The sequence below is a fragment of the Phenylobacterium sp. genome, assembly GCF_016124325.1.
In the GTDB taxonomy this organism is placed as follows: Bacteria; Pseudomonadota; Alphaproteobacteria; order Caulobacterales; family Caulobacteraceae; genus Phenylobacterium.
Window position 1 is genome coordinate 1 of the sequence record NZ_WGNY01000033.1, and the last position, 110,801, is coordinate 110,801.

At 70.0% G+C, this 110,801-nt stretch carries 113 protein-coding genes and 1 pseudogene (1 of these 114 running past the window's edge); 46 read left to right on the forward strand and 68 right to left on the reverse strand.

What is annotated here, in order from left to right:
* The 19 genes from GC203_RS18190 to GC203_RS18280 all read right to left on the reverse strand — a co-directional run.
* Positions 1–2,336: Ig-like domain-containing protein (locus GC203_RS18190; RefSeq protein WP_293457609.1), on the reverse strand; the 2,336-nt coding region annotated here is incomplete at its 3' end.
* A gap of 79 nt (positions 2,337–2,415) precedes the next feature.
* Positions 2,416–4,224 (reverse strand): alkaline phosphatase family protein, encoded by a 1,809-nt coding sequence (locus GC203_RS18195; RefSeq protein WP_293457611.1) that lies wholly within the window; start codon positions 4,222–4,224, stop codon positions 2,416–2,418.
* A 64-nt stretch (positions 4,225–4,288) separates the two neighbouring features.
* Positions 4,289–5,446: an MFS transporter gene (locus GC203_RS18200; RefSeq protein WP_293457614.1), complete on the reverse strand. Its 1,158-nt coding sequence runs from the start codon at positions 5,444–5,446 to the stop codon at positions 4,289–4,291.
* Between the two features lie 146 nt (positions 5,447–5,592).
* On the reverse strand, positions 5,593–6,204 hold the full coding sequence (locus GC203_RS18205; protein ID WP_293457617.1) for a DUF6134 family protein: 612 nt from the start codon (positions 6,202–6,204) through the stop codon (positions 5,593–5,595).
* 119 nt (positions 6,205–6,323) lie between these two features.
* Positions 6,324–6,470, reverse strand: a complete 147-nt coding sequence (locus tag GC203_RS18210) for a hypothetical protein (RefSeq protein WP_293457618.1) — start codon at positions 6,468–6,470, stop codon at positions 6,324–6,326.
* A gap of 154 nt (positions 6,471–6,624) precedes the next feature.
* Positions 6,625–7,521: a dienelactone hydrolase family protein gene (locus GC203_RS18215; RefSeq protein ID WP_293457620.1), complete on the reverse strand. Its 897-nt coding sequence runs from the start codon at positions 7,519–7,521 to the stop codon at positions 6,625–6,627.
* Between the two features lie 9 nt (positions 7,522–7,530).
* Complete coding sequence (locus GC203_RS18220) at positions 7,531–8,844, reverse strand: hypothetical protein (RefSeq protein ID WP_293457623.1); 1,314 nt, start codon at positions 8,842–8,844, stop codon at positions 7,531–7,533.
* 11 nt (positions 8,845–8,855) lie between these two features.
* Positions 8,856–10,478, reverse strand: a complete 1,623-nt coding sequence (locus tag GC203_RS18225; protein WP_293457626.1) for a S8 family peptidase — start codon at positions 10,476–10,478, stop codon at positions 8,856–8,858.
* A 128-nt stretch (positions 10,479–10,606) separates the two neighbouring features.
* Complete coding sequence (locus GC203_RS18230) at positions 10,607–11,734, reverse strand: hypothetical protein (RefSeq protein ID WP_293457628.1); 1,128 nt, start codon at positions 11,732–11,734, stop codon at positions 10,607–10,609.
* Positions 11,735–11,802: 68 nt separating this feature from the next.
* Entirely contained in the window at positions 11,803–12,735 is a 933-nt protein-coding gene (locus GC203_RS18235; protein ID WP_293457631.1) for a mechanosensitive ion channel domain-containing protein, read from the reverse strand.
* A 75-nt stretch (positions 12,736–12,810) separates the two neighbouring features.
* The gene (locus tag GC203_RS18240; protein ID WP_293457634.1) at positions 12,811–13,986 is read right to left on the reverse strand and encodes an MFS transporter; all 1,176 of its coding nucleotides are present in this window, start codon (positions 13,984–13,986) and stop codon (positions 12,811–12,813) included.
* Between the two features lie 217 nt (positions 13,987–14,203).
* Positions 14,204–14,863: a TetR/AcrR family transcriptional regulator gene (locus GC203_RS18245; RefSeq protein ID WP_293457636.1), complete on the reverse strand. Its 660-nt coding sequence runs from the start codon at positions 14,861–14,863 to the stop codon at positions 14,204–14,206.
* A gap of 77 nt (positions 14,864–14,940) precedes the next feature.
* Entirely contained in the window at positions 14,941–15,570 is a 630-nt protein-coding gene (locus GC203_RS18250; RefSeq protein ID WP_293457638.1) for a TetR/AcrR family transcriptional regulator, read from the reverse strand.
* A gap of 33 nt (positions 15,571–15,603) precedes the next feature.
* A complete protein-coding gene (locus GC203_RS18255; protein WP_293457641.1) occupies positions 15,604–16,773 on the reverse strand; it encodes an MFS transporter in 1,170 nt (389 codons plus the stop codon).
* A 9-nt stretch (positions 16,774–16,782) separates the two neighbouring features.
* Positions 16,783–19,020: a TonB-dependent receptor gene (locus GC203_RS18260; RefSeq protein ID WP_293457644.1), complete on the reverse strand. Its 2,238-nt coding sequence runs from the start codon at positions 19,018–19,020 to the stop codon at positions 16,783–16,785.
* 146 nt (positions 19,021–19,166) lie between these two features.
* A complete protein-coding gene (locus GC203_RS18265) occupies positions 19,167–20,339 on the reverse strand; it encodes a DSD1 family PLP-dependent enzyme (protein ID WP_293457646.1) in 1,173 nt (390 codons plus the stop codon).
* Between the two features lie 7 nt (positions 20,340–20,346).
* Positions 20,347–21,606: a D-arabinono-1,4-lactone oxidase gene (locus tag GC203_RS18270; RefSeq protein ID WP_293457647.1), complete on the reverse strand. Its 1,260-nt coding sequence runs from the start codon at positions 21,604–21,606 to the stop codon at positions 20,347–20,349.
* Between the two features lie 265 nt (positions 21,607–21,871).
* Entirely contained in the window at positions 21,872–23,047 is a 1,176-nt protein-coding gene (locus GC203_RS18275; RefSeq protein WP_293457650.1) for a VWA domain-containing protein, read from the reverse strand.
* Positions 23,048–23,131: 84 nt separating this feature from the next.
* Positions 23,132–24,124 (reverse strand): aldo/keto reductase, encoded by a 993-nt coding sequence (locus tag GC203_RS18280; protein ID WP_293457652.1) that lies wholly within the window; start codon positions 24,122–24,124, stop codon positions 23,132–23,134.
* Between the two features lie 130 nt (positions 24,125–24,254).
* On the opposite strand from GC203_RS18280, the gene GC203_RS18285 reads away from it, so the two are divergent.
* Positions 24,255–25,151 carry a LysR family transcriptional regulator gene (locus GC203_RS18285; RefSeq protein WP_293457654.1) on the forward strand — a complete coding sequence of 299 codons (897 nt, stop codon included), beginning with the start codon at positions 24,255–24,257 and terminating at the stop codon, positions 25,149–25,151.
* A gap of 130 nt (positions 25,152–25,281) precedes the next feature.
* Positions 25,282–26,004 carry a PEPxxWA-CTERM sorting domain-containing protein gene (locus tag GC203_RS18290; protein ID WP_293457657.1) on the forward strand — a complete coding sequence of 241 codons (723 nt, stop codon included), beginning with the start codon at positions 25,282–25,284 and terminating at the stop codon, positions 26,002–26,004.
* Here GC203_RS18290 and GC203_RS18295 read toward each other — a convergent pair.
* Positions 26,001–26,516, reverse strand: coding sequence for a recombinase family protein (locus tag GC203_RS18295; protein ID WP_293457659.1), 516 nt, complete (start codon positions 26,514–26,516; stop codon positions 26,001–26,003). The genes GC203_RS18290 and GC203_RS18295 overlap by 4 nt on opposite strands.
* A gap of 95 nt (positions 26,517–26,611) precedes the next feature.
* Positions 26,612–27,184: a GNAT family N-acetyltransferase gene (locus tag GC203_RS18300; RefSeq protein WP_293457662.1), complete on the reverse strand. Its 573-nt coding sequence runs from the start codon at positions 27,182–27,184 to the stop codon at positions 26,612–26,614.
* Positions 27,185–27,216: 32 nt separating this feature from the next.
* Between GC203_RS18300 and GC203_RS18305 the strand changes: the two genes are divergently transcribed.
* From GC203_RS18305 to dxs, 5 genes are all read left to right on the forward strand, one after another.
* The gene (locus GC203_RS18305; RefSeq protein ID WP_293457665.1) at positions 27,217–28,140 is read left to right on the forward strand and encodes a histone deacetylase family protein; all 924 of its coding nucleotides are present in this window, start codon (positions 27,217–27,219) and stop codon (positions 28,138–28,140) included.
* Positions 28,141–28,171: 31 nt separating this feature from the next.
* A complete protein-coding gene (locus GC203_RS18310; protein ID WP_293457667.1) occupies positions 28,172–28,789 on the forward strand; it encodes a histidine phosphatase family protein in 618 nt (205 codons plus the stop codon).
* Between the two features lie 65 nt (positions 28,790–28,854).
* Complete coding sequence (locus tag GC203_RS18315; RefSeq protein ID WP_293457890.1) at positions 28,855–29,097, forward strand: exodeoxyribonuclease VII small subunit; 243 nt, start codon at positions 28,855–28,857, stop codon at positions 29,095–29,097.
* Complete coding sequence (locus GC203_RS18320; protein ID WP_293457893.1) at positions 29,094–29,975, forward strand: polyprenyl synthetase family protein; 882 nt, start codon at positions 29,094–29,096, stop codon at positions 29,973–29,975. Before GC203_RS18315 ends, GC203_RS18320 begins: the two co-directional genes overlap by 4 nt.
* Positions 29,976–29,998: 23 nt before the next feature.
* The gene (gene dxs, locus GC203_RS18325; protein ID WP_293457669.1) at positions 29,999–31,915 is read left to right on the forward strand and encodes a 1-deoxy-D-xylulose-5-phosphate synthase; all 1,917 of its coding nucleotides are present in this window, start codon (positions 29,999–30,001) and stop codon (positions 31,913–31,915) included.
* On the opposite strand, the gene GC203_RS18330 is transcribed toward dxs, so the two are convergent.
* Positions 31,912–32,328, reverse strand: a complete 417-nt coding sequence (locus GC203_RS18330) for a nuclear transport factor 2 family protein (protein ID WP_293457672.1) — start codon at positions 32,326–32,328, stop codon at positions 31,912–31,914. The genes dxs and GC203_RS18330 overlap by 4 nt on opposite strands.
* Before the next feature lie 19 nt (positions 32,329–32,347).
* Positions 32,348–32,743 carry a hypothetical protein gene (locus tag GC203_RS18335; RefSeq protein WP_293457674.1) on the reverse strand — a complete coding sequence of 132 codons (396 nt, stop codon included), beginning with the start codon at positions 32,741–32,743 and terminating at the stop codon, positions 32,348–32,350.
* 66 nt (positions 32,744–32,809) lie between these two features.
* Here GC203_RS18335 and GC203_RS18340 point away from each other — a divergent pair, with 66 nt between their 5' ends.
* Positions 32,810–33,346, forward strand: coding sequence for a TetR family transcriptional regulator (locus GC203_RS18340; protein WP_293457677.1), 537 nt, complete (start codon positions 32,810–32,812; stop codon positions 33,344–33,346).
* A gap of 22 nt (positions 33,347–33,368) precedes the next feature.
* Here GC203_RS18340 and GC203_RS18345 read toward each other — a convergent pair whose 3' ends face one another.
* From GC203_RS18345 to flgF, 7 genes are all read right to left on the reverse strand, one after another.
* The gene (locus tag GC203_RS18345) at positions 33,369–34,184 is read right to left on the reverse strand and encodes an alpha/beta hydrolase-fold protein (protein WP_293457680.1); all 816 of its coding nucleotides are present in this window, start codon (positions 34,182–34,184) and stop codon (positions 33,369–33,371) included.
* Positions 34,185–34,264: 80 nt separating this feature from the next.
* The gene (locus GC203_RS18350; RefSeq protein ID WP_293457683.1) at positions 34,265–35,197 is read right to left on the reverse strand and encodes a choice-of-anchor A family protein; all 933 of its coding nucleotides are present in this window, start codon (positions 35,195–35,197) and stop codon (positions 34,265–34,267) included.
* A 269-nt stretch (positions 35,198–35,466) separates the two neighbouring features.
* On the reverse strand, positions 35,467–35,931 hold the full coding sequence (locus tag GC203_RS18355; protein ID WP_293457686.1) for a hypothetical protein: 465 nt from the start codon (positions 35,929–35,931) through the stop codon (positions 35,467–35,469).
* A 5-nt stretch (positions 35,932–35,936) separates the two neighbouring features.
* The gene (gene flgH / locus GC203_RS18360) at positions 35,937–36,665 is read right to left on the reverse strand and encodes a flagellar basal body L-ring protein FlgH (protein ID WP_293457689.1); all 729 of its coding nucleotides are present in this window, start codon (positions 36,663–36,665) and stop codon (positions 35,937–35,939) included.
* Between the two features lie 11 nt (positions 36,666–36,676).
* The gene (gene flgA / locus GC203_RS18365) at positions 36,677–37,432 is read right to left on the reverse strand and encodes a flagellar basal body P-ring formation chaperone FlgA (RefSeq protein WP_293457692.1); all 756 of its coding nucleotides are present in this window, start codon (positions 37,430–37,432) and stop codon (positions 36,677–36,679) included.
* Positions 37,433–37,436: 4 nt separating this feature from the next.
* Positions 37,437–38,225: a flagellar basal-body rod protein FlgG gene (gene flgG, locus GC203_RS18370; RefSeq protein ID WP_293457695.1), complete on the reverse strand. Its 789-nt coding sequence runs from the start codon at positions 38,223–38,225 to the stop codon at positions 37,437–37,439.
* A 14-nt stretch (positions 38,226–38,239) separates the two neighbouring features.
* The gene (gene flgF / locus GC203_RS18375; protein WP_293457697.1) at positions 38,240–38,977 is read right to left on the reverse strand and encodes a flagellar basal-body rod protein FlgF; all 738 of its coding nucleotides are present in this window, start codon (positions 38,975–38,977) and stop codon (positions 38,240–38,242) included.
* A 239-nt stretch (positions 38,978–39,216) separates the two neighbouring features.
* Here flgF and GC203_RS18380 point away from each other — a divergent pair, with 239 nt between their 5' ends.
* Genes GC203_RS18380 through GC203_RS18400 form a run of 5 tightly spaced genes read left to right on the forward strand, consistent with a single transcriptional unit; the run spans position 39,217 to position 45,256 of the window.
* Positions 39,217–39,828 carry a flagellar basal body-associated FliL family protein gene (locus GC203_RS18380; RefSeq protein ID WP_293457700.1) on the forward strand — a complete coding sequence of 204 codons (612 nt, stop codon included), beginning with the start codon at positions 39,217–39,219 and terminating at the stop codon, positions 39,826–39,828.
* Positions 39,829–39,858: 30 nt separating this feature from the next.
* On the forward strand, positions 39,859–40,953 hold the full coding sequence (gene fliM, locus GC203_RS18385; RefSeq protein WP_293457702.1) for a flagellar motor switch protein FliM: 1,095 nt from the start codon (positions 39,859–39,861) through the stop codon (positions 40,951–40,953).
* Positions 40,950–41,477 carry a DUF6468 domain-containing protein gene (locus GC203_RS18390; RefSeq protein WP_293457705.1) on the forward strand — a complete coding sequence of 176 codons (528 nt, stop codon included), beginning with the start codon at positions 40,950–40,952 and terminating at the stop codon, positions 41,475–41,477. Before fliM ends, GC203_RS18390 begins: the two co-directional genes overlap by 4 nt.
* Positions 41,474–42,337, forward strand: coding sequence for a hypothetical protein (locus tag GC203_RS18395; protein WP_293457707.1), 864 nt, complete (start codon positions 41,474–41,476; stop codon positions 42,335–42,337). Before GC203_RS18390 ends, GC203_RS18395 begins: the two co-directional genes overlap by 4 nt.
* A gap of 3 nt (positions 42,338–42,340) precedes the next feature.
* Positions 42,341–45,256: an endoglucanase gene (locus tag GC203_RS18400; protein WP_293457709.1), complete on the forward strand. Its 2,916-nt coding sequence runs from the start codon at positions 42,341–42,343 to the stop codon at positions 45,254–45,256.
* Between the two features lie 3 nt (positions 45,257–45,259).
* Here the strand turns inward: GC203_RS18400 and fliP are convergent, their stop codons facing one another.
* Together fliP and GC203_RS18410 are read right to left on the reverse strand one after the other, a co-directional pair.
* Positions 45,260–46,060, reverse strand: a complete 801-nt coding sequence (fliP, locus tag GC203_RS18405; RefSeq protein ID WP_293457896.1) for a flagellar type III secretion system pore protein FliP — start codon at positions 46,058–46,060, stop codon at positions 45,260–45,262.
* Complete coding sequence (locus GC203_RS18410; RefSeq protein WP_293457711.1) at positions 46,057–46,332, reverse strand: flagellar biosynthetic protein FliO; 276 nt, start codon at positions 46,330–46,332, stop codon at positions 46,057–46,059. Before GC203_RS18410 ends, fliP begins: the two co-directional genes overlap by 4 nt.
* A 91-nt stretch (positions 46,333–46,423) precedes the next feature.
* Between GC203_RS18410 and GC203_RS18415 the strand changes: the two genes are divergently transcribed.
* From GC203_RS18415 to fliE, 3 genes are read left to right on the forward strand one after another with little or no spacing between them, the layout of a single operon-like run.
* Positions 46,424–46,840, forward strand: coding sequence for a flagellar biosynthesis protein FlgB (locus tag GC203_RS18415; protein ID WP_293457713.1), 417 nt, complete (start codon positions 46,424–46,426; stop codon positions 46,838–46,840).
* A 16-nt stretch (positions 46,841–46,856) separates the two neighbouring features.
* Positions 46,857–47,276 (forward strand): flagellar basal body rod protein FlgC, encoded by a 420-nt coding sequence (flgC, locus tag GC203_RS18420; RefSeq protein ID WP_293457716.1) that lies wholly within the window; start codon positions 46,857–46,859, stop codon positions 47,274–47,276.
* A gap of 10 nt (positions 47,277–47,286) precedes the next feature.
* A complete protein-coding gene (gene fliE, locus GC203_RS18425; RefSeq protein WP_293457718.1) occupies positions 47,287–47,610 on the forward strand; it encodes a flagellar hook-basal body complex protein FliE in 324 nt (107 codons plus the stop codon).
* Positions 47,611–47,628: 18 nt separating this feature from the next.
* Here fliE and GC203_RS18430 read toward each other — a convergent pair whose 3' ends face one another.
* Complete coding sequence (locus GC203_RS18430; RefSeq protein ID WP_293457720.1) at positions 47,629–48,129, reverse strand: superoxide dismutase family protein; 501 nt, start codon at positions 48,127–48,129, stop codon at positions 47,629–47,631.
* Positions 48,130–48,237: 108 nt separating this feature from the next.
* On the opposite strand from GC203_RS18430, the gene GC203_RS18435 reads away from it, so the two are divergent.
* The 12 genes from GC203_RS18435 to GC203_RS18490 all read left to right on the forward strand — a co-directional run bounded on the left by GC203_RS18435 (position 48,238) and on the right by GC203_RS18490 (position 58,830).
* Positions 48,238–49,023, forward strand: a complete 786-nt coding sequence (locus GC203_RS18435) for an ABC transporter ATP-binding protein (RefSeq protein WP_366502052.1) — start codon at positions 48,238–48,240, stop codon at positions 49,021–49,023.
* Positions 49,020–50,570, forward strand: a complete 1,551-nt coding sequence (locus GC203_RS18440) for an ABC transporter permease/substrate-binding protein (RefSeq protein WP_293457722.1) — start codon at positions 49,020–49,022, stop codon at positions 50,568–50,570. The genes GC203_RS18435 and GC203_RS18440 overlap by 4 nt, the downstream gene beginning before the upstream one ends.
* Before the next feature lie 94 nt (positions 50,571–50,664).
* A complete protein-coding gene (gene fliQ / locus GC203_RS18445; RefSeq protein WP_293457725.1) occupies positions 50,665–50,928 on the forward strand; it encodes a flagellar biosynthesis protein FliQ in 264 nt (87 codons plus the stop codon).
* 18 nt (positions 50,929–50,946) lie between these two features.
* On the forward strand, positions 50,947–51,708 hold the full coding sequence (fliR, locus tag GC203_RS18450; protein WP_293457728.1) for a flagellar biosynthetic protein FliR: 762 nt from the start codon (positions 50,947–50,949) through the stop codon (positions 51,706–51,708).
* Positions 51,705–52,790: a flagellar biosynthesis protein FlhB gene (gene flhB / locus GC203_RS18455; protein WP_293457731.1), complete on the forward strand. Its 1,086-nt coding sequence runs from the start codon at positions 51,705–51,707 to the stop codon at positions 52,788–52,790. Before fliR ends, flhB begins: the two co-directional genes overlap by 4 nt.
* Before the next feature lie 83 nt (positions 52,791–52,873).
* The gene (gene cckA / locus GC203_RS18460; protein WP_293457901.1) at positions 52,874–54,946 is read left to right on the forward strand and encodes a cell cycle histidine kinase CckA; all 2,073 of its coding nucleotides are present in this window, start codon (positions 52,874–52,876) and stop codon (positions 54,944–54,946) included.
* A gap of 59 nt (positions 54,947–55,005) precedes the next feature.
* Positions 55,006–55,635 carry an SRPBCC family protein gene (locus GC203_RS18465; RefSeq protein WP_293457734.1) on the forward strand — a complete coding sequence of 210 codons (630 nt, stop codon included), beginning with the start codon at positions 55,006–55,008 and terminating at the stop codon, positions 55,633–55,635.
* Positions 55,635–55,967 (forward strand): metalloregulator ArsR/SmtB family transcription factor, encoded by a 333-nt coding sequence (locus GC203_RS18470; protein WP_293457737.1) that lies wholly within the window; start codon positions 55,635–55,637, stop codon positions 55,965–55,967. The genes GC203_RS18465 and GC203_RS18470 overlap by 1 nt, the downstream gene beginning before the upstream one ends.
* 87 nt (positions 55,968–56,054) lie before the next feature.
* Positions 56,055–56,273, forward strand: coding sequence for a hypothetical protein (locus GC203_RS18475; protein WP_293457740.1), 219 nt, complete (start codon positions 56,055–56,057; stop codon positions 56,271–56,273).
* Between the two features lie 76 nt (positions 56,274–56,349).
* Positions 56,350–57,162, forward strand: a complete 813-nt coding sequence (locus tag GC203_RS18480) for an SDR family NAD(P)-dependent oxidoreductase (RefSeq protein WP_293457743.1) — start codon at positions 56,350–56,352, stop codon at positions 57,160–57,162.
* Between the two features lie 4 nt (positions 57,163–57,166).
* Entirely contained in the window at positions 57,167–57,904 is a 738-nt protein-coding gene (locus tag GC203_RS18485) for a dienelactone hydrolase family protein (RefSeq protein WP_293457746.1), read from the forward strand.
* A gap of 59 nt (positions 57,905–57,963) precedes the next feature.
* Positions 57,964–58,830 (forward strand): TauD/TfdA family dioxygenase, encoded by an 867-nt coding sequence (locus tag GC203_RS18490; RefSeq protein ID WP_293457749.1) that lies wholly within the window; start codon positions 57,964–57,966, stop codon positions 58,828–58,830.
* A gap of 3 nt (positions 58,831–58,833) precedes the next feature.
* Here the strand turns inward: GC203_RS18490 and GC203_RS18495 are convergent, their stop codons facing one another.
* The 4 genes from GC203_RS18495 to GC203_RS18510 all read right to left on the reverse strand — a co-directional run bounded on the left by GC203_RS18495 (position 58,834) and on the right by GC203_RS18510 (position 63,012).
* A complete protein-coding gene (locus tag GC203_RS18495; RefSeq protein ID WP_293457751.1) occupies positions 58,834–59,271 on the reverse strand; it encodes a DUF2147 domain-containing protein in 438 nt (145 codons plus the stop codon).
* A complete protein-coding gene (locus GC203_RS18500) occupies positions 59,268–60,275 on the reverse strand; it encodes a flippase-like domain-containing protein (protein WP_293457753.1) in 1,008 nt (335 codons plus the stop codon). The genes GC203_RS18495 and GC203_RS18500 overlap by 4 nt, the downstream gene beginning before the upstream one ends.
* Positions 60,272–61,489, reverse strand: a complete 1,218-nt coding sequence (locus tag GC203_RS18505; RefSeq protein WP_293457755.1) for a glycosyltransferase family 1 protein — start codon at positions 61,487–61,489, stop codon at positions 60,272–60,274. The genes GC203_RS18500 and GC203_RS18505 overlap by 4 nt, the downstream gene beginning before the upstream one ends.
* Before the next feature lie 218 nt (positions 61,490–61,707).
* Positions 61,708–63,012, reverse strand: coding sequence for a M20/M25/M40 family metallo-hydrolase (locus tag GC203_RS18510; RefSeq protein ID WP_293457757.1), 1,305 nt, complete (start codon positions 63,010–63,012; stop codon positions 61,708–61,710).
* Positions 63,013–63,194: 182 nt separating this feature from the next.
* On the opposite strand from GC203_RS18510, the gene GC203_RS18515 reads away from it, so the two are divergent.
* The 4 genes from GC203_RS18515 to GC203_RS18530 are packed head-to-tail and all read left to right on the forward strand — an operon-like array spanning position 63,195 to position 68,022.
* On the forward strand, positions 63,195–65,012 hold the full coding sequence (locus tag GC203_RS18515; protein WP_293457760.1) for a DUF885 family protein: 1,818 nt from the start codon (positions 63,195–63,197) through the stop codon (positions 65,010–65,012).
* A 24-nt stretch (positions 65,013–65,036) separates the two neighbouring features.
* Entirely contained in the window at positions 65,037–66,863 is a 1,827-nt protein-coding gene (locus GC203_RS18520) for a DUF885 family protein (protein ID WP_293457763.1), read from the forward strand.
* Between the two features lie 52 nt (positions 66,864–66,915).
* Positions 66,916–67,698, forward strand: a complete 783-nt coding sequence (locus tag GC203_RS18525) for an alpha/beta fold hydrolase (RefSeq protein ID WP_293457766.1) — start codon at positions 66,916–66,918, stop codon at positions 67,696–67,698.
* A 24-nt stretch (positions 67,699–67,722) separates the two neighbouring features.
* Positions 67,723–68,022 (forward strand): hypothetical protein, encoded by a 300-nt coding sequence (locus GC203_RS18530; RefSeq protein WP_293457768.1) that lies wholly within the window; start codon positions 67,723–67,725, stop codon positions 68,020–68,022.
* Positions 68,023–68,026: 4 nt separating this feature from the next.
* Here the strand turns inward: GC203_RS18530 and GC203_RS18535 are convergent, their stop codons facing one another.
* A complete protein-coding gene (locus tag GC203_RS18535) occupies positions 68,027–68,791 on the reverse strand; it encodes a LytTR family DNA-binding domain-containing protein (protein WP_293457770.1) in 765 nt (254 codons plus the stop codon).
* Between the two features lie 158 nt (positions 68,792–68,949).
* Here GC203_RS18535 and GC203_RS18540 point away from each other — a divergent pair, with 158 nt between their 5' ends.
* Complete coding sequence (locus tag GC203_RS18540; RefSeq protein ID WP_293457773.1) at positions 68,950–69,570, forward strand: DUF2306 domain-containing protein; 621 nt, start codon at positions 68,950–68,952, stop codon at positions 69,568–69,570.
* Between the two features lie 195 nt (positions 69,571–69,765).
* The gene (locus tag GC203_RS18545; RefSeq protein WP_293457776.1) at positions 69,766–70,416 is read left to right on the forward strand and encodes a glutathione S-transferase family protein; all 651 of its coding nucleotides are present in this window, start codon (positions 69,766–69,768) and stop codon (positions 70,414–70,416) included.
* On the opposite strand, the gene GC203_RS18550 is transcribed toward GC203_RS18545, so the two are convergent.
* The 3 genes from GC203_RS18550 to GC203_RS18560 all read right to left on the reverse strand — a co-directional run bounded on the left by GC203_RS18550 (position 70,373) and on the right by GC203_RS18560 (position 74,914).
* Positions 70,373–70,783 (reverse strand): VOC family protein, encoded by a 411-nt coding sequence (locus GC203_RS18550; protein ID WP_293457904.1) that lies wholly within the window; start codon positions 70,781–70,783, stop codon positions 70,373–70,375. The genes GC203_RS18545 and GC203_RS18550 overlap by 44 nt on opposite strands.
* 206 nt (positions 70,784–70,989) lie before the next feature.
* Complete coding sequence (locus GC203_RS18555) at positions 70,990–73,005, reverse strand: elongation factor G (protein ID WP_293457778.1); 2,016 nt, start codon at positions 73,003–73,005, stop codon at positions 70,990–70,992.
* A 286-nt stretch (positions 73,006–73,291) separates the two neighbouring features.
* Positions 73,292–74,914, reverse strand: a complete 1,623-nt coding sequence (locus tag GC203_RS18560) for an EAL domain-containing protein (protein WP_293457780.1) — start codon at positions 74,912–74,914, stop codon at positions 73,292–73,294.
* A gap of 88 nt (positions 74,915–75,002) precedes the next feature.
* On the opposite strand from GC203_RS18560, the gene GC203_RS18565 reads away from it, so the two are divergent.
* Both GC203_RS18565 and GC203_RS18570 read left to right on the forward strand, forming a co-directional pair.
* Positions 75,003–75,521, forward strand: coding sequence for an NUDIX domain-containing protein (locus GC203_RS18565; protein WP_293457782.1), 519 nt, complete (start codon positions 75,003–75,005; stop codon positions 75,519–75,521).
* Between the two features lie 57 nt (positions 75,522–75,578).
* Complete coding sequence (locus GC203_RS18570) at positions 75,579–76,670, forward strand: phosphatidylinositol-specific phospholipase C1-like protein (protein ID WP_293457783.1); 1,092 nt, start codon at positions 75,579–75,581, stop codon at positions 76,668–76,670.
* A gap of 34 nt (positions 76,671–76,704) precedes the next feature.
* On the opposite strand, the gene GC203_RS18575 is transcribed toward GC203_RS18570, so the two are convergent.
* The gene (locus GC203_RS18575) at positions 76,705–76,923 is read right to left on the reverse strand and encodes a cold-shock protein (protein ID WP_293457907.1); all 219 of its coding nucleotides are present in this window, start codon (positions 76,921–76,923) and stop codon (positions 76,705–76,707) included.
* Between the two features lie 186 nt (positions 76,924–77,109).
* A pseudogene (locus tag GC203_RS18580) lies at positions 77,110–77,298 on the reverse strand (cold-shock protein); the annotation flags it as partial.
* Positions 77,299–77,480: 182 nt separating this feature from the next.
* Between GC203_RS18580 and GC203_RS18585 the strand changes: the two are divergent.
* Positions 77,481–78,068: a TIGR00730 family Rossman fold protein gene (locus tag GC203_RS18585; protein ID WP_293457784.1), complete on the forward strand. Its 588-nt coding sequence runs from the start codon at positions 77,481–77,483 to the stop codon at positions 78,066–78,068.
* A gap of 122 nt (positions 78,069–78,190) precedes the next feature.
* Here the strand turns inward: GC203_RS18585 and GC203_RS18590 are convergent, their stop codons facing one another.
* The 6 genes from GC203_RS18590 to GC203_RS18615 all read right to left on the reverse strand — a co-directional run bounded on the left by GC203_RS18590 (position 78,191) and on the right by GC203_RS18615 (position 84,077).
* Positions 78,191–79,222 carry an amidohydrolase family protein gene (locus GC203_RS18590; RefSeq protein WP_293457785.1) on the reverse strand — a complete coding sequence of 344 codons (1,032 nt, stop codon included), beginning with the start codon at positions 79,220–79,222 and terminating at the stop codon, positions 78,191–78,193.
* Positions 79,223–79,308: 86 nt separating this feature from the next.
* The gene (locus GC203_RS18595; protein WP_293457786.1) at positions 79,309–81,303 is read right to left on the reverse strand and encodes a TonB-dependent receptor; all 1,995 of its coding nucleotides are present in this window, start codon (positions 81,301–81,303) and stop codon (positions 79,309–79,311) included.
* Positions 81,300–81,833, reverse strand: coding sequence for a hypothetical protein (locus GC203_RS18600; protein WP_293457787.1), 534 nt, complete (start codon positions 81,831–81,833; stop codon positions 81,300–81,302). The genes GC203_RS18595 and GC203_RS18600 overlap by 4 nt, the downstream gene beginning before the upstream one ends.
* A 35-nt stretch (positions 81,834–81,868) precedes the next feature.
* The gene (locus GC203_RS18605) at positions 81,869–82,708 is read right to left on the reverse strand and encodes a M56 family metallopeptidase (RefSeq protein WP_293457789.1); all 840 of its coding nucleotides are present in this window, start codon (positions 82,706–82,708) and stop codon (positions 81,869–81,871) included.
* Positions 82,709–82,810: 102 nt separating this feature from the next.
* Entirely contained in the window at positions 82,811–83,713 is a 903-nt protein-coding gene (locus GC203_RS18610) for a M56 family metallopeptidase (protein ID WP_293457791.1), read from the reverse strand.
* Complete coding sequence (locus GC203_RS18615) at positions 83,703–84,077, reverse strand: BlaI/MecI/CopY family transcriptional regulator (protein ID WP_293457793.1); 375 nt, start codon at positions 84,075–84,077, stop codon at positions 83,703–83,705. Before GC203_RS18615 ends, GC203_RS18610 begins: the two co-directional genes overlap by 11 nt.
* 89 nt (positions 84,078–84,166) lie before the next feature.
* Here GC203_RS18615 and GC203_RS18620 point away from each other — a divergent pair, with 89 nt between their 5' ends.
* Both GC203_RS18620 and GC203_RS18625 read left to right on the forward strand, forming a co-directional pair.
* Positions 84,167–85,480, forward strand: coding sequence for an amino acid permease (locus tag GC203_RS18620; RefSeq protein WP_293457794.1), 1,314 nt, complete (start codon positions 84,167–84,169; stop codon positions 85,478–85,480).
* 28 nt (positions 85,481–85,508) lie between these two features.
* Positions 85,509–86,531, forward strand: a complete 1,023-nt coding sequence (locus tag GC203_RS18625; RefSeq protein ID WP_293457795.1) for an SRPBCC family protein — start codon at positions 85,509–85,511, stop codon at positions 86,529–86,531.
* Here the strand turns inward: GC203_RS18625 and GC203_RS18630 are convergent.
* On the reverse strand, positions 86,528–88,621 hold the full coding sequence (locus GC203_RS18630) for a glycoside hydrolase family 3 C-terminal domain-containing protein (protein ID WP_293457796.1): 2,094 nt from the start codon (positions 88,619–88,621) through the stop codon (positions 86,528–86,530). The genes GC203_RS18625 and GC203_RS18630 overlap by 4 nt on opposite strands.
* A gap of 108 nt (positions 88,622–88,729) precedes the next feature.
* Here GC203_RS18630 and GC203_RS18635 point away from each other — a divergent pair, with 108 nt between their 5' ends.
* Complete coding sequence (locus GC203_RS18635; RefSeq protein WP_293457797.1) at positions 88,730–88,954, forward strand: hypothetical protein; 225 nt, start codon at positions 88,730–88,732, stop codon at positions 88,952–88,954.
* A gap of 125 nt (positions 88,955–89,079) precedes the next feature.
* Here GC203_RS18635 and GC203_RS18640 read toward each other — a convergent pair whose 3' ends face one another.
* Positions 89,080–90,951 carry an alkyl sulfatase dimerization domain-containing protein gene (locus GC203_RS18640; protein WP_293457798.1) on the reverse strand — a complete coding sequence of 624 codons (1,872 nt, stop codon included), beginning with the start codon at positions 90,949–90,951 and terminating at the stop codon, positions 89,080–89,082.
* A 111-nt stretch (positions 90,952–91,062) separates the two neighbouring features.
* Here GC203_RS18640 and GC203_RS18645 point away from each other — a divergent pair, with 111 nt between their 5' ends.
* Positions 91,063–91,980, forward strand: a complete 918-nt coding sequence (locus GC203_RS18645; protein ID WP_293457800.1) for a hypothetical protein — start codon at positions 91,063–91,065, stop codon at positions 91,978–91,980.
* Between the two features lie 13 nt (positions 91,981–91,993).
* Here GC203_RS18645 and GC203_RS18650 read toward each other — a convergent pair whose 3' ends face one another.
* The gene (locus GC203_RS18650; protein WP_293457802.1) at positions 91,994–92,707 is read right to left on the reverse strand and encodes a glutathione S-transferase N-terminal domain-containing protein; all 714 of its coding nucleotides are present in this window, start codon (positions 92,705–92,707) and stop codon (positions 91,994–91,996) included.
* Positions 92,708–92,846: 139 nt separating this feature from the next.
* Here GC203_RS18650 and GC203_RS18655 point away from each other — a divergent pair, with 139 nt between their 5' ends.
* Positions 92,847–94,082: an acyl-CoA dehydrogenase family protein gene (locus GC203_RS18655; RefSeq protein WP_293457803.1), complete on the forward strand. Its 1,236-nt coding sequence runs from the start codon at positions 92,847–92,849 to the stop codon at positions 94,080–94,082.
* Positions 94,083–94,269: 187 nt separating this feature from the next.
* Here GC203_RS18655 and GC203_RS18660 read toward each other — a convergent pair whose 3' ends face one another.
* Complete coding sequence (locus tag GC203_RS18660) at positions 94,270–95,466, reverse strand: carbohydrate porin (protein WP_293457804.1); 1,197 nt, start codon at positions 95,464–95,466, stop codon at positions 94,270–94,272.
* 299 nt (positions 95,467–95,765) lie between these two features.
* Between GC203_RS18660 and GC203_RS18665 the strand changes: the two genes are divergently transcribed.
* Positions 95,766–97,574: a HAMP domain-containing methyl-accepting chemotaxis protein gene (locus GC203_RS18665; protein WP_293457806.1), complete on the forward strand. Its 1,809-nt coding sequence runs from the start codon at positions 95,766–95,768 to the stop codon at positions 97,572–97,574.
* Here GC203_RS18665 and GC203_RS18670 read toward each other — a convergent pair.
* Positions 97,571–98,176, reverse strand: a complete 606-nt coding sequence (locus GC203_RS18670; protein WP_293457808.1) for a uracil-DNA glycosylase family protein — start codon at positions 98,174–98,176, stop codon at positions 97,571–97,573. The genes GC203_RS18665 and GC203_RS18670 overlap by 4 nt on opposite strands.
* A 351-nt stretch (positions 98,177–98,527) precedes the next feature.
* On the opposite strand from GC203_RS18670, the gene GC203_RS18675 reads away from it, so the two are divergent.
* Positions 98,528–99,190 carry a response regulator gene (locus GC203_RS18675; protein ID WP_293457810.1) on the forward strand — a complete coding sequence of 221 codons (663 nt, stop codon included), beginning with the start codon at positions 98,528–98,530 and terminating at the stop codon, positions 99,188–99,190.
* Between the two features lie 84 nt (positions 99,191–99,274).
* Positions 99,275–99,976 carry a response regulator transcription factor gene (locus GC203_RS18680; protein ID WP_293457812.1) on the forward strand — a complete coding sequence of 234 codons (702 nt, stop codon included), beginning with the start codon at positions 99,275–99,277 and terminating at the stop codon, positions 99,974–99,976.
* A 2-nt stretch (positions 99,977–99,978) separates the two neighbouring features.
* Here the strand turns inward: GC203_RS18680 and GC203_RS18685 are convergent, their stop codons facing one another.
* Both GC203_RS18685 and GC203_RS18690 read right to left on the reverse strand, forming a co-directional pair.
* Complete coding sequence (locus GC203_RS18685; RefSeq protein ID WP_293457814.1) at positions 99,979–101,001, reverse strand: AraC family transcriptional regulator; 1,023 nt, start codon at positions 100,999–101,001, stop codon at positions 99,979–99,981.
* Positions 101,002–101,058: 57 nt separating this feature from the next.
* A complete protein-coding gene (locus tag GC203_RS18690) occupies positions 101,059–101,634 on the reverse strand; it encodes a MarR family transcriptional regulator (protein ID WP_293457815.1) in 576 nt (191 codons plus the stop codon).
* Between the two features lie 122 nt (positions 101,635–101,756).
* Here GC203_RS18690 and GC203_RS18695 point away from each other — a divergent pair, with 122 nt between their 5' ends.
* Positions 101,757–102,110 carry a hypothetical protein gene (locus tag GC203_RS18695; protein ID WP_293457817.1) on the forward strand — a complete coding sequence of 118 codons (354 nt, stop codon included), beginning with the start codon at positions 101,757–101,759 and terminating at the stop codon, positions 102,108–102,110.
* Positions 102,111–102,167: 57 nt separating this feature from the next.
* Here the strand turns inward: GC203_RS18695 and GC203_RS18700 are convergent, their stop codons facing one another.
* The 12 genes in view from GC203_RS18700 to GC203_RS18755 are tightly spaced (at most 44 nt apart) and all read right to left on the reverse strand, a layout consistent with a single transcriptional unit that may run on beyond the window.
* Positions 102,168–102,644 carry a hypothetical protein gene (locus GC203_RS18700; RefSeq protein ID WP_293457818.1) on the reverse strand — a complete coding sequence of 159 codons (477 nt, stop codon included), beginning with the start codon at positions 102,642–102,644 and terminating at the stop codon, positions 102,168–102,170.
* Entirely contained in the window at positions 102,641–103,246 is a 606-nt protein-coding gene (locus GC203_RS18705) for a response regulator (RefSeq protein ID WP_293457819.1), read from the reverse strand. Before GC203_RS18705 ends, GC203_RS18700 begins: the two co-directional genes overlap by 4 nt.
* 1 nt (position 103,247) lies before the next feature.
* Positions 103,248–103,607 (reverse strand): hypothetical protein, encoded by a 360-nt coding sequence (locus GC203_RS18710; RefSeq protein ID WP_293457821.1) that lies wholly within the window; start codon positions 103,605–103,607, stop codon positions 103,248–103,250.
* Complete coding sequence (locus tag GC203_RS18715; protein ID WP_293457910.1) at positions 103,607–104,158, reverse strand: chemotaxis protein CheD; 552 nt, start codon at positions 104,156–104,158, stop codon at positions 103,607–103,609. Before GC203_RS18715 ends, GC203_RS18710 begins: the two co-directional genes overlap by 1 nt.
* 8 nt (positions 104,159–104,166) lie before the next feature.
* Positions 104,167–104,556 carry a response regulator gene (locus tag GC203_RS18720; RefSeq protein ID WP_293457822.1) on the reverse strand — a complete coding sequence of 130 codons (390 nt, stop codon included), beginning with the start codon at positions 104,554–104,556 and terminating at the stop codon, positions 104,167–104,169.
* The gene (locus GC203_RS18725; RefSeq protein ID WP_293457824.1) at positions 104,556–105,575 is read right to left on the reverse strand and encodes a chemotaxis response regulator protein-glutamate methylesterase; all 1,020 of its coding nucleotides are present in this window, start codon (positions 105,573–105,575) and stop codon (positions 104,556–104,558) included. The genes GC203_RS18720 and GC203_RS18725 overlap by 1 nt, the downstream gene beginning before the upstream one ends.
* On the reverse strand, positions 105,572–106,456 hold the full coding sequence (locus GC203_RS18730) for a protein-glutamate O-methyltransferase (protein WP_293457826.1): 885 nt from the start codon (positions 106,454–106,456) through the stop codon (positions 105,572–105,574). The genes GC203_RS18725 and GC203_RS18730 overlap by 4 nt, the downstream gene beginning before the upstream one ends.
* Entirely contained in the window at positions 106,456–106,944 is a 489-nt protein-coding gene (locus GC203_RS18735; protein WP_293457829.1) for a chemotaxis protein CheW, read from the reverse strand. The genes GC203_RS18730 and GC203_RS18735 overlap by 1 nt, the downstream gene beginning before the upstream one ends.
* A gap of 2 nt (positions 106,945–106,946) precedes the next feature.
* A complete protein-coding gene (locus GC203_RS18740; RefSeq protein WP_293457832.1) occupies positions 106,947–109,118 on the reverse strand; it encodes a chemotaxis protein CheA in 2,172 nt (723 codons plus the stop codon).
* Between the two features lie 44 nt (positions 109,119–109,162).
* Positions 109,163–109,528: a response regulator gene (locus GC203_RS18745; protein ID WP_293457835.1), complete on the reverse strand. Its 366-nt coding sequence runs from the start codon at positions 109,526–109,528 to the stop codon at positions 109,163–109,165.
* A gap of 4 nt (positions 109,529–109,532) precedes the next feature.
* The gene (locus tag GC203_RS18750) at positions 109,533–109,817 is read right to left on the reverse strand and encodes an STAS domain-containing protein (RefSeq protein ID WP_293457838.1); all 285 of its coding nucleotides are present in this window, start codon (positions 109,815–109,817) and stop codon (positions 109,533–109,535) included.
* 2 nt (positions 109,818–109,819) lie between these two features.
* Positions 109,820–110,801 carry the 3' portion of a methyl-accepting chemotaxis protein gene (locus GC203_RS18755; RefSeq protein ID WP_293457839.1) on the reverse strand. Its footprint extends 914 nt past the window's final position, so only the last 982 of its 1,896 coding nucleotides appear in the window; its start codon lies beyond the right edge, outside the window; it ends in the stop codon at positions 109,820–109,822.

A 110,801-nucleotide genomic window follows, 5' to 3' on the forward strand; every position in this document is an offset into this window, starting at 1 on the left:
CCGCCGGCCAGGATGTCGTGGCCCGCGCCGCCTTCCAGGGTGTCGGCGCCGTTGCCGCCCGTGAGGCTGTCGATGCCGTCGCCGCCCGAGAGGGCGTCGTCGCCGTTGCCGCCCACCAGGGTGTCGGCCCCGGCCCCGCCGGAAAGGCTGTCGTTCCCGTTGCCGCCGTCGAGCTTCTCGTCCGCCGACGTGCCCGTCAGCGTGTCGACCCCGTTTCCGCCGGTCTGGGTGGGGCCGTCGGCCACGCCCGAGATGGTCACCGAGACGCTCGCGCTGCTGGTCTCCCCGCCGGCGTCGCGCATCACGTAGGTGAAGCTGTCCTGCGCCGTCTGGCCCAGCCCCAGCAGGTCGAAGACGTCGGCGTCGGCCGTGTAGACCAGATGGCCGTCCACCACCGCCACGCTCGCCCCCTGCGCCGTCGCAGACACCGACACGATCTCAAGCGCGTCGAACGGGTCGGCGTCCACGTCGTTGCCGAGAACGTCGATGATCACCGCGGCGTCTTCGTTCACCCCCGCGGCGTCGTCGTAGGCGAGCGGCGCATGGTCGTCGCCATAGGTCAGGTAGAGTCCGCCCGCACCGTCGTCGACGGCGGCGAAGACCTTGCCGGCGAAGGACTGCGCGGGATCGAGCTGGATCGCGAAGGCGCCGCCGCCCGTCGTCACGGTTAGCAGGTTGCCGCCGTCCAGCGAAAGCGCGCTCGCCGCGCCCACGCCGACCAGGCGGATGGCGTCGTCCTGGCCCAGCCCGTCCACCTCGTTGGCGAACGCGCCGCCTCCGAACGCCGCCGTGGTCAGCGCCAGCACCTGCGCGCCGGCCTGGAAGGCGATGGCGCCCGAGCCCGCCGCCCCGATCGCGGTCAGCGTCAGGTCGCCGGCCAGCAGTGTCGTGGCCGTGAAGCCGTTCGCGCCGTCCAGGGTCCAGTCGCCGCCTTCCACCTCGAGGGTCTCGACGCCCACGACGCCCGTCAGAACCCCGCCGCCCGACCCCAGCAGGGTCAGGGTGTCGACGCCGTCGCCGCCGTCGATCCCGCCGGTCGTCGCGCCGCCGTAGATATTGATGTGGTCGTCGCCGCCGCCGGTGGCGATCGAGCCAATGATGGTTCCGGCGTTAGTGATCGTATCGGCGAAGCCGCCGACGATCACGATGGCCTCGCCCTCGCCGCCCTGGATCAGGCCCGAGTTGGTCAGGTTCAGCGCGCCGAAGGCCGCGCCGCCGTCGCTGTCGTCGACCGTGATCGCCCGCTGGCTGGAGACGATCTCCCCGCCGGCCAGGTTGGTCACCACGCCGCCGCCCAGGGCCAGGCCCTCGGTCGTCCCGCCGGTCGAGGTCCCGAACGCCTGGATCAGGCCGGCGTTCTGCAGATCGACGAGGCCGTCGACGTCCACGGCGTCGCCATCGGTCGAGCCGGCCGCGTGGCCCAGGATCTGGCCGCCCGCGAAGTTCTTGATCGTGCTGGTCGTGGCGGACGCGGTGTCGAGATTGATCCCGCCGCCCGTCACGCCCGTGATGGTCCCGGCGTTCTCGACCGTGAGCGGCTCGTCGCCGGTGATCCCATGGCGCGCGCCGCTGATCAGACCGCCCGCGTGGTTCTTCACCAGCCCGCCGGCGTTGCCTTGGAAGTCGAGGCCGTCGCTGCTGCCTGAGCCGACGGCCTGGATCGTCCCGTAGTTCTCGATCGTGGCGTAGGCGCCGCCGCGCACGGCGTCGGCGTCGGTCGCCTGGATGAGCCCGCCCGATTCGTTGAGGATCGACGTATGGCCGAGCGCCGTCGGGTTGAGGTCGTTGAGGTCGAGCGCCTGGCCGCCCCCGGTCGCTTTGATCGTCCCGGCGTTGTCGACCATCACCGTGCCGGTGAATGGGCCAGAGCCGCCCGTGGTCACCCGCAGGAAGTCGTCGGACGACTGCATGGTCGCCCCGGCGCGGTTGGTGAAGGTCAGGTGCGCGAGTCCGGAGAATTCCTGGATGTTGAATCCGCGGCCCGAGCCGGCGGTGATCGAGCCTGCGTTGTCGATGCTGATCGAGCCGCCGGCGACCGAGCTCTGCATCCGCATCACGTCGGAGACGCCGGCGATCGTCGCGTCCGCCTTGTTCACCAGGGTGAAGCTGACCGCCGCGCCGGCCGAGCCGGAGGTGTCGAACGCCCGGCCGCTGGTGGGGGCGATGGAGCCGAAGTTGGTCACCACCACGCCCGCTCCGGCCTGGGCCGTGGAGAGGTTCCAGGTGACGGCGGGGCTCGACGGCTTCAGGAGCCCCGAGGCGGTGACGTCGAGGGTGTCGTCGCCCTTGAGCGTGACCTTGCTCGTCGACGTCGTGGAAATGATGAAGCCGGTCATTTGCGCCCCCCGTGCCGCTGAGGCGTCTTGTGGCGCGCCAGTGCGACAGGGCCGTGACGGCGGGGGGCGGGAGGGCCTCCTAGGGCTTGAGACCCACCGTCCGTCCCGGCGCGCCGGCGGCGTCGAAGTAGCGCGCGCCATCGGCCGTCTGGCCGTTCAAGATCGTGACGAAGCCGTTGGCCGCCGGCGCCGAGCGCAGCGTGAAGACGCCGCTGCCGACGGGAGCTCCGGACGCCAGGGCCTCGCGCATCACCCGGCCCTTCAGGGCGCCTCGTCCGCCCAGGTCCAGGCCCAGGATGTGCGCCAGCGTCGGCGCCCAGTCGGCGTTGCTGACGGGCGTGGGATCGGCGAAGCCCTTGCGGAAGTCGGGGCCGACCGCGGCCATGAAGTTGTGGGTGTCCTGGCGGCCCAGCGAGCCGTGGATGCCCTGGCCCTGCTGCTGGCCGGAGTCAGCGATCTCGATGGCGCACATCTCGGGCTCGTCGCAGCCTAGGCTCGAGGTCCTGAAGCTGACGGCGATCGAGGGCGCGGGCGTGCGCGACGAGCCCAGCAGGTTGACCGCGCTGGTCGGCAGGGCGCCGGGGATCGGGCCCAGCCCGTCGTTCACGAAGATCGCGGCGGTGTAGTCTTGCCCCGTCAGGAACTCGACCACCCGGGCCGCCAGCGCCTTGGCGTCCGGTCCGGGCAGCCAGATCAACTCGGTCCCGCCGTTGGGGGCCAGCACGATTTCGGGATGGGCCGGGTCGGCGCCCAGGAGCGCGCCGTGCTTCGGATAGCCTCCTGCGGCCGGATTGATCGCCTTGCCCTCGGGATCGTGCAGCGGCAGGCCCAGCGCCTGGGCCATGTCGATCGCCAGGAAGCCCGGCGGGATGAAGCCGGGGACGACGCCGGGATAGCGATATCGGGCCGAGGCGCTGTTCGGCGCCTCACGGGTCATGGTGGAGAAGCCGTGATCGGCAGTGGTGATCACGTCGGTGGTGTCGGCGAGGCCCAGGTCGGCCAACGCCTTGCGCAGGGCGCCCAGATCCTTCGAGGCGTTGGCGATCGCGGCCTTCGAGGTCGGTCCGTTGATGCCCGGCTCCAGCGCGTTGAGGCTGTCGCCGTGATTGTGCTGTGATCCGTCCGGGTCGCGCGACCAGAAGACCATGACGAACGGCTTGCCCTGCGTCTTGAAGCGGGGGAGCAGCACCTTGGTGGCCACGGCCAGGTACCAGTCCTGCTGCGATACGTTGGCGACCTTGGTCCCGGGTGTCTTGTCGTCGCCGTCGAAGGCGTTCGCGCCCCGGTCGGGCGTGCGTAGCTCCAGGCCCGCCGCCGCGATCGCCGCGGCGATCTCGGGCGACAGGGGCAGGCCGTCCTGCGGTCGGCGGCCGGTTTCGTCATCGATGATGATCGTGCCCCGGCCATCGTGGGCGAGGACGTCCTGCACGCCGACGGGCCCCAGCTTGCCGACGCTCACCGTGGCGAAGCCCTTGGCCCGCGCCGCCTGCAGAAGGCTGGTCTCGCCCAGGTAGTTGCCCTCGAAGCGGTCGTTGAGCAGGGCGAAGGTCGGATCCTCCTCGATGGCGGCCAGCGAGGTTCCGTCGGGCGGCGGCAGCGGCGCGCCCACGTAGATCGTGTTGCCGAAATTCCCAGTGTCGCCGAGGTAGTGGCCGGTGGCGATGGCCGAGGCGTTGGCGGTGGTCACCGTGGGATAGATCGAGTGGCTGTTGGTGAAGTCCACGCCCTCGGACCGCACGGCCGCCAGCTCGGGGGCGACCTCGGCCGTCACGCTCTTGGCCCGCAAGCCGTCGGCGACGAAGATGATCACATTGTGCGGCTGGGCGGCCGCCGAACCGGCAAGCGCCGCCGCGGCGACAACGCCGGACCAAACCGTCTTCCAGCCCATGACAACTCCTCGACTCCGCCGCCCCGGCCACAGGCCTTGTGGCCCTGGTTTGTGACAGTTTGCATCAAGGGGAAGCCAAAGCGCGCGACTGCGACCCGTATCGACGCCAGAGCAGTGCGAAAGCGGTCAAAGCGCCGGCAAGGCTGAGCAACACCGGCGCAGCCAGGGTGTAGCCCGCCCAGATCATTCCCGCGCCGACGAGACAGGCCCCGCCACAGCCCAGGTCCCACCCGCCTTCCGTCGCCACGCTGAAGCGGAGCGGGCAGGGCGATTCCTTGGCCAGGTTGTAGACCGGCGTCATCAGGGCAGGGATCCAGACCGCCACCACCAGGGCGCCCATCGCGTTCGCGGCCACGGCCAGCCAGGGCGAGCCGATGCTGAAGGCGCGCAGCACCAGCACGCCCACCGCAACCACCAGGGCGATGACCACCGCCGAGCGGCCCCGCCCGGCGTCGATGTGCCGGCCGATCCAGAGACTGGTGGCTGCGCCCACAAGCGCGGCGAGCGCCACCGCCCCACCATAGGCGGCGTAGCTTTCGCCGAGGGTGATGAAGAGCGCGATCTGCCAGACGTAGTAGTAGCCGCCGGCGAACAGGCCGTCGCAGGCCATCAGCGCGGCGCCGCGCATCGCCGAACGGACTCCGCCGGGCGCGTCGTGCGGCACCGCGACCTCGGGCGCGCCCAGCAGCGGGAAGGCCGCGAGAATCTGAATGACGCCCGCGCCCAGGAAGGTGAGCCAGGGGCCGCCGGCCGCGAGCCCCCAGGCGCCGAGCAGGGGGGCGACGATGCCGACGATGGCGTTGATCGCCTCACGCGCGCCGATCTGGCCGCCGCGCTGTTCGGCGTCGCCCACGCTGGCGAAGTAGGCATGGTAGCAGGTCCAATAGAGGACGCTGCCGATCGGGCTGATCAGGACGACCGCGAGGAACATCGCGTCGACGCCCTTCACCAGCGGGAGTAGCGGGAAGACCGCCGCCTCCAGCACCGTGCCGAGCACCAGCGTCTGTCGCAGGCCGATCCGGCGCGCCAGCCGGGGCACGAACGGCCGCAACAGGAACCGGCCGCCGGTCATCGCGGTCATCGAACAGAGCACCAGCGGGGCGGGCACGCCGGCCCGCAGCATGAAGACCAGGATGAAGACGCCGCCGGCGCCCGCGGCCAGCGCCTGGATGGCGGAATGGAGATTGACGCGGTTGATCGCGTCGTTGCGGAAGAAGCTCATGGAAGGCCCCGGGACAGGGGGTGTGCAGACGGGCTCACGCTCGCGCGCGGCGGCGGCCCTTGGGCGAAACGGGGGAGGTCAGTCCCGGAGGCGCTCTGTGCACATGCGGCGGAGCTTAGGCGCCGCGTCGCGATCGGCGCAAGCGCTCAGACGCGCCGATATTCCATGGTCGAGCCGTCGTCGAGCTTGCCCTTCAGCGCCATCCAGTCGCCCTTGGCGTCATAGAAGTCGTCGATCTCGGTCTCGCCGCGGATGGCCCAGTGGCCGGCCGCCACCTGACTGCACCGCACCTTCAGCATCTTGCCTTCCTGCTGGTTGAACAGCGGGTGGCCGAAGCTGGCCTGGTTCCAGTGGCTGAGCGGCACGGCGTCGGCGGGGCCGCGGATGGAGCCGGCCGGCCCGTCGATCTGAACGTAGCCGCCCATCGCCTGCGCCGACACCGTCTGCATCTTGCCGTTGGAGTTCGTGGAGGTCTCCACGCTGGCCCACTTGCCGCCAGCCCAGCGCTCGACCGCCTTGTGCCGGTACTTGAACACTGGCACCGGTCCCAGCTTGACCACCATGGTGACGTCCGTGGTCACGGTCCGCGCGGCGTCGTCGCCGGTGAAGGTGATCTGATGATCGCCCACCCGCGTCCCGTTGCGGAAGACCTGGAAGGCCAGGCGGTTCGGCGCGGCCAGCGCCGCCCCCGGCGCCATGACCAGACCCGCCGCGCCCGCGATCAGCTCACGGCGCGCCATCCACAGGCGTTCAGTCATCTCCAACCTCGTTCTCGCGCCCCCACGCGTTGACCCAGTCTACAGCGTCCGCCGCTCCGGCGCAGCGTCGCCTTTGCTCAATCTACGGTCCCGAGGGCGGATGGATGCCGAGCGCGCCGCTAGTGGCCCGGTCGGGGCTTGTAGGTGCGCGGCTCCGGGATGGGCAGCGGCTTCTCCGAGGCCTTCTGCCCGTGCTGGGGAGAGGCGGCGGACTTCGGCATGGGAAAGCCGAAGCCGGGGCCCTGGTGCTGGAAGCCATGCGTCATGACACGGGTCCTCCGATGGGCGCTGGAAACAACTATCCATGGATCCGTCACGCGCCGGAAGCGAATCACCTGTTCGACATCGGCGAGAAGCGTCGACGCCGCGCCGTCTCTTCAGGCTCGCGGCCGATCGACGCCGCGACGGTTGCGCCATCCGTCACGTGGTCGGTCTGGCCTTTGGCCCGCCTGGCAGGCGCCGCACGCACCCGTGGAGCAGGCAGTCCGGCAGGTCATGCGTGGGCGCGGGGGCCGGGCCGCCGCGCAGGCGCCAATCGAAGAACGAGATCACCTCGTTGCGGACGGCGACCGTGTCCGAGCCGGCTTCCTCGATCAGTTCGTTGGTCAGGACGCAGTGATAGCGAACGCGGCCCCGGTAAGCCGGGTTCGCCGCCGACTTGGGGAGGCATCTTGAGGCGACGCCGCCTTCCAGAACGTCGCCATAGCGGCGCAGGCGTTCGCACGGCGATATCGCGTCATCCTGAAACCGCAACAGGATGGCCCGCAGGTCGCCCTCTCGGATGCGGGCCTTCAGCGTCGCCTGGTCCGCCGGCGACAGGTCGATGTCCGCTGGCGACTTCAACGGCAGGGAAGGCTCGCTGGCGACCGCTGCGGCGACGGTCGGCTCCAGTGCGGTCGCAAGCGCGAAGCCCCCGGTCAGGCACAGTCCAAGAACGCCGACCTTGGCGCCGCCGGCCTCCGCCGACGCCTGCGCGGCCATGACGCGCAGCCCCGCGACGGCGCGGCGGGTGTGGTCGCCCTTCTTCAGCGCCAGGATCTCGCTGCGGACGCAGGCCTGGGCCAGGCTGGCCGCCTGATCGAGCAGGTTGGGAACGGCGCCTGGCCGACCGAGAAACGACGGCATGTAGATGCGGAACCCGGCGCGACCCAGAACCTCGGCCAGGTGGGCGACCTGTGGCGTTATCGAGGGCAGCTCATGCAGCACGATCACCGGTTCGCGCCCCGCGCGGGAGACGAACAGCGGGCACGAGAGCCCGGCGGCCTTGAAGGCGCGCCGCTCGTAGCCGCTGAGGTTCGCGGGTCCTTCCGCGTCCACCGCCGGAGCTCAAGCCATCGCCGCCAGCAGCACCCGCGCCACCTGGGGCGTCCGGATGTCGCTGTGGCTCTTGATGAAATCGCACTTGAGGTTCGAGACGCCCGCGCCGAGCGCTGGAACGGTTTGGCCGTCCAGGACCTGGCGCACGCTTTCGCCGTCCTTCAACCGCAGGGCGCCGTTCGCGCCCATGCCGCCGAAAATATCCTTGGCGCCCCCAAAGTGATCGGTCACGCCGATGAAACCCGACGCCACCTCGTTGGACGCCCGCGAGGCGATTGCGTAGGCCACGCCGACGGCATGGTCGTTCCAGGTGTGGGTGATCGCGATCCGGCCCGCCACCTTGGCGTCGGCGACCACGTTGCGGAACGCGCCGTTCAGCCCCGGCTTGATATCCACGCCGAGACCATTGTGGGAGAAGGCGCCCTGCAGCATCGTCAGGCTGTAGGGCTTCACCCTGGTCATGGTCGACGTCGCCGCCGTGACCAGGCGCGCGCCGAAGCTGTGGCCCACCAGATGCAGGCGCTGGCCGTCCGCCAAGCCTGCCGCGTCAACCAGCTTGCCGAGCGCAACCCCGACGATCCCGGCCCGCTTCTTCAGATTGAAGTAGGCGGCCTGGTTCAACAGCGTCGCGACAGCAGCGACCGGGCCGCTGAGGAAGCCGAGCGAAGACGCCGCCGCGCCCCCAAAGCCAAGGGCCGCCGCGGCTTGGCCGCCGCTCGCCGCCGCAGCCGCACCCCTGGCGCCGGCGCTCTTGAGGCCCTGGACGATCTCGCGTCCCGCCACCGCGGGATCGAGCAATTCGGCGTGCTCGGCCTGCATCTCGGCGTCCACCTCGCCGGGCGGACCCATGGCCGCGCGGAGCGCCTCCACCAGCGCGTCGGCGTCACCCGCTCCGCCCGTGGCGGCATAGGTGACCAGGCCCTCCAGCCTGTCCGGCGCCATGTCGAAGAGGTGCGCCAGATCGCGGGCGCGCGTCTTGAGCTTCTCGAGATCGGCGTCGTCGCCGCCAGCCACCGCCGCCGCCGCGGCGGAGCCGAGGACCGCCACGGATTCCTGCGAGAGGTCGTCGCGGAACTGGTCCGACGGCCAGTAGACGCCCGTGACGCCGAGCGTGCGACCCGCGAGGCGGCTTCCGGCCTGGGCCTGAAGATGCGCCAGCATCTGCGTGTACATCTGCTCGGCGTCGTCCGGATCCTGATGCCAGCCGTGCGAGATGACGATCAGGTCGGTGACCCCGCTCGGCCAGATTGGCCCGCTCGTCGCGCGGGTCCCGTCCTTGTTGAAGCGAAGCGCGACGTAGGGAAGCCCGGCGAGCGTTGCCATGATGGTGTCCTTCACACGGATTGGATGGCGCGCATCAGGTCCAGCAGGCCCGCGCCCTGAAAGTCGCGCCGGCGCTTCAGGTCGGTCGCGCTGGTCATCAGGATCTCCTTGATCCGGTCGGGCTTGCCGATGAACTCGGAGCGAACGGACAGGAAGGCGGCGATAGCGCCCGACACATGAGGCGCCGCCATGCTGGTGCCGGTCTCCTCGCGATAGTAGGCGGCCTTCGTATCCGCCCCGCTGATGGCGTCCTTCAGCTCCGGGTCGCCGCCGATCAGCTTGCTGATCGCGCCGGGGGAGGCGGCCGAAATGATCCGCTCCCCGGGGGCCACGATGTCGGGCTTGGGCCGGCCGTCGGCCGTAGGCCCTCGCGAGGAGAAATAGGAGACGCCATAGGTGTGGGGCTGTTCGGCATGGGTGGAGCCGACCGTGATGGCCAATTCGGCGTTGCCCGGATCGGTGATCGTCTGGTCCAGCCCGACGCGCCGACCCCGTGGCGAATTCTCGGTCGCGATCATCGCCGACCCGTCGTTCCCCGCCGCGGCCACCACGACCACGCCCTGACGCACAAGGCGGTCGACGGCCACGCAGAGCGGGCTCTGACCGGCCGCAAACCACTCGGCGTCGAAGCCATAGCCGAGGCTGAGATTCAGCCCGTGAATCCGCGGCCAGCGACCGTCGTCATTGATCCGGGCGATGTAGTCGATGGCCGCGAGCAGGGAGCTCTCCTGGCCCCGGCCGTCGCTGTCCAGAACCTTGAGACTGACGAGCTTGGCCTTGGGCGCGACGCCCTGCATCGCCTTTTCGCAGCGTTCGAGCCGGTTGCGGATCCGGTCCTGATGGTCCTTTTCGCGACGCACCCGGTAGCTGGTCGGCTTGGCTTTTTTCCCAGCCGACCCCGCCACGTCCGGCCATCCGTTCGGACAGATGCCGGCGATGATGCCGGCCACGTGGGTGCCGTGTCCGAACCCGTCGACTCCCCAACCCGTCTGCTCGAGCGTGAAGTCCTTGTGCTCGAGTGGCGGCTGGTCGCCAGGACGCGGCGATTGCGCGGGTGGCCGGCCTACGGCCGGGAGAGTCAGATTCCCGTGCAACTCGAAATGGGCGTGCCCGGCCTCGATCCCGCTGTCGGCCACGGCCCAGACAATTCCGTCGCCGTCCGAGCCGAACGACCTCAGGCAGGCGTCGGCCTTGATGATCCGAACCGACCTGTCGAGATAGGCCTCGAGCGGCCGGTCGGGCCACACCTTGTAGATCGCCGGCGCCCGCTTGGCCTCCGCGGCCTCCCGACTGTCGGCGGCGACCAGGTCCTCGAGTTGCTTTCGGGTGAGCCGGGCGAAGACGTGATGCCGGCTCAGGTCCGGGGCCCGCATCTTGGAAGCCGGGTCGTCCGCGACGATCTTGCGCACGCGGTCGACCACCTCGCTCTGGCCTTGGGAGCGTCCGCCCCGATGCTCCAGGTTGATCTCAATGATCAGATCGACGCGGGCCGCGTCGCCGTCGTCCGAATCCTCATAGGCCTCGAAGACCTTTGGGGAGATGATGTATCGAACGGAGGTCTTGTTGATCTCGTCGCGATCGAGCCTCTGGAGACCGTTTCCGGGCTCCGTCGGGCCTTCCGGGCCCTCAGACATCGCATCCCCCCGACACCTGATCCGATTGGGCGAACAGTAGTCGACGAAACTGCCGGATCGTCAACCTAAAGTCGCATTGGATTCATGCTGCCGCGGTGGTGGCGGTGCGGTCGGGCTGTCTCCGCGCCCTACATCAGGTGGCGCGCCCGCCAATGGTCCGCCACGAACTCGCGGAGGTCGCGGTAGGCGATGACTTCCATCTCCCGCAGGGCGGCGACCTTCTCGGCGACGTCGCCCGCTTCGAAGCGGGCGCGGGCGCGCATGACGGCGGCGGCGTAGCGGGCGTAGCGGCCAGCGTCCTCCGAGACCCGCAGGCTATCGTTGATCAGGCGCAGCGCGAGCGCGCCCGCGCAGGCGCTGGCGGCCAAGGCCAGCGACACCGCGACGCCGAGGTCGGCTGGCGGCCGCCCCAGCGCCAGCAGCATCCCGCCGGCGGCCGCGGCGGCCACGGCGATGATCGGCAGGATCGTTCCGCCCAGCTTCAGCGCCTGCGATCGCCGGCGCGGCGTCCGCACGGAATCGCCCAGCTTGCGCTCGGCGTAGGCGATCTGGCTGTCGAACCGCTGGCGGCCGAGGATGTCGAAAAGCAGTTCCAGCGAGACCGAGGCCGGCGGTGGCGCGGGCGGCGCGGCCCACTCGGCGACGACCCAGGCCTCCGCCTCCGTGGCGACGCCGGCCAGACGCGGCACGTCGGCGGCCTGGTCGTCGAAGCGGGGCAAGGCGGTCAGCGCCTGGGCGCGAGCGGCTTTCCATTCGCCTAAGGCCGTATCGTTTTCGATCGCCGCGGCGGCCAGTCCGAGGTTGTTGATCAGAGTCTGGAAGTAGAGCGCCCGGGCCCGCTCGGTCCAATAGCGCGCGCCAAGCCAGCGGGCCCGGGGGCGCGCGTCCAGGGCGTGCAGCGCCGCAAGTCCCGCCCCGCCGATCGTCAGCACGGCCGCCGCCGCGCCCAGCCACGGCCCGGGGGCGAGGGGAGCGAAGGCCGCCGCGGCCAGTCCCGCCGCGGCGCTGCCCACGGCCAGAAGCGCCAGGCGTCGGTCTCGCCGGGCGTTCTGGTTGGCCGGCGTGTCGTAGCTGGCGAACAGCGCGCGCAGTTCGGGCCAGTCCAGCACCCGCAGGGCGGGCAGCCGGCGCGCGCCCAGCGCCATGCGCGCCGGCCTGGTGAACAGGATGTCGTCGTTGGCCCAGTCGGCGAAAGGGTCCTCGAAGAGGCCTGTGCGGGCCGCCGTCTGGCCTTCCTCCGGAGTGGCGGTGTTCATCTGAGGCTCGCGATCGAGGCGCCCGTGCCGGCGCCCGTCGGCGACTATAGCCCAGCCGCGCGCGGAGCCTAGTTGGCGGTCATCCGCTGCAGGCGCACTTTGGCGGTGACCTCGCGGGGCGCGCGGTCCACCTGCACCTGATGCGGATAGGGGAACCGCAGACCGGCGGCGTCGAAGGCCTCCTTGACGGCCTTTAAGAGGTCCCACTTGGTGTTGAACCAATCGGACGTACTGGCCCAGCACCGCATGGAGACGTTGACGCCGGAATCGGCTGTGGCCGTGACTTTGGCCCAGGGTTCGGGATCTCCGAGCACGCGCGGGTCGGCTCGGGCGACCTCCAGCATCTTCTCCAGGGCGAGGTCGAGATCGTCCTCGTAGTCGACGGTGAACGTCAGTTCGAAGCGCCGGCGACCCGACTTGCTGAAGTTCACGATCATGTCCCCGAAGACCTTGCCGTTGGGCACGTAGAGGGTCATGCCCTCGAACTCGGCGAGCCGGGTGTTGAAGAGGTCGATCGCCGCGACCGTGCCCTGGCGGCCGCTGAGTTCGACGTGGTCGCCGACGCGATAGGGCCGCAACAGCAGGATCATCACGCCTGCGGCGACATTGCCCAGGGTTCCCTGCAACGCCAGGCCGATCGCCAGCGAGGCCGCGCCCAGCACGGCGATCACCGAGGTCGCCTGCACTCCGAGTTGCTGAAGCACGACGACGAGGCCGATCGCGATGATCATATATCGCGCGAACCCCGCGACGAACTTTGTCAGCGTCGGGTCGGTGGAGCCGCTCTTGCTGAGCCGCGCCACGCTCCGCTCGACCAGGCGGGCGAGCCGTCCCGCCAACCAGAGCGTCACGCCGAGGATCAGGCCCGCGACGATCAGGCGAATGGAGAAGGCGCCGACGAGGCCGACCAGGTTGCGCAGGCTTTCCGGATCGCCGGTGAGGGCCTGGCCGATCATCGCGACAGACGCCGAGGTGGATGTATTCTGGTCTTGGATGGCCATGTCTCCAGCTGTTGCGGAACTGAACGCACGCATGCACGTGCGCCCGGCGACCGGTCACACCGGCGCCCCTCGGCCCTAACGGCCCCGCTCGCGGCGGGTTCCGGGCCGGCGCAGTGTGGAGACGGCGAAGCCTCCGCCGATGGCCATGGCGGTCAGGCCCGAAGCCAGGAAGGCCGCGCGGTAGGACGCCGCCTGGGCGATCAGGCCGAAGGCGAGCATCAACAGGCTGGTCCCACACTGCATGATGAAGCCCTTCAGCGAGGCGACGGTGGCGCGCGTCTCAGAGCGCAGCGCGTGCTGGAAACGGGCGTCGGCATTGATGTCGACGGTCCAGTAGAGCGCCACATAGGCCATGGGCAGGACGATCGACCACGTCCGCCACGTCGCCGCTCCGGCCACCACGCAGGCCCCGGCCAGGGCGTAGAGCATGCAGAACGTGACGGGCCGCAAGCCGCGCAGGCGGTGGGCCAGGGCCGCTGTGATCGCGCCCACCCCGGAAAGGGCGGCCATGAAGAGGGCGATGCCGGACTTGGGCAAACCCACCTGCTGGCCGAAGATCTGCCAGTAGTCCGCCACCGCCCACACCACCGCCTGCATGCTGGCGATGAAGGCGAGCAGGCCGGGCACCCCAGGCAGGCTGGCGGCCTCCATCACCCCGCGCCGCAGGTGGGTGACGTAGTCGAAGCGGCCGACCGTGACGGCGCGCGGGGCCTCAGGCAGCGCGAGCGCCGAGACCGCCGCGGCCAGGCCCGTGCCGATGCTGATCCAGATCAGCGTCGGATAGCCGAACGCCGCCAGCGGCGCCGCGCCCAGGGCGGCGGTCATCACCCCGGCGAAGCGGGCCGACTGGGTGCGGCCGATCACCCGGGCGTAGTCGGCCTCGCGGCCTAGCGCCTTGAGCTCGTCGTAGATCACCGCTTCGAAAGCGCCCGACAGCGTCGCGCTCTTCAGGCCCCACAGCATCAGCCCGACGAGGAAACCCCAGAAGCCCGGGAAGGCGAGCCAGACGCCGAAGCCAAGGCAGCGCACCGCCTGGGCCGTCGCCAGCAGCCAACGCCGCGACACCCGGTCGGCCAGCACGCCGCTGGGCGCCTCCAGCACCACGCCGGTGACCGACCAGGCCGCCAGGATCACCCCGATCTGGGCCGGCGACAGCCCGTGCTCGGCGAACATCACCGTGTAGAACGGCAGGATCAGCACCGCCGAGTCGAGGAAGCGCAACGCGCCGGCGCTCAGGATCAGCCGCCGCACACTCTGCCCCTCTCCGCTTGGATTTTCCGAGCTCGGCCCGAGTCCTAGGCCTGCTGCTTCAAGTTGTGATGCAAGATCCGCGAAGACTTCGCGGAGGCCGTGCTAGAGCCTTCCCGGATCAAGTGGAATCACTTGATCCGGACAAGAAGGCTCGATCTTCAAAAGTGTAGAGCCCGTCCGGGCGGGTGAACCGGCATCCACTTCACCCTGACGGGCTCTAGGCGAGGAAGCCGGCTTCGGCAAAGTCCAGCATCCGATGGAGCAGGGCGTCTACGTCGCCTTCCCGCGTCAGCCCCCCGGAGAGGTGGTGCAGGCGGTCGAACTCAGCGAAGCGGTTGTTGTGCACCATGCCCAGGCAGAAGTGCAGCCGCCAGTAGACGTCCTCCTTCGCCAGGTCCGGGCGCGCGGCCATCAGGGCGTCGGCGAAACGGGCCAGGTGGCTGACGTCGTTCTGCAGCACGTCGCGCATGTCGGCGGTGCCTTCGGACCGGGCGCGGATGATGAACTGCACCGAGATGCGCCGTTCGTTCTCGGGCGAGCCCCACCGCAGCGGCGGGGCGAAATAGGCCTCGAGGATCTCGCGCACCGGCGGCTTGCCGCCGTGGCGGCTGGTGGCCTCGTGGAGCATCCGCGCGCGCTCGCGGTTCAGCTCGCTGGTCCGCCGCCGGAAGATCTCGAACAGCAGCGCGTCCTTGGAGCCGAAGTGGTAGTTCACGCTCGCGAGGTTCACGCCCGCCTCGGCGGTGATGTCGCGCACCGACACGTTCTGGAAGCCGTGCAGCGCGAACAGCCGCTCGGCGGCGTTGAACACCGCGGCCTTGGTCGCGGCCTGGGCCTCTTCCGTTTCGGGAGGATCCTGGGTGAGGGGATCGTTCATGCGAATCCCTTAGGCGCTGGACGAGCTTAGGCGCAACGCCAATCGGCGACAAACCTATGACATCGGCCCGCGGCCGCTCAGAGCATCAGGGCGCGAGAGAGCAGCCGGGCGGAGTCGCCGATCACCTCGTCGTGGTCGAGCGCGGTCTCCTCGGACAGCATCTCGTCGATGGCGTACCCCAGCTCCACGTTGATCCGTAGCCGGCGCCACAGCACATCGCGCGGCATGTCGGGGACCAGCGGCGCATAGGCCTCGACGAGGCGGTCGGTGACCAGCCGGTGGGATTCGATGCGGACGTGGGCGAGCCGCGGCGTGGCGCGCAGCGCGCGGACCGTCCAGGTCGCGCCGGGCTCCGAGGCGGTCACGGCGGCCGTCTCGCGCATCAGTTCCCCGACGTTGGCGGCCAGCGCCTCCAGCCCCTGCGGCGCGTAGCGGTCGAGCCAGGCGAAGAGGGCGGCGTTCTGGCGGTCCATCAGCCGGCGGCCCAGCGCCTCCAGCACCGCATATTTGTCCTTGAAGTAGCGATAGAGCGCCGGCGGCGTCATCCCGGCCCGCGCGCAGATCATGTTGGTGGAGATGCGCTCGACGCCCACCTCGGCCAGCAGTTCGCCCGCCACGTCGAGCAGGCGTTCGTAGGTCTGCACGGCCCGGTCTTGCTGGGGCGGCGCGCGGCGCGCCGTCGCCGACTTGAGGGATTTCCGGGTCATCGCGGCCTGAAAGTCATGAAAAGGCGGCCGAGGTCAAACGGCGGCGACCGGCCTGCGGCGGGTGACGTGCAGGCCGATGGCCAGTCCCATGCCCCCCAGCAGGCACGCCGCCCCGAACGCCAGCGCCCCGCGGGCGTCGGCGTCGCTGACCACGGTGGACGCGAGCAGGGGCCCCAGACTGCCGCCGAGGAGCTGCGCGCCGCCCAGCAGCACGGCGGCGCGGCGGCTGGGGTCGGCCTCGATCGCCATCGGCACCAGGAAGGGCATCAGGAACAGCCACAGGAACCCGAACGCCGCCGAGGCGACCAGGAAGACGGGCGGCGACGGCAGGCTCGCGAAGGTGGCCAGAAGCACCACGTCCAGGGCCGCGCAGGCCATCATGGTCCAGAACCAGCGCAGGCGTCCGGCCAGCAGCGTGGCCGTCGCCCCGCCCGCCACCTGGAAGGCCAGCGAGAGCGAGACGGCCTGGTCCACCGTCTGCGGCGGATGGCCCGCCTGTCGCGAGAGCGGTTCAGCGTAGACCCAGACGCCCACGATGAAGGCCAGGATCAGGAAGCAGGCGGCCAGGGCCGCCAGCCCGCGCGGCGCGGGAAGTCCGCCCGGCCCGTGGGCCTCGTGAAGCTCGGCGTACCGATCGGGGCAGGCCAGGGCGACCAGTCCCGCCAGCGCGCTCATCCCCGCCAGCGCCACCCAGCCGCCGTTGGCGCCGGCGCCCGAGATCACGAAGGCGGTGAGGATCGTCGCGAGGACGAATTGCGCCGCCGTCTGCAAGGTCAGATAGACGCCCGACCAACGCTCGGGCCGGGGCGCGCGGGCGATCAGGGCCACCGTCATCCAGATCATCACCCCGCTGGGCACGCCCGCCGCCGCCCGCGCCAGGGTGATCGCCTCACCGGACAGTCGCGTGGTCGCAAGGTCGAGCAGCGCCAGGACCAGTCCGGCGGCCAGCCCGATGAGGCGCAGCCGGCGCGGCTTCAGCAGGGCGCCCGCCAGGCCGGCGGCCAGCCCCATCGCCAGCAGCTCGCCGGTGGCCGCGTGCCCCAGCTGGCTAGCGCTCAGCCGGCCCTCGCGGGCCAGCGCGCCCAGGAGCTGGGGCTGCAGGCCGGCGATCATCACGCCCGTGATCCCCACCGCGATCACCGCGGCGCTCTGGGCGAGGCTGGGCGCCGGGCCGATCCACGCGCCCGGGGTCTGGTGGCTCACCGGGCCGCCTCAGTAGTGGAAGCGCGCGTAGACGCCGTAGGTCCGCGGCCGGCCCATGCTGAACAGGTCGAAGCCCAGGCCCTCGATGGGGATGATGTCGCTGATGTTGGTTTCATCGAAGATGTTCCGCCCCCAGATCCCCAGTTCATAGCTCTCGTCCGGCGACGTCCAGCCGAGACGCGCGTTGACGAAGGCCCGGCCCTTGTCGGACAGGCGCTCGAGGTTGCGGGTGTCGAAGAAGACCTTGCTGCGGAAGGTGGCGTCGGCGGCGACGCGCATCGAGCCGCCGGCCACCGGCCACTCGTACTGCGCCAGCGCCGTGCCGCTGAACTTGGGCGCGTTGGGCAGGCGGTTGCCCGAATAGTCGCCCCCCGCCGTAACGTAGTCGCGGTAGGTGGCGTCCAGCAGCGAGATTCCGGTCTGCAGCGTCAGGCCATCGATGGGCCGCGCGGTCAGCTCGGCTTCGCCGCCATAGATCCGGGCGTTCGAGGCGTTGGTGAAGACCTGGACGGTGATGTTGCCCTGGAGGACCAGGTCGTACACCTGCAGGTCCTGGTAGTCGTAGTAGAAGGCCGAGATGCTGCCGGTCAGCCGTCGGTCGAAGGCCTGGAACTTCGCGCCGGCCTCGTAGGCGTCGACCTTCTCGTCCTTGTAGGGCCCGAGCGTCGAGGGATCGACCGTCTGGCCCCCGAAGAAGCCGCCGCTCTTATAGCCGCGGTTGTAGGTGGCGTAGATGTTGGCGTCTGGACTGAACCGGTACTGCACGCCCACCTTGCCGGACAGCGAGTCGAAGGTCTTGCGGTCGTCGACCGTGAAGAAGGTGATCGCGCCGAACTCGGCCGTCGAGGCGTAGTCGAAGCTCTTGCGATCGGCTGAATAGCGCAACCCGCCGGTCAGGATCAGGGCGTCGGTGACGCTGTAGTCCACCTGGCCGAAGACGGCATAGCTCTTGTTGGTCTGCTTATAGGGCCAGCCGAAGACGCCGACGCTGTTCTCCAGGTCGGCTCCCGTCGGGTTCGCCGGCGTCGGATCGCGGAGCAGCCGAAGGATGTCGTAGTACGAATCCGTCGTCAGGTGGTCGCGCGAGACATAGCCGCCCAGCACCCACTTGGCCGGGCCCGTCCCGGCCGACTGCAGGCGCAGTTCCTCGCTGATCGCCGACTGGCGCGCCCGGTAGTCGGCGGTGATCACGTCGTTCGGGCCGGCGTCGGTGTCCTCGAGGTCGTTTCGCTTGGCGTGCTCGTAGCCGGTCACCGAGACCAGATCGACGGCGCCCAGCTTCCAGGTGGCCGACACCGAGCCGCCGTAGGTGCGCACCCGGTCCTTGCCCTCCAGGTGGTAGTCGCCCTCGTAGAGGTCGCTGCTGGTATTGGCGTAGCCGATGGCGTCCGTGCATTGGCCCGAGGTGTAGAAGCCCGGAGCGCAGAAGCCGTCGGGGCCGGTCGCCGCCGCCGTCGCCGGGAACAGGGGGCGGTTGTAGGCCAGGATCGAGCTGCCCTGGCTCTTGGCGTAGTGCGCCTGGGCCAGCACCTCCAGGTCGGCGCTCGGCGTGTAGAGCAGCGAACCGCGCAGCGCCCAGCGGTTCTGGTCGTTGCCGTGATGGCCGGTGAGGCGGTTCAGGGTGTAGCCGTCGTCCCAGTTACCGGCGCCGGCGACGCGGAAGGCCAGCACATCCTTCACCAGCGGGCCGCCGACGCCGCCCTCCAGGGCGATGGCGTTGAAGCGTCCGTACTCGGCCGAGGCGTCGGCGGTGAACGCCTGGGTGGGCCGGCGGCTCACCACATTGACCGCGCCGCCGGTGGTGTTGCGCCCATAGAGCGTGCCCTGGGGCCCGCGCAGCACCTCGATCCGCTCCAGGTCGAAGAACTGGCCCATCTGGGCCAGGGGCGAGCCGATGTAGACCCCGTCCACATAGATCGCGACCGGCGCGGCGGTGTTGGGGTTGAAGTCGTTCAGCCCGACGCCGCGGATGAAGATCTTCGGGTTGGCCGCGTTGTCGTCGGTCTTGATCGAGAGCGACGGCGACAGGCCGTTCAGGTCCAGGATGTTGCTGACGTGCTGGTCCTTGAGCTGTTTGGCGCCCAGGGCTGTGATGGCGATCGGCACGTCCTGAAGGCGCTCCGACCGCTTCTGGGCGGTGACCACCAGTTCCTCGACGGTGGAGGGGGCTTCCGCCGCCTCGGCCGCGCCGAGACCGGCCACGCACAAACCACCGAGCGCCGCCGCGCCGAATAGCCACGCCTTCATCGATTTTTCCCCTGCCTAAGCGAAAACGCTAGCAGTCGCTATCTGATAGTCAACGCTACATTTTCTGCTGGCGCCGAAGCGGAAGGCCGTTGGCGGCTTTCGGTGCGCCGGCGCGCGGAACGGGCTCAAATCCGAGGCGCCGCAGCCTAGCGGGAGCGCCCTCTCGCCGAGACGGGCCAGATGTCGACCAGGGTGTCGCCGCGGACCACGTGGTAGCTGTCGTAAAGGTTCACGGTGGGGTCGCAGTGCGGTGTGTTGAGGGTGACGACGTCGCCGATCGACAGCGCTTCCTCGACCCCGGCGCCCACCAGGGCCCCATGCTCGTCGCCCATGAACAGGAACCGGCTCTCGGCGGGCGCGCCGGCCGCGGGTGTCGGCGGCTTGCCCTCGGTGGCGAAGGCCTTGAACCCGCCGTCCAGGGTCACGAGGCTTTTGGCGTTGGCGCTGACCACGCGGGTGTCCACGAACAGGCTGAACTCGTAGGCCGCCTCGCCGTCGCCGGTCAGGTCGCAGGCCGCGTACTGATCGTCCATGAAGACGTACGAGCCCACCTGCAGCTCGTTGAAGACGCCCAGTTCCAGGTCGATGCGGTGGGTGCCGGTGCCGCCGCCCGTCACCACCGGGGGCGCCGCGCCGGCCTCGGCCAGGGCCGCCAGCACGCCCTTCAGGTATTCGGTGCGCTCGGCGATCGCGGCGCGGCGCTCGGCGTAGTCCTCGATGTGCTGCTCGCGACCGCAGTACATCTGCAGGCCCTCGTAGCGTAGCGACGGATGGTCCTGGATCCGGCTCGCCAGTTCGACCGCCGCCTCGGGCGAAGCCACGCCGGTGCGGCGCAGTCCGGGGTCCAGATCGACGAACACGCCCAGCGGCCTGTCCGGCGAGGCCGCGCCGGCCAGGGCCTCGACGTTGTCGGGATGGTCGGCCACGACCGACAGCCGCTCGGCGATCCCGTTCAGCGCGATCAGCCGCTCGATCCCGAGGCGACCGACAACGGGCGAGGTGATGTGGACGCCCGGCACGCCCGCGCCCGCCAGGGCCTCCGCCTCGCCCAGCTTGGCGCAGCAGACGCCGACGGCGCCGGCCTCGATCTGGCGCCGCGCGATGTCGAGGCTCTTGTGGGTCTTGGCGTGGGGCCGCAGCCGCACGCCGGCCTTCGCGGCGAGCCCGGCCATGCTCGCGATGTTGCGGTCCAGTGCGTCCAGATCCAGCACCAGCACCGGGGTGTTCAGGTCACGGCGCCCGCCCTGGCGGCCGATCAGCTCGCCGTGAAGCCGCCAATCGTCGTTCCTGGGGGCATCGGTGTAGCGGACGTCGGTCATCGGAGCCTCAGCTGAACAGTTCGGCCAGGTGCGGGTTGAGGAACTTGCCGCCCGGGTCGGCGGTGCGGCGCACCCTGCGGAAGCGCTCGGCCATCGGATAGAGCGCATCGACGTCCGTGCGGGTCAGGGTGTGGCGCTTGGCCCAGTGCGGCCGTCCGCCGTGGCTGCGGAAGATCGCCTCGGCCTCGGCGAACAGCGCCCGCCACGCCATCGGGGCGTACTGGTGCATGGAGATCGAGGCGCCCGGGCCCAGGTTGAACGGGCTCATCCAGATGTCGTCGCCCGCCGCCCAGCGAAACTCGAACGGGAAGGCGACCGGCAGGCGCTTGCGGCGGATCCAGCCGATCACTTCGCTCAACGCCGGAAGGCCGGCCTCGCGCGGCAGCTCGTACTCCATCTCCTCGAATCGGATCGTCCGCTCGGACGGGAAGATCAGGTGCGCCGGGCCCACGCGGCCGCCGCCGGTGGAGAGTTGCATCATCAAACGTTGGAGCGGTCCGATCAGGGCCGGAAGCGCTTGTCCGATCTGGCAGGCCACCCGGAACGGCGCTTCGGAAATGTCGGTGCCCGAACCGGGATCGCCCGGCAGGTCGGTCGGTTCCAGGGTCTTGAGGATCACGGTGTCGGCGTAGGGGAAGACGAAGAATTCGGCGTGGCGGCGCTGGGCCGCGAACTCCGGAAACGCCTCCAGCGTCCAGGCCAGCGGCTTCTTCTCGATCCGCTCCTCCAGCCGGTAGGCGGGCAGCACGTCGACGGTGATCCGCGTCGCCACGCCGAACAGGCCCAGCGACAGCCTTTGGGCCTCGAAGAGTTCGGGGTTTTCCGTGCGGCTGCATTCTACCGCCGAGCCGTCGGCCTGAACCAGCCGGAAGCCGTGGGCGAAGGTGGCGAGGCTGCCCAGGTCCTTGCCCGTGCCGTGGGTGCCGGTGGCCAGCGCGCCGGCCAGCGACTGCGGGTTCACATCGCCCTGGTTCGGCAGCGAAAGGCCCAGGTCCCAGAGCGCGGCGGTCAGCTTCTTCAGGCTCCAGCCGGCCGGCGCGGTCACCGTCTTGCGGTCCGGAGCCACCTCGATCGGGCTGTCCAGGTCCTCGAGATTGAGCAGGAGCCCGTCGGTCTCGCACAGGGGCATGAACGAGTGGCCCGCGCCCACGACCCGGACCTTGGCGGCTTCGGCCACCAGGCGCGACAGCTCGGCCTCGGTCTGCGGCCGCGCCATCTGCGTCGGCGTCGACCTCACGCTGCCCGACCAGTTGCTCCAACCCGTCATCGCGCTTCCAACCCCGTTCAGCCTGACCGACAGATGGCCAACTTCAAAATAGTAGTCAACGCTATCTTTTCGGTGGGGCGCAAACTCTGGCCCCCCGGCTCCGTCTCGGAGCTGCGGGGCCGGGGACGTCGCAGGACCCGCGAACGGGTCCTAGAGCCTTCCCGGATCAGGTGGGATCACCTGATCCGGACGAGAAGGCTCTATTTTCAAGCATATGGAGCCCGTCCGGGCGGGTGAACCGGTATCCACTTCACCCTGACGGGCTCTAGCGCGCCAGTTCCTTCATGGCTTTCTCCAGCCCGTCGAGGGTGAGCGGGAACATCCGGTCGCCCACGAGCTGCTTCATCACCCCGATCGAGGGCGTGTAGTCCCAGTGCCGCTCGGCCGTGGGATTGAGCCACACCATGTGCTCGTAGATCTGGGCCACCCGGTCCATCCAGACCGCGCCGGCTTCCTCGTTCCAGTGCTCCACCGAGCCGCCGGGATAGGTGATCTCATAGGGGCTCATGGTGGCGTCGCCCACGAAGATCACCTTGTAATCATGCGGGAACTTGTGGAGCACGTCCCAGGTGTTGATCTTCTCGGCGTGCCGGCGCCGGTTGTCCTTCCACACGCTCTCGTAGAGACAGTTGTGGAAGTAGTAGAACTCCATGTTCTTGAACTCGGAGCGGGCCGCGCTGAACAGCTCCTCGCAGAGCTTGATGTGCGAATCCATCGAGCCGCCGATGTCGAGGAACAGGAGCACGCTGATCTTGTTGCGCCGCTCGGGCCGCAGGTGGATGTCGAGGTAGCCCTTCTCCGCCGTGCCCTTGATGGTGCCGCCCATGTCCAGCTCGTCCGGCGAGCCCTCGCGCACCCACTTGCGCAGCCGGCGCAGCGCCACCTTGATGTTGCGGGTGCCGAGTTCGACCTGATCGTCCAGGTTCTTGAACTCGCGCTTGTCCCACACCTTGATCGCGCGGCCGTGCCGGCCCTTGTCCTGGCCGACGCGGATGCCTTCGGGGTGGTAGCCGTTGGCGCCGAACGGCGAGGTGCCGCCGGTGCCGATCATCTTGTTGCCGCCCTCGTGGCGCTCCTTCTGCTCCTTCATGCGCTGGGCCAGCGCTTCCATGAGCTTGTCGAAGCCGCCCATGGCCTCGATCTGCGCCTTCTCCTCCTCGGTGAGGAACTTCTCGGACAGCTTTTTCAGCCATTCGGCCGGGATGTCGTGAGCGACCTCGTCGCCCATCTTCTCCAGGCCCTTGAAGACGTGGCCGAACACCCGGTCGAACTTGTCGAGGTTCTTCTCGTCCTTCACCAGGGCGGCGCGCGACAGGTAGTAGAAGTCCTCGACCGAGCGGTCGATGACCTGCTTGTCCATCGCCTCCATCAGGGCGAGGTATTCCTTCAGCGTCACCGGCACCTTGGCTTCGCGGAGCTCGGTGAAGAAGCGCATGAACATCGGGGGTTTCCCCTTGGCCTCGAACGTCCGTTTGAACCTTGGAGGATGGGGCCGCGAACCCCCGATGTCCAGTGCGGCGGCGCGTCAGCCCCGTTCGGAGTCCAGCATCGCCATCTGCACGGCCGGATAGCGCTCGCCCGCGGCGGCGTCCTTCGGCACGGCCGCCTCCAGCGACGCGAGGGTTTCGGGCGACAGCGCGGCGCCGAGCGCGCCCAGGGCCTCGGCGAGCCGGTCGCGGCGGCGCGCGCCCACCAGCGGGACGATGTCGTCGCCCTGGGCCGCCACCCAGGCGATGGCCGCCTGGGCCGGGGTGATCCCCGCGCCGGCCGCCGCGACCCGCAGGGCCTCGGTCAGCGCCAGGTTCCTCGCCAGGTTTTCACCCTGGAACCGCGGGGTATGGGCCCGGAAGTCGCCGGGCCGGCCGAAGTCGCCGCCGTGGCCGCCCATCAGGCCCCGGCCCAGCACGCCATAGGCGGTGATCCCGATCCCCAGCTCGCGGCAGGTGGGCAGGATCGCGCCCTCGATCCCGCGGGCGAGCAGGCTGTACTCGATCTGCAGGTCGACGATAGGGTGCACGGCCGCCGCGCGGCGGATCGTGTGGGGCCCCACCTCCGACAGGCCGATGTGGCGCACCCAGCCGGCCTGAACGAGTTCGGCGATGGCGCCAACCGTGTCCTCGATCGGCACGTTGGGATCGAGACGGGCCGGCCGGTAGACGTCGATGTGGTCCACACCCAGCCGTTGCAGGGTGTAGGCCAGCGCGGTCTTCACGGCCGCGGGCCGGCCGTCGAAGCCGAGGAAGCTGTTGTCGGGCGCGCGCTGAGCGCCGAACTTCACCGAAAGGATGAGCCTGTCGCGGGGCAGCGTCTTCAGCGCCTCGCCGATCAGCATCTCGTTGTGGCCCATGCCGTAAAAGTCGCCGGTGTCGATCAGGGTGATCCCGGCCTCGACCGCAGCGGCCAGGGTGGCCAGGCTCTCGCCGCGGTCGGCGGGTCCGTAGAAGTCGCTCATGCCCATGGCGCCCAGGCCGATCGTCGACACCTCGGGGCCGGTTTCGCCGAGCTTGCGGGTTTGCATCTGGAAGTCTCCGTCGTTCAGGTGACGGTGGGATAGCGCCGCGCCTGCGTGCTGATAATCCGTCTTATGCTGCATGGACTGTACGGAAAATCGTACAATCACGGCGCGCGCGAGGGTATATGCGCGGGTCATGGATCGCCTCGACCTGCAGGCCCTCGACAGTTTCGCCGCCGTCGCCCGTCACCTGAACTTCCGCCGCGCGGCGGTGGAGCGAGGCGTCTCGGCCTCGACGCTGAGCGCGGCCGTTCGCGAACTGGAGGCGCGGATGGGCGTGCGCCTCCTGCACCGGACCACCCGCTCGGTGGCGCTCACCGACGCCGGTGCGACGCTGCTCGCCCGCCTGGGCCCGGCGCTGACCGAAATCGGCGAGGCGGTGGACGAGGCGCGATCGGCGCAGACCGAGCCGTCGGGACCGCTGCGCATCAACGCGCCCGAGCCTGCGGTGGAGCTGGTGCTCGCGCCGCTCGTGACCGATTTCATGGCGCGCTACCCGGCCGTGCGGGTTGAGGTGCTGGCCGAGACCGCGTTCGTCGACATCGTGGCGGCCGGGTTCGACGCCGGGGTGCGCTGGGGCGAGAGCCTGGCGCAGGACATGGTGGCCATCTCGCTCGGCCCGCCGCAGCGCTATTGCCTGGTGGCCGCGCCCGATCTGGTCGAGCGGGTCGGCGCGCCGTTGCATCCTCGCGACCTGCTATCGCGGCCGTGCCTGCGCGTGCGCTACCCGTCGGGCGCGATCCCGCCACTGGAGTTCGAGAAGGCCGGCGAGGTCATCCGCATTTCGCCCGAAGGTCCGTTGGTGGCCAACTCCCTGACGCTGCTGCTGCGCGCGGCGCTGGCGGGGCACGGGTTCCTGCTGGCCTTCGAGGGCTACGTGGCGCCGCACCTGGCCAGCGGCGCCCTAGTCGAGGTCATGGCCGACTGGTGCGAACCGTTTCCCGGGCCGTATCTCTACTATCCCAGCCGCCGCACCTTGCCGTCGCCGCTGCGGGCGTTCGTCGATTTCGTCCAGGCCCAGCGCCGAGGCTAGGCCTGCCTTCCTGGGAGCAAGTTGACTGGCGTCAAGACGGCTCCCGGGAAGCACGTTGTAAGCAATAGCAAGGCGTGCTGGTCTGACTGGAACCGACCGATCCGGCGGCGCCTGAAGCGGGAGTTGATCGATGAAGCAAGCGTGCCTGATCGCCGCGGCCCTCGCCCTGATCCCGCTAAACGCCGGCGCGACGACCCTGGTGAACGGCGGGTTCGAGACCGGCGACTTCACCGGTTGGAGCATCTTGAATGACCCGACGCGCGACGTAACGCACCAAGACAACACCCCGACGTTTCCCTCCACGATCTTCAATCCGGTCGAAGGCGACTATTTCGCGACTGTGACCGCCAAGTACGGTCAGGTGGAGACACCGGAGGGCATATTCCAGGAGTTAGACTTCGACGGCGTGGCCACCCTTAGCGGAGCGGCCGCATTGTTCGCGAACTACCTGGACGGGTACCATGTCCAAGGCATCGTGCGATTGGTGGACGCGGCGGGTCAGGCCTTCGATCTGTTCAACCGGGACACGTTCGGCTTAGGCAACTACGGCGATACGGGCTGGATCACCTTCAGCTTTCAGCCAACCGCAGGACACTACCTGTTGGAGGCGTTCACGCTGGACCACACTGGGGACGCCCAGCAGAGCGCTACTTTGCTCCTCGATGCCTTCAGCATTGCGGGAGGGCTTGAGCCAGACCCTGACCCCAACCCGGATCCCGACCCCGGCCCTGGAACAGATCCCGGCCCGACGACGCCCGTTCCCGAACCGGGCGTCTGGGCGATCCTGATCACGGGTTTCGGGCTGTCCGGCCTGGCGCTCAGGCGCAAGCGGTCGGTGCGCGCCGCGACTTAGGCGCCGGCCTCGTCCAGCGCCTTCAGCTTGCGCCAGACGGTCATGCGCGAGACGCCGAGGCGCCGCGCGATCTCCACGGGCCCCACGCCCGCGCGTTGCAGGGCGACGATCTCCTGGGCCGGGGCGGCGGTCCGCCGCCGGCGGCCGGGATCGGGCTCCAGCTCGGCCACCGCCTCCAGGGCCGCGTGCAAAGCAGGGCCGCCGGCGCCGCGGCTGCTGATCGCGGGTTCGAGCACGACGAGCGAGGCGCCCCGAGCCTCGACCCGCCTCAGCGTGTCGAGCAACGCTCGAGCCGTGGGCGCCAGCCGCGCCAGCCGGGTCACCACCAGTTCGTCGCCGGCCCCGATGAAGTCGAGGATCGAGACCAGAGCGGGGCCGTCGGCGCCGGGCTCCTCGGCCCGCACCACCTGGCAGCCGGCCCCCTTGAGCTGGGCCGTCTCTTCCTGTGCGTCCGCATCTCTGAGCCGCACGTAGCCGATCCTCAGCATCCCCACCGCCGATTTCGTGACCACAGGCCGAATGACCCTCAGGGTCCCAAATGCGGCTACCCAGGCCAAGGCCGCGCTAGGTTAAATCTCTGCAATGAAAGCGCTCGAGCCGGGCCAAATCAGGCAAGATTGTGTCGACTTTGAGCGAAATGCGACGCGTCTTTAGAAAAACTCTCCGCAGAGCGCTTGAGGATGAACTCGCGGTCCACCGTCTCGCCGACACGGAAGCCGTATTCGCCGGCCTTCTCGAAGCCGTGCCGCGCGTAGAACCGTCGCGCGCCATGGTTCTCCGACCAGACGCCGATCCAGACGTCGCGGGGACCACCGGCCTGCAGCCAGTCCATCACCTCGGCGAACAGCCGTCGGCCGAGGCCGCCGCCCTGCCGGCCCCGCACGAAATAGATGCGCTTCAGCTCGCCGCATTGGGGCGTCACGTCGGGATGGGGCAGGGCGCAGGGGCCAGCGAGCGCGTAGCCGATCGGCTCGCCGCTGTCCTCGACCAGCCAGGCGGCCTGCCGAGGATCGGCCAGGTCGGCCGCCGTCCGCGCCTCGTCGTAGGCTTCGGCCAGGAACGCGGCCAGATCCTCGGGCGAATAGAGGTGGGCGAAGGTCTCCCGGAAGGTGCGGGCGCCAAGCTCCGAGAGGACGGCGGCGTCGCCAGGGCCGGCGCGCCGGATCACGGTTTCAGTCATGGGAGCGGCGGAAACTTGGGATACGATGCAGCATGACCCTCGCGCTCTACACCCATCGGGACATGTTCGACCACCGGCCGGGCTTCCGTCATCCGGAGAGGCCCGAGCGGCTTCAGGCGGTGATGGGCGCGTTGGAGGGCTCAGGCCTCGACCTCGAACCGCACGACGCTCCGCTGGTGGAGGCGGCCGACCTGCGTCGCGTCCACGACGCCGACTACGTGGCCCGGATCGAGGGGGTGACGCCGGCCGACGGCCGCGTGGAGCTCGATCCCGACACCTACATGTCGGCCGGCAGTCTCACGGCTTCGCGCCGGGCCGCGGGCGCGGTCGTCCAGGCCGTTCGCGACGTGGCCGCCGGACGCGCCGGCCGGGCCTTCTGCGCGGTGCGTCCGCCCGGGCACCACGCCGAGCCGGGACTGCCGATGGGCTTCTGCATCTTCTCCAACGTGGCGATCGCGGCTCACGCCGCCCAGGCGGCCGGCCTCGCCAAGGTGGCGGTGGTGGATTTCGACATCCACCACGGCAACGGCACGCAAGCCGCGCTCGGCGGACGGCCTGGCATGTTCTTCGCCTCGATCCAGTCGTGGCCCATGTGGCCGGGCACGGGCCATCCCTCCGAGCCGGTCCCGGCCAACATCGTCAACACCGTCTCGCCCGAAGGCGCGGAGCCTGCCGTCTGGCGGCGCGCCTTCGAGGGGATCATGGACAAGGTCGACGCCTTCGCGCCCGACCTCATCATCGTCTCAGCCGGTTTCGACGCCCACCGGCGAGACCCGGTCGGCGGCGGCGGCCAGAGCCTGGAGGAGGCCGACTTCGCCTGGGCCACCCGGGCCATCGCCGATGTCGCCAACCGCCACGCCAGAGGCCGGGTTGTGTCGTCCCTCGAGGGCGGCTACGACCTCGAGGCTCTCGGCCGCTCCGCGCTCGCGCATGTGCAGGCCCTGGGCGAAGGGTGAGGGGCGAAACGCCGGTGCGTTCCTGGGATCGATGGCCACGGTCTTGACCGCCGACTCCGCCAAGCCGGCGGCGCTTCGCCGCGGCGCGATAATCCTCGCTCGCCACGGGGAGCCCGCGCTCTCGCGCAAGGTCCGGCTGACCGCCCAGGGCTACCGCGAATTCTGGGCGAGGTACGAGGTCCTGGGCATCGTTCCCGGGCAGACGCCTCCCGATCGGCTCAGGCGGCTCGCGGCGGAATGCGGGACCATTGTCTCCTCGACCCGGCTGCGCGCGATCGAGAGCACCCAGGCGCTGGTCGGCGACCGGCCGTTCGCGCGGCACGAGGTGCTGATCGAGGCGCCGCTGCCGCCGCCGGATTTCCCGAGCTGGCTGCGCCTGTCGCCGCGGTTCTGGGGCTTCCTCTCGCGGGTCTGGTGGTGGTTCCTGAATCACCATGAGGGCCAGGAAACCCGCGCCCAGGCCGAAGCCCGCGCCGACCGGGCCGCGGACCTGTTGGTCGAGCTGGCGGCGGATGGCGGGGACGTGGTCGTGCTGGCCCACGGCTTCTTCAACCACCTCATCGGCCGCAGCCTGCGGCGGCGGGGATGGAAGCTCGCTGAGAGCGAGGGCTACAAGTACTGGTCCGTGCGCCGCTTCGAGCCGTCCTGAGGCCGGACCAGGGTGGGCGGAAAAGCGCGGTGGATTCCATCCGCCCCCGCCACTACAACCGCCGAATGTCCGAACCCGCCGACATCGCCGCCATGACCTTCGAGGCCGCTCTGTCCGAGCTGGAGCAGATCGTGGCGCGCCTGGAATCGGGCCAGGCCCCGCTGGAGGCGTCGATCGACATGTACAAGCGCGGCGCCGCGCTCAAGGCCCACTGCGAGGCCCGTCTGAACGCCGCGCGCCTGCAGGTCGAGCAGGTCAGCAAGGGGCTCGACGGCGCGCCGGCGGTCGAGCCGAAAGCGTTCGACTGATGGACCTGAGCCGGCGCGTGGCCGAGGCGGCGGACCTGGTCACCGTGGCCCTCGATGAACTCCTGCCTCGCGCCGACGGGCCCGAGAGTCGCCTGACCGAGGCCATGCGCTACGCGGCCCTGGGGCCCGGCAAGCGCCTGCGCACCTTCTTCGCGCTCGAGACGGGCCGCATGTTCGATCTCGACGAGCGCCACGTCCTGCGCGCGGCCTGCGCTCTGGAGTGCATCCACGCCTACAGCCTCGTGCATGACGACCTGCCGTGCATGGACGACGATGACGTCCGGCGTGGGAGGCCGACCGTCCACAAGGCCTATGACGAGATGACCGCCGTGCTGGCGGGCGACGCGCTCCAGACCTGCGCCTTCGAAATCCTGGCCCATCCCGACACCCACCCCGACGGCGGCGTCCGCGCCGAACTGGTGGTGCGCCTGGCTTCGGCCGCCGGCGCGCGCGGCATGGTGGGCGGTCAGATGATCGACATGCTGGGCGTCCGCGACGACCTGGGCGGCGTGGCGCGGATGCAGCGGCTGAAGACCGGCGCCCTGATCGCCTGCGCCTTCGAACTGCCCCTGGCCCTGGCGCACGCCCAGGACGGCGAACGCCACGCCCTGATGGCCTTCGCCCACGATCTGGGCCTCGGCTACCAGATCGTCGACGATCTCCTGGACGCCCAGGGCGATGCTGGCGAACTGGGCAAAGCGGTGGGCAAGGACGTCGCCCGCGGCAAGGCCAATTTCGTCACGCTGCTGGGCATCGACGCCGCTCGCGAGCGGCTGGAACTGCTTCGAACCCAGACGAAATCTCACCTGGATCCCTTCGGGCCGCGAGCTGAATTCCTGAGGGCCAGCGTCGATTTCGTGCTAGAGCGCCGTCAGTAGTCCGCGAGGCTTTCCGCGTTCCCATGCCCCCTGAAACTCCGCTCCTCGACACGGTCTCCTCGCCCGCCGACACGCGCAGCCTGACCATCCCGCAGCTGCGCCAGCTCGCCGACGAGCTGCGCGCCGAGACCATCGACGCGGTCTCCCAGACCGGCGGGCACCTCGGCGCGGGCCTGGGCGTGGTCGAACTGACGGTCGCCTTGCACCATGTCTACGAGACGCCGAAGGACATCCTGATCTGGGATGTCGGCCACCAGGCCTACCCGCACAAGATCCTCACCGGCCGGCGCGATCGTATCCGCACCCTTCGCCAGGGCGGGGGCCTGTCGGGTTTCACGAAGCGGTCGGAGAGCGAATACGACCCCTTCGGCGCCGCGCACGCCGCCACCTCGATCTCGGCGGCCCTCGGCTTCGCCGCCGCCCGCGACCAGGAAGGCCGCGACAACAAGGTGGTGGCCGTCATCGGCGACGGTTCGATGAGCGCCGGCATGGCCTACGAGGCCATGAACAACGCCTGCGAGACCACCAAGCAGCTCACCGTCATCCTCAACGACAACGACATGTCGATCGCTCCGCCGGTGGGCGGAATGAGCGCCTACATGGCCCGGCTCGTCTCGGGCGGCGGCTACCAGTCGCTCCGCAACCTGGGCAAGACGGTCACCAAGGTCTTCCCGCGCCCCATGCGCGAGGCCGCCCGCAAGGCCGAGGAATACGCCCGCGGCATGGTCACCGGCGGCACGCTGTTCGAGGAGCTGGGCTTCTACTACGTGGGCCCGATCGACGGCCACGACATGGATGCGCTGGTCCATGTGCTCCAGAACGCGCGTCGCATCGACGACAAGCCGGTGCTGGTCCACGTCGTCACCCAGAAGGGCAAGGGCTACGCCCCCGCCGAGAACGCCGCCGACAAGTACCATGGCGTGGTCAAGTTCGACGTCGTCACCGGCAAGCAGGCCAAAGGCCAGGCCGCCGCGCCCCAGTACACCAAGGTCTTCGCCCACGAACTGATCAAGCACGCCGAGCGCGACCCCAGGATCGTGGCCATCACCGCGGCCATGCCGTCGGGGACGGGCCTCGACCTGTTCGGCGAGAAATTCCCTGACCGCACCTTCGACGTGGGCATCGCCGAACAGCACGCGGTGACCTTCGCCGCCGGCCTGGCCGCCGACGGGATGAAGCCCTTCTGCGCGCTCTATTCCACCTTCCTGCAGCGCGGCTACGACCAGGTGGTCCACGACGTGGCGATCCAGGGCCTGCCGGTGCGCTTCGCCATCGACCGGGCCGGGCTCGTCGGCGCCGACGGGGCCACCCACGCCGGCTCGTTCGACGTCGGCTACCTGGGCCAGCTCCCGGGCATGGTGGTCATGGGGCCGGCCGACGAGGCCGAGCTGGCGGCCGCCATCTCCACCGCCGTCGCCATCGACGACCGGCCCTCGGCCTTCCGCTATCCGCGCGGCGAGGGCGTGGGCGTCGAGATCCCCGATCTCGCCAAGCCGTGGGAGATCGGCAAGGGACGCATCGTGCGCGAGGGAAGCGCGGTGGCCATCCTCTCGTTCGGAACGCGGCTGGGCGAGGCGCTAAAGGCCGCCGACCTCCTGGCCGCGCGCGGCCTGTCGGCGACGGTCGCCGACGCCCGGTTCGCCAAGCCGCTCGACCTCGACCTCGTCCTGCGGCTGGCCCGCGAGCACGAAGCCCTGATCACGGTGGAGGAGGGGGCGATGGGCGGCTTCGGCGCCTTCGTGCTCCATACCCTCGCCGAGCATGGCGCGCTGGATCGCGGCCTGAAGATCCGCACGCTGACCTTGCCCGACATCTTTCAGGACCACGACAAGCCCGAGGTCATGTACGCCCAGGCCGGCCTCGATGCCGAAGGCATCGTCCAGGGCGCGCTCTCGGCGCTGGGCGTCGATAACGCCGCGGCCAAGGGCCGGCGGGCCTAGGCGCCCGGCCGGGCTCCGGTCGCCGACGCGCGGGCCAACTCCTCCCCCATCAGCCTGTGCAGCAGGTTGATCGCCTTGAGCGGCCGCACCATCACCTTGAAGCCGATGATCTGGCTCCCGTCGTCGCTGACGGTGATTATGTCGACGCCGTTGATGCGGATCCCGTCGATCTCGGTCTCGAACTCCAGCACGCCGCCGGTCGCGTTGCGCCATTCGCCGACGTACCGAAACCCGGGGCCGCCCAGCACCTTGCCCGCGCTCGCCAGGTACTTGAGCGTGATTTCCCGGCCACGCTGCGGCGTGTGGACGATCGGGCTCTCGAACACCGCGTCGGGGTGAAGCAGCGCCTGCAGCGCCACCTCGTCGTGCGTCTTCAAATAGTCCCGCCAGCCGTCCATCGCGTTCGTCGCCATCGGCGCGTCTCCGTCCGCCTCATCCGCCCGGAGCCTGCGCGCCCGCGATCAGCAGCGCCAGGGCCAGGCTCATCATCATCCAGCCGGGGTGGCGTCCGCGGGTCGCCCAGAAGTTGCCGACCGCGCCGAACAAGTAGCCGGCGCCGACCAGCGCCGCGGTCACCAGGCGGGCCTGCGGGGCCATCCACCCCGCGGCCACCACCAACGCCACGCCGCTCAGGAACCAGGCGTAGGTGGAGAAGTGCATCAGCACAGGGACCAACCGCCGCACGCCCCGCAATCCGGGCTCCGCGCGGCACGCCGCCTCCAGGGGGCGCACGATGAAGCGCTGGGTGAGCGCCCCGTGGATCACCGCTACGCCGGCGCCCACAATCCCGGCGGCGCCCAGCGCCATGTCCTGCCACGTCATGACCATACACCTCTGTATGGAACCCTGGGCGCGGAATTGCAGCAGGTCAATACACTTGTGTATGGTTCTGGCGTGAACGACCGCCTCACCGCCTCCGACTGGATCGACCATGGCTTGCGGACCCTTGCCGCCCACGGCCCCGGGGCGCTCAGGGTTGGGCCGATGGCGACGGGCCTGAATGTCTCACGCGGCAGCTTCTATTGGCATTTCAGGGATATCGCCGATTTCCGCGCCAGGCTCCTGGAAGCCTGGGAGGCGCGTGCGACCGAGGCGGTGATCCGCGATGTCGAGGCCCGCGCCAGCGAACCCGACCGCCTGAGGGACCTCCTGGCCCGGGCTTTCACCGCGCGGCCGCGCCTCGACGCCGCCGTACGCGCCTGGGCCGCCGAGGACGCGGCGGTCGCCACCGCTGTGACTGCGGTCGACGCCCGGCGCATCGCCTACATCGCCCGGCTCCTTCGCGAGACGGGCGTCGAGGCGTGCCGGGCCCAGGCCCGCGCGACGTTTCTCTATTGGGCCTTTCTTGGCCAGGGCGCGGTGATCGACCCCGCCCACGGCGCCCTGCAAGGCGCGGCCATCGATGAGATCGGCGGGCTCTTCGAGCGTTGAGGCGGACCGCGCCGTCTCGCCGTCACCTTTCCGGCGGCAGCACGTACGGGAACGCCGTCGCCACGGCCATCGGATAGTAGGCCAGGTGGGCGGCGCCTGCGAAGGTCTCCGAACGCACCGAATAGTTCGCCGACAGTGCGGCGGCCACGATCCGTGCCGCTTCGGTCATCCGGGCATCCTCTTTTCCGCCGACGCCCACGAACACCCGGGGCGCCCCTGCCGAGGGGCGCGCCTGAGGCAGCCGATCGATGAGATCCGGCTCCATCCAGAGGGCCGGGCTGCAGATGATGTAGCTTGAGAACGCCGCGGGGCGGTCGAGCATGACATGGGCCGCGAAGAGCCCGCCCTCGGAGTGTCCGAACAGCACGCTGTTCGCGGGTTCGACGGCGTAGCGCGCCGCAATGAAGGGCATGAGTTCGTCCACGAGGAACCGCTCGAAGTCGGCGCCCCCGCCGCCGATGGTGCGGCCGTCGTGGTCCACGGGCTGGAACAGTAGGTCGCGGTCGCGCATGGCGTAGGCGTCGGGGCGATAGCCGACCGAAACGACGAACGCTCGCGCCATCGCGCCGCCACCGCCCATGACCCAGGCCATCGGGCCCGCGATGCTGTAGCCGCCGTCCAGGGCGTAGATGGCGGGATAGGATTTGCCGGGCTTCTCGGCGAAGGGATGGGTCACTTGGATCAGGAAATCCCGCCCCAGGCTCCCGGAATGCAGCAGCAGTTCGTCGGTCGCCATCTGCGGGGCCGGCGCCTTCGAGATCAGGGTCAGGGGCGCGGCCGAGACCGGTCCGGCCAGACAGGCGATCGCCGCCAGGATCGGGATGACGCGCCCACGCATGGTGTCCTCCGACGCTCGTGCGAGGGCCAGAAAACTACATGCGTAATCTTCAAGTCAAGTCTGTCGCTCCACGAGGCCTGTCAGGCCGCCAGCGCCGCTCGCCGGCGCCGCAGCACCATGCCCATGGCGCCGAAGCCCAGGATCATCAGCGCCCAGGCGGCGGGTTCGGGAACGACCGAGCCATTCAGGCCGCCGGGGGTGAAGGTGTCTTCCGGACGCGGCGCCGGGGGCGTCAGCAGGTTTCCGGCGTAGCCCGTGGAGCCGAAACTCATCGCCCCATTGAAGCTGCCGACGATCAGGTCGCCCGAGATCGTGCCGGAATTGCCCTGGAAGGCCGCGAACGGCGCCAGCACCGAACCGCTCAGCGAAACCCCGCCGGCCGTGATGCTGGTGGCTTCGGAGAAGTTCCACAGGATGTTTGGCGCGTCGTAGAAGTTCAGGCCGCCGGCCAGGTTCACGGTGTCGCCACTGACGTTGATCAGCACCTGCGACCCCGCCGCGATGTTCGTGCTGAACCACGTCACCTGCGACAGCATCGAGCTGGAGATGTTGAAGACGTTCAGCCCGGTGTCGAGCCCGGTGAGGTAGAGCCCGCCCCACTGCACCTGCGCCGCGCCGTTGGCCGCCTCGCCCGCCAGCGACGTGCTGAGGTCCTTCAGGCGGACCGCCTCCGCGGCGAAGTCGATGGGCAGCGCCGCGCCCGCGGTCACCGGCAGATACGCCGGCGAGTTGTTGGAGCCGCCCACCAGGGCGCCGCCGGCGATCGAGCCGCCCCAGTAGTAGTTGAGGTTCCCGCCGACCACGAGGCTGGCCGGGTCGTCGGCCGTCGAGCCGCTGATGCTGGTGCTGTAGAAGGTCGCATTGCCGCCGGCGGCCACGCGGTTGGCGATGTTGTTGCCCTGCAGCGTGAGGTCGCCCAGCGAATAGAGCTGGAAGTCGGCCGCCGATTCCGCCGCGAGAGCGGGCGCGGCGACAAGCGTCGTAGCCAGGAAAGCGGCGGCAAAGATACGCACGTGATTCACCATCACTCTGCTGCACATGCGTCGATCAGGTAGATCTTCGCATAGGCAGAATTGTTGCTTCGGCCCTGCGGCCGTTCACCCCGCATGTACGTACGCGAAAGCTGAAATGCTGCTTACCAGGGTGTCGCGGCGGCGCTTTTGGGCCGGTCCGGCTACTCAAAACGGGGGAGTGCTCGCCCATCGCGCGATAATTGGCGGCCAGGCCGGCATTGGCGCTCGTGTCGGTTGAGTCGATCGACGCCGGCCTGAGCCGAGGCGGCCTAGCTTCGGCAGGCGTTCAGGAAGTCGTGGCCGGGGGCGAAGCCGTTCGGCAGGGCGACGCGCCGCCGGCCGAGCGCCACGCCGAGCTCGCCGGTCTCGGCGAAGCGGGCCAGCGCCGGGTCGTCGGCGGGAACCTGGGCCTGGATGTCCAGCGCGCCGTCGGTGTCCGCGCCGACGACGCCCGCGCCGGGATGGCGGCTCTCGACCTTGCCCGAGCGGAGGATGACCAGGGCGGGGTCGCCGGGACGCCCGATCACGGTCAGGTCGACGACGCCGGAATGCGGCGTGCATTCCATCATCAGGCGCACGCCGCCGGGGCCGTCCGCCGCGGCGACCAGCCGGACGCTCTCGCCGGCGTCCTCGATGCGGGTCCACGTCACCCCGGGGTCGCGACGGTCCGGGCCGAAGGCGCAGCCGGCCAGCAGGCCGGCCGCGATCACGAAGAGGAAGCCTCGCGGACGCATCGGGCTCAGAACGGGCTGAACTTCTCCAGCAGCGACTGGCCGGCGGGCGTCTTCTGCACCCGGCTGATATCGCCACGGCCGCCGTAGCTGATGCGGGCTTCGGCGATCTGGGTGTGACGGACGGTGTTGGCCGCCGAAATGTCCTCCGGCCGCACGATGCCGGCCACGGTGAGCTGGCGCAGTTCGCCGTTCGTGCGGACCTCCTGGGTGCCCTGGATCACGAGGTTGCCGTTGGGCAGCACCGCCGAGACGATCGCGGCGATGGTCAGGGTGATCTTCTCGGAGCGGTTCACCTGGCCCGCGCCCGCGTTGGAGGTCGAGGAATTGGTTTCGACGGCGGTGGCCGGATCGAAGGCGCTCGGCAGAATCTTCCCGAGGGTCGATTCCAGGCCGAAGAAATGCGGCACGCCGGCGGTGAGGCCCGCGGTCCGCGAGCTGGACGTCGCGTTGGTGGTCTTGGCGCTGTCGTCGATGTCGATGTTGACGGTCAGGATATCGCCGACCCGGCTGGCGCGCTGGTCGTTGAAGAAGGCGCGAGCCCCGACGCGCCACAGCGAGTTGGCGCTGGCGGCCTGGGGCGGCGGTTCCCGGACCGACACGGTCGGCTGGGTCATGGGGGCGAGGGAGGCGGGATAACCCACGGGGGCCAGTTCGGGGCCCTTCACCGCCTCGGAGATGGTCGAGCAGGCGCCCAGCGGGGCCAGGGCGGCGAGAACGAGGATGCGCAGGCGCATGACGAGGTCCTTCAACGGAGCGCGTAACGGGAAGAGTGGGTCAGCTTCAGCTGGTCCGCCTCGGGGCCGACCGCGGCCTGGCCGGGTCCGGTGACCACGGCCTGGACGGTCTTCTTCGACGTGACGTTCTGCACGTTGATGGGCTCGCCCACGGCGCCGCCCGAGAGGGCCTTGGCCTGCAGGGCGAGCGAGATGCCCCCACTTTCGAAGGTGAGGGTTACGATGTCGTTTGGTTTCACCACCTGGACCGCGGCGACGTCGCGTCCGGAGACCGCGGCGCCGGCGCGCAGCGGACGGCGCGCTGCGAGGCCCACGACGACGTCGGCGTCGGAAGGCGCGTCGCTGGGGGCGAGCGCCGCCTTGGCCCAGATCAGATCCTGCGGCTGGACGATCTCGCCGGCCGAGATGTTGCGGGTCCAGGTCAGCACGTCGACGTTGCCGCGCGCGGCGACGGCCGAGGCGGGAGCGCCCGCGGCGCCGGCGTTGGACGATGCGCCCGTCACCACGATCTGGCGCAGGCCCTCGGCGTTGGCCCACTCCAGCCCGGCGCGATAGGCGGCGAGTTGCACGGCCCGCGCGTTCAGCATCACCGATGCGCCAGACCGCTTCGCCACCGGGACGGTCGCGGCCGCGCCGGCGCCTTCGAAGATCTCGCCCAGGGTGACGACCCCGTCGGCGTCGAAGACGTCCGACTTCAGTGTCACGGGCGTCCCGGCCAGGGCCGGAGAGGCGGCGGCCAGCGCCGCCAGGACGATGAGCGCCTTCATGAGCCTACGCCTTCACCTGGTTGGCTGTGGCCAGCATGTTGTCGGCGGTGGAGATCACCTTGGAGTTCATCTCGTAGGCCCGCTGGGCCACGATCAGGGCGGTGATCTCCGACACCGGGTCGACGTTGGAGGCTTCGGTGTAGCCCTGCACGAGCGTGCCGACGCCGACCGATCCCGGCGTGCCGGTCGTGGGCGCGCCGGACGCGACGGTCTCTTTGTAGAGGTTCGACCCCATGGCCGAGAGGCCGCCGTCGTTCACGAAGGTGGCCAGTTCCAGCACCCCCACCACGTTCGGCGTGGTCTGGCCGGCCTGGAGCACCTCGACCTGACCCGACTTGGAGATCGACACCGAAACCGCGTCGGACGGGATCGAGATGGCCGGCTGGATCTGATAGCCGTCCTGGGTGACCATCTGGCCCTGGTCGTTGACCGCCAGGTTGCCCGCGCGGGTGTAGGCCGTCTCGCCCGAGGGCAGCAGCACCTGGAAGTAGCCGCGCCCGTCGATCGCCAGGTCGTAGGGGTTGTCGGTGCGGGTCAGCGCGCCCTGGGTCTCGACGCGGTAGACCGCGCCGGCCTTGACGCCCGCGCCCACCTGGACCCCGGTCGGCACGATGGTGCCCTGGTCGGACGACTGCGAGCCGGCCGCCTCGTACGTCTGGTAGAGCAGATCCTGGAACTCGGCGCGCTGACGTTTGAACGCGATCGTGTTCATGTTGGCGATGTTGTTCGAGATGACCTCGACGTTCATCTGCTGGGCCGCCATACCGGTGGCGGCGGTGCGGAGCGCTTGCATCCTCGTCTACCCTCTTACTGAATCCGGCCCAGGCGCTCGACGGAGCGGCGCGAGAGGTCGGCTTCGGATTCCATCATCTTTGCGGTCTGTTCGTAGGCGCGGCTCACCTCGACCATGCGGGTGATCTCCAGCACCGGCTTGACGTTCGAGCCTTCCAGCATCCCCTGACGCAGGCGGGCGCTTTCGGCGGGCTGCGGCTGCAGGTTCGAAACGTTGCGGAAGAGGTTGTCGCCCGCCTTCGACAGCGCGCCGGCATTGGCGAAGTCGAACATGCCGACCTTGCCGACCTGCTCGGAGCCCTGGGTCATCGTGCCATCGGCGCCGATCGAGACCGTCCCCTTCTCGGGATCGATGGTGATCTCGCCGCCGCCCTCGTCGAGGACCGGCTGGCCCGCCTGGGTCACCAGGCGCCCGCTGGGATCGGTCGTGAAACGGCCGTCGCGGGTGAAGCGGGGGCCTTGCGGCGTCTGGATCTGGAAGAAGCCTTCGCCCTCGATGGCCATGTCCAGGGGCGCGCCGGTGGTCGTCAGCACGCCTTGGCGGAAATCGCGCGCCACGCCGTCGGCGAGCACGAACTTCACGGGCCGCGGACCGCCCTCGGTCACCGCCGGGGCGCGCGGGTTCTCCTTTTGCAGGATCGACTCGACCTTGAACCCCGTGGTGTCCAGGTTCGCGATGTTGTTCGCGATGATGTCCATCTCGCGACGGAGCACCACCTGGCGGGAGAGGCCGACGTAGAGAGCGTTGTCCATTAACAGGCGGACCTTGCGGCTGCGACGTTTCGCCAATCCGGCCTGCAAGCTTCGGGCCAGTCCAAAATATCAATAAAAACAACAAACAAGAAAGTTAACGGCCGCCCAGCGGCGGATTCTGCCGGGCAGGAATCGCGCCCGTTAAGAACCGTTAAAAACCGCTTCTTAACCAAAGAGCGGCATTCGTAACGACGCCGGTATTCCAAGGCCGTCTTCTCTTTTCTCTAGGAACTGGGCGCGTGGCGAAGAAGGACAAGAAGCCGAAGGAGGCCGAGGGCGAAGCGCCCGAAGGCGCCGAAGGCGCGGAGGGCGAGGCCCCCGCCAAGAAGAAGCTGCCGCTGAAGATGCTCATCATCGCCGGCGCCGCGGCGCTCGTGGTGCTGGGCGGCGGCGGTACGGCCGCGTTCCTCTTCCTCAAGCCGAAACCCGACGCGGCGGCCGCCGAGAAGGGCGACCACGGCAAGGAGAAGAAAAAGAAGAAGGAGGAGAAGAAGGAAGGCAAAGAGGGCGAAAAGACCGCCGGGATGATCCGCGAGGGACCCGACGGCGTGGTGTTCTACACGCTGCCCGACGTGGTCGTGAACATGCAGACCGCCGACGGCCGACCCACCTTCCTGAAGCTCAAGCTGACCCTCGAACTGCCCGACGAGGAGGTCGTCGACGAACTCGATCCCAACATGCCGAGGCTCCAGGACATGTTCCAGACGTTCCTGCGCGAGCTGCGGCCCGAGGATCTTTCGGGCAGCCAGGGGAGCTACCAGCTGCGCATGGAGATCCTGCGCCGGGTGAACCTCGTCATTTCGCCGGCCAAGGCGAACGCCGTCCTCATCGAGGAGATGCTGATCAACTAGCGCGCCAGCGCCCGTTGAGTCCGGAAGCCCATGGCAGAAGACACCGACATCTCGACCGAAGCCGAAACCGAAGTCGCCCCCGGGGGCGGCGGCGAGGATGGTGCGTCCTGGGCCGCCGCCGCGGCGGCCGAGGCCAACTCGTCCGAGCGCATCCTGAACCAGGACGAGATCGACAGCCTGCTGGGCTTCGACCTCTCCGACGACGAAATCTCCGAGCGCACGGGCATCCGGGCGATCATCAACTCGGCGCTGGTGTCGTACGAGCGCCTGCCGATGCTGGAGATCGTCTTCGACCGGCTGGTCCGGTTGATGACGACCTCGCTGCGCAACTTCACGTCCGACAACGTCGAGGTCAGCCTCGACAACATCTCCTCCATCCGCTTCGGCGACTACCTGAACTCGATCCCCCTGCCGGCGATCCTGTCGGTGTTCCGGGCCGAGGAGCTGAACAACTATGGCCTGCTGACCGTCGACTCGAACCTGATCTATTCGATCGTCGACGTGCTGCTCGGCGGCCGCCGCGGCACCGCGGCGATGCGGATCGAGGGCCGCCCCTACACGACGATCGAGCGCGTGCTGGTCCAGCGGATGGTCGAGGTGGTCCTGGCCGACGCCAAGGAGGCGTTCGAGCCGCTCACCCCCGTCCACTTCACCCTGGACCGGCTGGAGACCAACCCGCGGTTCGCCGCCATCGCCCGGCCAGCCAACGCCGCCATCCTGGTGAAGCTGCGGATCGACATGGAAGACCGCGGTGGCCGCATCGAGCTGCTGCTGCCGTACGCGACGCTCGAACCCATCCGCAAGATGCTGCTCCAGCAGTTCATGGGCGAGAAGTTCGGCCGCGACAACATCTGGGAAGGCCACCTCGCGACCGAGCTCTGGACCACGACCATGGAGGTCCGCGCCGTGCTCGACGAGCAGCAGGTCAGCCTCAAGAGCGTGCTGAACCTCAAGGTCGGCGACACCCTGATGCTCAACGCCACCCCGGACAGCCTGATCGAGCTTCGGGCCGGCGCCGTTCCACTCACCCGCGGCCGCATGGGCCGCCGCAACGCCCACATCGCCGTGCGGGTCGAGGCTCCGCTCTCGCCCATCGCCCGGCAAACCGTCCAGAGGATGACATGAGCCTCATCGCGATCGGGATGAATCTGCTGCTGGCCGGTCTGCTGGTCGCCGCCATGGCTGTGGGCCTGCGCCTCAACCGCCGCCTCAAGGCGCTGCGGGACAGTCACGAGGGCTTCGAGGCCGCGGTCCGGGAGCTCAACGTGGCCGCCGCCCGCGCCGAGCAGGGCCTTGCCGATCTGCGCGCCGCCACCGACGAGGCCACCGACATGCTGGCCGACCGGATCGAGAAGGGCCGCGCGCTGGCCGGCCGGCTGGAAAAGCTGGTCGCCGCTGCGCCGCCGCCCGCGCCGGCCGCCGAGCAGCCGATGGCCAACGAGTCGGCCGAGCGTCGCCTGGGCGCGCTGCTGGCCGCCGCCCGCGCCGTCCGCAACCGGACCGAGGAGCCTGTCGAACGGGCCGCGCCCGCCGCCGAGCCGCTCGTCGGCCGGCCGCCGCTGCCGGGCCGCCGCATCGCCTCGCCTGACGAAGATTTGTTCGAAGACGCGCCGGTCGCCCTCGAGCGCCGCGCCGGAGCCCGCTGGTGAAATCCGTCCCTCGCATCCTGCCGCTCGTGGGCGTCGCCATCGGCGGCGTTCTGGCCGTGAACGCGCTCAGCGGCGCCCAGACGCTGCCCGACCTGCTGTCGGGCGCCCAGGCCTTCGCGAAGGAGGCGGCCAAGCCCGCCGAGAAATCCGATCCGAAGGCCGCCAAGCCCGACGAGGCCAAGGCGTCGACCGGCGACGCCGCCGATGCGGCTGCGGCCTTGCCCCCGCCATCCATCGCGCCAAAGGCGGTCTGCGCGCCGACGGCCGCCGAGCTGGCCAAGCAGGCGGGCCTGTCGCCCGCCGAGCTGCAGGTCCTGCAGAGCCTGGGCCAACGCCGCGGCGAGCTGGACAAGCGCGAGAACGCCATGTCCACGGAGCTCGCGCTGATGGCGGCGGCCGAAGCCAAGCTCGACGCGAAGCTCAAGTCGCTCAATGACCTGAAGTCGCAGGTCCAGGGCCTGCTCAACGAGACCGACGCCAAGCAGGCCGCCGAGATCGATCGGCTGGTCAAGGTGTTCGAAGGCATGAAGGCCAAGGACGCAGCGCCGCGCATGGTGATGCTGGACGACAGCGTGCGTCTGCCGATCGCGGCGAAGATGAAGGAGCGCTCGCTCTCGGCCATCGTGGCGGCCATGCCGGCCGCGGAGGCCAAGAAGCTCACCGAGGCGCTGGCCCGCCGCTACTCGGGCATCGCGGAAGCCGCCAAGGCCGCGGCCAGCGACCAGCCCGCGGCTGCCGCCGCGGCCCCGGCCAAGACCGCGGCCGCGGCGCCGAACAAGCCCGCGCGCAAGAAGGCTCCGGCCGCCCAGCAGGCCGCCGATGCGCCGGCTGGCGCGGCTCCGCCCGCGAAGAGCGGCTAACCGATGGGATTGCGCCAGGCCCTCCGATCCGGGGTGGCCGCGGCCTGCATCGCGGGCGTCGCGGCGCCTGCCGGGATCGCCGCGCCAGCGGCCCAGGCCGTCGCCCGTCGCGACGGCCTGATCGTACGCGTGGCGACGGCGCAGACCTTCTCGCGTATCGAGATCCACGGCGTTGGCGTTTCCGCCCAGCGGAGCGGCCAGACCGTGACGCTGAGCTTCAGCCGCGACGGCGATCCGGACGTCGGCGCGCTGGTCACTTCGCCGCCGAAGTGGATCAAGGCGGTCGAGGCGCGCCACGTTGGCGGCCGCTACCAGCTGGTCATCACGCTCGCCGATGACGCCGACGCCAAGTTCGGCGTGGCCGACGGCGGCGCCTATCTCAACGCCTTCGAAAAGGCTGAACCCGACCCGGACGCGATGGCGGCCCAGGCCGTGGCTGTGGCCGAGCCCGAGCCGCCGCGGCCCGATCCGTTGCCGCCCGGCGGCGTGGTCCACATGGTCACCAAGCTGACCGGCGGCCAGACGCAGATCTCGTTCGCCTGGGCCAATCCGGCCGGCGCGGCTGTCTTCCGTCGCGGCGACGCGATCTGGATGGTGTTCGACGCCCCGGCCACACTCGACGTCGATTCCGCCCCGGGCGGCCTGCGTCCGCTGAGCAACATCCGCACGTTCAAGGGAGGCGACTACGCAGCCCTGCGTATCGACGCCAAGGCCGACCTGCCGGTCTTCGTTGGTTCGCTCGGCAGCACGTGGACCCTCTATCTCGGACCCGGGCCCCAGGCCCAGCCGGCGATCGTGCGCGTGGGCCGGGATCCCGCCGGCGGCCCGGCGGCGCTGAAGGCCCCGGTCGCCGGGGCCACGCGCGTGATCAACCTGCCCGATCCGGTCGTGGGCGACGTGCTGACCGTCGTTACCGCCCTTGGCCCGCCCAAGGGCGTGGCGAGCCGGCGCGACTTCGTCGACACGGTGCTGCTCCCGTCGATCCAGGGCCTCGCCATCCAGCCGCTCGTGGAAGATCTGTCGGTGCAGCGCGACGGCGAGATCGTCCGCGTCAGCCGCGCTCAGGGCCTGACCTTGTCGCCGGCCTGGGCCACGCGCGACCGCGAGGACGCCGCCCTTGGCGCGCCGCAGCCGGCCGTCATGCCGGCGCTGATCCCGGACGACTGGGCCAAGACCGGATCCGGCGGCTTCACGCGGCGCTACGACAGCCTCTTCTCGGCCGCCGCGATCGAAGGCGGCAACAAGGATCGCCAGGCGCCCGTGGCCGCGCGCATGGCCCTGGCCCGCTTCCTGGTGGGCTCCGAACTCTCGTTCGAGGCCATCGGTCTTCTCAACGACCTCGCCCACGAGCACCCGGAGATGCTGGACGACCCGGAATTCCGGGGCCTGCGGGGCGTGGCCCGGGTGCTCGCGCACCGCTACGCCGAGGCGGACGCCGACTTCTCCTCGCCCTCGCTCGCCGACGATCCGTCGACGTCGCTCTGGCGCGCCTATGTGGACAGCAAGCTGGGCCACAGCGCCGAGGCGCGCACGCAGTTCGCGAAGGGCGTCGAGGCCTACAACCTGTTCGCGCCGGTGTGGAAGGCGCGCTTCGCCCGCGCCGACGCCCAGTCCGCCCTGGCCCAGGGCGATCTCGTCGGCGCCGACACCCGTATCCGCATGGCGCTGCAGGCCGAACACCTGCCGCCCGAGGAGCGCCTGCAGAACCGCCTGGTCCAAGCTCGTCTGATCGAGCTCCAGGGGCACAAGGATCGCGCGCTCCGGATCTACAACGCCATCGCCGGCGCCCCGATCGACTCGATCGCCGCGCCGGCCGTGCTGCGGGCCACCCAGATCAAGCTGGAGGACGGCGCGATCACGCCGGTGCAGGCGGCCAATGTCTTCGACAACCTTCGCTACCGCTGGCGCGGCGACGCCACCGAGCTGGAGACCATTCGCGCGCTGGGTCAGCTCTATCTGAAACAGGGCCGCTATCGCGAAGCGCTGGAGGCCCTGCGGTCGGCCGGCGCGCGCCTGCCCGACCTGCCCGAAGCGACCCAGCTCCAGGCCGATCTCAGCGCCGCCTTCCGCGGCCTCTTCCTCGATGGGCTGGCCGACGGACTCGAGCCCGTCCAGGCGCTGGCCCTGTTCTACGACTTCAAGGAGCTGACGCCGATCGGCGCCGATGGCGACCTGATGGTCCGCAAGATGGTCAAACGCCTGATCGACGTCGATCTGCTGCCCCAGGCCGCGGACCTGCTGAAGTATCAGGTCGACAACCGCCTCGATGGGGTTCCGCGCGCCCAGGTGGCCACCGATCTGGCGGTGATCTACCTGATGGACCGCAAGCCCGAACAGGCGCTGGAGGCCATCAACTCGTCGCGTACGACGGTCCTGCCCAACGCGCTGAACGGCGAACGCCGCCTGATCGAGGCGCGCGCCTGGAGCGCGCTTGGCCGCTACGACAACGCCCTCGAGATCATCGGGCGTGACAAATCCCCCGACGCCGACGACCTGCGCGCCGAGATCATCTGGAAGCAGAAGGACTGGGCCAAGGCGGGGCCGCTCTTCGAGAAGGCCCTGGGCGATCGATGGAAAGCCTCGGCACCGCTCACCACCGAGGAGGAGGGCGAACTGATCCGCGCCGGCGTCGCCTTCACCCTGGCCGGCGACGAGGCCTCGCTCGAGCGGCTGAACCAGCGCTATCAGGGCTTCTACGAGAAGGCCAACAACCCCGAGGCGCTCAAGATCGCGCTGACCGGCATTCCCTCCGGCCGGCTGAGCGTCGCCGACTTCGGCCGCGTCTCCGCCGACAACCAGGTGTTCGCAGGCTGGGTCGAGAAGATGAAGGGCCGCTTCAAGACCCGGGCCGCGCCCGTCGGGACCGGGCCGACGCCGGCCAAGCAGGCCCAGGCCGCGCCCAAGAGCGCCAAGAGCTAGAGGCTAGCCGCCGCCCGCGCCGCGCTGGAAGCTCTCCACGAGGCTCCCGCAGACCAGCCGCCAGCCGTCCACCAGGACAAAGAAGATCAGCTTGAACGGCAGGCTCACCACCACCGGCGGCAGCATCATCATGCCCATGCTCATCAGCACGCTGGCGACTACCAGGTCGATCACCAGGAACGGGACGAACAGCAGGAAGCCGATCTCGAAAGCCCGCTTGAGCTCGCCGATCATAAATGCCGGCGTCACGACGCGCAGCGGCGTATCCATGGCCGTCGCGGGCTTCTCGATGCGCGAAAGGCGCACGAACAGGGCGAGATCGCCTTCCTCGACCTGGCTCAGCATGAACCGCTTCACCGGCGCGCCGGCGGCGTCGAACGCCTGCGGCAGCTCCATCTGCTGGTCCATCAGCGGTTTGACGCCCTCGTTGTACGACTGCTCGAAGGTGGGGCCCATCACGATGGCCGTGAGGAACAGGCTGAGCGAGACGAGCACCGCGTTCGGCGGGCTCTGCTGGGCCCCCAGCGCCGTGCGCAGCAGCGACAGCACCACCACGATCCGCACGAACGACGTGGTCATGATCACGATCGACGGCGCCAGGGTGAGCACCGTCAGCAGGCCCACGAGCTGGACGATCCGCTCGGTGAGCCCGGCGCCGGTGCCGAGGTTGACGGTCAGCGCCTGGGCCATGGCCGCGGCCGGGAACATCAGGCCGGCCAGGCTCGTGATCGCCGCCAGCAGGGCGGCGCGGCGCCATTCCTCGGCGGGCAGGTTCCGGATCGCCTTCCAGAGCTCGCGCATCAGGCCCGCCCCTTGTCGTCGAGGTCGGCCAGCACCTGACCTTCGCCCAGCAGCACCAGCCGCTCACGTCCGTCGCAGTCCACGATGACGAGGCGGCGTGTGGGATCCAGGATCAGGCTTTCGACGATTTTCATGCGACGCTCGGCCTTGCTCCTCACCGAGAGACGGGAGAGCGCATCGGGGCCGTAGCGGCGCAGGGCCACGGCGGCCAAGCCCACGAGGCCGAGGGTGAGGGCCAGCGCGAACGCGGCTCGGGCGAAATCGGCGAGGGTCATGAGGGGCGCATGGTGCGGAGCAATCCTGGCCCGCAATTCGCCGCTGAATCCCTTAAACGCGGATTAACCCTGTTTCTTCAGGATTGGCCTTATGAACCTGGCCGAAATCCCGCTGTTCGCGATGCTGCGCAATCGGCTCGGCTACCTGGGCGAGCGCCAGAAGGTGATCGCCGAGAACGTGGCCAACACCGATACGGCGCAGTACACCCCGGGCGACCTCAAGCCCTTCAGCTTCGACGCGCGCCTGGAGATGGCGAAATCGAGCGGTGTCTCGATCACCCAGCCGGGCCACCTGAAGCCGCCCAGCCAGAGGGGCGGCCTGGGCGCGCAGTTCAAGACGGTCAAGACCCCCGACTCCGAGACCACGCTCAACGGCAATTCCGTGGTGCTGGAGGAGGAGATGATCAAGATGAGCGAGGCGCGGATGAACTACGACGCCGCCATCAGCTTCTACCAGAAGTCCATGAACCTCCTGCGCATGGCGGCCCGTCCGCCGGGCCGCGGCTAGACCGGAGGAGGCCTAGGTGCCCAACATCAAGCCCGTCGGCGGCGTCACACAGGCCATCGCGGCCTCAGCGCTTCGCGCCCAGCAGGCGCGCATGCGGATCATCGCCGAGAACCTCGCCAACGCCGATTCCACGTCGAAGACACCCGGCGGCGACCCCTACCGTCGCCAGGCGCCGGTGTTCGAGCCGACGCGGGTCGACGGCGCCAAGGGCGTGCGGATGAGCAAGGTGGAACCCGATCAGTCCCAGTTCCGCGAGGAATACGATCCGGGCCACCCGTCGGCCAACACCGAGGGCTACGTGAAGCTTCCGAACGTCGACCCGTTGGTCGAGGCGCTCGACATGAAGGAGGCCCAACGGGCCTACGAAGCCAACCTCAATGTGATCGAGACCGCGCGCGCCATGGAGATGCGCACGCTCGATCTCCTGAAGAAGTAGGGACTAGGCGATGATCACCGCGCTTGCCGCCGCCAAGGCCTACGCCGCCACCCAGAAGGGCGCGGGCGTCGATCCCGGCCTGGGCTCGCCCACCGCCCTCGGCGGGCCCGCGCAGCAGGGCGGTTTCGGCGACCTGCTCAAGTCGGCGATCAGCGACGCCATGGCCACGTCCAAGGTCGCCGAGAAGCAGATGGCCAACCAGGTCGCCGGAAAGGCCGAACTGGTCGATGTCGTGACATCCATCACCGCCGCCGAGACCAGCCTGGAGACGATCATGGCGGTCCGCGACCAGGCGATCAGCGCCTATCAGGAAATCATGCGGATGCCGATCTGACGGCGGGGCCGCGCCCCGTCACCGGATCTCCGCGCACGCCACCCGCGCGCCTGCGCCGCCGATCGGCTGGGTCATGAAGTCGTCCGGGTTGGCGTGGATCACCACCGCCGAGCCGTCTGTGTCCTTCAGGTCCGACAGCTTCAGGAACGTCGAGAACACCTCGGTCGCCCCGGTTCCGTCCGCGCCGACATAGAGGTTGGGCAGGTCGCCGGTCTCGTTGGCGGCCGGGTTCAGCAGGCCGTGAATGCGGTCGCCGGCCCCATGGGTGTGGCCGCCGGCCGAGGTGAAGTCCGATTTCGAGCAGTCGGCCTTCTCGTGGAAATGCAGGCCGTGCCAGCCGGGCGCCAGTCCCTTGGTCTCCACGCGCATGATCACGCCCTTGGGCGCGTCGGTCAGGGTGATCTGGCCGATCGCCTGGCCCGCGTTGTTCTTCAGCTCCGCGACGGTCGAGGCGGCGAGGGCGGCCGGGCCGGCGGCGGAAGCGGCGAGGGCGGCGGCGGCGAGGACAAGGCGGCGCATGGCGGACTCCGACACGAAACAGGGGACGGCCGACCTTAGACCCGCAATCCGCGCTCGCCCAGGCGCTGAACGGCCTATCAGCAATCGTCGGTTCAAGCGGACGGCCGATTGCTCTACCCCTGGGCCATGGCCGATCCGGCGATCCAGCTTTCCGGCGTCTCCAAGCGCTATGGCGCGCACGCCGCCCTCGACGGGGTGGACCTCGCGGTTCCGCGCGGCGCCTTCGTGGCGCTCGTGGGCGGTTCGGGCTCGGGCAAGACCACATTGCTCAAGACTATCAACGGGCTGATCGCCCCCGACGCGGGCCGGGTGACGGTGGACGGCGAGGACGTCGCGGCCGTCCCTCCCCACCAGCTTCGCCGCCGGATCGGCTACGTCTTCCAGGAGGTGGGGCTTTTTCCGCATCTCAGCGTCGCGGAGAACATCGGCGTCACGCCCCGGCTGCTGGGCTGGGACCGCGCGCGAATCGCCGCCCGCGTGGCCGAACTGCTCGAGCTCGTCGCCCTGCCGTCCGAGATGGCGGCGCGGGCGCCGGCGGCGTTGTCCGGCGGCCAGCGCCAGCGGGTCGGCGTGGCCCGCGCGCTCGCCGCCGAGCCGCGGATCGTACTCATGGACGAGCCGTTCGGCGCCCTCGACCCGGTGATCCGCGACGCGCTGGGCGCCGACGTGCGCGCGCTGCACGAGCGCCTGGGCCTGACCACGGTGATGGTCACCCACGACATGGCCGAGGCGGTGCTCCTGGCCGACCGGATCGTGGTGCTGGATGGCGGCCGCATCCTCGCCGACGGCGCGCCGGCCGAGCTGATGGCGCATGCCGGGGATCCGCAGGTGCGCGCGTTGCTCGAGGCCCCGAAGCGACAGGCCGAGCGCCTGCGCGAACGGCTGGGCGCATGAGCCCGCGCCTCCAGGCCGCCTTCGATCGCCTGCCCGAGTACCTCGGCTGGCACGTGGCGCTCAGCCTCAGCGCGCTGGCGCTGGGCCTGGCCATCAGCCTGCCGCTGGCTGTGGCCGCCAGCCGCAGCCCGCGCCTGCGCTGGCCGGTCCTGGCGCTGGCCAGCCTGATCCAGACGATCCCCAGCCTGGCGCTGCTGGCGCTGTTCTATCCGCTGCTGCTGGCGCTCTCGGCGCTCAGCGAGGCGGTGCTGGGCCACGGCTTCTCGGCGCTGGGCTTCCTGCCGTCGCTGCTGGCCCTGACGCTCTATTCGATCCTGCCGATCCTCAGGAATGGCGTCGCCGGGATCACTGGCGTCGACCCGGCCGTCACCCAGGCCGCCGACGGCGTCGGCATGACCTCGCGCCAGAAGCTCTTCAAGGTCGAGCTGCCCCTGGCCGCGCCGGTGATCATGGCCGGCGTGCGCACTGCCGCGGTCTGGACGATCGGCGCGGCGACCCTCTCGACGCCCGTGGGCCAGACCAGTCTGGGCAACTACATCTTCGCGGGCCTCCAGACCGAGAACTGGGTCTTCGTCCTGTTCGGATGCGCGGCCTCGGCGGCCCTGGCGCTGTCGGCCGATCAGCTCCTCGGTCTCGTCGAGCTGGGCGCGCGCCGGCGCAGCCGGTTGCTGGCGGGCGGCGGCCTCGCGGGCCTCGTCGCGGGCGCGGCGCTGGCGCTGGCCCCGCTCGTGGGCTTCGGCGAGCCATCCGCCTATGTCGTCGGCGCCAAGAACTTCTCGGAGCAGTACATCCTGGCCGAGATGATGGCGGACCGGCTGGAGGCCACGGGCGCGCGCGTCTCGCGCAAGGAGGACCTGGGGTCGGCGGTGGCCTATCGCGCGCTCGCCGCCGGCGAGATCGACGTCTACGTCGACTATTCCGGCACGCTCTGGTCGAACGTGCTGCGTCGCACCGACAACCCGGGTCGCAAGGCGGTGCTGAAGGGGCTGACGGACGAGCTCGCCCGCCGCGATGGCGTCCTCGTGCTTGGGCCGCTGGGTTTCGAGAACGCCTACGCCTTCGCCATGCGGGCGGACCGGGCCGCGGCGCTGCACGTCCGCGACCTCGGCGACCTCGCGCGGGCCTCGCAGGGGCTGACCCTCGGCACGGACATCGAGTTCCTCTCGCGGCCGGAGTGGAAGGCCGTAGACGCCGCCTACGGCTTCCGCTTCCGCGACAAGCGTGTTTTCCAGCCCACCTTCATGTACCGCGCCCTGGCCTCGGGCGACGCCGACGTGATCAGCGCGTTCTCTTCCGACGGGCGCATCGCCGCCGACAATCTGGTGGTGCTCGCCGACCCCAAGGGCGCCCTGCCGCCCTACGACGCGGTGATCCTCGTCTCGCCCAAGCACGCTCACGACCGCCGCCTGCTGAGCGCCCTGGAGCCCCTGGTCGGCGCCATTTCCGTCGAAGCGATGCGGGACGCCAACCTCAGCGTCGACCGCGATGCGGGCAAGGTCACGCCGGCCGAGGCCGCCCGGGCGCTGGAGGCCCGGATTCGGCGCTGAATGGAGGCCGTCCTAGCCTTTCATTAACCATGCCGGGCGAGATTTGGGCGTCGGCCGGAACGCCGGCCAATCCCTTCCTTGCGAGGTCTTCTGCATGAGCGGCGCCGAGGTTCTGGACGTCGGGCGCGACGCCATCTGGCTTACCCTCCAGCTGTGCGGGCCGATCCTCATCGTGGGGCTCATCGTGGGCGTCGGCATCGGCCTGCTCCAGGCGCTGACCCAGATCCAGGAGCAGACCCTGATCTACGCGCCGAAGATCGTGGCGATCTTCATTTCCCTGCTGCTCTTCCTGCCGCTCATGGGCGGCCTGATGAGCGGCTTCATGCGCAACATCGCGGCCCGCATCGCGGCGATGTAGCGGGGCCCGGGCGACAAGATGGAGTCCTACGCCACCGCTCAGCAGGTGTTCGCCGCCGGCCTGATCTTCGCCAGGCTCGGGGCTATCGTCATGCTGATCCCGGGGCTCGGCGAGACCTTCATCCCGCCGCGCATCCGCCTGGCGTTCGCCCTGGCCCTGGCGCTCATGATGTGGACGCTGGTGGGCGGGCGCGTCCCCGCCGTGCCGGGCGACGTGGCGGGCCTGGCCTGGGCCGTCCTGCGCGAGGTCCTGATCGGCCTGATGATCGGCGGCGTCCTGAGGATCTTCATGTCGTCGCTGGCCAGCGCCGGCGAGTTCGTCTCGCTGCAGACGACGCTCTCGTTCGCCCAGACCGCCAACCCGCTCCAGGCGCAGCCGTCGGCGACGCTCGGCACCTTCCTGGGCCTGATCGGCATGGTGCTGATCTTCACGACCGACCTGCACCACCTGTTCATCGCCGCGATCGTGCGCTCCTACGATCTCTTTCCGTTCGGGCGGCCGGTGCCGGTGCAGGATGCGGGCGCGCTGGCGATGCAGACCATGAGCCGCTCGTTCGCCCTGGGCCTTCAGCTCGCCGCGCCGGTGGTGGTGTTCTCGCTGGTGTTCAATATCGCCACCGGCCTCGTCGGGCGCGTGATGCCGCAGTTCCAGATCTTCTTCGTCGCCGCGCCGCTCAGCATCCTGATGGGCCTTTCGATCTTCGCGCTCAGCCTGGGCGTGATCGGCATGGTCTGGGTGGATCGCTACCGTAGCCTGCTCGGGAGCTTCGTGCCGTCATGAGCGAGGCTCCGGATCGCGAGTCCAAGACAGAAGAAGCAACCCCGCGAAGGCTCGAGAAAGCTCGCGAGGAAGGCGATGGCGTCAAGACCATGGAGTTGGGGCAGTTCGCGACCCTGTCGGCCACGGCCGGGGTGCTGCTGCTTTCCGGCGGATGGCTCGCCCAGAACATGGTCGCCCGGCTGACGCCGTTCCTGTCGCGGCCCGAGTCGATGTCGCTGGAGGGCGGCGCGGGGGTCGCGGTCCTGCGCTACGCCGTGCTGGCGGGCGCGCCTGCGTTGCTGATGGTGATGCTCACGGCCGGGGTCTCGGGCGCCGCGGCGAGCCTGCTGCAAACCGGCCTGCGCCTGACGCCGAAGAAGCTCAAACCCGACGCCTCCAAGCTCGATCCGCGCAAGGGGTTCACCCGCATCTACGGCCCGGACGGCCTGGCCCAGTTCGTGAAGTCGGTGGTGAAGGTGGTGATCACCGGCCTGCTGGCCTGGTGGGTGCTCAGGCCCAACGTGAACCAGCTGTCGACGCTGTCGGCGTTGGAGCCGGGCGCGATCCTCCCGTTCGCGATCCAGATCATCAAGCGCCTGGTCTTCGCGGTCGCGGCGCTGACGCTCGTCCTGGCGGGCGCCGACTGGCTCTGGCAGCGCCAGCGCTTCCTCACCCGCATGAAGATGACCCGCGAAGAGGTGAAGGAAGACTACAAGCAGTCGGACGGCGACCCTCACATCAAGGCGCGCCAGCGCCAGCTGCGCCAGGAGCGCGCGCGGCGGCGCATGATGCAGGCCGTGCCGGAGGCCACCGTGGTGGTCATGAACCCGACCCACTACGCCGTGGCGCTGAAGTACGAGGCCGGCGAGACCGCCGCGCCGATGTGCGTCGCCAAGGGCATCGACAGCCTGGCCCTCAAGATCCGCGCCGTGGCCGAGGAGGCGGGCGTGCCGGTCGTGGAGGATCCGCCCCTGGCCCGCGCCCTCTACGCCGCCGTCGAGATCGACGACATGATCCCCGCGGCCCACTTCGAAGCCGTGGCCAAGATCATCGGCTTCATCATGAGCGCCGCCCAGCGCCGCCCGATCCCGGTCCGCCCATGAGGCCGTTTCCGCCCGACTCGGACGCTCCAACCCCTTGTGACAGAATGCAGTTCACCGAATCGCCGGAGCCCGCGACGCTCGCCATGGCCGAGCCGCCGTCCAAGACCCGCAAGGTCGACCCGTTCGTCGCACTTGCCGTGCTGTTCTTCGTGCTCGCCGTCGTCTTCGCCGGCGCGCCGCTGGCCAACGCCGGCCCGGAGACGCTCGCCGGCGCCCTGCTGCTGGTCGGCCTCGCCGGCGTCTGCTGCCTGGGGGTCTTCGTCCTGCGCGGCCCCAGCGAGGAGCCCGCCGAAACCGAGGCGGGGGCCGAGGCCTTCCTTTCCGCCCTGGACGAGCCGGCCGCGGTGGTCGCCCCCGACGGGCGCGTCCTCACGGGCAATCCGGCCTGGCGCGAGGCCATGGGGCCGGGACCGCGCCTGCCGAAGAGCGGGGCCGCGGCGTCCAGCCTGTTCGGAGCCCTCGCGGCCGCGCGCCGCGGCGAACTGGGCCGCGCCGCCCTCAGGATCGCCGGCCGGGAACGCGAGGCGCTGGTGTCGCCCATCGCGCCGCGCCGTTTCCTGGTCCGCCTGACCGGTCACGCCGGACCGCTGGCCCTGCCGTCGTCGGCGATGGAGGTGCTCAACGCTGTCGCCGGCGCCAAGGCGCCGCCGCCCAAGGTGCTCGACGCCTTCGCCGCGGCCTCTCCGTTCGGTGCGGCCCTGCTGGACGGCGAGGACCCCTTCGCCGCCCGCATCGTCGAGGCCAACCCCGCCCTGGCGGCGGTGGCCCATGGCGGCCAGCCCGGCCAGGTGTTCGGCGATCTCATCGAGCCCGCCAGCCGGCTGGACGCGGCCGCCCGTCTCGGCGAGGGCGGCGCCGCCCCGCTGGAGGTGCGCCTGGCGCACGACCCCAGCCGCATCGCCCACCTCTACCTCGCCCAGAGCGGAGAGCGCTGGGTGGCCTATCTCGTGGACGTCTCCGAGCAGAAGCAGATCGAGCTCCAGCTCTCCCAAAGCCAGAAGATGCAGGCCATCGGCCAGCTCGCCGGCGGCGTGGCGCACGACTTCAACAACCTGCTCACCGCCATCTTCATGCAGCTCGACGTGCTGGCCGCGCGCCACCCGGTGGGAGATCCCTCCTACGAGGGGCTGAACGAGATCAAGCAGACCTCGATGCGGGCCGCCGACCTCGTGCGCAAGCTGCTCGCCTTCTCCCGCAAGCAGACGGTCCAGCGCGAGATCCTCGACCTGGGCGAGATGATCAGCGAGTCGGAGGTGCTGCTGCGCCGCCTGCTCTATGAGGACGTGAAGCTGGAGACCGACTACGGCCGCAACCTGCCTCAGGTGCGCGCCGACCGCGGCCAGCTCGAGACCGCGGTGATGAATCTCGCGGTCAACGCGCGCGACGCCGTGCGGGCCCACGGCGGCGGGACCGTGCGGATCAAGACCGCCCGTGTCACCCAGGAGGAGGCGAAGGCCCTCGGCTATCCCAATCCGACGGGCGACCAGGCCCTGGTCGAGGTGTCGGACGACGGCCCCGGCATTCCCGCCGAGGTCATGGACAAGATCTTCGACCCCTTCTTCACCACCAAGCCGGTGGGCGAGGGGACGGGTCTGGGCCTCGCCACCGTCTACGGCATCGTCAAGCAATCGGACGGCTGGATCGCCGTGTCGTCCCGGCCCGGCGAGGGCGCCGCGTTCCGCATCTTCCTGCCGGTTCATGTGGCGCCCGTGAGCGAGGCGCCCGCGGCCGAACCCGTCGCCGCGGTCGTCCCGAAGCGCCCCGCCGCGCGCGATCTCTCCGGCGCAGGGCGCATCCTGTTCGTCGAGGACGAGGACGCCGTCCGTGGCGTCGCGGCCAAGCTGCTGCGTGCTCGCGGCTACGAGGTGATCGAGGCGGCCAGCGGCGAGGAGGCCCTGGAGATCGCCGAGACCCAGGCCGGCCAGATCGACCTGATGATCTCTGACGTCGTCATGCCCGGCATGCAGGGCCCCGACCTGCTCAAGCAGGCCCGGCCCTACCTGGGCGCGGTGCCGGTCATGTTCATCTCGGGCTATGCCGAAAGCGAGTTCTCCGATCTGCTCGAGGGCGAACGCAACGTCTCGTTCCTGCCCAAGCCGATCGACATCAAGACGCTGGCCGAGCGCGTGAAGCAGGAACTCCAGAAGGCGGCGTGATTTAGCCTAGACTTATATAAGTCCAGACTGCAGTATCGGCTCCGAACGGAGGAGCCTGCATGCTGTCGAACGTCATCGGAGCCGAATTCCGGCAAGTCGCCGACCGGGAATGGGAGGGCCGGCCCGCCAAGGCCGTGGTCGCCGCGCGCGTCTACCCCACCGACGCCGACGACCTCTGGGACGCCCTGACCAACCCGGAGCGCATCCCGCGCTGGTTCTCTCCGGTCAGCGGCGACCTGCGGCTGGGCGGCCGCTTTCAGATCCAGGGCAACGCGGGCGGGACCATCCTGCGCTGCGACCCCGCCGAGGCTCTGGACATCACCTGGGAGTTCGCGGGCGCGACCAGCTGGGTCACGCTGCGCCTGGCGCGCGAGGGCGACGGCGTTCGCCTGACCCTGGAACACATCTTTCCCACCGGCGACCTCGACGGCGAGCACTGGCAGAAGTACGGGCCCGGCGCGGTGGGCGTGGGCTGGGACCTGAGCTTCCTCGGCCTCGGCCTGCACCTCGCCGCCGGCGGCGCGCGGCCGCCGGAGGCCGACCCGGCTTGGATTGCCAGCGACGAGGCCAAGGCCTTCATGCGCGACTCGGCGCAGGCCTGGGCCGAGGCCCATATCGCGTCCGGCGAGGACGCCGCCACGGCGCAGGGTATGGCGCAGGCGACCGCGGCCTTCTACACCGGCGGCTGATGCACGCCTTCGACGTCCTCGGCGATCCTGTGCGCCGCCGCCTGCTGGAGCTGCTGGCCGAGGGCGAGCGCTCGTCGGGCGAGATGACCGATGTCGTGCGCGCCGAGTTCGGCATCACCCAGTCGGCGGTCTCCCAGCACCTGAAGGTGCTGCGGGAGTCGGGCTTCGCCTCGGTCCGCGCCGACGGCCAACGGCGCATCTACGCCGTGCGGTCCGAACCGATGGCCGAGGTGGACGCCTGGCTCGACCGCTTCCGCGCCTTCTGGACGCCGAAGCTGGAGGCCCTGGCCACCGAGGTGGCTAGGGGCAAGCGCGCGCGCCGCCGGGAGTGATGCGCGACCGCCGCGGCGGCCCGTGATATCGCTGGGGCGCCGGTTTCGCCGATCGAGGCAGGGCGCAGGCCGGCGAGGAGGCGTCCCATGAACGAGGTCATTCCGCGACCGGCCCGCAAACCGCCCGCCGCCGCCCTGGCGTTCGGCGCCCTGGGCCTGGCCGCGCTGGGCGCCGTGGCCTTCGGCGCGGTCTCGATCGGCGCCATGGCCATCGGCAGCCTGGCGCTGGGCCGGATCCGGGTGAAGAAGGTGATGATCGACGACCTCACCGTGCGCCGGCTGCACGTGCTGGAAGACGGCCCCTAGCAGTAACGCTTGCCACGTCGCGCCGGCTGCGCGAGCGTAGCTCCCAATCCAGAAAGAACGGTATGGGAGGCGAACGATGGCGGGCGTGAATCCGAACGGAGCCCTGAGGGGCAAGACGGCCCTGGTCACCGGCGCCAGCCGGGGCATCGGCGAGGCGATCGCGGTGCGGCTGGCGATGGAGGGGGCCAAGGTGGTGGTCTCGGCCCGCACGGCCGAGGAGGGCGAGAGCAAGTTGCCCGGCACCCTGCACCACACGGTCGACCGCATCCGCGCCGCCGGCGGCGAAGCCACCGCCATCAAGGCCGATCTTTCCAGCGAGGCCGACCGCGAGCGCCTGATCAACGAGGCCGTGGCCGCCTACGGCCCGCTCGACATCCTGGTCAACGACGCGGCCGTCACCTTCTTCATCCCGGTGGTGACCTTCCCCAAGAAGCGCTTCGACCTGATGTTCGAGGTGCAGGTCTGGGCGCCGATGCACCTGGCCCAGCTGGTCCTGCCGTCGATGCGCGAACGCAAGCAGGGCTGGATCGTCAACATCTCCTCGGGCGCCGGCATCCACCCCAAGCAGCCCTACAACCGGCGTGGCGGCGGCACGGTCTACGGCATGTGCAAGGCGGCGCTGGAGCGGCTCACCACCGGCCTGGCCTCGGAGGTCTACGACGACAACATCGCCGTCAACGTGGTCTCGCCGGGTCTGGTCGACACGCCCGGCGTGGCCGTCCACGGCCTGATCAACGAACAGACCAAGGATCGCGTGCAGCCGATCAAGTTCATCGCCGAGGCGGTCTACCAGCTCTCGAAGGGCGACCCGAAGACCATGACGGGGCGTATCGACTACGCCGAGCCTTTCCTGAAAGAATTGGGGATCGCGCCCACCGAACTGGTCTGAGCCCATGATCGAGCAGACGATCGACATCGCCACCAAGGACGGGGCGATGGCGACCTTCATCGCCCACCCCGAGCGCGACGGGCCGTTCCCCGTCGTGCTCTTCTACATGGACGCCCCGGCGATCCGCGAGGAGCTGCGCGACATGGCCCGTCGCATCGCCACGGTGGGCTACTATGTCATGCTGCCCAATCTCTACTACCGGCGCGGCGTGATGGAGCTGGCGGACCTCCCGGCGCTGCCGGAGGCCGAGACGCGGGCGCGGATGTTCGACCTCATGGGCTCGATCAACATCCCGCTGGTCATGGCCGACACCGATTGCCTGCTCGACTTCGCCGACCGCGATCCGGCGGCGAGCCCGGGGCCGGCGGGGGCCATCGGCTATTGCATGAGCGGCCAGTACGCGATCAACGCCGCCGCCCGCCATCCCGAGCGCATCGCCTGCGCGGCCTCGATCTACGGGGTCCAGCTCGTCACCGACCAGCCCGACAGCCCGCACCTGGCCGCCCAGAAGACGGACGCGGAGTTCTACTTTGCCTGCGCCGAGCACGACGCCTACGCCCCGCTGGAGATGGTCGAGGCCCTGAGCGACGCCCTGAAGGGCGCGGGCGCCAACGCCGAGGTCGAAATCTACATGGGCGCCCACCACGGCTTCGCCTTCCCCCAGCGCGCGGTCTACGACAAGACGGCCGCCGAACGGCACTGGGAGCGCCTGTTCGCGCTCTTCTCGCGGAATTTGAGCTAGGGCGCCATCTTCGCGCCTCCCTGCGAGCAAGTGTAGTATGGCCGCCGAGGAGACCGCCCATGACCAACCTGAACATCCGCCGCGTGGCCGGCGCGCTGGGCGCTGAGATCACCGGCGTCGACCTGTCGAAGGATCTGGCCGACGAGACCATCGCCGAGATCCGGCGCGCGCTGGTCGAACACCAGGTGATCTTCTTCCGCGACCAGGACCTGACGCCCGAGCGGCAGGCGGCGTTCGGCCGCCGCTTCGGGCCGCTGAACATCCACCCCTACGTCAGCGGCATGGCCGGCCAGCCCGAGGTGATGGAGATCATCAAGGAGCCGTCGGACCGCATCAACTTCGGCGGCGGCTGGCACTCCGACATGAGCTTCCTGCGCACGCCCTCGATCGGCTCGATCCTCTACGCCGTCGAACTCCCCGAATACGGCGGCGACACCCTGTTCGCCAGCCAGGCCGCGGCCTATGACGCGCTCTCGGATGGCCTCAAGGCGACGCTGGATGGGCTGAACGCCGTCCACTCCGCCAGCCGCGAATACGCCGCCACCGGCGCCTCGGCGCAGAAGCGCGGCTCGATGCAGGTGGCCGCCGAGGCCGACGGCTACGTGGGCGAATACGTCCACCCCATGGTGCTGACCCACCCCGAGACCGGCCGCAAGGCGCTGTACGTAAATCCCGCCTTCACGATGAAGATCGAGGGCTGGAAGACCAGCGAATCCAAGGCGCTGCTGGAATATCTTTTCCAGCATTCGCGCTACGAGGCGTTCACCTGCCGCTTCGCCTGGGCCAAGGGGTCGGTCGCCTTCTGGGACAACCGCTCGGTCTGGCACTTCGCGCTCAACGACTATCCCGGCCAGCGCCGGCATATGCGCCGCGTGACCGTGGACCCCTGGCCCCAGGCCGCGAGCGTTCCGGCGGCCGCGGAGTAGGGGCTACTGGCCCGCGGCGACGCGGGTCCAGGTCTGGCCCTTGCAGATCAGGCGGCCCAGCACGCAGCCCTTGGCTTCGAGCTGATTGGCGTCGATCGGCTTGGCGATGCCGGTGAGCGTGATGTTCAGGTCGGGCACGAACACCTTGCCCTTCCAGGAGCCGCTGTCGGTCTTGGAAAGGTCGTGGAGCAACTCCATGCCGACCAGTTCCTTGCCGCTGCCCTCCAGGGAGTCGGCCTTGGCCTTGGCGCTGGCCCAGACGACGTAGCCGCAGGCCGCCTCGCCGCAGCGCCGGATCTCGACGTGGACCGAGTTCTTGGGATTGCGCCAGACGCCGAAGATGGCGGGGGTGTCCGGGCCGGCCGTGGCGGCCTGGACGGGCGCGGCCGAGCCGAGCGCGGCGCTGAGGAGGAGGATGGTCGCCAGGATGCGGCCGGTCATTGTGGTTGGCCTTCTTTCGGAATAGGCGGCGCCTCGAAGCGCCAGAGCCCCAGCCCCAGTACGCCCAGTGTGAGTTCGCGGAGGCGCCGCAGGAGGGATAGCGCCAGCGCCTGGTTCGGCGGAATGCCGAGGGCCGAACAGATAAGTACGTAGCCGCCTTCCTGCACCCCCAACGCGCCGGGAATGGCGAATCCGAGCGCCCGCGCGCCCTGCGCCATGCTCTCGAGCACCAGCGCATGGGTCCATGAGGCTTCGAGGCCCACCGCCCAGAGTGCGGCCCAGGTCTCGACGACGCCCAGGGCCCACGACAGCAGGTGCCACAGCATCGAGTGCGCCAGGCGGGCCGTGCGGCTGCAGATGATCCGTACCTCCTCGCCCAGGCCCGCGAGCTGTCCGAGCGCGCCGCTGGTGCGCGCCGTGACGCGGTCGAGCAGGCGCAGGGAGCCCAGCCGCTCGGCGGCGACCAGCGCCAGCGTCGCCAGGACGCCGGCGATGGCGATCTGTCTGGCGAGTTGGTCGATGCGCGGATCGGCGATCACGGCCGAGGCGGCGCCCAGGCCGATCAGCACGAAGAGCACCAGGCAGACGACGCCAAGGGCCGCGTCGACGATACAGCTCGCCGCCGAGGTGCGGAGCGGCAGGGCGGGGCCCACCGCGAGCCGGGCGCGCACGACGTCGCCACCGACCTGCGCCACCGGCAGCAGCGCGTTCACCGCCTCCTTGATCAGGCGCATCCGGAACGTGGCCGCGACGGTGGGCTGCTGCGGCCGGGTCAGCAGCGCGCGCCATCCCAGCGCGGCCGTGAACGTCACGGGCAGGTGGGCGGCGATCACCACGAGAGCCGCGGCCCGTACGTCGAGCAGGGTCGCCAGCACGGCGCGGGCGTCGTTGGCGATGACGATGGCGGCGAACAGGCAGACGCCCAGGCCCAGGAGCCACGCGTGTCGCGCCTTCAGGCCGCCCGGCGCGCCGGCCGACCGGGTGAGGGCTCCACGCTCGGTCATCCGTAGGCCGCTCGCCGCTGGGCCTGTCCGTCGAACGGTCGCGCCGCGCGCGATGTGCCCCCCAGGGCTTCGTAGACGTCGAGCACGGTCGCGCAGCTCGCCGCCCAGTCATAGCGGCCGCTGGTCTTGCGTGCGGCGGCGCCCAGACGGGCCAGGACGGCCGGGTGATCGGCCAGGCGTCCGATCGCCTCGGCGAACCCCGCGGCGTCGCGCGAACCCGTCAGGACGCCGTCCACGTCGGGCGTCACCAGCTCGCGTGTGCTGGGAACGTCGGGGCAGACCACCGCGAGACCGGCGGCCATGGCTTCCAGCGTCGCGTTGCCGAAGGCCTCGGTCTGGCTGGGGTTGAACATGATGTCCGCGCTGGCCACGGCCCGCCCCAGGGCCGCATCGGTCAGGAAGCCCGTGAAGACGCCCTGCGGCAGGCGGCTGCGCAGCCAGGCGCCGGCCGGGCCGTCACCCACCACCATGGGCCGGATGTTGGGCCGAGCGGCGAGGCGCTCGAACGTGCGGACGAAGATGTCGAGGCCCTTCTCCTGCACCAGGCGGCCCAGGAACATCACCGCCACGTCCTTGTCGCCCAGGCCCATCTCGCGGCGCCAGGCCGGGTCGCGCCGGGCCGGGGAGAAGCGAGACCGATCCACCCCGCGGCTCCAGATGCTCACCTTCGTTTTCGGCGCCTGGGCCTTCACCAGCTCGGCGATCGGGTTGTTCGGGGCCAGCACGCAGTCGCAGCCGCCGTAGAAGCCCGCCAGGTAGCGCTCGGCCGCCGGCCGCAGCCATCCGAAGCCGTAGTAGGAGAGGTAGGTCTCGAAGCGGGTATGCAGGCTCGCGACGACCGGCGCGCCGAGCCGGGCGCCCATGCGCCGGGCCTGGACGCCCAGAAGGTCAGGCGCCGACAGGTGGATCGCGGTCGGCGCGAAGTCGAGAATGTCCTGGCGCAAGCGTCGGGGCAACGGCAGGGCCACCCGATACTCCCCCCGCCCGGGGATGGGCATGGAGGGCACGGAGACCAGGTCCCCCGCGGGCTCGAACGCGGGCGTGTCGGTGGTCGGCGAATAGACGCGTACGGCGGCGCCTTCGCTCACCAGATAGGCGACGAGGCGGTTCAGGGCCTGGTTCGCGCCATCCCGCGTGTAGTTGTAGTTGCCGGAGAACAGGGCGAGGCGCAGACCTGCCGCGCGGCCGTTCTCATTGAATGTGCAGGCGTTCACGCGGACTCCACGTGGTCGGCGGTCGTGAGGCTGGGCCGCTCGACCGCATCGGCTTCGGTGGCCAACTTTGTGACGACACGCAAGCTGTGATGCCTCCTTGGCGCGGGCGCGAGGTGCGAATTCGCGGCGCCTGTTGCAGCGGCGTCAGCGTGGCGCCGACGTCCGGGAATAGGCCACAAGCTCCAGCATTTCGGCTGAACTCGGGCTGAACGCCCGCCTCAGCCGTCGGCCATCGCCAGCAGGGCCGAGAGCCCCACGCCCATGCCCCTGAGATTCTCGGGCTTGGAGACGTCGATCCATTCGTCCAGCGAATGGGCCCGCCCGCCGGTTCCGCCGGAGCCGATGGTCACGGCCGGTATGCCCAAGCTGATCGGGATGTTGGAGTCCGTCGAACTGGCGCCCAACTCGGGCCGGTAGCCCGCGGCGCGCACGGCCGCGGCGGTCAACTGCACGATCGGGGCGTCCGGGCTGGTGGCGCCCGTGGGCCGGTCGCCGATCTGCTTGACGTCGGCGCTGATCCGGCCCGCGCGGGTAGAGCGCGCCGTGTTCTCGGCGTCGACCGCGTCCTTCACGATGGCCAGGAACTTCGCGTCCAGCTTAGCCAGTTCCGCGGCGCTTTCCGAACGCATGTCCACCTCCAGCCACACCGCGTTGGGGATCGAGTTCACGCTCGTCCCGCCGCCGACGACGCTGGTCATATAGGTGGTCTTGGGATCGGACGGAGTCTTGATCCGGTTCATCTCGACCACCGTCGTCCCCATGGCGGCCATGGGATTCACCAGGCCGAACGCGCCGTAGCTGTGGCCGCCGGGGCCCTTGAAGGTCACCCGGTAGCGGCGCGAGCCCACGGCTCCGTAGGTGATCCGGTCGGCGGCCGTCCCATCCATGGAGAAGAAGGCCGAGATGCGGTCCTTGTACTTGCCCTTGCCGAACAGGTAGCGCACGCCGCGCAGGTCGCCCGGGCCTTCCTCGCCCACGTTGCCGACGAAGAGGATGTCCTTCTTCGTCCTGATCTTCGCGGCGTCCAACGCGCGGATGTAGGCCAGCTCCACCGCCAGCGAGTGCGTGTCGTCGCCTACGCCGGGCGCCATCAGCTTTGTGCCCTCGCGCCGCACCTTCACGTCGGTGCCGGCGGGGAAGACGGTGTCGAGGTGGGCGGCGAACACCACCACCGGGCCGCCCGCCGGGCCGGTCCCGCGGCGCAGGCCCATGACGTTGCCCTCGGCGTCCATCTCCACGTCGGTCAGGCCCAGGGCCTTCAGTTTGGCCATGTAGGCCTCGCCCCGCGCCTTCTCCTTGAAGGGCGGAGCCGGAATCTCGGTGAGCTCGATGGTCTCGTCGACGACGCGGTCGTAGGTCTGGTCCAGATAGGCCATGGCGGCCTTGAAGCCGGCTCCGGCGCGGATCGACTGCAACGTCCGATCGGCCGCGGCCGGCCTTGCCGGCGCGTCGGCCGCCAGCACGCCCGCGGCGGGCGTAAGCGTCAGGACGGCGGCCAGCGCGTACCGCGATAGACGTAACATCGAAATGGAATCCTTGCGTCGAGCCCCCTGCATATCAGCCGATCCCACCACTTGGCGCTAGGTTGCGAGGGCAAGTCCTTTCGCATTACCGGGAATTAATGCTGGGATCGTTCCCGCCGGCTTGCCGGGATCGCCCCGGCCCCTCTAAGCCAACGTCACACACGCGTTACAGGGAGACGTCCGTGCAGAACCGCAGGCAACTTCTGGGGGCCGCGGGCGCCCTGGCGCTGTCCGGCCGCGCATCGGTCGGTTGGGCCCAGCCCGCCCAAGGCGGCGCCGAGGCCCAGCTTTCCAAGCTGATGGACGATCTCTTCAGCGAGACGCTGGCCGACAGTCCCGAACTGGTCACCGGGCTCGGCCTCGACACCGGGGATCGCGCCGCGGCCAAGGCGAAGCTGCACGACGCGTCGCTGGCCGGCATCGCGCGTCGCCGCGCGCAGAACGCCGACCAGCTCCGTCGGCTGAAGGCCATCGAGCGCAGCCAGCTGTCGGGCATGGCGGCGATCAACTACGACACCCTGCTGTTCGGGCTGCAGACGACCGACGACGCCAACCGCCAGTTCGCCTACGGCGGCTCCGGCGCCGGCAGTCCCTACACGCTGAGCCAGATCGACGGCGCCTACACCTACGTTCCCGACTTCCTGTCGTCGCAGCACACCATCGAGACCCGCGAGGACGCCGAGGCCTATGTCGCCCGCCTGGGCGAGTTCGCGCGGGTCATGGACGAGGAGATCGAATGCGCCCGTCGTGACGCGGGCCTGGGCGTGATCCCCCCCGACTTCGCCGTCGCCGGCGCGCTCGACCAGATGAAGGTGCTCCACGCGCCGCCCGAGACATCGAGCCTGGTAACCTCGCTCGTCGAGCGGGCAAAGGCCAAGGGGATCGCCGGCGACTGGGCCAAGGAAGCCGCCGCCGTCTACACGGCCAAGGTGCTGCCGGCGCTGGAGCGGCAGATGGCGCTGCTGGAGGAGCAGAAGGGCAAGGCCGTGCACGACGCCGGCGTCTGGCGCTTGCCAGACGGCGAGGCCTACTATGCCGCCTGCCTCAAGGCCCAGACCACCACCACCATGACGCCCCAGGAGGTCCACCAGATGGGCCTCGACGTCACCCGCGACCTCTGGGCCCGCGCCGACGTGCTCTTCAAGCAGGTGGGCTTCACCCAGGGCACGGTCGGCGAGCGCTACGACGCGCTCTACAAGTCGAAGAAGCTCGTCTACCCCAACACCGACGCGGGCAAGGCCAAGCTGGTCGCCGACCTGAACAAGCTGGTCCAGCAGATGGAAGCCCGTCTGCCCAGCATGTTCGACCACTTGCCCAAGGCGGGGCTTGAGGTCCGCCGCATCCCGCCGGCGACGGAGCAGGGGGCGTCCACGCATTACACCTCGGGCAGCCTCGATGGGACGCGGCCCGGCATCTACTGGATCAACCTGCGCGACACGGCGGAGTCGCCGTTCTGGTTCATGCCCACCACGACGTTCCACGAGGGCGTGCCGGGGCACCACTTCCAGATCTCGCTGGCCCAGGAGAGCGACCTGCCCATGATCCGCCGGATCAGCGGGTTCGGCGCCTATGTCGAGGGCTGGGCGCTCTATTCCGAGCAATTGGCCAAGGAGATGGGCTTCTACGAAGGCGAGCCGCTCTACGAGCTGGGCTATATCCACGACGCCTTGCTGCGCTCCGGCCGTCTCGTCACCGACACCGGCCTGCACCACCTGCGCTGGAGCCGCGAGAAGGCGGTCACCACGCTGTCAGGCATCGACGGCGACCCGATCACGCTGTCGGGGCAGGAGATCGAGCGCTACGCCTGTAACCCGGGCCAGGCCTGCAGCTACATGGTGGGCAAGCTCACCATCCTGCGCCTGCGCGACAAGGCCAAGGCGGCCCTGGGCGGCCGGTTCGACATCAAGGCCTTCCACGACGCCGTGCTGCTGTCGGGCGCCATGCCGCTGACGGTGCTCGAAGCCGCCGTCGACAACTACATCGCCACGGCCAAGGCCTGACGCACGCTTCTTGGGGACATCGTCATGAACCAGTTCGACCGCCGCAGCTTCCTCGTCACGACGGCCAGCGTCGCCCTCGCGAGCGCGCTGCCTGCCGCCGCCCAGCCCGCGTCGGAGGATGCGAAGCTGAGCGCCCTGTTCGACCGCATCTTCAACGAGACCATCGACGAGAGTCCTCAGGCCGCGACCTCCCTTGGTCTCGACAAGGGCGCGCGGGCAGGCCTGAAGGCCCAGCTCAACGACAATTCCGCCGCCGGCAAGGCGCACCGCCTGGAACGGACCCGTGGCTGGGTGGGCGACCTGAAGGCCATCGACCGCGCCAAGCTGTCGGATAGCGCCAAGATCGACCTCGATGTCGTGCTCTACGGCAACGAGACGGCCCTGAAGAACGGCGACCGCTACAAGTTCGGCGACGTGGGCGGCAACTTCAGCCCCTATGTGATCAGCCAGCGGGGCGGCGCCTACGCCAACGTCCCCGACTTCCTCGACAGCCAGCACCGGGTCGCCAACGCGGCCGACGCCGAGGCCTACCTTTCGCGCCTCTCGGCCTTCGCCAAGGCCATGGACAACGACGTCGCCCGTCAGTCGGCCGACGTGGCCATGGGTGTGATCCCGCCCGACTTCGTCTGCGATCTGTCGCTGGGTCAGATGCGCGCCCTGCGCGGCAAGCCGGCCGACCAGGTGATCCTCGTCACCTCGCTGGCCAAGAAGGCCGCCGCCGCCAAGCTCGACGGCGACTGGGCCGGCCGCGCGCGGAAGATCGTCGAGGCCGAGGTCTATCCGGCGCTCGACCGCCAGATCGCCGCCATGGAGGGCGTGCGCGCCAAGGCGAAGCCGGACACGGGGGTCTGGGCGCTGCCCGGCGGCGACGCCTACTACGCCGACGCGGTGAAGGCCTCGACCACCACCAACTACACGCCGGAGGAGGTCCATCAGCTCGGCCGCGACCAGGTGGCCGACATCTCCGGCCAGATCGACGGCCTGCTGAAGGCGCAGGGGATGAGCAAGGGCACGGTCGGCGAGCGGCTGATGGCGCTCAACGAGGATCCGGCCCAGGTCTACCCGGCCAACGACGCCGGCCGCGAGCAGATGATCGCCGACCTCAACGCCCACATCGTCGAGGTCTACAAGCTGCTGCCGAACGCCTTCCGCACCCTGCCCAAGGCCAAGGTCGAGGTGCGCCGGGTGCCGGTGTTCATCCAGGACGGGGCGGCCAACGGCTACTACCAGCGCGCCGCGCTGGACGGTTCGCGCCCGGCGGCCTTCTACATCAACCTGAAGGAGACCAGCGACTGGCCGCGCTACAACCTGCCGACGCTGGCCCACCACGAGACGGTGCCCGGCCACCACCTGCAGATCGCCCTGATGCAGGAGAGCGACCGCATCCCGATCATCCGCCGCGCCGGCTTCGGCTTCTCGGCCTTCTCCGAGGGCTGGGCGCTCTACGCCGAACAGCTCGCCGACGAGATCGGCGCCAATGCGGGCGATCCGTTGCTGAAGGTGGGCTATCTCCAGTCGCTGCTGTTCCGCGCCGCCCGGCTCGTGACCGACACCGGCATCCACTACAAGCGCTGGGGCCGCGACCAGGCGACGAAGTACATGGTCGACACGTTCGGCAACACCACCGCCCGCGCCCAGCGGGAGGTGGAGCGCTACTTCTCCTCGCCGGGCCAGGCCAACAGCTACAAGGTGGGCCACACCGTCTGGGTGAAGGTGCGCGAGACGGCCAAGGCCAAGCTCGGCGCGAAGTTCGACCTCAAGGCCTACCACGACGCCGTGCTGCTCTCAGGGCCCATGCCGCTGACGGTGCTGGAGCGCCACGTCGACGAGTGGATCGCCACCCAGGTTTGACGCGCCGGCCCCAAGGGCCTTCCATGCGCGTCAACGAAAACGGGAGGACGCCATGGCCACGCTGACGCGCGACGGGGTGCGGCTCTACTACGAGGTCCATGGCGATAGCGGGCCGGTGATCCTGCTCACCCATGGCTATTCGGCCACCTCGCAGATGTGGCGGGGCCAGGTGGAGCCGCTGTCCAGGGTCCACCGGCTGGTGACCTGGGACATGCGCGGTCATGGCCGCAGCGACAGCCCGGACGATCCCGCCCTCTATTCCGAGGCGGCCACCGTCGCCGACATGGCGGCGCTGCTGGACGAGGTGGGAGCCAAGACGGCCATCGTCGGCGGGCTCTCGTTGGGCGGCTACATGTCGCTCGCCTTCCACCGGCTCCATCCCGAGCGGGTCGAGGCGCTGCTGATCATCGACACCGGCCCCGGCTACAAGAGCGACGAGGCCCGCGCGGGCTGGAACAAGAACGCCATCAAGACCGCCGAGCGTTACGAGACCGAAGGCTTGGCCGTCCTGGAGGCCGGCAGCGCCGAGCGGCGCACGGCCCAGCATTCCAGCGCCAAGGGGCTGGCTCTGGCCGCCCGCGGCATGCTCACCCAGCGCGACGCCGGCGTGATCGCTTCTCTGCCCGAGATCAAGGTCCCGTCGATCGTGGTGGTGGGCTCGGAGGACACGCCCTTCCTGGTCGCCTCCGACTACATGGCCGCCAAGATCCCCGGCGCGAGGAAAGCATTGATCGAGGGCGCCGGCCACGCCGCGAACATCGACCGGCCTGAGGCGTTCAACCGCGCGCTGCTGGATTTCCTCGACAACCTGAAGGCGCCTTCAACGGCCGCTTAACCCAGGCCGTGCGACAAGCGCGGCATGGCCATCGAGATCGTCAACGGCTACCCGTGCAAGAACTGCACGGACGTCGAATACGCCAAGAAGGGCGTCGACCCGGCGCATCCCAAGGACGGGCCCAACGGCGTCAACGCGCCTGAGAAGGCGGGCAAGACCGATAAGACCGACGCCGCCAACGCCGTCGGCAGGCCCGGCGACGTGGACTCCAGCCGCGGCCCCGCCGTCCAGCTCAGCGGCGCGCTCGCCCAGGTGACCCAGGCCCCGCAGGCTGAAGCGCAACAGCCCTACACGCCGGGCCAGCAACTCGACCTCTTCGCCTAGCGCGCTAGAACCAGCCGGCCGCCTTCAAGGGCGCCGCGTTGCTACGGCTGATCGGCACCGTCAGGCCGCAGGTCAGGCGCGCCTCGCCGCGGCCCCGCATCCATCGCACGTCGTCGATCGCCCCCGCCGCCACCCACCACGACCGATGCGTCTGGAAGCCCGGCGCGCCCGACAGCTCGGCCAGGGCGTCGCCGAAGCGGGCCGAGATCAGCTCGTCGCCCGCGTCGGTGTGGACGCGCAGGTAGTGGTCCTCGGCCTCCACGGCCAGGATCGCCGCGCCCCGCCGCTTGGCCGACAGGCGCTGGCGGAAGGCCGCCGTGGGATCGGGCGGCGGGGCCGCCGGCTCCGCCCCGGTGTCGACCGGCGTCACGGGGTGGGCCCAGGCGAGTTGGCGCAGGCACATGGCGGCGAAGCAGACGATGAACACCTGGAACCACGGCGTGATGACGTTCAGCAACGTCAGGTGCATGCGTCCGAGGAAGTGATTGGCCAGTCCGACCAGAAGGATCACCGGCGGCGTCATGCCGATGCTGGAGATCAGCAGCCGCGGCCAGAACGGCCGGACCCGGCGGCTCACCGGCGCGTCGATGGCGATGCCGATCAATCCCCCGCCCATCATGCAGGCCATCCAGTAGGCGAAGCGTTCGCCCAGCGTCCGCTCCGACGAGCCGAACGGGCCCAGGAACGCCATCACCACGCCGATCGCGGCCCACAGCGTCAGGTCGGCGGCGAGGCGGCGCAGACGGGCCGGGGCCAGAAGGTCAGCCATCGGTTCTCCCTGTCAGGACTCGTTCACGAGAGACTGCCACGACTGGCGAAGCTCGCGCATCCGTTCGCGAACGAACGGCGCCATTCACGCGACGGCCGCTTGCCCTCCGCGGCCGGGCCTGGCTGTCTCGGCCCGGTCTTGAACTGCGAGGGCGCGGCATGAACACGAGGGTTTCCAAGAGCTTGCAGGGCGCCGGCTGGGGCGCGGCCGTGTTTCTGAGCGTCGGGATCGCACTCTTCTCCTATCGCTACGTCGTCCAGTTCGCGCCGCTGTCGACCGAGATCGCCGCCAACCTCTTCGCGCGGCCCTGGCTGACGCTACATGCCGGCGGCGCGGCCACCGCACTCCTCCTGGGCGGCTTCCAGTTCCTGCCGGCCGTGCGCCGTCGCCGCGCGCTCCACCGCTGGATCGGCCGGGTCTACGCCACCGGCTGCATCGTCGGGGGCTGCGCCGGCTTCGCGCTCGCCTTCGGCACCACCTCCGGACCGATCGCCGGCCTGGGCTTCGGCCTGCTCGCGCCCATCTGGATCTATTGCACCGGCCAGGGCTGGCTCACCGCCCGCGCCCGGCGGTTCGACGAGCATCGGCGCTGGATGATCCGCTCGTTCGCGCTGACCTTCGCCGCCGTCACCCTGCGCCTCTACCTGCCGCTGGGGGTGATGGCCGGCCTGACCTTCCACCAGATCTATGTGGCGACGGCCTGGATCTCGTGGATTCCGAACCTGATCGCCGCCGAGCTCTACCTGCGTCGCGAGACGCTCCGCCTTCAACCGGCGTAGAGCCTTCCCGGATCAGGTGGGATCACTTGATCCGGACGAGAAGGCTCTATCTTCAGGAGTTTAGGGCCCGTCCGGGCGGGTGAACCGGCATCCACTTCACCCTGACGGACCCTAGGCTCTGCTGCAACACTGCTGACATGCCCCTGTCAGCAGGCCGGGCGTCTACTCCCGTCCGAGAGCGGAAGGAGCCTCGAAATGTCCGACGAACTGGTCTTCTACACCAACCCCATGTCCCGCGGCCGGATCATCCGCTGGATGCTTGAGGAGGTAGGTCAGCCCTATCGCACCGAGCTACTGGAATGGGGCGCGGGCTCGAAGTCGCCCGAGTTCCTGGCCGTCAACCCGATGGGCAAGGTGCCGGCGATCAAACACGGCGACACCGTCGTCACCGAGTGCGGCGCCATCTGCGCCTATCTGGCCGACGCGTTCCCGCAGGCCGGGCTGGCGCCGCCCCACGGCAGCAAGCTGCGCGGGCCCTACTATCGCTGGCTGTTCTTCGCCGCCGGGCCGGTCGAGCAGGCGGTGAGCGTCAAGTCGATGGGTTGGGAGGCTCCGCCCGAACGCAAGATGATGCTGGGCTATGGCAGCATCGAGGACGTGCTGGACACGCTTGAGGGCCTGCTGACCGGCCGCGAGTACGTCGCCGGCGACAGCTTCACCGCGGCCGATCTCTACCTCGGCGCCCACATCGGCTGGGGCATGCAGTTCGGAAGCATCGAGAAGCGCCCGGCGTTCGAGGCCTATGTGGCGCGGCTGGAGGCCCGCCCGGCGGCCAAGCGCGCCGTCGAGATCGACGACGGCCTTATCGCGGCTCAGCAGCAGAAGCAGCCCGCGCCGGCTGAATGAGGTCCCACCTGTTCCCGTAGAGGTCCTCGAACACCGCCACCGTCCCATAGGGCTCGTGGCGGGGGGCCTCCAGGAACCTGACGCCGGCCGCGGCCATCCTCCCATGGTCGCGGCCGAAGTCGTCGGTCTCGAGGAACAGGAAGACGCGGCCCGCGCCCTGGTCGCCGACCCGCGTGGCCTGGTCGCCGACGGCCTTGGCCAGCAACAGGCCGGCGTCGGAGCCCGGCGGGCGCACCACCACCCAGCGCTTGCCGCCGCCCATGTCGGTGTCTTCCGCCAGGTCGAAGCCGGCCTTGCCGACGTAGAAGCCGATGGCCTCGTCGTAGTCGCCGACGAGCAGGGCGGTCAGGGAGAGTCGCTGAGGCATGAGCGTCATTACCGCGCCCTTCCTTTCCCGCGAAGCGGGAGAGGGGGACCAGTCGCCGAAGAGCGACTGGTGGAGAGGGCAAGCCGGAAGCGCGGTTGGTCGGGTTAGCGGCTTCATGCTCCGTGAGAGCCGCTCTCCCTTCCCACCGCCGGCTTTTCGCTACGCTCAGCCGGCGGTCCCCCCTTCCCGCGATGCGGGAAGGGAAACTACGCCTCCGGCCGCGCCGCCTGGGCGGCTTCCTCGGCCAGGCGGCCATGGAGCTCGCTCATGTGGTCGAAGTCGGCCTCGAAGGCGCCGAGGCCCTGGGTCAGGCCCCGGAGCTCGGCGATCAGGTCCTGCCGCTCGCTTTGCGGCAGATAGGCCTCGATCTGCTCCCAACCCTGCCAGTCGGCCCGCGGCGCCAGCCCCAGGATCTGGCCCCGCCGCGCGGTGAGCGCAGACGTCACGTGCGAGGCGCTGGGCGACGGCGAATAGACCGTGAGCTTCTCGATCGGCTCCAGCAGGGTGGTGCCCAGGGCCTTCAGCGCCTCCTCGATCGCCAGGCGCCCAGCCGTGCGGAACGCCATTTCCGAAGAGTCGACGGAGTGGGTCATGCCGTCGATCAGCGTCACCTCCAGATCGGTCACCGGGAAGCCCAGCGGGCCCTTGGTCAGGCCGTCGCGCACGCCGGCCTCCACCGCGGGGATCCACTGCTTGGGCACCGCGCCGCCGACGACCTTCGACTGGAACTGGAAGCCCGAGCCACGGGGCAGGGGCCGCACCTCGATGGTCACGTCGGCGAACTGCCCATGGCCGCCCGACTGCTTCTTGTGGCGCGCGCGCTGGGTGGTCCCGCGCCCGATGGTTTCGCGATAGGGCGTCTTGGGCTGGACCGTGTCGATCTCCACGCCGTAGCGCCGCTTCAGCCGCTCCAGCGCCAGGCGCACATGGCCTTCGCCCTGGCCCGCCAGCAGCACCTGCCGCTGCTCGGCGTCGTGGGTCAGCGAGAGGCCGGGATCCTCCTCGACCAGCTTGCCCAGGGCTCCCGAGAGCCGTACGTCGTCGCTGCGGTTGCGCGCCATCAGGGCCACCGCGAACAGCGGTCGCCTGGGCCGCGCGGCCGCCTTCACGATCTGCGGCTCGCCGGTGGTGGAGAGGATCTGGCCGCCGCCTGCCTGCTCCACCTTGCCGATGGCGCAGATGTCGCCCACCGGGGCCTGGGCGATCTTCTTCAGCGACGAGCCCTGCACCTCGGAAAGCCCGCCGGCGCGGCTCTTCTGGCCGTCGGGCAGGATGAAGTCGGCGCCGTCCGGGAGTGGCGCGCCGAATACGCGGGCGTAGGCCAGCTTGCCCGACTGGCCGGCATAGGCGGCCTTCAGCACATAGGCGCCCTTCGTGATCCCGATCCGCTCGGCCGCCATCGACGAGGGCGGCGTCTCGTGGCGCAGCGCCTTGAGGAGTCGGCGGACGCCGAAGCCGTTCTGGGCCGATCCGAAGAACACCGGCGTGATCAGCCCGTCGTTCATCTCGCGCACGAGGTCGGCGAACACCGCGTCGCGGCTGGGCGTCACGTCGGACAGCAACTGTTCCAGCAGTTCGTCGTCGAAGTCGGAGAGCTGCTCCAGCATGTGGAAGCGCGCGTCCGCCTCTTCCTGTTTCAACTCGCCGGGGATGTCGATCTGCTCGCTGGCCTTGCCCGGCCGGTAGACGAAGCACCGCTCCAGCGCCAGGTCGATATAGCCCGAGACCTTGTCGCCCACCCAGGTGGGGATCTGCCGGGCGACCAGCGGCGTGGTCGCCACCGGGGTCAGCGCGTCCAGCAACTCCTGGAGACTGCCCCGGGCCTGGTCCATCTTGTTGATGAAGAGGGCGTGGGGCACGCCCAGCCGCTCCAGTTCGCGCAGGGTGGGTTGCAGCAACGCCGCCTTGGCGGGGTCGGGCTCGGCCACCACGATCGCCAGGTCGGCGGCGGGAAGGGCGGGGTCGATCTCGGAACAGAACTCCAGCGAGCCGGGACAGTCGACGACCACGTAGCGGTCGCCCATGAAGTCGAAGCCGGCCAGGTTCAGCTCCACCGAATGGCCGCGGGCGCGGGCCTCCGGGCTAGAGTCGCCCACCTCGCCGGGGCGCACCGCATGTCCGGTGGCGGCCTCCAGCAGGGCCTCCATCAGGGCCGTCTTGCCGGCGCTCGTGGGGCCGACGAGCGCAAGCGCCCGAACCGACCCCTTTTCCTGGATTGCCATGTTGCGTTCTCCCATCACCGAGAGCGCGCCAGGCGAACGTGGATACCGGTTTCGCCGTCCGAAGCGCTCTCAACCTCCGTCAAGGCGCATATCCGTCTCGAGCGGGTATGCGTCGGAGCGCCGAGAGCGCCCCGTCAGCGGGAGATCGAAGCGCTCTTGCGCGCGGTTATGGACGGTCGGCGACCGGTACGGGGCCAGCCGACGCCGCCCTCTGGAGAGACCCTACGCCCCGAAATTTCGGACGCCCAGCCGTCGTGCGGCCGTCATCAAGAGAATGTGAGGCGGCTCAGCCCCAGTCCTTCTTCCGGTCGAGCGCCGCGCGGCGGAGCAGCGGCCCTTCGCCACCGGCCTTGCGACGCTCGGCGAAGGCCGCCGCGCTCTGAGGGGCTTCTCCAGCCCGCCCGTAGAGCCAGCCCTGGGCATAGTCGACGCCGGCCAGGCGCACGGCCTCCTCGGCCTCGGGCGTCTCCACCATCTCGGCCAGGGTCCGCACCTTCAACTCCGCGCACATGTTGACCAGGTGCTTCACGAACGTCGCCTCGCGGCCGCCATGCTGCAGGTCGCGGATGTAGCGGCCGTCGATCTTGAGCAGGTCGAGGCTGAGCTGCTGGAGATAGGCCAGCGAGGCCGCCCCGGCCCCGAAATCGTCGAGACAGACCTCGCAGCCGGCTTGGCGCAGGGCCTGGATATGACGGTCGGCGAGCGCGAGGTCCTCGACCGCGGCGCTCTCGGTCAGTTCGAACATCAGCCGGCCCTTGGCGTGCGGCTGCTCGCGCAGCAAGGTCGTGACGCGATCGATGTAGCGCTCGCTCATCAGGCTGCGGCCCGACACATTCACGGCCAGGACGTGAGCGGGATCGCGGGCGAGCACCGCCAGGGTCTCCTCCAGCACCGCGATATCGAGGGGCTCGATCAGCTCCATTTCCTCGGCCATGCGGATGGTCGGGAAGGGACTGCCGTCCGAGCCGAAGCGCACCAGCACCTCGTGGTGGTGAAGGGTCCCGTCGGCCAGCTTCACGACCGGCTGGAAAGCGAGCTGGAAGCGGCGCATGCGGATGGCGGCGCCCAACGCCCCGGCCTTGCCCAGCGCGGCCCGCATCGCCTGGTCCAGCGCCGCCGAGAGATCGGCAGGCAGCGGTTTGCTGAGACCTTGCTCCAGAACCTGGTTGAGGGCGAAACGCAGCGCCTGGGCCACCTGCCGCGGGCGGCTGGCACCGCTCAGCGGCATCGCCGCGGTTTCGGGCGAGACGCCGTCGACGCCGGCCTTGGCCAGGATGCGCGCGATGCGCCCGGCCACCGCGTCGATCGGCTCGTCGCGGCTGCGGACCAGGGCGTATCGGTCCAGGCCCACCGACGTCGCCGCTTCACCCCGGTAGGCCTGCGCCCGCAGCGCCCCCGCCACGAGGGACTCGAAGCCCAGCGGATCGTTGGTCGCGACGGTGAAGGCGGATGCGCCGCCCAGTTCCACGAACGCGAGCTCCAGATCCTGGGTCGCGCCGGCGACCAGTTCGGCTGCGCGGGCTTCGAACGATTCCGGAGTCTGCAGCCGCGCCGCGCTGTGCGAGCTCGCCCGGGCCAGGGCGCAGGAGATCGCGCCATCGTTCTGCGGCAGCCGGATCGCCGTGAAGCTGGCGAACCGTTCGGCCCCGCCCTTGCCGCCCGCGACGGCGACCGAAACCGGCCCCCCACGCGCGCCGTCGTCCAGCCCCTGGAACAGCGCTTCGATCATCGGCTGGTCGTCGGGCGCGATGAGGTCGCGCCAGTGCTTCTTGGCCAGCGCATGGTCGGCCACGCCCAGCACAGCCTCGCCGGCGCCGAGCGCAAAGGCTACGCGGCCGTGACCGTCGATCTCGATCAGCAGATCGGCCGCGGCGAAGCCAAAGCCCAGGAATCTATGAGGTTTAAACAAGTTGGCATCACCCTAGGACGCTCCACTTGCCATGGGGGGCCTTAAGATCGGGTGTTCGACGCGTCGGCGCTGCGGCTAGGATGAGGCCATGACTTCGTCGGCCGGCGCCTCCGATCCGGTTTCCCCGGGCCTCCCCGAGCGGCCGACGGCGCGCGTGCTGCTGTTCGACCGCGCCGACCGCATTCTCCTGATGAAGGGCCGCCTGCCGGCCTCGCCCAAGGGCCCGGGCGCCTGGTTTCCCGTGGGCGGCGGGGTGGAGCCGGGCGAGACCCATCGGCAAGCCGCCGCCCGTGAGATCCGGGAGGAAACCGGGGTTGTCGATTTCGAGCTGGGCCCGGTGGTCTGGGTGCGCGAAGGGGTGATGCGGTTGCCGCGGCCGACCCTCTTCAGAGAGGTCTACATCGTCGCGCGCTGCCAAGGCGGCGAGCCCGACCGGAGCGGCTGGGACGCGCTCGAGCGGGAATTGATCGACGACATCCGCTGGTGGACCCAGGCCGACCTGGAAGCCACGACCGACCGCGTCTTTCCGCCAGGGCTGGCGGAGCGGTTGCCGCCGTTGATCTCCGGGCGCTACCCCGACGCGCCGCTACCCATTCCCTGGGACTGAGCGTCATAAGCCTGACGCGCTTGCCCGCAAGGATCGCCCGCAAAGAGGAGCGCCCCGATGATCGCCGCCGTTCTCGCCGCCGCCGTCGCCGCGACCTGCCCGCTCGAACATCCGTCCGGCGCGCCCGGATGCACGCGGGCCGAGGTCGACGCCCTGCCGATGAACGCCATTCAGGCGATCGGCACCCACAACAGCTACAAGATGGCCATCGCGCCCAACGAGTGGGCGATGATCCATGCGGTCGACGCCAAGGCGGCCGACAGCCTCGACTATTCCAAGCCGCCGCTGGCGACCCAGCTCGACCAGGGCGCCCGCCAGCTCGAGATCGACATCGTCTACGACCCCGACGTCGGGCTCTACGCCAACCCATTGGGCTATCGGCAGGGCAAGGGGCAGGTTCCCTACGACTTCACGCCGCTGAAGACGCCGGGCCTGAAGGTGCTGCACGAGCCCTCGGTCGACTATCGCTCGGTGTGTCCGCTGTTCGTCCAGTGCCTGAAGGACGTGCGGACCTGGTCGCTGGCGCACCCCGACCACGTACCGATCCTGATCATCCTGAACCTGAAGGAAGGCGGGCTCTCGATCCCCGGCGCCACCAAAGCCCCGCTGTTCGACGCCAAGGCGATGGATTCCATCGATGCGGAAATCCGCTCGGTGTTTCCCGCGGACGCGCTGATCACGCCCGATCAGGTGCAAGGCGCCTATCCGACGCTGCGGGAGGCGGTCGCCGCCGGAGCCTGGCCGCGGTTGGGCGCGGCGCGGGGCAAGGTGATGATCGCGCTCGACTGTCCGCCGGACCAGGTCGCGCGCTACCGCGAGGATCGCAAGGTGCTGGAAGGCCGCGCGGCGTTCGTGAACATCGACGAGAGTTCGCCGGCCGCGGGGTACATCACGCTGAACGAACCCAAGGAGCAGTCGGCGCGCATCGCCGCGGCGGTGAAGGCTGGGATCATCGTTCGCACGCGGGCCGACGCCGACACGTGGGAAGCCCGCGCCGACGATACGACGCGTCAGGCCGCGGCCTTCGCCTCGGGCGCGCAATATGTCTCGACCGACTATCTGAGGCCGGACGAGCGCTTCGGGCCATACGTGGCGAAGCTGCCGGGCGGCGGGGCCGCGCGGCTCGATCCGGTTCAGCCGGACCGGTAATAACGGGCCCGCCGGAGCGGGCCCGCAGGGATCGTCAGCCGATGACCTTCAGGTTGGTCGCGGAGGTCTTGCCGCTGCGACGGTCCTGTTCGAGGTCGAAATTGACCGTCTGGCCTTCGTTCAGGTTGGTGAGACCCGCCCGTTCGACGGCCGAGATGTGGACGAAGATGTCCTGGCCGCCGCCTTCGGGCTTGATGAAGCCGAACCCCTTGGTCGGGTTGAACCACTTCACCGTGCCCGAGCCCGAGCCCATCACCGCGCCGCGAGGCCGGTCGGCTCCGCCGCCGCCACCGCCGCCGAAGCCTCGGCCGCCGCCGCCGCCGTAGCCGCCGCCGCCGTAGCCGCCGCCACCACGGTCGAAACCGCCGCCGCCGCCGCGGTCGAAGCCGCCGGAGCGGCGCGGCGCGGGCTCGCCGTGCTCGGTGACGATGATGCTCGTCGCCGCCAGCTTGCCCGAGCGCCGATCCTGCTCGAGCTCGAATTCCACCTTGTCGCCTTCGTTGAGGCTATCCAGCCCCGCCTGGTTCAGGGCCGAGATGTGGACGAAGATGTCGGCTCCGCCCTCATCGGGCTGGATGAAACCGAAGCCTTTCGCCGTATTGAACCACTTGACCGTACCGCTCGCCATTCGTCGTAACCTACCGAGATAGAAGTCCCCGCCGCGCACACGTCGGCGCCCGGCCAATCGAGGTGACGAGCCGTCCTCCATTTGTAGCTGCGGATCGCGGGCAAGGCCAGCGCCCGTGACACACGGGTTTATTCGGACTAAGGGAGCGGCCCTTTCGCCACGCCCCACTGCGAGGCCATGACGTGAAAAGCATCTGCGTCTACTGCGGATCGTCGCCTGGAACCGACCCCAGATTCATGGAGGAAGCCGTCCGCTGCGGCACGGCGATCGCCAAGGCGGGGATGACCCTGGTCTACGGCGGCGGACGCGTGGGCCTGATGGGCGCGGTGGCCGATGCGGCGCTGGCCGCCGGCGGCAAGGTCACCGGCGTGATGCCCGCCGATCTGGTCAACCAGGAGATCGGCCACACGGGGCTCACCGAACTGCGCGTCGTCAATTCGATGCATGAGCGCAAATGGGCCATGGCCGAGTTGGGCGACGCCTTCCTCTGCCTGCCGGGCGGCCCCGGCACCTTCGAGGAGATCTTCGAGCAGTGGACCTGGGCGCTCCTGGGCTTCCACTCGAAGGCCTGCGGCTTCGTCAATGTGAGCGGCTACTACGACCTGATGCGCCAGACGGTGCAGCAGATGGCCGACAACGGCTTCATCGCCCAGCAGTACGTCGACATGCTGATCTACGCCGACAGCACCGAGGCGGCGCTGGAGCGGTTCAAGTCCTACGTCCCGCCGCCGCCCAAGTGGGGCGTGGCCAAGGTCGAGCAGCGCTACTGACCCTTTCCCTCCCCAACGTGGGGAGGGCGACTCGCGACGCGAGCGGGGTGGGGGAGGCAGCAACCCCCACCTGTCCGTCGCTTCGCGCCGGCCACCCTCCCCAAGAAGGGGAGGGAAGGACCTCACACCTCCAGCCGGTAGACCCGCTTGGCGGTCCCGGAGAACAGCGCCGTTTTCTCTGCGGCCGAGGCGCCCTTGGCGATGTGCTTGAAGGCGTTCCACAGCGTGGCGTAGTCGCAGCTGCCCATGTCGACCGGGAAGTTCGACTCGAACATGCAGCGCTCGGCCCCGAACGCCTCGATGCAGGTCTCGATGTAGGGGCTCCACTCCTGCGCGAGCTGGGTCGACGGCGCCCGCGGCTGCGCCAGGAACGACGGGAAGTTGCAGAAGGCCATGGCCAGGCCGCCCAGCTTCACCACCACGTTCGGCGACTTGGCCAGCTCCAGGATGTTGGCCTTCCAGATCGGGAACCGCTCCTGAAGCTTGCCCTGATAGCTGGCGCGGCCCAGCGGCGTGCCCACATGGTCCAGCACGATCGTGGTGTCGGGGAAGGCGCGGGCCAGATCGATCACGTCGGGAAGCTGTGGCTCCAGCAGCCAGGCGTCGAAGCTGAGGCCCAGCGGCGCCAGGTGCTTGAACCCCGCCCGGAAGTCATCGCGCAGGTAGAGGCCGGCCTCGACCCGGTTCAGCGGACCCAGCACCTCCTTGTCGGCCTCGAACGAGGCGCTGTTGCGGATGCCGCGGAACCGCCCGCCGCCGGCCTTGATGTGCGCCTCCAGCACCGGCTTGACGGCGTCGCCCAGCAGCAGGTCGGCGCGGCTCACGATCCCGGCGCAGGCGCGGAAGTCGCCGTACATGCCGCTCGCGCTCATGGCGGCCACGCCGTTGACGAACTCGGTCTCGCCGACCACCCGCATGTCGACCGGCCCGTCGGCCTTGTAGAACGCGCCGCACTCCACGAACACGGTGGCGACCACGTTGTGGCCGGAGCCGGTGTCGGCCATCAGCTCGTCGAGCAGGTAGCGCTTGGCCGGCTCGATGGCGGTCATGAACGGGTGCTCGTCGACCTCGGGCGTCGCGTAGCTGCGCCGGTCCCACAAGTGATGGTGGGGGTCCACGATGGGCAGGTCAGGCTCGAGGATGGCTTCCGGCACGGCGTCGCTCCCGTTTTCTGGTTGGGCGCCACGCTAGCCGCCGCGGTCGGCCGGTCAATCGGTGACGCCGCGTCGGCCCCGCCGGATCAGCCGCCGAACGTCTTGCGCAAGCGGACATAGAGGACGCGTCCGAAGTGGAAATTGCGGTCCGACAGGCTGGCCGCCCCGTCGCGGGCGGCGTCTCTCACGCCGTCGTAGGTGACGGTGGTGCGCCGATAGCCACGCTTGGTGAGGTTCTCCAGCACGATGCGGACGTTCACGTCGCGGCGCGGTCGCCACTCGGCGTAGGTCATCAGGAAGGGGTCAAGCTTGTAGGCGTCGACCGCGTTGAACCGGTAGTAGGCCTGCTGGAAGCCGCTGTAGAGTTCCGCGCCCCAGGTCAGGTTCCAGCGTGGAATGTCCTGCGAGAACTTCGCCTCCCACGTGATCGGCTTTTCACCCGAGATGCGCCGCGCGACGCCGGTGGTGGGATCGTCGACCCGCGACCACCTTCGCGTGGCGTAGCCCTTGAGCTGGCCGGCGGGCACGCCCAGACGATCCAGCGGCAGGGTGAGCTCGAGCTTCAGGCTGTCGCGCGTTCCGTCGCCGATGTTGGCCGGCCGGTCGAACAGCGCGCCGTTCCCGAAGACGGGTCCGCGATCGACCACGCCGCTCGCCTCGGTGTGGTTGGCGGTGATCACCACCGCGCCGCGGTCCCAGAAGCGGCGCTCGAACGCCGCCTCGCCGACCCATGCGCGCTCGGGCTCCAGGTCGGGATTGCCGGCCGTCACGCCGGTCGCGGTGTTGAGGCTGCTCTGGGCGACAAAGGCGTCGAAATCGAGCTGGCCCACTTCGCGCTCCACGCGCAGGCGTACCTGGGTGTCGGCGTCCGGCGACCAGGTCACGAGCAATCGAGGCTTCACGAAGGCCAGGGTCTTGCCGATGACGACATCGCCGTCGGCCCCGATCGTCGATCGCTCGTAGCGAATCTGGCCGTCCAGGGTGAGCTTCGGTGCGAGCCGCCAGCTCGCCTTGGCGAAGGCTTCGGCGCGGCGTTCGCGCACCTGCACGTTGGCGGCGGGCACCGGCACGTCGCCGCCGTCCACTTCGAACCGGGTGCGGCTGCGCAGGCTGTTGCGGGCGGCTTCCACGCCCACTTCGGCCGACAGGGACGCGGTCAGCGGGCGCTTGACCACGCCACGCGCGATCGACTCCTGCGTGTGACGGTCGATGGTGAACACCTGGCGCGTTCCAGGCGCCGCGAAGCTGCTGGTTTGGTCCAGATCGCTCGAGCGGCGCAGGCCCACCAGCTCCAGCTTGCCGTCGCCGAGGAGGGGCCGGGTGAAGTTGGCCCCAAGTTCGCGTGAGCCGTCGCGGGTGAGCTGGTCGGTGCTTTCGACGTCGGACGAGGCGACGTCGGCGTCGTCCTCTTCGAACTTCAGGCCGTCGTGATAGGCCAGCCCGTTGATCCGCAGCCGGCCGCCCGCGACGGAGCGCTCGTAGGCTCCCGTGATCTGCTCCAGCCGACCGTCGTCCTCGGTGTCGATGGTGGTGTGGGTCGTGGGGCCCGATGTCGAGGCGGACAGGCCCACCCCCTGGCCCAGCAGCCCGCTGTAGCCGCGGCCGTAGAAGCCGGAGGTCTCCCAGGACTGGCGCTGGTCCCCGCCGGAGGCCTGCCATTCCAGGAAGCCCTCCGCACGCCCATCCGGCAGCGCAATGCCCTGCGCCTCGATCTGCCCCCGCAAGGTCCGCTCGGGCTTCAGCACCACATTGGCCACGACCGGCTTGCCTTGCATGTCGATCCCCGGCGCGCCGCCACGGATCACGTCGATGCGGACCACACGGGCGGCCGGGATGCGGGAGAGGATGGCGTTCAGGTTGTCGCTCTTGCTCGCGGGGCGTTCCCCGTCGATCAGCACGTTGCCCCCGGCTCCCTCGAAGCCGCGAACCGAGGCCCCGTCGTCGAGGATGAAGCCTGGAATCCTCTGCAGCATCTCCGCCGCGTTGGCGGGTCGTTGCGCGGCGAAGAAGGCGGGCGGATAGCTGATGAGGCCCCCGGTGGGCGCGACGGCGGCGGCCTGGGCGAGGATCAGCGCGATCACGGCGCGGGCCAGACGCCGGCCAGGCTGTCGGTGCGCCGCGCCGCCCCGTCCCGGATCTGCTCGCCGATCCGCCAACCGTCAGGGCAGGGCCCCAGCCTGCGGAAGCGCCGGACCTGACGCGCCGCGGTCGCCGCGCCGTCCAGGGCGCGCAGGGCGAACGTCTGGGTGAAGGCGTGGGCGGGATCTCCCTGGCGCGACAGCGTCAGCCCGAAACGCCGGCCACCCAGATCGCAGCGGACGGCGTACAGGTCGCTCCGATCCACGCCGTCGTCCAGCGGGCGGCAGGGCCGGCCGGCCGACTCGGCGGTCACGCGTCCGAACGCCCCGCGCATGGTCGCGTCGGCGCAGACCCGGACGGCGCCGGAGACCCGGCCCTCCGCATCCAGCGCCTCGACGCGCCAGAGTTCCGGGGGGTCGAGGCGCGCCTGACGGGCGGCGATGCGGGCGGAAGGGTGGTCGCAGCCGCCCGCCATGGAGGCGAGCGCCAGCGCAGGCGCGATCCATCGCGCCCGCGAACGGGCCATAGGCATGGCTCAGCTCCAGGATGAGGGTCGGTTGGTGGCCGCTAGGGCCGGATAACGTCCACGCCGGCCGAGACGATCGAGGCGCCCGTCGGACGCGGCGCCGACGAGGCCGGGCCGGTTCGTCGCTTCAGCAGAGCGATGCGGACTTCGAGCGGATGCTGGCCCCAGGGGCGCAGGCAGCAGGCGAAGGGCAGGGGCGCGCCGCCGAGCTGGGTCTTCAACAGGGTGCGGGCGTACAGGGCGCGCGCCCAGGGCCGGCGCATCGTCACCGCCGCGTCGCAGGCGACCTCCTGGTCCAGGCGCAGCAGATAGGCGCCCAGGTGCATGACCGGATTGAACCAGCAGACGCACTGGGCCAGCGAGACGAGGGCGGCGGCGCGCGGGTCGCGGCGGGCCACGTGGGCCCGCTCGTGGGCGCGGATCAGGTCGCGCTCCTCGGCGGTGTAGCCGTCGTCGTCGGCAGGCAGCACGATGCGGGGCCAGATCAGGCCCACCACCGCCGGTCCGCCGCGTCCGGCCCGCACCTGCGCCATGAACCGGTGCTGCGCGACGGCGAACGCGACCGCCATGGCGATCGCGCCGACGGCCCAGACGATCGCCGCCGGGCCCAGCGCCGGCCAGCGGATCGCCGTGGCGGCCGCCGTCGAGTACCGGTCGCTGTCGACGGGAACCATCACCGCCAGCAGGGTCAGGAACGCCACGATCGGCGGTACGACCCACAGGGCGTAGGCCGCTTCGGCCCCGAAGACCTTCCGGGCCGGAGGTCGGGCCAACGCCACCGCCAGGGTGGCGGTCGAGGCCGTGACGTTGGCGTAGAGGCACGCGGCGGCGAGGCTCGCGGCCGGTGCGGGGCCGAAGGCGGCGTACAGCACGTCAGTCATCATCGGTCCCCATGCTCCCCAACGGGCCTCTGATGGCGAAAGAATTACAAGCGTAAAATATTCTGTCAATCGCCATTGTCACCCGGTGACGGCTGGCGACGATCAGGGCTGGCGCGCAGGCGCCTGGACCAGGATCACCGACATCACCGGCTTGTGCTGTGTCTTCCAGAACTCGACCATCGCCGCGGGCGGCGGGTCCGGCGGGTTCATCCGCCAGCCGCTCCACGCCGAGGCCAGGATGGCGCTGGCCAGCAGAAGCGGGCCAGCCAGGCTGTCGTCGCGGCGGCCGCGGGCCGCCAGGGCGCCGACGCGCACTTCCAGCGGGTGGCGGCCGCCCGCCGGCCAGTAGCAGCCGAGCGGCAGGCCCTGGGCGGTCAGCTGCGATTTCAGCAGCGTCCGGGCGTAGAGCGCGCGGTCGCGCGGCCGGTCACGCAGCACGGCGGCGTCGCACGCCAGCTCCTGGTCCAGGCGCATGGCGCGCACGCCCAGGTGGACGAAGGGGTTGAACCAGCACAGCGCCTGGAAGGCGGCGGCCAGCGCTCCGGCGCGCGGGTCGCACCGCGCGATGTGCGTCCGCTCGTGGGCGCGGATCAGTTCGCGCTCCTCGGGCGTGAAGACGCCTTCCTCGGCGGGCATGACGATGCGCGGGGTCACGACCCCTACGACGGCGGGGCCGGCCTTCCCGGCGCGGGCGGCGGCCATGAACCGCGCCTGGGTCCAGGCCAGGAACGCCACGGCCGAGGCCGCCCCCGCGGCCCAGGCCAGCAGCAGCGGGGCCGAGAGGTCGGCGGCGGCGCCGGCGAGCCCGCCCGCGGCGGCGTCGCTGTCGACAGGCGCCGGTATCAGGGTGGCGAGCGCGGCCAGCGGCGGGGCGGCCCAAAGGCCATAGGCGACCTCGGGGCCGAACAGGCGGCGCGCCGGGACCCGCAGCAGGAGCACCGCCGCGACGGCGGCGGCGGCCACGAGATTCACCCGGAGCAGGGCCTCGAGGAGATCATTCGTCATCCGTCTCGAGCTCCGCGATCAGATCCTTCAGACGCGAAATCTCATCGGGCGACAGGGCGCGGTGACGTGCGTAGTGGGCGACCAACGGGGCGATCTGCCCGCCGAACAGCCGGTCGAGCAGCCCTTGGCTCTCGCCGGTCACATATTCCTCGCGGCTGACGATGGGGCGGTACAGCGCCCGCCCGGCGGCGCGCTCCGAGGCAAGAGCCTTCTTCTTCAGCAGGCGGTTGATCAAGGTCTTGACCGTCGCCTCGCCCCATTCCTGTGCGGGGCCGACCGTCTGCACGATCTCCTCGGCCGTCAGCGGGCCGCGGGTCCACAGGGCCTCCATGATGTGGCTCTCGGCGCCGGAGATCTTGGACATGTCGCACCTGTCCTCCGCCCTAACGGTTACAGCCGTAATTTGACGTGTCAAGCCATGTCGTTAGCGTGCCGGCGGGGTGGGGGAAAGTCATGACGGCGGCGACGACTTCTACGGTCCCGGCTGCGCATCACGGTCGTATCGGGGTGCTGGGCGCCGCCGGCCTGGTCGCGGGCGGGATGATCGGCTCGGGCGTCTACCTGTTGCCCGCCACGCTGGCGGCCACAGGCTCCATCGCCATCCTCGGCTGGCTGGCCGCTGCGGCGGCGGCCCTGGCGATCGCCGGGGTGTTCATCTGGCTGGGCCGGATGGTGCCGGACGCCAACGGCCTCGCGAGCTACGTGCGATCCGGCCTCGGACGCTTCTTCGCCTTGCAGGCCGCCTTCGCCTATTGGGTTTCGATCTGGGCCGGCATGGTCGCCGTCGCCGTCGCGGCGGCCGGCGCGCTCGGCTTCCTGTTTCCCGCGCTGGCGGACCCGACGGCGCGCCTGTTGGTGACGCTCGCGGCGATCTGGCTGGGCGTCGCCGCGGCCTGGGCGGGGCCGCGGACGGTGGCCCGGCTGGAGGGCCTGACGCTGGCGCTCGGCCTCCTGCCGGTGCTGCTGACCGCGACCATCGGCTGGATCGCCTTCCGGCCACACATCTTCATCGAGTCCTGGAATCCCAGTGACATGGCGGTGGGCGCCGCCGTCACCCGGTCGGGCCTGAGCTGCTTCTGGGCGTTCCTGGGCCTGGAGTGCGCGGCCGCGGCCGCGGGCGTCGTGCGCGATCCCGTTCGTAACGTGCCGCGCGCCACCCTGCTGGGCGTGGTCGGCGCCGCCGTCCTCTACATCGCCGCCAGCGTCGTGATCATGGGACTGCTGCCCAACCACGAACTCGCGGGCTCGACCGCGCCCTTCGCCGACGCCACCCGGGCGGTCGTCGGCGCCGGGGCCGGCGGCGCCATCGCCATCTGCGTCTTCCTGCGAACGATGGGTTGCCTGACGGGCTGGACCCTGGTGCTCGCCGAGACGTCCCGAGGTGCGGCCGACGATGGCGACTTCCCCGCCGTCCTGCGCACCCGCCCGGGCGAGCACGCCTCGGCGGTCAACCTGCTCCTGGGCGGCGCCCTGATGACCGTCGTCGCCGTGCTGAGCGCCTCGCCGAACCTGGCCCAGCAGTTCACGATCATCGCCAACGTCGTCTCGCTGCTGGCGCTGTTCACCTATGTGCTGGCGGCCGGCTCGCTGATCCGTCTGGCAGGCGGGTTGCGGCCGGCGGTGCGGGCTGGCGTGACCGTCACGGCGCTCCTGGCCATCGGCGCCAGCGTGGTGCTGGCCCTGGCCGCGAGCCCACTGGAAATCGGGCTCTCGCTCACCTCGGTGGCGGCTGGCGGGCTCCTGTACCTTTGGATGCGCCGCCGCTAGATTCGACGCCTCAGGCTACGGAGGTCCCATGCTGCCGGTCGAACTCTATCGCGGCGACGATGCGCTCCGGAACGACCGCGAAGGGGTCCTGCGTCGGACCTGGCAGTTCCTTGGCCACGAGACGATGCTTCCCCAGCCGGGCGATTACCTCGCCGACGTGATCGGCGGCGCGCCGGTGGTGGCGGTGCGCAAGCCCGACGGGGCGCTGGCAGCCTTCCACAACGTCTGCCGCCATCGCGCCGGCGCCCTGGTCGCCGATGGGGCCGGCAACTGCGGCGAGGCCTTCACCTGCCGGTATCACGGCTGGAAGTACGCGCTGGACGGCCGCCTGCGGAACGCCGTCGATTTCGGCTCGGTCCCCGGCTTCGATCCGCGCCAGTACGGCCTGTTCCCGATCCGGGTGGAGAGCTGGCGCGGGCTGGTGTTCGTCAACCTCGACGCCGGCGCCGCCCCGCTGGCCGACCTCATCGCGCCCCTGGCGGCCCGCTGGCCCGACGGCCAGGCGGCCTTCCCGCTGGTCGAACGGCGCACGCACGCCATCGCCTGCAACTGGAAGACCTACGTCGAGAACTATCTGGAGGGGTATCACCTGCCGATGGTGCACCCCGAGTTCGACGGCGACGTCGTGGTCTCGGACTACTGGACCGAGATCGAGGGCGAGGTGGTCTTCTCCGGCGCGCCGGCCCGCGACGCCTCGGTCTATGGCGGGCTCTGGGCGTGGCTCTGGCCCAACCTGGGCGTCAACGTCTACCGCCACGGCTATATGATGGAGCGGATGACCGCCGTCGGCCCCGCCGAGACGCGCCTCGACTACTTCTACTTCTTCGACCCGGCGCAGACCCAGGCCCTGCCCGAGATGCTGAAGTTCTCCGACCTGGTCACCGCCCAGGATCTGCAGGTCTGCGAAGAGGTGCAGCGCAACCTGGAAGCCGGGATCTATCCGGGCGGGGTGCTCTCGCCCAAGCATGAGACGGGCGTCGCCTGGTTCCAGGACCGCATCGCCCGCGCGCTCGATCTGCCCAGGCCGCCGCGCCTGGCCGTGGTGGGCTAGGCTCCCAATTCGGCCGCCTCGACCGTCACCGTGGCGCGCAGCTTCGGGCTCGCCGCATCGGGACCGACGAACAGGCGATAGTCCCCGCCCGCGATCCGGAAGCCGTGGAGGTCCGCCTCCCAGTCGGCCAGCAGGCGCGGTTCGGCGGTCACGGTGACCCGCCGGCTCTCGCCGGGCTCCAGGCTCACCCGCGCCCAGCCGATCAGCCGCTGCTGGCTGCGGCCCGGCGCGGCCTCCAGATAGACTTGCGCCACCTCCGTCCCGGCGCGGGCGCCGGTGTTGGCGACCTCGAAGCTGACGGTCGCCGTCGCGCCGCCCTCGGCGCGCAGATCGGCGTAGGCGAATGTCGTGTAGGAGAGTCCGAAACCGAACGGAAACAGCGGCTTGTGGCCCGTTCTTGCGAACCACCGATAGCCGGCGTCCGACCCCTCCGCGTAGTCGATATCGAAGGGTTCGGTGTCGCCCCGGGCGTTGACGATCGGCAGGTCCGAGCCCGGCAGCTTCGCATGCGGCAGCTGGTCGGCCGAGGCGGGGAAGGTGATCGGCAGTCGCCCACACGGCTCGGCCTCGCCGAACAGCACCGCGGCGATCGCTTCGCCGCCCTGTGAACCGGGATACCAGGCCTCGATCACCGCGCTCACCTGATCGAGCCAGGGCGTCAGCACGGGATTGCCGGTCTCCAGCACCACCACCGTGCGGGGCTGGGCCGCGGCGACGGCGGCGATGAGGGCGTCCTGGCCGTCGGGCAGGACCAAGGTGGTGTCGACGCCCTCGGTGGCCCATTCGACGGCGAAGACGATGGCGACGTCGGCATCCGCCGCCGCGGCCGCGGCGCGCGCTGGATCGGTCCCGTCGTCGAAGCTCACCGCGACATTGGCGGCCCGCGCGCGGATCGCCGCCAGCGGGGCGTCGGGATGGTAGATCACGCCGGCGCTCCACGAGGGCGAACCCTCCGGCGGATCGAACCGCGCCGAACCCTTCGGGATCACCTGGCTGGAGCCGCCGCCTGACAGCACGCCCAGGTCGGCGTGGCCGCCGATCACGGCGATGGAGCGCACGCCCGACAGGGGCAGCACGCCGTCGTTCTTCAAGAGCACGATCCCGGTTTCGGCGGCTTTGCGGGCCACGGTGGCGCCGGCCGCGAGGTCGGGCTCGCCGGCGCTCACGGGGTGGTCGACCGCCCCGCAGGCGATCATCGCGCGCAGGATGCGATGCGCCATCTCCCGGATGCGCGCCGTTGAAACTTCGCCGGCGACCACCGCGGCCTTCAGGGGGTCGTCGAAGAACGGCTGGCGGTCGAACTCGCGGCCCGACTGCTGGTCGAGCCCGGCGTTGGCCGCCGCCAGCCCGTGGACCGCCCCCCAGTCCGACATCACCCAGCCCTTGTAGCCCCAGTCGCCGCGCAGCACGTCGGTCAGCAGGTAGGGGTTCTCCGAGGCATAGGTCCCACGGAAGCGGTTGTAGGCGCACATCACCGAGCCGGGGTCGCCGTCCTCGATGGCGATCTGGAACGCCAGCAGGTCCGACTCGCGAAAGGCGGCCTCGTCCATGTCGGCCGACAGGACCATGCGGCCGGTTTCCTGGTCGTTGAGGGCGAAGTGCTTGATCGTCGAGACGATGTGGTTCGATTGCACCCCTGCGATCGCCGCGCCGGCCAGCTTGCCGGCCAACAGAGGATCTTCGCCCAGGTATTCGAAATTGCGGCCGTTTCTCGGTTCGCGCGTCAGGTTCACGCCGCCGGCCAGCAGGCAGTTGAAGCCCTTGGCGCGGGCTTCCGCCCCGGCCATGGCGCCGGCCTCGCGCGCCAGGTCCAGGCTCCAGGACGCGGCCAGGGCCAGGCCGCAGGGCAGGGCGGTGGCGGCGTCGTCCCGCCGGCCGGCCGCCGAGACGCCCAGGCTGGCGTCGGTCTCGTGGAGGTCGGGAATGCCCAGGCGCTCCAGGCCGGGGACCCAGCCGGCCGACTTCTGCACGCCCTCGGGCCGCGGCTTCATCACCAGCGGCATGTGCCCGCTCAGGATCCCGATCTGCTCGTCGAGGGTCATCTGGTCCAGGAGCGCGGCGGCGCGCGCGTCGGGATCGGGCAGGTTCACTCCGGCGTCTCCTCTCTTCTCTTGTTTGGGCGCGTTCTGGCATGGGGCCGGCATGCATCCTAGCTCCGCCCGTCCGTGTTATGGTCGTCTCAGGAGAGGGAGCACGCCATGAAAGTGAAGCTCACTGACGAGGATCGCGATCGCCTGGCCCTGCACAGCGCCTTCGCGGTCCACCAGATCGCCCGCTGGGTCGCCACCCAGCCCAACGTGCCGAAGGACATCCGCGACCGCCTGCGCGGGCACATCAGCGCCATCGAAGGCGTGATGGTCACCAGCGGCCACGACTGGATCCGCGACGAGATGGAAGCCACCGAGGCGGCGCTCCACGCCTGAGGCGGCAGCCGGCTAGAGGACGATGCGGCCAGGTGGGATCACCTGACCGCTGAATCGTGCTCGAGATTCAAAAGCATCGAGCGCGTTCGAGCGGCGAAACCCCCCACACTTTCGCCTAACGCGCTCTACGGCGCCGAGATCTCGAACCAGAGGTCGAACCGGTCGAGCAGGGGCAGCAGCTCGGCGAGGGCGGCTGCGCCTTCGCCTTCCAGCTGGGCCTCCTCGAGCGCCTTGGCGCCCACGACCAGGTCGATCAGCAGGCCGCGCGTCAGCTCGACCGGCGGGCCGCCGTCGCCCGGGCGATGGTGCAGCACCGCGTTCTCCACGCGCACGGCGAACCGCTCGCCGGTGTCGGTGAAGACGGCCGTGAAGTCGGGCGTCGCCGCGCCGGCCTTCTCGCCGTTCAGCCGCACCGACAGTGAATCCAGCAGGTTGTCGGCCGGCAGGGTGCGCAGCTGTCCGGGCGAGGCCTGGCGCGGGGTGTCGCTCTTCGGCCGCGGGTTGCGCAGCTCCTGCGCCCCGGTGAGGTAGAAGTCGCGCCACGGCCCGGATTCGGCCTGGTAGCCCATCTGCTCGAACGAGTCGGCCTGCAGCGCGCGGGCCGCGCGGTTGTCCGGCTCGGCGAAGACCAGGTGGCCGACCAGCTCCGCCACCCAGCGGTAGTCGCCGGCCTCGAACGCGCGGCGTCCTTCGGCCAGCACGGCGTCGGCCCCGCCCATCGCCGCCACGTAGCGGCGGCCGGCGGCCTCGGGCGGGTGCTTGTGCAGGTTGGCCGGATTGCCGTCGAACCAGCCGAGGTAGCGCTGGTAGACCGCCTTGGCGTTGTGGCTCAGCGTTCCGTAGTAGCTGCGGGTGTGCCATTCGGCCTCGAGGCTCGGCGGCAGGCGCAGGAGTTCGGCGATCTCGGTCGCGTTCAGGCCGTGGTTGGCCATCCTGAGCGTCTGGTCGTGGATGTATTTGTAGAGGTCGCGCTGCTTGGCCAGGAAGGTGCGGATCGCGCCCTCGTCCCAGCGGGGCCAGTGGTGGCTGGCGAACATCACCTTTGTGTCCGCCGCGAACAGGTCCAGCGCCTCGTCGATGTAGCGGCTCCAGGCCTTGGCGTCGCGCACCTGGGCGCCGCGCGGGGTGTAGAGGTTGTGCAGGTGGCAGGTGCAGTTCTCGGCCATGCACAGCGCGCCGAACTTCGGGAAGAAGAAGTTCATCTCGGCCGGCGCCTCGGTGTCGGGCGTCACCTGGAAGCGGATCTCGATCCCGTCCAGCTCGATCGTCTGGCCCGTGTGGGTGATGGATTCGGTCGGCGCCACCAGCGACACGCGGCCGGTCGACACGCCCTTGCCCAGGCCGGAGTCCACGTGGCCTTGCGGGTCCTTCGGCAGCAGGCCGCCGTACATGTGCGTCGCGCGGCGGCTCATGACGTTGCCGGCCAGCACGTTCTCGGCGACCGCGGCCTCCAGGAAGCCTTCCGGAGCGACGATCCGCAGTCCGGCGGCGATGTCCTGCGGCGACGCCACCCCGAGGACGCCGCCGTAGTGGTCCACATGGCTGTGTGTGTAGATTACGCCCGTCACCGGGCGGTCGCCCTTGCACTCGCGCAGCAGCTTCAGCGCCGCCTCCGCCGGCTGGGCCGAGGTCAGGGGGTCGATCACGATCCAGCCGGTCTCGCCCTCGATGAAGGTGATGTTCGAGATGTCGAAGCCGCGCACCTGGTAGACGCCGGGCGTCACCTCGTAGAGGCCGTGGCGGGCGTTCAGCCGCGCCTGCCGCCAGAGGCTCGGGTTCACGGTGTCGGGCCGCTCGCCCTCCATGAAGCCGAACGGCCGCTGGCTCCAGGCGCCAGTGACCTCGGCGTCGGGGACGGTCGCCAGGAAGCCCCGGTCGGCCAGCTGGAAATCGGCGCCGTCGTCGATCGGCAGCGCCTTGGCCATCGCCGCGTGCGCCGCCCGCGTGGCCGCCGTGGCCGGCTTGCGGGCCATGTCCTGGTCGGCCTGTTCGCTCATGTGTCCCCCCGTTTTGCTCGACGATAGGCCGGATCGGCCGGCCTCGGCCATATGCCGTAGGGTGAGCGGGAACCGGCTCGCGGCGCGCCTCGCGCGTGCTATGCAGGCGCCATGTTCGACACGCCCCTCACCCTACGCGGACCCCTGCGCAAGCCGCGCCAGATGCTGGCCGATCAGGAATACGGCGGCCACGCCTCGATCCATGACGACTCCATGGCCGAGAAGCTGGGCTTCCGCGCCGGCCCGATCGAGGGGCCCACGCATTTCAGCCTGTTCCCGCCGCTGCTCGAACACATTTGGGGCCAGGCCTGGTACGAGCGCGGCTGCATCTCGTCGCACTATCTGAACATGGTGGTCGAGGGCGAGGAGGTCCGGGCCTTCGCCGACCTGCCCGCGCCCGGCGCCACGACCACCCGCGTCTGGGCCGAGAAGGCCGACGGCACGCCGGTTCTGGAAGCCAGCGCCAGCCTCGGTCCCGACCACGGCCAGACCCTCCTGGAGGGCCGGATGGCGGCCCTGCGCCCGCCCGAACGTCTCCTGATCCTGGAGGACCTGAAGGTCGGCATGACTGGCGCGGCGGACGAGCGCGTGCGGATGGATCCCGACCAGAACATGGGCGCCCTCTATCCGTTCAGCCTCAACCAGAAGCTGGCGGCCATCACCGAGAATTCGCCGTGGTACTCCGACGCCAAGGCCTCGCCCTGGGGCCGGCCGATCATCCCGCTGGAGATGGTGAGCGTGCTGGCCGAGTACTCGAACCGCGAGGCGAAGTTCCCGGTCAAGGGTCCGGCCGTGGGCCTGTTCGCCGACCAGGAAATCCGCATGATCGACGGGCCGCTGTTCGTCGGCGAGGAGTACGTCCTGCGGCGCGAGATCGTCGCCCTGGCCGAGAGCCGGCGGACCGAGTCCTACTGGGTCCGCACCCGCATCTTCGACGCCTCGGGCCAGCGCCAGGTGGCCGAGATGCTGCTGAACCACGCCTCGCTGAAGCACTCCTACGCCGGCTACGCGGACGCAGCAGCGGAGTAGCGCAGGCCTGCGCTCAGGCTTCGGCGTCGGCCGCCGCTTGGGCCGCCTTCGCCGCGGCCATCATCTTGTCGAACGCGCCCGAGCGGATCAGCGCCCGGCGCTCCTCCAGCCCGCGATGCAGTTCGGCCAGAACCCTGGCGGCGTGCTCGTTCGTCTGGATCGCCGCCCAATAGGCGGCGACCTTGCCGTTGGCCGGGATCGGATCGTCGACGCCCGTCGAGGGCAGGACGTTCTCGACCATGAAGAGGGCCGGCACGAGGGCGCAGTCGGCCATGGTGATGCGGCCGCAACAGGCGAACCCGTCCTCGCCGATCAGCCGGTTCAGCGCCTTGACGTTGCGCACCACCTGGCCGCCCAGCAGCTCGACGATCCCCTCGTTGCGGGTCGCGGCGCGGGACTGGGGCGAGAGCATGAACATGTTGTTCATCAGGTAGATGTCGCCGATCCGCGCGACCGTGCGGACATGCGCGGTCTCGCGTGGCGTGGCGCCCAGTAGCGAGGGTTCGGGATAGATCGCCTCCAGGTATTCCGCGATCACCTCCGACTCCGGCATCATGTCGCCGTCGACATCCAGCACCGGAATTCGGCCGATCGGGAACTGCTCGCGGAACTTGGGCGTGCCGAACGTGGCCGGCCGCTCGAGCGCGATGTCGGTGATCCCCTTGGCGTAGATCTGCATGCGCACTCGCGCGGAGTAGGGGCTGAGATCGCCCGAATAGAGCTTCATCATTTCCTGGCGTTCCTTCGTCCCCCAGCAAACGACAGGACGCTCGCAGCGTCAAAGGCGCCATTCCCCCTTGCTTGCCCCCACGGACGGGCCGCACGGTGGAATTTCAGAAAAAGCGGTAGGGAAGGGAGCGCGCTCCATGTCGATCGACTTCGAGATTCCGGAAGACGCCAAGGCGATCCGCGCCAAGGTCCGCCAGTGGGTCCACGACGAGTGCATCCCGGCCGAGAAGCGCGTCACTGACAAGGAGAGCTACAAGACCGTCCTGGCCGAGCTCCGGGCCAAGGCCCGCGCCCAGGGCCTGTGGTGCCCGTTCATTCCCAAGGAATACGGCGGCATGGGGCTGGGCCCGCTGGCCAACGCCCTGGTGCAGATGGAGCTGGGCGAGAGCTACCTGGGCGCGCTGTCGATGAACACCCAGGGTCCCGACGACGCCACCATGATGACGATCCTGGCGCACGGCACCGACTTCCAGAAGGAGAAGTACCTCAAGCCGCTGCTGAACGGCGACATGCGCGTCTGCTACTCGATGACCGAGAAGGCCGCCGGCGCCGACGCCACGGGCATGCAGACCCGCGCGGTCAAGGACGGCAACGAGAACTACATCCTGAACGGCGAGAAGTGGTTCTCCTCGGCCGCCACCTCGGCCGACCTGGCGGTGGTCATGGCCATGACCGATCCCGACGCGCCGCGTCACCAGCGCTATTCGACCTTCATCGTCGAGCTGCCGAACCCCGGCTACAACATCAAGCGCAACATCCCGACCATGGCGCTCGAAGGCCCGCTCAGCCACATCATGGGCGGCGGCCACGCCGAGATCGAGATCAAGGACCTGAAGGTTCCGGCTGAGAACCTGCTGGGCGGCGAGGGCAACGGCTTCAACATGGGCCAACACCGCCTGGCCTACGGCCGCCTGCGCCACGGCATGCACAACGTCGCCATGGCCCAGCGGGCGCTCGACATGGCCGCCGAGCGGGTCACCAGCCGCGAGACCTTCGGCAAGCCGTTGGCCGAGCGGCAGGCGGTCCAGTTCATGCTCGCCGAGTGCGCGACCCAGCTCTACATCAGCCGGCTGATGCTGATGCACATCGCCTACAAGGCGGAGAACGGCCTGGACCTGCGCCAGGAGAACGGCATCGCCAAGGTGTATCTGGCCAACATGGTTCACCACGTGGTCGACACGGCGATCCAGCTGCATGGCTCGCTGGGCTACAGCCTCGATACGCCGTTGGCCCGTTGGTACACCCACATCCGCAGCCAGCGGCTGGTGGACGGGCCGGACGAGGTGCACCGCTGGACCACGGGCCGCAACGTGATCAAGGCGTTCAAGGCGACGGGCACCACCGCCGGCGCCTGCGGCGGCGAGTTGCTCTAGGCTGAAGGTCGCTCAACAGATTGAAGATATCGCAGTTCGTCATGGCCCGGCTTGTCCGGGCCACCCATGAACATTGACCGTGCAAGCCAGGACGCTGCGGCGCCATCGCCCAACCGGCCAGTGTCCGTGTTCATGGGGCGCCCGGACAAGCCGGGCGATGACGGCGAGGGGTGGTCGAACCTAGCCGTCAGTCGGCCGGCGTCGGCCACAGGTCGATGGTGACCCGCAGGCTGGCGATCCATCGGTCCTTGGCCTGACGATCGCCGCCGGCGTCTCGGATCCACTGAAGATCGGGCTGGACGGTCAGCCGGCGGGTCAGCCGGTCGGAGTAGGTCACCTCGAACCCGGTCTCGGCGCGGGCCGCGGAGACGCCCGCGTCGCGCAGGTTGGCGCGAAATCCGTGGCTGAGCAGACCTTGCTGCACGCCGAACGAGATGGCGCTGTCCGGCCGCGACGCGAAGGGGCGCGAGACGAGAATTCCAGCCTGCCAGCCGCCGTCGAACGGCGTGGTGCGGGCGTCCGAGAGCCCGGCGCGGACGAAGGCGCTCGCCTCCGGGCCGTCCTCGCCGCCGAACAGGTGCTGCTCGCCCAGCACATAGACGCCCTGGGCGCGCCGCCGCACGGGCGCGCCGAGGGCGTCGACATGGCGGATGTCGTCCTGGCGGCGGCTGTAGCGCCAGGCGCCCAGGCCCAGCCGGGTCGGCCCCGAGACGCCCGCCTCGGCGATGGTCAGGACGCCCTGGTCGAATCCGAAGTCCACCCCGCCGGGATCGCCGAGCACGCCCGACTTGGCGTTCAGCACGGCCGCGCGGACGTAGCCCTGGTCGCCGACCGCGGCGTCCACCCGAACGCCCAGCGCCGTGGACGGGAAGATCGAGGGGCCGTTGGGGCCTGTCGAGGCCAGCTCCGAGCCGATGCCGAAGGACGGGTTGATCAGCAGTCCCGCCGCGTCGTTGGCGTAGAACTCGCTGTTGAGATCGTAGAGGCCGGCCAGCACCGAGGCGCGGTCGCCCGCGAAGCTCTCCTGGAGCCAGACCTCGAAGATCCGCAGGCGCGGCTTGGCCACCTCGATGTTGTCGACGCCCTGCAGGGTGGCGGCGAGGTCGTTGGGCGCGCCGCCGCTGTTGTTCAGGAGATAGCCGTGCAGCACGGCCCCCGACCAGCCGACCGCCCGCTCCAGATCGAGGTCGGCGGTGACGTCGAGATTGTCGAGGAAACGTCCGGCGTGCGGGTGGACCCCTCCGACCACGCCGGCGACGTCGGCCGTGTAGGCCGCGTTGACCGCCAGCGCCGGGGTGTCTTCACCGGCCTCGGCCGCCGCCGGGGCCAGGGCGAGGCTCGCCGCCGCCGCCGCTATACGCCACGCAAGAGCTGTCCTGGGCATGTTGTCCGCCTCTAGGTCGTCGAGTGCGGACAGTTCAGTCTCACTGAATGAATACTAGATAAAACGTCGATATCCCTAGCCTGCGCGACATTGTCGCATGTCGATATTCCAGAGAAATCCAGTCAATAGAATCTCAAGTCCATGATCGGTGCGTCATAACGCCACGTTCGACCGACATATAGGTGAAGAGCGAGCCCATTGGGCGACTTAGACTTTATGTGATCGATGATAATCTTGCTTCGATTAACCGTCTCGAAACGGCGTTCGATGAACTTTTCCCCCGCTCCGGGAGGAATTTCATGAAGCGCGACACGATCGGTTCCAAGGTGATGATGGCCGGCGCCGCCGTGCTGATCCTCGTCTCCACGGCGTCGGGAACCGGCCTCTGGGCCGCGTCGCATCTGAGCGAGGCGCTCACCCGGGCCGGGCGTTCGGCCGACGTGCTCCGCAGCCACATGGAAGCCGACATGATGCACGACGCCCTGCGCGCCGATGTGCTCATGGCGCTCAGAGCGCGCGATCCCGCCACCGGAGTCCAGATGGACCAGGTCAAGACCGATCTCGCCGAGCATTCGAAGGCGTTCCGCGAGGCGATTGGCCGGAGCCGTCGCCTCGCGGCCGATCCCGCCTCGCGCGCGGCGCTGAAGGAGGTCGAGGCCCCGCTGAACGACTACATCGCCGAGGCGGAATCGATCGTGAAGACAGCAGCCGACGCGCCCGAGGCGGCCGGCGCGCAGATGCCCGCGTTCCTCAAGCAGTTCACGACCCTGGAAGGGGCCATGGAGGGGGCGACCGGGAAGATCGAGGCGGCGGCTGAGTCCGATGCCGCGGCGTCGCGCGGCGCCGCGTCGCTCGCACGGATCCTCATGGCGTCCATGATCGCCGTCGGCATCGCCGTGACGGCCATCATCGTGCTCGCCGCGCAGCGGATTCTGGTGCGTCCGATCGTGGACGTCACGCGGGCGCTCGGGCGCCTGGCGGACGGCGACCTGTCGGTGAACCCGCCCCACACCCAGCGTGGCGACGAGATCGGGATGATGGCGCAGGCCCTCTTCGCCTTCAAACAGGCCGTGGCCGAACGCCAGGCCGAGTTGGAGGCGGCCGACAACCGCGAGGCGCTCGAGGCGGAGCGGCGCCGCAACGAGGAGCGCCGGGCGGCCGAGGACGCGATCCGCGAGCGCGTGGTCGGCGAGCTTGGCGACAGCCTCGCGCGTCTGGCGCAAGGCGACCTCTGCGCGCAGATCGCCGCCCCGTTCCCGGACGAGTACGAGCATCTGCGCCACAACTACAACAGCGCCGTGGAGCAGCTTTCGGGCGCCCTGACCTCCGTGGTGACGGCGGCGCACGGCATGCGCGCCGGCTCGGGCCAGATCTCCACCGCGGCGGACGACCTCTCGCGCCGCACCGAACAGCAGGCGGCCAGCCTCGAACAGACGGCGGCGGCCCTGGACGAGGTCACCGCGACCGTGCGGCGCTCGTCGGAGAACGCCGGCGAAGCTCGGCGCGTGGCCGACACCGCCGTCGCCGACGCCCAACGCTCGCGTGATGTCGTCGACCGCGCGACGGCCGCGATGAGCGCGATCGAACACTCCTCGCAGCAGATCTCGAACATCATCGGGATCATCGAGGAGATCGCGTTCCAGACGAACCTCCTGGCGCTCAATGCGGGCGTCGAGGCGGCCCGGGCGGGCGACGCCGGCAAAGGCTTCGCGGTCGTGGCGTCGGAAGTGCGGGCCCTGGCCCAGCGCTCGGCCGAGGCCGCCCACGAGATCAAGTCGCTGATCTCCGCCTCGACCGCCCAGGTCGGCGACGGCGTCAAGCTGGTCACCGAAACGGGCGACGTCCTGGAGGCGATCGGCGCCACCATCGGCAAGATGAACGCCCTGGTGGGGGAGATCGCCGCCTCGGCCCAGGAGCAGGCCACGGCGCTGCACGAGGTGAATGCGGCGATCAATCAGATGGATCAGGTGACCCAGCAGAACGCCGCCATGGTCGAGCAGTCGACCGCGGCGAGCCACGGCCTGGCGCGGGAAGCCGAAGCCCTGGCCGAGCGGATCGGCCGTTTCCGCCTCGAGGGCGGCGCGGCCGCGGTCCGCGCCGCGGCCTAGGGGCCCGCCGACGGGGGCCCGGCCAGCGCCGCGGCGACGGCGGCCCGGACCGCTGGCAAGGCCTCGGCCTCGAACCAGGGGTTCTTCCGCATCCAGAGCGTCACCCGCCAGCTGGGATGGGGCAGGGGCATACGGTCGGGCAGGAGGTCGCGGAAGGCCCGCACGCGAGCGGTCATGTCGGCGCCGGGCGTGCGCGGCAGGTGCCAGGCCTGGGCGTAGGTCCCGATCAGCAGCGTGAGGCGGATGTCCGGAAGCGCGGCGCGGAACGGCGCTTGCCAGAGCGGCGCGCACTCCGGGCGCGGCGGGCGGTCGCCCGAAGCGCCCTTGCCGGGGTAGCAGAACCCCATCGGCGCCATCGCCACCTGCGTGGGATCGTGGAAGACCGCCTCGGACAGGCCCAGCCAGTCTCGCAGCCGCGCTCCGCTCGCGTCGTCCCAGGGCACGCCGCTCGCGTGGACCTTCGCGCCGGGCGCCTGGCCGACGATCAGGATCCGCGCGCCGCGCGCGGCCTGGACCACCGGACGGGGTTCCGGCTCCATCCGTCCGGCGCAGACCCGGCAGGCGGCGATCCTGGTCAGCAGCGCCTCGAGGTCCGCGCTCATCTCGTTCCGCTCTCCATCCGGGATTGTGCAGCGCAGCATTCGCGCGTTGTGGACAACGGCGAATTTCTCCGCCGACAGGCTGGACGCACGGCGAAAAGCCGTTTTATTTGAAGGTGCGACAATGCTACACGTCGCGCTGCGACGGTATGTCGCGAGTTTTGCTGCATTGCGTTATCCGAGTCCCGGATTCGCAAGAATCCGTCCCGCAGGATCAAGCCTCCCCCCTGTTAACCATATAGGCCGGCGTTAGCGAATCACGCCCGGGGGGGTCGTGACCGGGCGTCGGGAGACGCCGCGAGCCCCCCAGGGCGCTGTCTTCGGACCAGCGAACTGCAAGGCGCAAACCGGCCCATGTCGTCACTCCAGCCATTCGGACCCCGGGCGATCCCGACCGATCCGGCTGCGGCGCTGGCGCATGATCTCAAGAACCTGCTCGCCGTGATCATGGGCGCGTGCGAGGCGTTGGCCGAGGGCCTGGAGCCCACCAGCGAACAGGCCGAACTGGCGCGGGTCGGGGCGCTGGCGGCCCAGCGCGCCGGACGCCTGCTCGACAACGTCGACGGCGCCGGGCCTCTTCGCCGCGGGGTCGAGCCGCCGCCGGGCGAGGCGCATTCAGTGCTGGTGATCGACGACGACCCCGACCTCCTCCAGCTCATGGTCGGCGCCTTCCGGCGCGCCGGCTTCAAGGCCTATTCCGCCGCCAACGGGCGCGTTGGCGTCCAGCTGATGGGCGCGCTGCGGCCGGACCTCATCGTCACCGACATCGTGATGCCCGAGAAGGAAGGCATCGCCACCATCATCGAGGCGCGCCAGGTCGCGCCCGACACGCCGGTGATCGCCATCTCGGGCGGCGGCGCCTACGGCCGCCAGAACGTCTTTCTCCAATGGGCCGAGGAACTGGGCGCCGATGCGGTGATGGCCAAGCCATTCCCCATGGCGAGCCTCGTCGACGCCGCCCGGGGGGTGCTCGCCGCGCGCGCGGCGGCGCGGCCCGGGCCGGGGGAGGCCCGATAGTCGTCATTTGCTCGCCGCTCGTGGCGGCGCGCCGGTCTTCGAATTGAAACCAAGGATCCGCTCGGGGCGGCAAGGAGGTCAGGGATGCGCGTGTTGTTGGTTGAGGACGATCGGACGACGGCCCGGAGCATCGAGCTGATGCTTCAGGCCAGCGGCTTCGTGGTCGAGAAGGCCGACCGCGGGGAGGATGGCGTCGACCTCGGCGAGGTCTACGACTACGACCTGATCCTGCTCGACCTCAACCTGCCCGACATGTCGGGCCTGGACGTGCTGCGCGCCCTGCGCCGCGGCAAGGTCGGCACGCCGATCATCATCCTGTCGGGCACGGCCGAGATCGCCGCCAAGGTGAAGGCGCTGAGCCTGGGCGCCGACGACTACATGACCAAACCCTTCCACAAGGACGAGCTGATCGCGCGCCTGCGCGCCGTCATTCGCCGCTCGCAGGGCCATGCGGAATCGAAGATCACCATCGGCGACATGATCATCGACCTCGACGCCAAGATGGTGCTGGTCAACGGCCAGCGCGTCCACCTGACCGGGCGCGAGTACCAGACCCTCGAGCTCCTGGCGCTGCGCAAGGGCAAGACCCTGACCAAGGACGTGTTCCTGTCGAGCCTCTACGGCGGCATCGACGAGCCGGGCGCCAAGATCGTCGACGTCTTCATCTGCAAGCTGCGCAAGAAGCTGGCCCCCTTCACCGATGGCCGCCACGTCATCGAGACGGTCTGGGGCGGCGGCTACGCCCTGCGCGAGGCGACCGATCCGCCGGTGTCCACGGCCGCCTGAGGCTATTCGGCGGGCGCCAGCAGGGCGGGGGTCGCGGCCCGGCCCGCGCGGTAGGCGCTGGCCGATTGGCCAAAGTGGCGCCGGAACCAGTGGGCGAAGGCGCTGAGGCTGGAGAAGCCCAGCAGGTCGGCGACGCTCTGCAGCGGGCGATCGCTTTCCGTCAGCAGCGAGACCGCCATTTCGCGGCGCACGCCGTCGAGCAGGCCCGAAAATGTGACGCCTTCGGCGGAGAGGCGGCGGTGCAGGGTCCGGCGGTCCATGCCCAGGTGCTGGGCGACCCGGTCGGCCGTGCAGACGCCGTCCGGCAGCAGCGCCACGATGATGTCGCTGACCTTGTCGGTCAGATCCAGCTTGCGGGTCCGGGCGAGCCGCTCGAGGTAGCGCGTCACCTGCTCGGCGAACGCCGGATCGGCGGTGGGGATCGGAACATCCAGTTCGGCGCGGGGGATCACGATCGCCATCTGGTCCTGATCGAACCGCGGCGTGACGCCCAGGACGCGCCGGTGGGCGTCGGTCCGCGCCGGCGCCGCATGGGGCAGCCATACCTGTCGCGGCCGCCAGTGCTCGCCCATCACCGCCCGCAGCATGCGAACCGTCGCGCCCATCATCATTTCGGCGAGCTGACGCCGCTGCCAGGGTGGAAACCGCATCACCAGGACGGCGTCCTCCTGGTCGGTCTCCTCCAGGGTCAGGCCGTAGGCGTCGTTGTGCAGCCATTGGAAGCGCGCATAGGCCTGCAGGGCCTTGCGCAAGGTTGGCTGCTCGCGGATCACCAGGCCCACGACGCCCATGTTGGATATGCGGCGGCGCTCGGCCAGTCTCAGGCCGAAGTCATCGACGCCCGACAGCTCGGCCGCCGTCTCCAGCACGCGGCCCATGGCCTCGACCGAGACCCACAGCTCCGGATCGGTGAGCACCGAGGCCGGCAGGCCGGCGCCGGCCGCGAGCTGGAACGCATCCAGCCCTGCTTCCCGGCACTCCTCCAGGAAGCCTGTCAGGCCCGCAGAACGCCCGAGCTGCGCCATCCCCCCACCCATTTCGACGTCGCTATGAACGTCCCATTCCAGCGTTATGACAAGAGCCTACGGGGCCCGGCGCCGATTGGAGCCGCCGTTCGCGGGGTTGATCGAGGGCGCCGCGCCAGCGCTGGCCAGGCTCGCGAGCAGCCGCTCCAGCGTGCGCGCCGCCGAGCCGAGGTCGGCCGGGTCGAGGCCTTCGAGCAGGCGTGCGTCCTCCTGCGCCACGATCTTCGCTGCGCGCTCGCACGCGGTCTTTCCGGCGGCGCTGAGTTCGAGACTCACCTTGCGCCGGTCGCGGGGCGCCGCACGGCGCTCGACGAGTCCCCGAGCGGTCAGGTGGTCCATGTTGCGGGTCAGGGTGGTGCGGTCCATGGCCAGGTCGTCGGCCAGCGCCGACATGGCGCAGCCGGGTGTGCGACGAATTATCGCAAGCATCTGAAACCGCGCCAGATTGAGCCCCTCAGGGGCCAGTCGGCGGTCGAGCAGCGACTGGCGCCGCCGCGCCGCCCACGACACTTGGTCGAGTAGGGAGAATTGCCGTATCTGTTTGGATTCACGACGGAAATCGTCAGTTCGCGAACTTCCCGCCGCTGCCTTCTCGGATGGTCGCATGCCGCTTCGCCGGTCCCCGTCCCGCATGTCCAGGCTCCAAGGATGCACGCTTCATAGGTGCGGATGCAATAGGTGTATATGCACCTATTTATCTTCTCGTAAACTGGGGCTTCCTATAGCTTGGGCATATCGCAGGGAGAGGGACGCCCGTGATCGAGATGGTCGCCTTGGCCGACGAAGACATCCGCCGCCTGCTGCGCCAGCTGAGCGCCGATGTGCAGGCGTCTCTGGCCCTGAGCCGCGCCACGCTGCAGGCGGTGGCGAGCCTGTCGCCCGCGCTGGGCGAGGCGGTGGAGGCGGCGCTGGAGCAGGAGCTCGATATGGCGCGCGAGGCGAAGGCGGCCCAGCAGGCGGTCGATCACATCGAAGCGGCGCGCGCCCGGGTCCAGGAGGCCCCTGGCCAGGTCGAGACGATGAGCGCCATGGCGCACGCCCTGATCGCGGCCGCCAACGCGCTGCCCGACATTCCCGACGAGGCCCTGGCGGACGTCCGCCACAGCTGACCTGCGCCGTCCTGACGTTAAAGGCCGGCGCCTGCGGGCGGTCCGGCCTTTTTCATGTCAGGTGGTCGCCGGCAGAACCCGCGCGCGGACCCGGCGCAGGCCTTCCATGATCGATTCAGCCCCTTGGACGCCGGCCTTTTCGCGCAGCGTGGCCAGCAGGCGGATGCCGTCGACGTGCACGTCGATCGCCGGCCAGTTGACCTCGCCGCCGCTGCGGAAATGGTCGGTCAGGTCGCACAGGCTGAAGGCGGCCTCGGCGAGCGCGTTCAGCGCGAAAGCGCTGGCGATGCCGAAGATCGCGTTGCTGAGATCGTAGATCGCCCCGAACGACTCGGGATCCCCGCTCTCTCGCGCCGCGGCCGTGGCCGCGGCCATGAGGTCGGCCTTCTCGACCAGCGACGCGACGGAGATGTCGCGAACGGACTCGATCCGCTCCTCGGCGGCCCTGAGCGCGTCCTCGATCGTTCGTCCGCCGGGTTCGCGCGCGAGCTTCGCGAGGTGGTTCTCGACCTCGATGACTTGAACGTTTTTCATAAGGATACTGCTTTCGGGTTGAACAGGGCGTCGATCTCGTCCTGAGCAAGGTTGGGGGTCGTGGCGGCTCCCACGTGGGCGGAGAGGTCGTCGTGGCGACGCCCCTTCACGCCCGCAGGCGGACCGACGGCCTTCACCCGCCGGTCGGGTCCGCAGTAGCCCGGCGAGGTCACGAATTTGCGGCTGTCGTTCAGCAGCCAGACGATCCGCTGCATCATCACGAGCGGCGCGACGGGCTTGCGCACCACGAAGCTCGCACCGGCGTCGCGGCCACGGAAGATCTGGGACGGCTTGGTGTGGCCGGTCACCAGGATCACGGGCGCGTGGCAGTTCGGCTCGATTCCGCAGCGGCGAAGCCAGTGGATGAAATCGTAGCCCTCGCAGTCGGCGAGGGCGCTGTCGACGACGATCAGGTTGAGGATGCGCTCTTCGACCGACTTGCGCCCCTCCGCCCCGGTCAGGCAGCGGCGCGGCGTGTGGACGCCGAATCCGTGGAACATCTCGGCCATGATGTTCAGGCCTTCGGGGTCGCCGCAGGCCAGCAGCACTTCAGCCGCCGAGAGGTTGACGCGCTCCCTCTTGTTGATCGGCGTGTTCGACATCTCAGTCCCAGAAGGTCGTCAGCTCGCCGCTCCCTTCGGGGGCGGCCGGCGCGTGGCCGGCGAGGCGGCGCGCCTGTTCTGACAGGGAGAGTCCGCGCAGCGCGCCGGCGACGCCGTGCGCCGCGCCGACGGGCGCCGCGATCGCCAGGGCGTTCATGAAGCTCGCCAGGCCCTGCAGCCGCTGGTGCAGCAGGTCGGCCGCCTGGGCGTCGACCATCAGGGTCCTGTCGGGCGCGGCGGCCGCGGCCATCCGCGAGATCACGCCTTGCAGGTGGTCGGCCAGGACCGTCAGGTCAGCGACCTCCTGGGCGACAAGGCCGAGCGAATCGGCGAGCGAACCTGCCTGGGGCGTGGCGGTCATCAGAACAGCTCCAGCGCTCCAGCGTCCTGCGCGGGGGCCGGCGCCGGACGGCGCTGTTCGACCGCGAAGACGCGCGATTCCGTGGGCGCCAGCAGGATCTGGCGGGCGCGGCCGCTGATCGGCCAGTACTGGATGCGCCGGGCGCGGTCGCCGCGGAGCGATCCGCCGACGTAGTTCAGGCTCTCGTCGCGGACGAAGGCTTCGGCGAAGTTGGAGTTCTGCGCGCCCACGTCGGACAGGCCGTCGAACAGGTGCGCGCCGCCGAACAGCTTGACCTCCAGGCGGTCGCGTCGCGCGCCCTTGCGCAAGAGCGCGTTGACCAGGAGTTCCATCGACTGCACGCCGTAGCGCAGACCCTCGTCGCCTGTGGCGCCGGGCAACAGGAAGTGGTTCATGCCGCCGACCCGCGCCACAGGGTCACGGATGCAGGCGGCCACGCAGCTTCCGAGGATCGTGGTCATGACCACGTCCTCGTTCGAGACGTGGAACTCGCCCTGGATCACGTGGACCTTGCGCGGTTCCGCGGCCCAACCGGGCTCATGCTGGGCCAAGTCGGAATTCACGCGAGGACGCCGAAGATCGCTTCGATCTTCTCTTTGAGGGTGGCGACGGTGAACGGCTTGACGAGGTAGTTGTTGACCCCGAACTGCACGGCGCGCTGAACCAGCTCCTTGTCGGCCCGGCCCGTGAGCATGATGAAGGCCGTCTTCTGGATCGGAGGGTGCGAGCGGATCGCCCGCAGCAGCCCGAGCCCGTCCAGCTTCGGCATGTTGTAGTCCGAGATGACGAGATGGATCGGCCGCGACAGCATATGCCGCAGGCCTTCCTCGCCGTCGGGGGCCTCATAGATGGTCCGGAAGCCAAGCTGTTGCAGCCCGGTGCGGACCAGCGATCGCATGGTCTGCTGGTCGTCGACGACCAGGCAGGTGAGGGAAGAGCTCGCCGGCATCAGCGTTCCATTTCCTTGTTGGTGAGTTTGCGCACGGCCGGGCCGAGCTTCTCCAGGGGAAGCTGGCGTTCGACCGCGCCGAGTTCATAAGCGGCCCGGGGCATGCCGTAGACGACGCAGGTCGCTTCGTCCTGGCCCAGGGTGTGGGCGCCGGCCTGGCGCATGGCCAGCATGCCGTTCGCGCCGTCGCGGCCCATGCCGGTCAGGATCACGCCCACCCCGCGGTCCTTGGCGGTCCGCGCCACCGAATTGAACAGCACGTCCACCGAGGGGCAGTGGCCGCTGACCGGGGCGCCTTCGCGCACGCGACAGCGGAACTGGGTCGTGCCTTCGACCTCCAGGTGCCGGTCGCCGCCGGGCGCCACATAGACGCGGCCGGGCACCAACGAGTCGCCGTCGCGCGCCTCGCTCACCTGGGCGGGGCAGGCCCGGTTCAGGCGGTCGGCGAAGCTCTTGGTGAAGGTCGCCGGCATGTGCTGGGTGATCACCGTGGGCGCGCAGTTCGCCGGCAGGTGCTCGATGAGGGTCAGCAGGGCCTCGACGCCGCCGGTGGAGGAGCCGATCGCCACGATCCTGTCGGCGGGCGTGAAGAGGTCGCCGTCGAGCGGTTCGGTGCGCTGCACGCGCTGGCGCACGCGGGCCCGCGCCGCCGTCTTGACCTTCTCGGCGATGCGACGGAACCCGTCGGCGTCCGAACCGCGCGGCTTCTCGATGCAGTCCACCGCGCCCAGCTCCAGGGCCGCCAGCGTGGCCTCCGTGCCGCGGGCGGTGAGGGTCGAGACCATCACCACCGGCATCGGCCGCAGCCGCATCAGGCGCTCCAGGAAATCGATGCCGTTCATGTTCGGCATCTCGACATCCAGGGTGATCACATCCGGATTCAGGGCCTTGATGGCCTCGCGGGCCTGCAGGGGGTCGCTGGCCTCGCCCACGACCTCCAGCTCCGGATCGGCCGCCAGCGCTGCGCCAATCAGTTGGCGCATGACGGCGGAATCGTCGACGACAAGTACGCGCGTCATGCGGCGGCTCCCGCGGTCCTGCGATAGGTGGTCACGCCGTCGGGCCGGAACAGGCTCACGGCCGGGCCCTGGACGCGTTCGGAATGGCCGATGTAGAGCGCGCCGTCCGGGTTGATCATCGGCGCGAACCGGCTCCACAGGCGGGCCTGGGTGTCGTCCTCGAAGTAGATCGCCACGTTGCGGCAGAAGATGGCGTCGAAGCGCCCCTTCATGGGCCATTCCCCGATCAGGTTGAGTTCGTTGAAGGTCACCAGCGCGCGGGCCTCGTCGGCCATGCGCGCCTCGCCGCCCGGCGCCGGGGTCGTCCAGCGCTTGCGCAGGTCGGGCGGCACGCCGTCGAGCAGCTGCGTCGCATAGATCCCGCGGCGGCCCTCGGCGACCATGTTCGGGTCGATGTCGGTCGCCAGGATCCTGACGTCGCGATCCACCGCCTCGGGCATCAGCGACAGGATCGTCATGGCGATCGAGAAGGGCTCCTGGCCGCTCGAACAGGCGGCCGACCAGATACGCACCTTGCCGCCCCGCCGCGCAGCGTCCAGCAGCGGCGGCAGCACCTTGTCGCGCAGGTGCTCGAAGTGGTGCGGCTCGCGGAAGAAGCGCGTGACGTTGGTGGTCAGCGCGGCGAGCATCTTCTGCCGTTCGTCCAGGCCTTCGGCGTCGGCCACGAGGGCGCAGTAGTCCTTGAAGCTGGTCAGGCCCAGAGCGCGCAGGCGCTTGGCCAGGCGCGAGTAGACCAACGTCGCCTTGGCTTCGGGCAGGTAGATGCCGGCGTCGCCATGCACCATCGCCGAGATCTTGCGGAAATCGGCTTCGGTGAAGGCGAACTCGCCATCCACCATATTGGCGCTGGAGCGCGAGATTGGCGGCGCGCTGGACGTCATCAGGCGGCTTCCAGCTCCATGTGGTCGGGCAGCACCCGTTCGAGGCCGATGAGGCTGATCATCCGGCCGTCCATGGCGATCAGGCCGCGGACGAACGTCTTGGCCGTCTCGGAGGCCACGTCGGGCGTGGGCTGGATCACGTCGTCGGTCACCGTGAGGATGTCGGACACCGCGTCGACCAGCAGGCCGACCACCTGATCGCCGATCTGGGCGACGATGATCACGTTGCGGTCGCTGGCCTCCGTGCTTTCGAAGCCCAGGCGCGCGGCCAGGTCGACGATCGGCAGGACGGCGCCGCGCAGGTTGATCACCCCGCGCACGAACGAGGGCGACTGGGGCAGGGCGGTCGCGGCCGTCCAGCCCCGGATCTCGCGGATCGACATGATGTCGACGCAGAACTCCTGGGCGCCGATCCGGAAGGAGATCAGCTCACGCCGGCCAGCGGCCTGGGCCTGGGCCTGTGCGGGTTGGGCCTGAATCTGGGTCATGGTCAGCCTGCCTTGCGCATCTCGCCTCGGGAGACCGAGACGATCGTATCGATGTCGAGAATGAGAGCCACGCGGCCGTCGCCGAGGATGGTGGCGGCGGCGACGCCGGGCACCTGGCGGTAGTTGGCCTCGAGGGATTTGATGACGACCTGGCGCTGGCCCTGGATCGCGTCGACGAGAAGGGCCGCGCGTGCGCCGCCTTCGCCTTCGATCAGGAGCGCGACGCCCTGGGTCGCGGGCAGCGGGTCGCGCCGGTAGCCCAGCGCCATCCCGATGTCGATGAGCGGCACGAAGCCGCCGCGGATCGAAATGACCCGCGAATGGCCGCCCAGGCTGTGCACGTCGCTCGCCTTGGGCTGCAGGGTCTCCACGATCGCGGTGATCGGGGCGACCAGCGTCTGGTTGGCGACCGAAACCACCATCCCGTCGAGCACCGCCAGGGTGAGCGGCAGGCTCATGGTGAAGGTCGAGCCCTTGCCGGGCTTGGAGACGATGTTGATCCGTCCGCCCAGCGCCAGGATCGAACGGCGCACCACGTCCATGCCGACGCCGCGGCCCGAGATGTCCGACACCTCGCTGGCGGTGGAGAAGCCGGGCATGAAGATCAGGTTGTCGATCTCCTCGTCCGACAGCGCCGCGTCGGCGGCGATCAGCCCCTTCTCGACGGCGATGCCCTTGACGCGTTCGCGGTTGATGCCGCCGCCGTCGTCGGAGACCTCGATCACGATGCGGCCCGAACGGTGGAACGCGGCCAGCTTGACCACGCCCTCGGCCGGCTTGCCGGCGGCGGCGCGCTTCTCGGGGCTTTCCAGACCGTGGTCGATGGCGTTGCGGATCATGTGGGTGAGGGGATCGGCCAGGCGCTCGATCACGGTCTTGTCGACCTCGGTGCCTTCGCCTTCCGTCACCAGGCGGACCGGCTTGCCGGTCATGGCGGCCACTTCACGCACCAGGCGCGGCATCCGTTGGAACACCGACTTCACCGGCTGGGCGCGGATGGCCATCACGCTGTCCTGGATCTCGCGGGTGAGCTGTTCCAGCTCGTCCAGACCCATGGCCACGGCCGAGGCGCGGGCCAGGCCCGCTTCCATGACCCGCTGCGAGAGCACGGCCTGATTGATCACCAGCTCGCCGACCAGGTCGATCAGGCGGTCGACGCGTTCCAGGTCGACACGGATGGTCGCGCCGGCCTCGGTCTTGCGCGGACCGGTGCTGGCCAGGGCGTCGGCGGGCGCTTCGGGCGCGGCGGCCTTGGGCACGACCGCCAGCGTCGGGGCCGGCTCGGGCGCCGCTTCGGGCTCGGGCTCGGCCGCAGCCGCGGGTTCGATCTCGGCGGGTGCTTCCTCGGTGGCGGCGGGCGCGTCGCCCTGCACCTTCGCCAGCAGCGAACCGATGTCGAATTCCGGCTCGCCGCCCGCCTCGGCCTCGTCGGCCGCGATGGGTTCGATGGAAAGCTCGCAGTCGCCGTCGACGAACTCGAAGACCTCGCGGATCGCGGTCTCGTCCATGTCGCCCGTCAGCGTGACGGTCCACGACAGATAGGCCGCTTCCGGGTCGATCTCGTTGATCGGGGGGACGTCGTGGGCGTCCAGCTCCACCGAGGCCTCGCCCAGCCGCGCGAGCTCGCGCAGCAGCAGGGCGGACTCGTTGGCCTTGGCGTAGAGGTCGGCGCGCGGCTTGAAGCGCACCACGAAGCCGGTCGGGCCGGCGGGGGCTTCGAACGACACCGCCTGCGGCTGGAAGTCGAAGTCGTCGCCCCAGTCCTCTTCCGACTCGCTCGTGTCGTCCTCGCCGCCGCTCATCGCCTTGAGCTCGTCGGCCAGGGTGGCCGCGCGGGGATCATCGCCTTCCTCGCCGGCGTGCGCCGCGCTCACGAGGTCGGCCAGGACGTCCGACGCGCGCAGCATGGTCTTCAGGACGTCGGACGTCGCCTCCAGGCGGCCCGAACGCATTTCATCCAGCGCGGTCTCGAACACGTGCGCGAAGCGGATCAGCGCTTCCAGGCTGAACGCGCCGGCGCCGCCTTTGATGGAGTGGACCGCGCGGAAGACCGCGTTGATGGTCTCAGGGTCCTGATCCCCGCCCTCCATGGCGAGCAGGCCCGACTCCAGCTCGGCAAGCTGCTCATCGCATTCCTGGAAGAATGTCTCCCGGATGGCGGCCAATGGATCCACGCGAGGACTCCCTGTTCTCGACTAGTTCGGCGGTGGCGGCAGGCTTAGGCGGCGACGCGACGGATCGCGTCGACCAGCTTGTCCGGGTTGAACGGCTTCACGATCCAGCCGGTCGCGCCCGCCATGCGCGCGCGGTTCTTCTTTTCCGCGTCGCTTTCGGTCGTGAGCACCAGGATCGGGATCGCGCGGTGGCTCGGGTCGCCGCGGACTTCCTCGATGAAGCCGAAGCCGTCCATGCGCGGCATGTTGATGTCGGTGACGATCACCTGCGGCCTCTCGGCGGCCAGGACCTCCAGGCCGTGCAGGCCGTCTTCGGCCTGGACGACACGGAAGCCGGCGTCGGAGAGCGCCAGGCGAAGCATCTCGCGCATGGTCCGCGAGTCATCGACGGTGAGAACGGTCATGCTCATGGGATCAGTCCTGAACAGAAGAGTCGGAGGCGAGGTCGGCGGCGCCCATGAGGGCGAGGCCTTCGGCGAATTCGGGCGAGGGCGAGACGATCTCGAACGGCTTGCCGTCCGCGGCCCACGTGGCCTGAGCGGAGAGCAGGACCTGCAGGCATTGCCCGCCGACCCGCCGCACGGCCGAGGCGTCCAGCGCCACCGGTGCGCCGCGCGCGGCGCGCAGCGAGGCGGTCAGCGGACCCGCGGCGTTCATGTCCAGGTTGTCGCTCAGCGCGACGGTCTTGGGCTCACCCATGATCAGAACTCATCCCAGGCGTCTTCTTGGTGTTCGGGCTTCGGCGCGGCGCCGCCACGGCCGGTGGTCTTCAGGGCCGCGACCGGGCGCTGAGCCGGGCGGCTCGCGGCGGCCGGCTGCGCGGCCGCGCCCTGGCCCAGGTCGAACCGGGCGATCAGCTGCGACAGCGCCTCGCTCTCGGTGGCCAGGGCATGGCTGGCGGCGGTGGCTTCCTCCACCATGGCGGCGTTCTGCTGGGTCACCTGATCCATCTGGTTGATGGCGGTGTTCACCTGCTGCAGGCCGACGGCCTGTTCCTGCGCCGAGGCGGCGATGTCGCTCACCGCGCCGTTGATCTCGGTGACCTGGGCCAGGATCCGCTCCAGCACCTTGCCGGTCTCGCCGACGAGCTCGACCCCGCGGCCGACCTGGGTGCTTGAAGCCGAGATGAGGGCCTTGATCTCCTTGGCGGCCTCGGCCGAACGCTGGGCCAGGGCCCGGACTTCGGACGCGACCACCGCGAAGCCCTTGCCGGCGTCGCCAGCCCGGGCGGCTTCCACCCCGGCGTTGAGCGCCAGCAGGTTGGTCTGGAACGCGATCTCGTCGATCACCCCGATGATCTGGCTGATCTGCTGGGCCGAGGATTCGATCTCGCTCATCGCCGAGACCGCATCGCGGACGACGGCGCCCGAACGCTCGGCGTCGCCGCGGGCGTTGCTGACCGACTCGTTGGCCTGGCCAGCGTTCTCCGCGGTCTTGCGGACGGTGGCGGTGATCTCGTCCAGCGCGGCGGCCGTTTCCTCCAGGGTCGCGGCCTGCTGCTCGGTGCGGCGCGACAGGTCGTCGGAGGCCTGGGTGATCTCGCCGGCGCCCGAACGGACGGCCTTGGCGTTGACCGCAACCTCGGACAGCGTGTCCTGCAACTGGCCGATGGCGCGGTTGAAGTCGGCGCGCAGCTTTTCGTACTCGGGCGAGAACGGCTCGTTCAGGCGGAAGGTCATCGCG

Bases quoted from the DNA above. Each gene is read 5' to 3' on its own strand.
- GC203_RS18195 (WP_293457611.1), bottom strand. From the start codon at position 4,224: ATGGGCTGGAAGACGGTTTGGTCCGGCGTTGTCGCCGCGGCGGCGCTT.
- GC203_RS18200 (WP_293457614.1), bottom strand. From the start codon at position 5,446: ATGAGCTTCTTCCGCAACGACGCGATCAACCGCGTCAATCTCCATTCC.
- GC203_RS18205 (WP_293457617.1), bottom strand. From the start codon at position 6,204: ATGACTGAACGCCTGTGGATGGCGCGCCGTGAGCTGATCGCGGGCGCG.
- GC203_RS18210 (WP_293457618.1), bottom strand. From the start codon at position 6,470: ATGACGCATGGCTTCCAGCACCAGGGCCCCGGCTTCGGCTTTCCCATG.
- GC203_RS18220 (WP_293457623.1), bottom strand. From the start codon at position 8,844: ATGGCAACGCTCGCCGGGCTTCCCTACGTCGCGCTTCGCTTCAACAAG.
- GC203_RS18225 (WP_293457626.1), bottom strand. From the start codon at position 10,478: ATGTCTGAGGGCCCGGAAGGCCCGACGGAGCCCGGAAACGGTCTCCAG.
- GC203_RS18230 (WP_293457628.1), bottom strand. From the start codon at position 11,734: ATGAACACCGCCACTCCGGAGGAAGGCCAGACGGCGGCCCGCACAGGC.
- GC203_RS18235 (WP_293457631.1), bottom strand. From the start codon at position 12,735: ATGGCCATCCAAGACCAGAATACATCCACCTCGGCGTCTGTCGCGATG.
- GC203_RS18245 (WP_293457636.1), bottom strand. From the start codon at position 14,863: ATGAACGATCCCCTCACCCAGGATCCTCCCGAAACGGAAGAGGCCCAG.
- GC203_RS18250 (WP_293457638.1), bottom strand. From the start codon at position 15,570: ATGACCCGGAAATCCCTCAAGTCGGCGACGGCGCGCCGCGCGCCGCCC.
- GC203_RS18260 (WP_293457644.1), bottom strand. From the start codon at position 19,020: ATGAAGGCGTGGCTATTCGGCGCGGCGGCGCTCGGTGGTTTGTGCGTG.
- GC203_RS18265 (WP_293457646.1), bottom strand. From the start codon at position 20,339: ATGACCGACGTCCGCTACACCGATGCCCCCAGGAACGACGATTGGCGG.
- GC203_RS18270 (WP_293457647.1), bottom strand. From the start codon at position 21,606: ATGACGGGTTGGAGCAACTGGTCGGGCAGCGTGAGGTCGACGCCGACG.
- GC203_RS18275 (WP_293457650.1), bottom strand. From the start codon at position 23,047: ATGTTCATGCGCTTCTTCACCGAGCTCCGCGAAGCCAAGGTGCCGGTG.
- GC203_RS18280 (WP_293457652.1), bottom strand. From the start codon at position 24,124: ATGCAAACCCGCAAGCTCGGCGAAACCGGCCCCGAGGTGTCGACGATC.
- GC203_RS18285 (WP_293457654.1), top strand. From the start codon at position 24,255: ATGGATCGCCTCGACCTGCAGGCCCTCGACAGTTTCGCCGCCGTCGCC.
- GC203_RS18290 (WP_293457657.1), top strand. From the start codon at position 25,282: ATGAAGCAAGCGTGCCTGATCGCCGCGGCCCTCGCCCTGATCCCGCTA.
- GC203_RS18300 (WP_293457662.1), bottom strand. From the start codon at position 27,184: ATGACTGAAACCGTGATCCGGCGCGCCGGCCCTGGCGACGCCGCCGTC.
- GC203_RS18305 (WP_293457665.1), top strand. From the start codon at position 27,217: ATGACCCTCGCGCTCTACACCCATCGGGACATGTTCGACCACCGGCCG.
- GC203_RS18310 (WP_293457667.1), top strand. From the start codon at position 28,172: ATGGCCACGGTCTTGACCGCCGACTCCGCCAAGCCGGCGGCGCTTCGC.
- GC203_RS18315 (WP_293457890.1), top strand. From the start codon at position 28,855: ATGTCCGAACCCGCCGACATCGCCGCCATGACCTTCGAGGCCGCTCTG.
- dxs (WP_293457669.1), top strand. From the start codon at position 29,999: ATGCCCCCTGAAACTCCGCTCCTCGACACGGTCTCCTCGCCCGCCGAC.
- GC203_RS18330 (WP_293457672.1), bottom strand. From the start codon at position 32,328: ATGGCGACGAACGCGATGGACGGCTGGCGGGACTATTTGAAGACGCAC.
- GC203_RS18335 (WP_293457674.1), bottom strand. From the start codon at position 32,743: ATGGTCATGACGTGGCAGGACATGGCGCTGGGCGCCGCCGGGATTGTG.
- GC203_RS18345 (WP_293457680.1), bottom strand. From the start codon at position 34,184: ATGCGTGGGCGCGTCATCCCGATCCTGGCGGCGATCGCCTGTCTGGCC.
- GC203_RS18355 (WP_293457686.1), bottom strand. From the start codon at position 35,931: ATGCGTCCGCGAGGCTTCCTCTTCGTGATCGCGGCCGGCCTGCTGGCC.
- flgH (WP_293457689.1), bottom strand. From the start codon at position 36,665: ATGCGCCTGCGCATCCTCGTTCTCGCCGCCCTGGCCCCGCTGGGCGCC.
- flgA (WP_293457692.1), bottom strand. From the start codon at position 37,432: ATGAAGGCGCTCATCGTCCTGGCGGCGCTGGCCGCCGCCTCTCCGGCC.
- flgG (WP_293457695.1), bottom strand. From the start codon at position 38,225: ATGCAAGCGCTCCGCACCGCCGCCACCGGTATGGCGGCCCAGCAGATG.
- flgF (WP_293457697.1), bottom strand. From the start codon at position 38,977: ATGGACAACGCTCTCTACGTCGGCCTCTCCCGCCAGGTGGTGCTCCGT.
- fliM (WP_293457702.1), top strand. From the start codon at position 39,859: ATGGCAGAAGACACCGACATCTCGACCGAAGCCGAAACCGAAGTCGCC.
- GC203_RS18390 (WP_293457705.1), top strand. From the start codon at position 40,950: ATGAGCCTCATCGCGATCGGGATGAATCTGCTGCTGGCCGGTCTGCTG.
- GC203_RS18400 (WP_293457709.1), top strand. From the start codon at position 42,341: ATGGGATTGCGCCAGGCCCTCCGATCCGGGGTGGCCGCGGCCTGCATC.
- GC203_RS18410 (WP_293457711.1), bottom strand. From the start codon at position 46,332: ATGACCCTCGCCGATTTCGCCCGAGCCGCGTTCGCGCTGGCCCTCACC.
- GC203_RS18415 (WP_293457713.1), top strand. From the start codon at position 46,424: ATGAACCTGGCCGAAATCCCGCTGTTCGCGATGCTGCGCAATCGGCTC.
- fliE (WP_293457718.1), top strand. From the start codon at position 47,287: ATGATCACCGCGCTTGCCGCCGCCAAGGCCTACGCCGCCACCCAGAAG.
- GC203_RS18430 (WP_293457720.1), bottom strand. From the start codon at position 48,129: ATGCGCCGCCTTGTCCTCGCCGCCGCCGCCCTCGCCGCTTCCGCCGCC.
- GC203_RS18440 (WP_293457722.1), top strand. From the start codon at position 49,020: ATGAGCCCGCGCCTCCAGGCCGCCTTCGATCGCCTGCCCGAGTACCTC.
- fliQ (WP_293457725.1), top strand. From the start codon at position 50,665: ATGAGCGGCGCCGAGGTTCTGGACGTCGGGCGCGACGCCATCTGGCTT.
- fliR (WP_293457728.1), top strand. From the start codon at position 50,947: ATGGAGTCCTACGCCACCGCTCAGCAGGTGTTCGCCGCCGGCCTGATC.
- flhB (WP_293457731.1), top strand. From the start codon at position 51,705: ATGAGCGAGGCTCCGGATCGCGAGTCCAAGACAGAAGAAGCAACCCCG.
- cckA (WP_293457901.1), top strand. From the start codon at position 52,874: ATGGCCGAGCCGCCGTCCAAGACCCGCAAGGTCGACCCGTTCGTCGCA.
- GC203_RS18465 (WP_293457734.1), top strand. From the start codon at position 55,006: ATGCTGTCGAACGTCATCGGAGCCGAATTCCGGCAAGTCGCCGACCGG.
- GC203_RS18470 (WP_293457737.1), top strand. From the start codon at position 55,635: ATGCACGCCTTCGACGTCCTCGGCGATCCTGTGCGCCGCCGCCTGCTG.
- GC203_RS18475 (WP_293457740.1), top strand. From the start codon at position 56,055: ATGAACGAGGTCATTCCGCGACCGGCCCGCAAACCGCCCGCCGCCGCC.
- GC203_RS18480 (WP_293457743.1), top strand. From the start codon at position 56,350: ATGGCGGGCGTGAATCCGAACGGAGCCCTGAGGGGCAAGACGGCCCTG.
- GC203_RS18485 (WP_293457746.1), top strand. From the start codon at position 57,167: ATGATCGAGCAGACGATCGACATCGCCACCAAGGACGGGGCGATGGCG.
- GC203_RS18490 (WP_293457749.1), top strand. From the start codon at position 57,964: ATGACCAACCTGAACATCCGCCGCGTGGCCGGCGCGCTGGGCGCTGAG.
- GC203_RS18495 (WP_293457751.1), bottom strand. From the start codon at position 59,271: ATGACCGGCCGCATCCTGGCGACCATCCTCCTCCTCAGCGCCGCGCTC.
- GC203_RS18500 (WP_293457753.1), bottom strand. From the start codon at position 60,275: ATGACCGAGCGTGGAGCCCTCACCCGGTCGGCCGGCGCGCCGGGCGGC.
- GC203_RS18510 (WP_293457757.1), bottom strand. From the start codon at position 63,012: ATGTTACGTCTATCGCGGTACGCGCTGGCCGCCGTCCTGACGCTTACG.
- GC203_RS18520 (WP_293457763.1), top strand. From the start codon at position 65,037: ATGAACCAGTTCGACCGCCGCAGCTTCCTCGTCACGACGGCCAGCGTC.
- GC203_RS18525 (WP_293457766.1), top strand. From the start codon at position 66,916: ATGGCCACGCTGACGCGCGACGGGGTGCGGCTCTACTACGAGGTCCAT.
- GC203_RS18530 (WP_293457768.1), top strand. From the start codon at position 67,723: ATGGCCATCGAGATCGTCAACGGCTACCCGTGCAAGAACTGCACGGAC.
- GC203_RS18535 (WP_293457770.1), bottom strand. From the start codon at position 68,791: ATGGCTGACCTTCTGGCCCCGGCCCGTCTGCGCCGCCTCGCCGCCGAC.
- GC203_RS18540 (WP_293457773.1), top strand. From the start codon at position 68,950: ATGAACACGAGGGTTTCCAAGAGCTTGCAGGGCGCCGGCTGGGGCGCG.
- GC203_RS18545 (WP_293457776.1), top strand. From the start codon at position 69,766: ATGTCCGACGAACTGGTCTTCTACACCAACCCCATGTCCCGCGGCCGG.
- GC203_RS18550 (WP_293457904.1), bottom strand. From the start codon at position 70,783: ATGCCTCAGCGACTCTCCCTGACCGCCCTGCTCGTCGGCGACTACGAC.
- GC203_RS18555 (WP_293457778.1), bottom strand. From the start codon at position 73,005: ATGGCAATCCAGGAAAAGGGGTCGGTTCGGGCGCTTGCGCTCGTCGGC.
- GC203_RS18565 (WP_293457782.1), top strand. From the start codon at position 75,003: ATGACTTCGTCGGCCGGCGCCTCCGATCCGGTTTCCCCGGGCCTCCCC.
- GC203_RS18570 (WP_293457783.1), top strand. From the start codon at position 75,579: ATGATCGCCGCCGTTCTCGCCGCCGCCGTCGCCGCGACCTGCCCGCTC.
- GC203_RS18575 (WP_293457907.1), bottom strand. From the start codon at position 76,923: ATGGGCTCGGGCTCGGGCACGGTGAAGTGGTTCAACCCGACCAAGGGG.
- GC203_RS18600 (WP_293457787.1), bottom strand. From the start codon at position 81,833: ATGCCTATGGCCCGTTCGCGGGCGCGATGGATCGCGCCTGCGCTGGCG.
- GC203_RS18605 (WP_293457789.1), bottom strand. From the start codon at position 82,708: ATGACTGACGTGCTGTACGCCGCCTTCGGCCCCGCACCGGCCGCGAGC.
- GC203_RS18610 (WP_293457791.1), bottom strand. From the start codon at position 83,713: ATGACGAATGATCTCCTCGAGGCCCTGCTCCGGGTGAATCTCGTGGCC.
- GC203_RS18615 (WP_293457793.1), bottom strand. From the start codon at position 84,077: ATGTCCAAGATCTCCGGCGCCGAGAGCCACATCATGGAGGCCCTGTGG.
- GC203_RS18620 (WP_293457794.1), top strand. From the start codon at position 84,167: ATGACGGCGGCGACGACTTCTACGGTCCCGGCTGCGCATCACGGTCGT.
- GC203_RS18625 (WP_293457795.1), top strand. From the start codon at position 85,509: ATGCTGCCGGTCGAACTCTATCGCGGCGACGATGCGCTCCGGAACGAC.
- GC203_RS18635 (WP_293457797.1), top strand. From the start codon at position 88,730: ATGAAAGTGAAGCTCACTGACGAGGATCGCGATCGCCTGGCCCTGCAC.
- GC203_RS18640 (WP_293457798.1), bottom strand. From the start codon at position 90,951: ATGAGCGAACAGGCCGACCAGGACATGGCCCGCAAGCCGGCCACGGCG.
- GC203_RS18645 (WP_293457800.1), top strand. From the start codon at position 91,063: ATGTTCGACACGCCCCTCACCCTACGCGGACCCCTGCGCAAGCCGCGC.
- GC203_RS18650 (WP_293457802.1), bottom strand. From the start codon at position 92,707: ATGAAGCTCTATTCGGGCGATCTCAGCCCCTACTCCGCGCGAGTGCGC.
- GC203_RS18655 (WP_293457803.1), top strand. From the start codon at position 92,847: ATGTCGATCGACTTCGAGATTCCGGAAGACGCCAAGGCGATCCGCGCC.
- GC203_RS18660 (WP_293457804.1), bottom strand. From the start codon at position 95,466: ATGCCCAGGACAGCTCTTGCGTGGCGTATAGCGGCGGCGGCGGCGAGC.
- GC203_RS18665 (WP_293457806.1), top strand. From the start codon at position 95,766: ATGAAGCGCGACACGATCGGTTCCAAGGTGATGATGGCCGGCGCCGCC.
- GC203_RS18670 (WP_293457808.1), bottom strand. From the start codon at position 98,176: ATGAGCGCGGACCTCGAGGCGCTGCTGACCAGGATCGCCGCCTGCCGG.
- GC203_RS18675 (WP_293457810.1), top strand. From the start codon at position 98,528: ATGTCGTCACTCCAGCCATTCGGACCCCGGGCGATCCCGACCGATCCG.
- GC203_RS18680 (WP_293457812.1), top strand. From the start codon at position 99,275: ATGCGCGTGTTGTTGGTTGAGGACGATCGGACGACGGCCCGGAGCATC.
- GC203_RS18685 (WP_293457814.1), bottom strand. From the start codon at position 101,001: ATGGCGCAGCTCGGGCGTTCTGCGGGCCTGACAGGCTTCCTGGAGGAG.
- GC203_RS18690 (WP_293457815.1), bottom strand. From the start codon at position 101,634: ATGCGGGACGGGGACCGGCGAAGCGGCATGCGACCATCCGAGAAGGCA.
- GC203_RS18700 (WP_293457818.1), bottom strand. From the start codon at position 102,644: ATGAAAAACGTTCAAGTCATCGAGGTCGAGAACCACCTCGCGAAGCTC.
- GC203_RS18705 (WP_293457819.1), bottom strand. From the start codon at position 103,246: ATGTCGAACACGCCGATCAACAAGAGGGAGCGCGTCAACCTCTCGGCG.
- GC203_RS18710 (WP_293457821.1), bottom strand. From the start codon at position 103,607: ATGACCGCCACGCCCCAGGCAGGTTCGCTCGCCGATTCGCTCGGCCTT.
- GC203_RS18720 (WP_293457822.1), bottom strand. From the start codon at position 104,556: ATGCCGGCGAGCTCTTCCCTCACCTGCCTGGTCGTCGACGACCAGCAG.
- GC203_RS18725 (WP_293457824.1), bottom strand. From the start codon at position 105,575: ATGACGCGCGTACTTGTCGTCGACGATTCCGCCGTCATGCGCCAACTG.
- GC203_RS18730 (WP_293457826.1), bottom strand. From the start codon at position 106,456: ATGACGTCCAGCGCGCCGCCAATCTCGCGCTCCAGCGCCAATATGGTG.
- GC203_RS18735 (WP_293457829.1), bottom strand. From the start codon at position 106,944: ATGACCCAGATTCAGGCCCAACCCGCACAGGCCCAGGCCCAGGCCGCT.
- GC203_RS18745 (WP_293457835.1), bottom strand. From the start codon at position 109,528: ATGAGCATGACCGTTCTCACCGTCGATGACTCGCGGACCATGCGCGAG.
- GC203_RS18750 (WP_293457838.1), bottom strand. From the start codon at position 109,817: ATGGGTGAGCCCAAGACCGTCGCGCTGAGCGACAACCTGGACATGAAC.